Origin of the sequence: Streptomyces silvisoli (assembly GCF_029269905.1) — a bacterium.
Classification (GTDB): Bacteria; Actinomycetota; Actinomycetes; order Streptomycetales; family Streptomycetaceae; genus Streptantibioticus_A; species Streptantibioticus_A silvisoli_A.
The window spans coordinates 1-114,632 of the sequence record NZ_JARJBC010000013.1 but is presented as its reverse complement, the minus strand read 5'-3'; the positions used below and the strand labels follow the sequence as shown (position 1 = coordinate 114,632).

Genomic DNA, 114,632 nt, shown 5'->3' with positions numbered 1-114,632 from the left:
GCAACGGTGCAGGCACACACGGTGAGTTGGCTGAGGCGGGCGACGGTCCTCCTGACCACACCGGTCTCAGCCCCGGCAGCCTGGGAGCGAACGGACGGTTTTCCACCACGACGGGCGAACGTGGCTCAGAGCGGGTGCGGGAGTCATGGCAGGGTCGACTCCGGACAGGGAGTTCGAGGAAACTCGGGAGAAGCTCCGCGGCATCGCCCTCCACATCCGTCACCGGCGACAAGTCCGCCCGCCGCACGGGTGTGTCGGTCCCGCGCCACGCGCTGACCTGGAGTCCTAGACGACCACGACCCGGCGCCCGCGCGTGTGACCGGCGTGGCTGTCGATGTGCGCCGCCGCGGCCTCGGCGAGCGTGTACGACTTCTCGACCGGGATGTGGAGCTTTCCCCGCGAGATGAGGCCGGCGGCCTCAGCGAGCGCTTCCGGCATGCTCCCGGCCACGCCGGAGAATCGGACACCGAGCTCCGGCGCGGCGAGATCGGCGATGGAGATCACCTTCTCCGGGTCCCCGGTCAGCTCGACGAGCTCGCGGATCACGCCCGAGCCAGCCAGATCGAGAGCTGCGTCGACGTGGCCGAGCTGCCGCACCCGCTCGACCCAGCCCTCGCCGTACGTCGTGGCGATGGCGCCCAGGCTCCGCAGATAGTCCTGGTTCGCGGCCCCAGCCGTGCCGATCACCGTGATGCCGCGGTCGCGGGCGATCTGCAGCACCGCCGATCCGACTCCGCCGGACGCACCGCTGACCAGCAGCGTCTGCCCGGACTGCACACCGACCTCACGGATGACGCGCAGCGCGGTCTCCACCACGGAGGGGTACCCGGCCGCCTCTTCGAACGTCAACCCATCGGGCATACGGGCCCAGGCCGACAGCACGGCGAACTCGGCATAGGTGCCTGAGCCTTCGCCGAAGACGTGGTCGCCGACCTCGACCCCTTCGACGCCCTCGCCGACCTCGTCCACCACCCCGGCGGCATCCTGTCCGACCCCGGCGGGCAACTCGATGGGATGGACCTTCTGGAACTGGCCTTCACGGATCCTCCAGTCGACGGGGTTCACGCCCGCCGCCCGCACGGCGATGCGTACCTGGCCGGGGCCCGCGTGGGGCTCCTCGGCGTCTACGAGTTGCAGAACGTCCGGACCGCCGAACTCGGCGAAGCTCACCTTCTTCATGCGGCCGACCGTAGCACTAACGGTTAGTGTTTCGAAACAGTTCCGTCTTTGTATCTGATAGCGTCAGGCCATGAACGTGCCGTCCGGACGCCGTGAACGTAAGAAGGCCGCGACCCGCCAGAAGATCGCTGACGCCGCCCTGCGGCTCTTCCTGGAACGCGGGTACGACGCGGTGGGCATCCGAGACGTGGCCGCTGAGGCCGACGTGGCCGTCACCACGCTCTTCTCCCACTTCGCCTCGAAAGAGGCCCTGGTGTTCGAGCAGGACGAAGACTTCGAGCAACGCCTCACGCAGGCGGTCACCGGCCGGGCGCCGCACGAGCCGCTCATCCCTGCGCTGCGCCGCGAGATGCAGGCCCTGGTGCGACACTGCGCGGCGGACAGCGCCGCCCCGATCTGGCGCATGGTCGACGAATCACCTGCCCTGCGGGAGTACGAGGAGTCGATGAGGCTGCGCCACGCACAGTCGCTGGCCACAGCCATCGCCGCCGATCTCGACCTGTCACACACCACAACGGCCTGCCGGACGATCGCGAGGTTCGTCATCGACGCCCATTCGCTGGCCCGTGAGGCGGCCGACCCCGAGGCCGCTGTGGACGAGATCTTCCGGATGATCGAGGCGGCCTGGGAGGTCACCTGCCGTTCTCAACGCGCGTGAGGAACAGTTCCTCCAGGTAGGACAGGGCGGTCCGGCGGGCTCATCGAGACCTTGCTCATGTCACCGAAGATGACCATCGACCGGCTTGGTGACCTCGCCGGCCCTCTGACGTTCAGGATGACGACACCAGCGCAGGCAACCGGCACTCTCACGCATTTCCCGCCGCCGCCCCAGAGCACGAATCCCGACGGAGCCCCCACCGGCGGCGCCTTCCTCCGCGCCGCGGCCGCCGAAGCCGTACCGGGTTTCTGCTGTGCCCGTTCCCCAAGGCCCGCACAGCGGTAGCGTCGGTCCCGTGATCGTATGGCTCAACGGCACCCACGGCGCAGGCAAGACGACGACCAGTGCGCTCGTGCAGCCACTGATCCCGGCTTCACGGGTGTTCGACGCCGAGAAGGTCGGCGAGACGCTCATGGACATCACGCCGGGGCTGCCCAGGACGGACAACTTCCAGCACTGGCCGCCGTGGCGGCAGCTCGTAGTCGAGACCGCGCGCAGCGTACTCGACTACACCGGCGGCACTCTGGTGATGCCCATGACCGTCCTGGTCGAGCAGTACTGGCGCGAGATCAGCGCGGGTCTCGCCCAACATGCCATTCCGATACGGCACTTCGTCCTCCACGCTGACCAAGACACCCTCCGCGGGCGCATCGCGGCCGACACCGTTGTTGGCCCCAACTCCCCGTTCCGTCTCAAATACCTTGAGCCGTACGCCGAGGCGGCCCGCACGTGGCTACACCACGAGGCCGAGGTAGTCGACACCACGCACCTCACGCCCGGCCAGGCCGCCGTGCGGATCGCAGAAGCCGTCAAGAGTTGAGGTCCAATCGCCACGCGAAACAGCGGCGCGATGCGGTTCCACTTGGGATTCGGAAGTGAACACCACGACCTCGCCGGCGTCGACGGCGGTCGCGGTGCACCGGCAATGCGTCGGCCAGGCCCGGCCGTCAAGGTCGGCGAGGTCGCCCTTCCGTCGGTCGCTGCCGTTCTGGCAGTTAGTGCCTAGTGGGCGTTCACTGTCTAGATGGGTGCGCTGGCAGGCCGAACTCGTCCCGATCATCCAAGCGCGGCTGGGCACCGCCCGAGCTCGCACCACGATGGGTTTGCTTGCCTGGGCCGCGTGGCGGGCAGGCGCGGACTGTTCCGGTGCTGCCCCCGCTCCGGGAACAGGGTGTGCTCGTCTTGGCGGCCAGGTTGTGGATGACGGCCGAGACCCACGCTTCCGCCCAGGCGTGCCAAGCCTCCCGACGGTAAAATTCCGCTCATGGGAAGGCGATTGCTCCCATCCTCCGCGCCTGAACTGGTCCTTGGGACGAAAGGCGATTCCCAGGTCATCCTTCCGAGCCGCTCCTACCACTTCGGGCGCGACCCGATGGGGGAAGTTGTGTGCGCGGATCCCCGGGTCTCCTGGCACCATGCGGTGCTTCGTCCGGCCAGGGGCGGCTGGATACTGGCGGACGCCGGCAGTGCCAACGGAACGTACGCCGACGGCCGACGAGTGCGTCATGCTCAGGTCGGTCCGGGCAGCGTCATAAGGTTCGGGGACCCCGACGACGGTCCGTGGGTAACGCTCAGCAGCGTGCCGGGTGCCCCAGAGAGCCGGACCGCCCCGGCGGAGGTGCCGTCGGCGACGGGCGAGTTCCGCAGCCCGATCTTGATCCGGCCACTGCCGGTACGCACGATCAGGATCGGTCGTTCACCTGACAACGACCTCGTCGTCGATGATCTCCTGGTCTCACGCGACCACGCGGAACTCAGGGCACGGCCCGACGGCAGCTACGAGATCGTTGATCTGGGCAGCCACAACGGTACGTATCTCAATGGCCAGCCGGTCTTGCGGGCGGTGGTTCAGCAGGGCGACATCATCGGCATCGGGCACGCGGACTTCCGCCTCGTCGGGAACGAGCTCCTGGAGTTCGTCGACATCGGTGAGGTCTCGCTGAGCGTCCAGGATCTGGAGGTGCGGGTCGACGACGGCCGCAAGACGCTCCTTGAGCGCCTGTCGTTTCCCGTCGGGGAGAAGTGCCTGCTCGCTGTCGTCGGTCCGAGCGGCTCAGGCAAGTCCACCCTTCTCAACGCGCTCACCGGCCTGCGCCCGGCGGACGGTGGCACGGTCCTGTACGACGGCCGCGATCTCTACCGGGACTACGCGGAGCTACGCCAACGTATCGGCCTGGTGCCGCAGGAGGACATCCTGCACTCCCAGCTGTCCGTGCGCCGAGCTCTGAGCTACGCCGCCGAGCTGCGCTTCCCGGCAGACACCGACAAGACCGAGCGGCAGTCGCGGGTGGACGAGGTGATCAGCGACCTGGGTCTGGAGGCCCGAGCCGACCAGAGGATCCACAGCCTGTCGGGCGGCCAGCGCAAAAGGGTCAGTGTGGCCCTTGAACTGCTCACCAAGCCGTCACTCCTCTTCCTGGATGAGCCGACCTCGGGCCTAGACCCCGGTATGGACCGCTCGGTGATGAAGATGCTGCGCGGCCTCGCGGACGACGGACGCACCGTCATCGTCGTGACCCACAGCGTGCTCAATCTCGATGTGTGCGACCGGCTCCTCGTCCTCGCCCCCGGGGGCAGGGTCGCCTACTACGGGCCGCCGGACAAGACTTTGCCCACCCTCGGGTTCGACCACTGGCCCGAGGCGTTCGAAGCGTTCGAGCACGACAAGGAACGGGACTGGGCCGCCGAATACCGCGCTTCGCCCCTGCATGATGAGTACATCGTCGAGGCCATGGAACAGCCGCGCCCCAGGACCTGCCCGGGGCATGCGACCGTCCAGCTGCCCAAGCCACAGAGCAGGACCGTCCAGCTCGGTACGCTGATTCGCCGCTACGCGGCCGTACTCGCCTCCGACCGGACCTTCTTGACGATCATGGTCGCGTTGCCGTTCGTCATGGGGGCGATGGCTCGTGCTCTCGCGGGGAGCCAGCTCAATCAGAACACGGCGCTCAACGCGCTCCTCATCCTGTGCGTCGGAGGGGTGCTCACCGGGGCGGCCAACGCCGTGCGGGAGCTGGCCAAGGAGCGGGCGATCTACCAGCGGGAGCGGGCAGTGGGGCTGTCTCGCGCTGCCTACCTGTTCTCCAAGATCGTGGTACTTGGCGCCATCACTGTGGGCCAGGCCGTGGTGCTCACTCTCGTCGGGCTTTCCGGAGTGGGTCTGGGGATCCATGGCCGGGGCGCGGTGTCTCTTCCGCCGCTCCTTGAGATCACCCTCGCCGTGGCGCTGCTCTCCTTCACTTCCATGATGCTGGGACTGCTCGTCTCCGCGCTGGTGCGGAAGGAGGAGGGCACCATGCCGCTGCTGGTCTTTGTCACCCTCGTCCAGGTCGTGTTCTGCGGCGCGCTGCTCAAGCTCAACGGGGTGCTCGGGCTGGAGCAGCTCTCCTGGCTGGTGGCGTCGCGCTGGGCGTTCGGTGCCGTCGCCGGGACGGTCGACCTGCATGCCATCGCGCCCTCGACCAACACCGCGGATCCGCTCTTCACGCACTCGCCGGGCGTTTGGGGGCTGAACATGGGCATGATGCTCGTGCTCTCGGTCATGGAGGGCATCCTCGTGTTGAGAATGCTGCGTCGGCACGAGCCCGCCATCATGCGGAAGTAGTGGCCACAGACGCGGTGCGGTTCAGTGTGTCTGGTACGGCCTCCGCTGTAGGCGGCTGAGCTGGAAGAGGTCCAGCGCGGCGCGGTCGGGCACTCCTAGCGACCGAGGCCACTTGCGCGGCGACGCTCCCGCCAGCGGTGTTTGAGTACCAGTCCGGCGAGCATCGCGGCCGCACTGGAGCCGGTGGTGGAGCAGCCGACACAGGCGTCCGGAAACGGCGCGTTCCACAGTCGTGCGAGCATGCGCACGCACCGTTCCTCCATGGCCGCGGTCTGCGGGTACTCCTCGCGGTCGACGGCGTTCTTCGTCATGGGGCACAAGGCTGGGTCGCCCCAGGGGGCCGTTCAGCGCGGGGGCTGTCGTTCGGCGTCGTCCACCGCTTGCCGGGCGGGGCCGGGCAGGCGGCCGGTGCCCCAGGAGCCCGCAGCCTCCGGTCCGCCACCGGCCTCCGCACCGGAGGTCGCCGACAGGCCGGGCGAGATCATCGTGCCCTCCACTCCCGGGGCGCCGGTGCGGTCCGGCAGCTTCCGCATCCGGTACATGAGGGCCACGGCCGTCGCCGAGGAGAGGCCGAAACACGTGCAGCACACCCAGGGCAGCCAGGGCACGGCAAACCGTTTGGCGACGTCCATGGACCAGCCGACCATCGCGTTGCCGCCAGCCGCGGTCAGCCCGGCGAAGACGTAGAACAACCCGAAGTAGGTGCCGGCCAGGGACTCCCGTCCGAACCTGGGGATCATCTCCAGCACCGCGGGGTGGGCGACCATGGTGCCGCCGAACAGGAGCAGCGAGCCGATGCTCAAGATCACCATCCGTGGGACGATCTGCGCCAGGCCGGTGGGCGGTTGCCGATGGCAGATCAGCAGCGGTGGCAGGAAGGACAGTGCCATCACCACCAGGCCCGGGGCGACCCAGCGCGGGCCGCCGCCGTGACGTTCCAACGCCCTGGTGATGGGCAGTTGGAAGCAGTTGGCGACCGCGCCCAGGCCCAGCAGCACGCCGACCGCCCCTTCCCGGCCGGAGGCGTTGCGGGCGCCTTCCGGTAGCAGCAGGCAGAGTTGGTTCTCCACGATGAACATGCCGGTGGTGGCGAAGGAGAACAGCAGGAACCTGCGGTTTCCGAAGACCTCCAGCCAGTCGCCGAGGACGCTGCCCCGGCTGGCGGCGGCGGGCGGGCTGTTCGGCAGCACCATCGCCTGGCCCACGGTCAGCAGGGCGAAGACGCAGGCGCCGACCACCGCCCAGCCGCGGAAGTCGGTGCCGCACACCACGCTGCCAAGGACCAGTCCGATCAGTGAGCCGATGGTGGCGTAGACGTTGAGCAGGGCGAAGGCCTCCGCCTTGCGTACGCAGGGGGCCAGGGCGACATAGGCGCGGGTGGACGGATAGAACAGCCCGGCCGCCAGCCCGTTGAGCACCGAGGCAGCGCACACCACCGGCAGGGTGCTACCGAAGGCGAAGAGCGAGAAGCCCAGGGTGCGCAGGGCGCACCCGGCGATGATCACGGTGTGGGGCCCCAGCCGGTCGGTGGCCGAGCCGCCGAGCAGAAACAGCCCCTGCTGACCCAGGTTGCGGATCCCAAGTACGAGACCGACAGAGGCGGCGGAGAGGCCGAGATCTCGCCGCAGATAAACCGCTAGCAGCGGCACCAGGATGTAGAACCCGATGTCGACCCCAAATTGGTTGATCAACAGCAACCGCAATGCGAGGGGGAACTCCCGAGTTGCACGAAAAGCTTTCATGCGCATCCCTGAATTCATGTCGATCGGGGGAAACGTCGCGCTTCGAGCAAGCGCGAAAGGCCCGGCAAAGGTGCGAAAAATGCACGAAGCGAGGGGAGCGTTACGGACTGACCTCGCATTTACCCTGATCACCACATGATCAGGGAGCTGGACGGGTCGTCGTCCGGCTCATCGGTTCCCTCTTCCCGGGACAGGGGACGGCCAGCACTCAATGGCGTTGAGCGGGCGGCCGATCATATGCTTTTGCGGTGCATCCCCATCGACTCCCGACGGTGCTCGGAAGAATACGCAACAGACACGTTAGCAAAGCTAAGAGGTTTTCGATAGAGCAAGCTTCCTGGCAATTACATCCGGATCGTCGAGGCGGTACGGAATTTCACCGCTCTTTTCTTCGATCCGGGAACCCGCGTCCGGCGAACAGAGCTCCGAGGTCGCCATCGAAGGTACCGGCCCGGGTATGTCTGACCAGCTGCCCCGACTGGTCAATGATCTGACCTGGTATGCCCCGTTTCCGTCTCCCCTGACGGGATGTCGGCAACTCGGCCGGTGCTCGTTGGAGTGGTGTGCGTAGAGCAGGATCAGCCGCGCGAAGACCCGCGAGGCGATCAGGTGGAACATCCCGATGATCCTGTCATGGCTGACCGCGAGTGCGTCGTGCCAGGTCAGTCCGGCGAAGTCATCCTGAAGCCTGATCGGGATGGGCCGCCCGGCTGATGGGCTGTCACCCATTCGTTCACGAAATTGACAGTTCATCGACAACATGGCGGTGCCTTCGCCGGGAATACTCCCCGACGGCACCGAAGCCGGGACGCGCGATGCCCGGCCCCGCCCCGAACCGGTTCGCGGCTCACACCACGGACCGGGGCCGCGGGTTTCAGCACCTCCCCTGTGGGCCGGCTACCGAACGCCGGCCGCTTCTCCTTGGAGTGTCAGTGTCCATGCGTTCGAGGTCGCGTCTTGCCGTGCTGTCCGCGGTCGCCCTGACGACCGCCGCCGCCACGTGCTTCGCCCTGTTCCCGCAGAGCCCGGCCGCCGCCCGCACCCAGCTGGCGTCGAGCACCGCCTCCGCTCCCTCGCACATCGTGGTCGTGATGGAGGAGAACCACTCCTACGACGACATCATCGGCGACACCAATGACGCCCCCTACATCAACTCCCTGGCGTCACAAGGCGCGTTGATGACCCAGTCGTTCGCCGTCACGCACCCCAGCGAGCCGAACTACATGGCGCTGTTCGGCGGCAGTGACTTCGGGCTCACTTCCGACGCCTGTCCGACCAACGAGGGCGACACCCCCAACCTCGGCTCCGAACTGCTGGCCGCGGGCTACACGTTCAAGGGCTACTCGGAGGACCTGCCCAGAACCGGCTCGACCGTTTGCAGGAGCGGCAGTTACGCGCGCAAGCACTCGCCGTGGGTCAACTTCAGCAACGTACCGGGCGCCGACTCACTGCCGTTCAGCTCCTTCCCCACTGACTACAGCACACTGCCCACCGTGTCGTTCGTGATCCCGAACCTGGACGACGACATGCACGACGGGACCATCAACCAGGCGGACAGCTGGCTGCAGAGCAACATCTCCTCCTACGCGACCTGGGCGCAGCAGAACAACAGCCTGCTCGTCGTCACCTGGGACGAGGACGACTACACCGAGAGCAACCAGATCCCCACGATCATCGTCGGTTCCGGCGTGAAGCCCGGCCAGTACAGCGAGGCGATCAACCACTACAACGTGCTCGCCACTCTGGAGCGGTTCTACGGCCTGTCGCCGGTCGGCGAGAGCGCCAACGCCACGCCGATCACTGACATCTTCGGCTGACAGCCGTCCGTCGCATCCGTCCCCCGGGCTCCCCGGGGGACGCCTCCTCCCGGCCCCGACGACCGAAGGGACCGTCCCGCCGCCATGCCGGACCCTGTGTTGTCCGAACCCCGCAAATCACCCCCGCGTCACGGGCGTTGGCGCAGTGCCGGGCTGGCCGTCCTGCTCTTGCTGGGGGCGGCCGCGCTGACCGGCTCCACGCAGGCGCCCGGCGAAGCCCTGCCCGGCGGGTCGCTGCGGGTGGACGCCGCCGGTTGCGGCACGCCTCCCGCGCATCTGCCCGCCGGCCGGCTCTCCTTCGCCGTCACCAACGGCGACAAAGTCTTCGCCAGCATCTACGTGGTCTCGCCCGATGGCAGTCTGGCCTACGCGGAGATCCCCTGGCTCGGCCCGAACAAGACCTTGCCGCTGGCGACCACACTGACCGGCGGTGACTACGCCATCCGCTGCGTCTTCTCGAACGGGACGGTGAGAACCTCCCGCACGGTGCGGGTCTCCGGCACCGCCACCGGCGCGGTGGCCGGCTACCGTCCGCTGTCCGACCTGGAGATGACCGGACCGGTCAAGGCCTACCGCGCGTACGTCACTGCCGCGTTCCCCGGGCTGCTGGCGGCCACCCGTACCCTGGAAGCCGATCTCGCCCGCGGCGACCTGGCCGCCGCCAAGACCGACTGGCTCACCGCGCACCTTGAGTATGAGCGCCTGGGTGCGGCCTACCACTCCTTCGGCGAGTACGACGACGCGATCAACGGGATGGCGAACGGTCTGCCACAGGGCGTGGACAGTCCGCAGTGGACCGGCTTCTTCGCCCTGGAGCACGGCCTCTGGCACGGTGCGCCCGTCAGCCGACTTCAACAGCTCGGCCGGCGGCTGGTGGCCGACATCGTCAGCCTGCAGCAGGACTTCCCGAGCGAGGACACCGACCCGGGCGATCTGTCACTACGCGCGCACGAAATACTGGAGAACGCCCTGCAGTTCCAGTTGGGCGGCATCGCCGACTACGGCAGCGGCACCACGCTGGCCACCCTGAGCGCCAACATCCGAGGCACGCAAGAGGTGTTGAGCGTGCTGGCCCCGGTACTGAGCCCGCGCGACCCCGAGTTGCTCAGCCAGCTGAACCAGCAGTTGGCGGCATATTCGACTGAGGTGACGTCTCATCGGAGCGCCTCCGGCGTCTGGACGCCGGTGACCCGGCTCGACGCCTCCCAGCGTCGAAGGCTCGACGGCGACCTCGGGCACCTTCTGGAGGAACTGGCCGCCGTACCCAACCTGCTCACTCCAAGGAACCACGCTTGACCTCCTCAGCAGGCCGGAAACGGAGTGACACACAGACACGTAGTGCGCCTGCGTGCGATCGATGGTGGACGGAGGTCCAAATGACGGTGGGACGCCTGTCCCCGACCCGCTCCGCACGAGTTCCGACTCCTTCTCCGGCCACAGCCGGGGGTCTCTTCGGAGGCAACAGATGAACGCCCCCCACACTCCCGCTCCCGGCGGCTGCCCGATGGCCGCAGGTCAGGCCGAACCGCTGCGCCGACGCTCCTTCCTGCGCGGCGCCACCTTGGGGGCCACCGTCGGCGCCGCGGTCGGCGCGGGGGCACTGGCCGGGGCGGTGACGGCGGCCGCCGAGCCCGGCCTGGGACCGTCCGGTCGGCGGATCCCCTTCCACGGACCGCACCAGGCGGGCATCACCACCCCGCAGCAGGTCGCGGCGTCGTTCGTCGCCTTCACCGTCATCGGGCTCGACCGGCGCGGCCTGTTGGGGCTCTTCCAGACCCTGACCGACCGGATCCGCGCGCTGACCGCCGGTGGCCCGGTTCCCGCCACCGACCTCGCCTCCCCACCCAGTGACAGTGCCACCCTCGGCCCGGTACTGCCCGCCGACGGGCTGACCGTCACGGTCGGCGTCGGCGCCTCGCTCTTCGACGGGCGTTACGGGTTGGCCGCGCGCAAGCCCGCGAAGCTGGTGCCGATGCCGGTCTTTCCGGACGACGACCTGGTGGGTTCCAGGGAACTGCACGGTGACATCATGCTGCAGATCTGCGCCGATTCCCGGGACACCGTGATGCACGCACTGCGCGACATCACCAGGCACACCCGCGGTGCGATGCAGGCGAGTTGGAAGATCGACGGATTCCACGCGGCACCGCGACCGAGCGGCACCCCACGCAACCAACTCGGCTTCAAGGACGGCATCGCCAACCCCGACGTCGGTGACGGCTCGGTAGCGGACGCGGTGCTGTGGACACACGGTGGCTCCTCCGGCGAACCCGCCTGGGTCGAGGGCGGCTCGTATCAGGTGGTGCGGATCATCCGGATGCTGGTCGAGTTCTGGGACCGGGTCTCGCTGCACGAGCAGGAGAACATGATCGGACGGCGGCGCGACAGCGGAGCGCCGCTGGACGGCACCCGGGAGTCCGACCCGCCCGACTACCACGCCGATCCGCTGGGCCTGCTGACCCCGATGAACGCCCACATCAGGCTCGCCAACCCGCGCACCCAGGCCACCGCGAACCAGCAGATCCTGCGCCGGGCCTACAACTACGAGCGCGGGCTCGACCTCGACGGCAACCTCGACGTCGGCCTGGTCTTCTGCTGCTACCAGCAGGACGTGGCCCGCCAGTTCCAGGCCGTCCAGCACCGCCTGGCCGGCGAGCCGCTGGTCGACTACATCTCCCCGACCGGTGGCGGCTACTTCTTCGCCCTACCGGGCGTCACCGGCCCTGACGACCACCTCGGCTCGGCCCTACTGGCCTGACGACCCCGGACGCCTAGGGCGAGCGGGTCGCCCTGGAAGCCGTCAGGCGCAGGTGTCCGGTCTCTGGTGTCGCGAGTGCTGGCTCCGGATGCCTGCGGCCTTCCGGGACCAGCCGATTTCCGTCTGACATCGCGACGAGGGGCGGCCGTCGATCCGCGGCTATGGTGCGGGGCGTCGTCCTGGATACTGGGCGGTATGCGCATCGACTTCGACCCCGCCGAGCTGGACCGGAACACCTTCTACCGGCTGCTGACCGCCACTGTCGTGCCCAGGCCGATCGCCTGGGTGTCGACCATGTCGGCGGACGGAACGGCCAACCTCGCCCCTGCGAAGTTGGGTGGAAAGTGGTATCGGTGAGGGGGACGTTAGCCCAGGTCAGGGCCTCGCGCCAAGGGTGAACGGCGAGCTGACCCCGGCATGCAGCCCGACTCGTCTGTCGCTCTGCGTTTTTCATGTGAGAGAGCGCATTCCGCTTGTGGCTTGCCGAAAATGCTCGTCAGGGGGAGCGGTCGGCTTTGTCGCGGAGCAGGCGAGGTGACCGGCCCGCCTCTCAGTAGGAATTGGGGCTGTAGGCGCTCCAGTCGTGGAGTGGGCGGCAAGTCATCGGAGCGCGGTTCGGGGACGTCAGGTAGGCGCGTGGCGTGTTCGGCGGACTCAGGTGTTCCATATGCGCTTGGGCCCAGATGGGCCATGTCTCGGCGTGGGTCTTCACCTGCCTGGCCGTCAGGGTGTGCGCAGCCGCTTCGGGGACGCCCGTTGTCGGACCTGCATGCCGGTCCAGTGGGCTGGCCTTGCCACGTCTGCTGCACCAGGGACGCTGTGGGCGTCATCAGCACGACGATCACGAACATGGTGGCGAGCACGACAGAGTGCCCGAAGGCGGTGGCCGCCTATGCCGCCGGGCGCGCACTCGCCGCCGCGAGGTGGGGTATCTGCTTGGGGGCTTCCCGAATCGGACGATGGCTACTTGATGACGGTCTTGCCGTTGACGGTGACCTGCTTCAGTTGCTTGACGGCCAACTGCTGGAGGCCCTTGCCAAGCGGCGCGTAGTTCAGGTTGGCGTTGAGGTCCTGACCCTTGGATAGCACCCAGGAGAAGAAGTTCTCCAGAGCGGCGGCTTTCGCTGCGTCTGTCTGGTTTCGGTAGAACAATGCGTAGGTGGTGCCCGTAATCGGGTACGCGTTGGGGTCGGTGCCGTCGGTGAGCGAAGTGTTGAGGCTCGGTGGGAAGGTGACGCCGTTCACCGCCTTGGTGACGGTGGCGACGCACGGCTGGACGAACTTGCCTGTTCGGTTCTTTACCTGCCCGTACGTGCTGTTCTGCGCCAGCGCGTAGTGCAGCTCCAGGAAGCCTAGCGCGCCTTCCGTCTGGTTGATCTGGCCGGAGACACCCTCGTTGCCCTTGCCGCCGATGCCGGTCGGCCAGGCCACCGTCTTGCCGTGGGATTCGTTCGCACCGCCGAGCGTGCTCACCCAGGTCGGGGACTCCTTGGTGAGGAAGTCGGTCCAGATGCTCGTGGTGCCGGACCCGTCGGAGCGGTGCACCACTGCGATCGGCTCATTCGGCAGCTTTACCCCGGGGTTCAGCGAGGTGATCCCCGGATCGTTCCACGCCTTGATCTTCCCGGCGTAGATCCTGCCGAGCACATCGCCGGTGAACTTCAGTCCCGATTTCACACCCGAAAGGTGGTATGCGGGCACCACCGCCCCCAGCAGCAGCGGAACCTGCAGTACCGGACCCTGGGCCTTGGCCTGCTCGGTCGCGGTGATTCCGATGTCGCTGTCACCGAAGTCCACGGTTCTGGCCTGAATCTGGGCCACGCCGCCGCCCGAGCCGATGGGCTGGTAGGCGACCTGCACGCTCGTGGATTGGCTGTACTCCTTGGTCCAGTCCAACATCATCGGTGCGACGAAGGTCGACCCTGCCCCTGAGAGGGTCTTGGCTCCCCCAGGCAGGGGCGCGAACGGCGCTGGGTAGCCCGGCTTGGTGTTGCCGGCCTGGCCGCAGATCTGGGTACCAAAGTCCGCGCTGGAAGCGGAGCCGCTGCCGTTGCTGACGTTGTTCGTGCTGCCGCAGCCGGTGGCGATCAGCGCCACTGCGACCGCTGGAATGAGCCCGCCGAGGGCTTTGCGAGCCACGAGAATCACTCTTTCGTAAGTCACCCACACCCGGTCCTCGCTCCACTGGCGAACGCCGTGCTTCGGTGCGTCTTATATACAGCTGTATCTCTGATTTCCGATGACTGCAGGGCGCCTCCACTGTTGGGGCATTTGCCGAGCGATCCGGCGATCAAGTTGTCGCCACCGCGTCGTGATCGCCTCCCGGCGGGACCCGCGCGGGCACGGAGTGGCTGCGGCGTGGGAAGGCAGCGCAACGAGAAGGCGAAGCCTTCGCGTGGACTGCCACTGCCGACGAGATTCTCGCGAAGGTCTGCCTCCCGCAGCGGAACTTCAGGAAGCTCGTAGGAAACAACTCCAAGCGAGGAGGGGGAGGGCGCCGGGGTCGCAGGTGCGGTTGATGAAGCTGTCCAGCCGGTTATACGGGTTGGGAGTCGCCCGCAGAGGCAGGGCCTTCGCCAGGGTGAGGGTCGTACGTCATGTGATTCGCTGCTTTCGGCCAGGCGCACAGCCCTGGCGATGGAAGTGATCACTGGCCCTAGCGGGCCGGAGACTCGGGCGAGCGGGAGAGGAGAGCAACGTTGCGGGGGACGGGTCAGAGATGGAGCGCTTCCAGGCAGCGCGGCAGCGCCGCACCGGTATCCAGCAGGGCGAGCGCGGTGAGTGCGGTCAGGACAGGGGGCGGCAAGGTGGCGCCGACGCGGTTGACTGGACAGGTGTGCTGCAGGGCCGCCACCCGAGGGGCCACCCTGGGATGCAGGTAACCCAGCGCGGCGGCGGGTCCGCGTCCACGGCCCGTGTTCGCCAGCGCGGCGCGGGCCAGGGATCGGACGGCCCCACGCACACATCGACGCGCCCTCCCCTGAGCAACTGCTCGCCGAACGGTTCGCCCGTGGCGAGATCGACGAATACGAGTACCGGCGACGCCTGGCCACCCTGCGCGACGCGTCCTCACCGCACCACGAAAGCGGACCCTGATCTTCAGGCATAAGTCGTGACCTGCCAGAGGACACCGTGACCGCACCGTCCACCCCACACGCCGACACTGACTATTCCCGCCCAGCGCGCAGTCAACATCAGTCCCGACGAAGGGATGGGCAGGATCGTCATCAACCTGACGCCGTCATCACCGGTGTGGCCTTGCTGTCCGCCGACGGACCGGTCCTGTCCTGCTCGAAAAGCTATCGCTGTAGCTCAGGCTGCGTATCGGTACTCATTGATCAAACCGCCGAGGATCTGGGTGCGGAGAGGGCCTGTAAATGGAACCGGCTCTGTCTCGAAGACTTTACAGACCCTCAGAGGGGCCAAATCTCTCACCAAGCACATTCGATTGAAGGGGTAAAGGAAGAGCTCAGGCAGACGAGGGGCCGACCCTCTGGGCACCGACAAGGCCGCCCCGGCAACACCGTGCAACCGGGAACCTGAGAGCGGACGGAAACCGCGGATCAGTGCCGCTTTGCTCGGCGCGGGACTGGCGTGGCCGCTGCTTCGCACGGGCAGGTGGACACGAGCGGTCCGCCAGATCGGTGCCGGTGCGTACGCCGTGCTGTTCCTCTACAGCCGTGGTAGGGCCTACACGTGCTCACCCCTCCACAGCCTTACATTCTGGTGCCCACACCCTCCGGGTGGGCGGTACTGGACGGGTTCGGCACGATGCTGCTGGGCCGTAGCTCGACGAGCACCGTTACCTCCGCCCTGTGACCCGTCGCGCTACTCGCTCTTGTCCGGCGACCGTACCGGCGGACGCGGTGCCTTTCGCGTGGATACTTGTGGCGCACTGGTCCATGCCCTGGTACGCCGCGATGGTCTGGGCGCTGAGCGCGCTGCTCCTCTAGGGCCCGCTCGTCCTTGGCTTGCGTTGACCGCCACCGTCCTCACCCTGTTCCACACCAGCGTCGGCCAGAGCTGGACACGACGACCTTGGCAACGCGACGGCATAGGCGGCAGCGAACCGCTGGCCGGGAAGTAGGGGTCGACTCCATCACCGGATGCGTGAGGGTTCTTTCCGACCGCCCCAACGCTGACTGCGCGGCAGCTATCGCCAGTCAATCTTCCTTCAGGGCGATTCACCCGATCGTGTCGCATGGGTGCGATCCCCTCGTGGGCAGCTATCTCTATAGCAGTACAGGCGGAACGTCAGATCTGCAGATCTGTGCCTGTATTGGAGAAAGGGAGGGCCATGATGGATCGTCACCCCGTCCACAAGACCGTCGTCGGCTTCTTCTCACCGGTGGCGCCCCTTTCGGAGCCGTAGCCGGGGCGCAGGCTGTCACTCCGGCCGACTAAGGCTCGTGGAACCAGGGCACCGGCCACAGCCCCTGAACCTAGCCCGGCGACTACGGCTTCTGGAACCAGGCGGTTGAGGGGATTGTGGCTTCCTAGATCCCGCTGAACGTCCGCTCCGACCCCGGCACCGCCTACTGGATCACCGGCACGATCGGCAACGGCACGCAGGTGTCGGTCACCTGCAAGATCGAAGGCACCATCGTCGGAGGCAATGACTGGTGGTACCAGCTCGCTGGCCAGGGCCAGGGCCAGGGCCTGGCACACTGCGTCAACACCTACGACTACGTGCCCTGGTGCGGCGACTGACGCGCCAGCTGTGTCGCCGTTTCGCCCCGCCTATCCGACTGCTCCTCGGGACGGGGCGAAACGGTTCAGTACTCTCCCGATGCGAATCACGGCGTGAGCCATCGCCCTCGACATACGCCTCAACCACCGGCCTCCGACTACGTGTTGTGCGCCGCAAGCGCTAGACGCCTCACACCGGCTGCCCTGTCGGCAGCGCGTGAGACGGGCCTCGATCTCTCGCCTGGGATCGGCTTACTGCTCTGGATGCCCCGTTGGCGTCTTGGTGCGACCGGTGATCGCGGCATGTCGGTTCCAAACCGCGCTTCTCATTCCTCTCTCACGATCTGCAGACGCAAAGCAGAGCAGCGGCAACATCCCCTTCGTTCATCGTCAGGAGGTTGAGCACATGGTCAGGCATCTGTTGCTTCACCGAGGCAGGCTCACCCTTGGGCGCATCTGCGGGCGCCGGGTGAGCAGGAATATCGTGCTATTGCTGTGCTGGCTGGTCATGGCGGCTATTGGCCGTACGGCAAGGGCTGCGGCGCTGCCCCTGCCCCCGCGCCTGGGGATCTCGCACACGATCCATGCTACGAGCGCCTTCGCCATGGTCGGGGCGATCTTCAGAGGCAACGTCTCCGATGGCGACCACTTCTGCACCGCGAGCGTGGTCGACAGCCCAGGCCAGGACCTCATCATCACAGCGGCGCACTGCCTGGACGGCGGCACCCGTGGCCTGTCCTTCGTCCCCGGCTACCACGACGGTCAGGCACCCTACGGCGTATGGCCACTCAGCACGAGGACCGTGGACCCACGCTGGACCAAAGGCCACAGCGAGGATCTCGATGTCGCCTTCGCCGCAGTCCCGCCGATGGGCGGCCGCCGGATCCAGACGGTCGTCGGCGGCTATCAGCTCAGCAGCAAAGTGAGCACCACATCCCTTGTCCACATCACCGGCTACCCCGACTCGGGCAACGCCCCCATCACCTGCGCCAACCGCATCACCGCGTTCGGTAGCCGTCAGCTGCGCATCTACTGCACCGATTTCACCGGCGGCACCAGCGGCAGCCCCTGGGTGACCGATGGCGACACCGTGATGGGCGTGATCGGCGGATACCAGGAGGGTGGCAACACCCCGGACATCTCCTACAGCCCCTATTTCGGGGACGCCGTCCAGGCGCTCTACCGGCGGGCCATCCGACGCAGGATGGGACGCTCGGCGGGACAGCGGCCCAGGTGAAGAGCAGCACCCCACACCGAAGAGCTTCCGCAGTCAGCCCGGCCCCGTACGTAGGGCACTTGAGCGAACGTCACTCTTGCGAAGTTGGGTGGAAAGCGGTATTGGCAACCGCGACGTTAGCGCAGGTCAGCGATCCAGCGCACCTTCGGTGTGCGCCGGGGGCTTGGTAAATCCCGTGGCGTGCGCCGGGGTGCTTCTGTGTGCCCTGACGTGTGCTGGTGCCTGTTCGGAAATCTTGAGGTGTCCGTTCCGGCCGAAACCGATTCTTCTGTGATGCCAGTGAGCTCGCAGGTCAGCGTGGTGCTGGGGGGACCTCACCCGGGCCCGGACCACCGCCACCCGTGAACGCGGCCGTGTGGTCCAGCGGATGGAGAAGCTACTGGAGGACACCGGACGCTTCCAGATGCGGCGATGCAGCCACGGCTCAGTACGCGGCGTGGGCGCCGGTGCTGGCGACCAGAAGGGGCCGAAGCACGCCGCGGCTTAGGGAGTCGATGAGCCCCGTGGCGTAGCGGCGCAGGGCCAGGCTGGTGAGGAAGGCGACGGGGAGGGCGATGATGGCGGCGCCGAGGACGTCGTGGGGGTAGTGGGCGCCGACGTAGACGCGGGTGAAGCCCTCAAGGACCGCGAAGATGGCGGCGATCGCGCTGAGACGGCGGTCCAGGAGGAACAGGGCGGCGACGGTCGCGGCGGCGGTGGTGGTGTGGCCGCTGGGGAAGGCGTAGTCGCTGGGGGCGGGGCAGGCGGCGACGAAGTAGTCGTGGGGGAGTGAGCGGCAGGGGCGGACCTCGGCCACGATCTTCTTGGCCACTTCGGCGACGGCGAAGGCGGTCGCCACGCAGACTGGCGCGGCCAGCGCGAGGGTCATGGCGGTGGTGTCGCGGCGGCGGGCGTTCCACCAGCCCATGAGCATCAGGATCGCGAAGACGCCGAGGCCGAGGTTGGTCCACACCTCCATGGGTGTGTTGAGCCACGTGGTGTCGCGGGCGAAGTTGGTGATCGAGGTGAACAGCGAGCCGTCGATGGTGGAGCCGTCGAAGGCGAGCTGGACCGCGGAGTGGACTGTCATCAGACGCGATCTTTCGGGGTCAGTGAACGGCGTAACAGGAAGGAAGAGCCGCGCGAACACCAGGGCGCTGCGAGGTGAACCGCACACTAACATCTACATGTCTGTAGAAGTTAATCTGGAGTGGCGCCGCTCCCGGTCACGCCGGGCGCCTGGCCGGCATGGCACACTGCTGACGGCAGAGGGTTTTACAGGCGCGTAAAAGTTCTACGCGAGTGTAGATCATGAAGGGCAGGTGGCGAAGTAGATGGGGCGAGGTGAACGAGCGCCGACGCCAGGGCAGGAGCGGCGCCCCAGCGGGGCGCTTGAGGCCGAGATACTGGCCGCCCTGCAGGCGGCACCGCACCCGCTGACTCCGGCAGAGGTCCTGGAGAGGCTGAGTGGTGGCCTGTCGTACAGCACTGTGGTGACCATCCTCACGAGGCTCTACGAGAAGAATGTGCTCACCCGCGACAAGCAGGGGAGGGCCTTCGCCTACGCACCCGTGGCCGACCCTTCCGGATTGACCGCACGCCGGATGCACCAGGTGATGGACAGCGGACCGGATCGCGAGACGGTCCTGGCCCGCTTCGTCAACGACCTCTCCGACCACGATGAGCTGCTGCTGCTGCGTCTGTTGGCCGCCGACCTCGCCCCTGGACAGCGGGGAGACCGCTGAGTTGATGCGCCTCGCCGTCTACCTCGTGCCGCTCATCCTCCCTGCTCTCGGTGCGCTGCTCGCTCGTCCGCTGAGTGAACGTCTCCATCCGCGCGCCGCCGCTTGGGCGTTGACCCTCTCCGCGCTGGTGCTGGCCGGGGGTAGTTGGGTGGTGCTGGGCGTCTTCGCCCTCGCAGGGCTGGCCCGCATCCCGCTGGTCGCCGCGCTGGGACACTGGTCCGCGCGGGTCGTGCAGCAAGGCGATCCGGCCTCGCTGACCGAGGCGGTGGCCGCCGGTGCACTGCTCACGGCCGCGGTGGTCGCCGCGGTGCGCATGGTGTGGCGTCGGCTGCGAGCCTTGGTCGCAGCCGGTCTGGACGCCGCCTGCATGCCGGGCTCGGACCAACTGGCGGTCGTGGAGGACCCTGCCCCCGACGCCTTCGCGCTTCCCGGACTGCCCGGCCGCATCGTCGTCTCCACCGGAATGCTCGACGCCCTGGAGTCCGACGAGCAAGAAGTGCTCCTCGCCCACGAACGCTCCCACCTGCGCGCCCATCACTACGCCTTCGTCGCTGCCGCACAACTCGCCGCCACCGCCAACCCGTTGCTCCGCCCGATTGCTACCGCCGTGACGTACACCATCGAGCGGTGGGCGGACGAGTACGCGGCGATGGTGTGCGGAGACCGTCGCCGAGTCGCCCGTACCGTGGGCAAGGCCGCGCTGGCTACCAAGCACACCCCGGCCCGCGGTCGCCTCCCGCTCGCCGCCCTGGGCCTGCTCGGGCGCAGGGACCCACTGCGCACCGCCGGGCCCGTCCCCCGTAGGGTCGCCGCCCTGCTCGCCTCCCCCCTCCGCGTCCCTCTCCTGCCACTGGTGGGAGTGGCCGCTATCTTGACCGCCAGCATGTTGTGTGCCTTCGACGCCGCCCACGACTTGCATAGCCTGATCGAGGTCGCGGAGGCCGGATAGCAGCCTGCGGTTGCGGACTATGTTGCTTGCAACATACGGCAGTCGAGACGCTGGACGCTGTCGCTGTTGTGGCAGCCGGTCACCAGCTGGCGTTGGCGGACGGGACTCCGTAACGCGCGTGAGTTCCCCCCGGAGCCCCTGGCCCCAGCAGCACCAGGAGGGCCGCCTCGTCGGCCGGGTCGAGAATCTGCGCGAAGCAGTGGAGGACCGCGGTACGGTCGTCACCGCTTTCCAGTACCGTCTTCATCTGCTCGGCGGCGGCCTCGGCCGCCTCCTGGTGTGGGCTATAGGCGTGGGCGCGGTCGACGTGTTCGCGCTGGAGCAGTCCCTTGGTGAAGAGGCGGCCCAGGACGGTGAGTACCGTCTTGTACGCCCGCGGTCAGAGGCTCCCCGGCCTGCCGCGGTGCACCCATGATCTCTCGGCTTTCAAGGCCCCGCTGGCTCTGCGGTCGGCGTGCTCGCCGAAGATGCCTGTCCTGTGGCGTTGCGGGCGGTGTGACTTTCCCTGGGGCCCTTGTATTCCCATCCCGGACGCAAGCTAGTCTCACATGGCGTAAGACCAATCTGGGGCATCAGCCCGTCCCTCGACCGGGGCGTCCGCAGACCCGGTCGGCTCTGCCACAGACGGATCCGTCAGTACGGGTCCGTTTCGGTGGCGTGTCGGGCGTCGGTCCCCGGTTCTGGTCTCGGGCACCGGCACCCGTCTGAGGAGTTGCGAGCATGAGCGAACACCGGCGCAAGCCGCCGAGGGGCGACGGGCGGCCCGGTCCGGACGCGGTCCCGCAGAGGAGGGCGGCCCGGCGACGAGCCGCCCGGCAGCCCGGCCCCGGACGGCGTGCCGAACCCGCGCCGGGGCGCGGCGGCCGGGCTGACCGGCGGCGCGCTATACAGCAACAGCAGCCGCCCGGCAGGCGGTTGATCGACTACCCGCGCTGGGGTAAGCGCGGCCTGCGCCGCTGGCTGCCCTCGTGGCGGCAGGTGCTGGGCACGTTCCTGTTCGTGGTCGCCTCCGGCCTGGGCGTGGGGACGTACGCCTATGCCACCCTCCAGATCCCCAGTCCCAATCCCAGCACCCAGCAGCAGAGCAATATCTTCTACTGGTCCGACGGCTCGGTGATGGCGACCAAGGGCGCCATGAACCGGCAGAACGTCGAGCTGAGTCAGGTGCCCCCGCTGGTGAAGTGGGACTTTTTGGCCGCGGAGAACGCGACGTTCTACACCGACTCCGGCGTGGACTACCAGGGCATGCTGCGCGCCGTTTACCACATGGTGCAGGGCGGCGAGGTGCAGTCGGGTTCGACGATCACCCAGCAGTTCGTCAAGAACACCTACCTGACGCAGAACCAGTCGATCACCCGTAAGTTCAAGGAGATCCTGATCTCCTTGAAGATCGGCAACCAGATGTCCAAGGACCAGATCCTCCAGGGCTATCTGAACAGCAACTACTACGGGCGCGGCGCGTATGGCATCGAGGCCGCGGCGCGGGCGTACTACCACGTCCACGCCGCGCAGTTGAACGTCAGCCAGGGCGCGTTCCTCACGGCGACCGTCAACGAGCCCAGTGTGATGATGCTCGCCGACTCCGACCCCAAGGCCAAGGCCCAGGCGGAGGGCCGCTGGCAGTACGTGCTGCACCGCATGGTGGTCATCCACCAAATCAGCCAGGCCCAGTACGACCAGTTGATGAAGCAGGGTTTCCCGACGCCGAAGCCGTACACGCCGTCCGCCGGCATGAACGGCCAGACCGGCTATCTGGTGGACACGGCCGAGCAGTACGTCAAGGCGCACGCGAATCTCACCGATGCGCAGCTCAACCACGGCGGCTACCAGATCTACACCACCTTCGACAAGAAGAAGGTGCAGGAGCTGGCTGCGTCCGTCGACGCCATGCGCAAGAAGAACCTCAACCCCACGATCCGTCCGGTCGACAAGGACGTCCAGGTCGGTGCCGCCTCGGTGGACCCGAGCACCGGCGCGCTCGTGGCCATCTACGGCGGCGCGGGCTTCGACAAGGGCCACTGGACCAACAACGCCGACACTGTCGGAGTGCCTGTCGGTTCGACTTTCAAGCCGGTCGACCTGTCCGCCGCGCTCGAACACGGCGCCGTGCTCTCGCCCGGGGCCGCGCCCTCGACGATCACCCCGGACAGCAAGTTCAACGCAGACGACGGCATCGAGATCAAGAACCAGGAGGGGCACCTCATCCCCGACGGGACCGATCCGACCGGCTTCCTGCACCAGCAGAACGACGACAACACCAAGTGGGGCTACATCAGCCTGCGCAAGGCCATGATCAACTCGGTCAACACGCCGTACGTCCAGCTCGGTGAGTACGTGGGCTACGACCACGTGGAGAAGATGGCCGAAGCGGTGGGCCTGCCCCGCAAGAGCCTCCAGTACGACACCGCGGGCTTCTACATCGGCACCTCCACACCGAACGCGATGGACATGGCCGACGCCTACGCCACCTTCGACGACAACGGCGTGCACCACGACGTGTACTCGGTGAGCAAGGTTGTAAACAACAGCGCGCCGATACCCGGCTTCGCCACCCACCAGGACGACCAGGTCATGGCAAGTACGACGGCGAACGCGGTCACCAACGTCCTGAAGGACGTGGTTGACCAGGGCACCGGCGCCAACGCCAAGGCACTCGGCCGCCCGGCAGCCGGCAAGACCGGCACCACCGACGACTACAAGTCGGCCTGGTTCATCGGCTACACCCCGCAGCTCGTCACCTCGGTGACGATGTTCAAGGAGAAGCCGAACGGCGGCCTGGAGGGCATGGCCGGAGTGGGCGGCGAGCCCAAGGTATACGGCGCCAACATGCCCACCGACGTGTGGCTCGGATACATGCAGGCCGCCCTGGCCGGCCAGCCGGTGAAGGACTTCCCACCGATGCCCGACCTGGGCAAGGGATCGGACGAGACCGGCGCCCCGGCCCCGAGCGCGTCGCCGTCCACCAGCCCTTCGCCGTCGCCGAGCGCGTCCGCGTCCACCTCGCCGAGCCCGAGCGCGAGCACGCCGTGCCGCGGCCCGAACGGAGACTGCGTCAGCCCCAGCCCGACCGTCAGCTCGACCGATGGCAGCACCACCGGCGGCGGCTGGACCGGCGGCGGGCTCCTCGGCGGTCCGACCGGGGGCGGCGCTACGACATCGAGCCCGACACCGACGCCGACGTCCGGTGGACCGGGCAACAAGAACCCGTAGGATTCCGCCCCTTAGCGCCTCTTCTCCCCGTTCCCCTCCTCGCCGCCGTCCGACCCGGGCAGACGCCACGGGCCGGACGGCGGCGTTTCGCGCGGCGGACAGGCGATCGACCCGGAGCCCGGGCCCTGGCTGTGGCGGGAGTTTGCCCCCCGTACCGGGCAGAAGATCAAGTACAGCAGTCGCAGACCACGAACAGACGGGTCGCAGGTCGAGCTTGGGGCCCGAGTAGCAACGGACAACCGGTTTTGCTGTCAAGCCCTACGCGTACCCTCCTCTCACCGCCGAGATCGCCGAAGGCGGACGTCTTCGCGGAACGCTGGGTCGGCACCGTCCACCGCGAATGCGCCGACCGCATACTCATTCTGTGGACCGGCCGGACAGCCCCCGCAATCCCGCTCGGCAACAGCATCCGGTGCACCCAACTACTCGCGGCGATGCGGCGGAAGGCCGGGCTGACCAGAGTAGCCACCAGCAGGGCGATCACGGCGTCAAGTATGTGGACCTAGCCTGCGTGCGGGCCAGCAGCGGAAGCGTCAGGGTGGTCGAGTCACGGTGCCGGCCGTCCCAACAGTCGGCAAGTATCAGCACCGGGAAGACGCCCGGGTTCAGGAGAAGCCGCACGGCTGTGGAGGGCGGCCGGGTCGACCGAAGGCTGACGACTGCATCCTGTAGACGGTGACTGAGATCTTCGAGCTCGCCACGGGTGGGTGACCGAGCGGTGCCGTGCCCTTGAAAACGTGGGGATCTCAACTGCCCCGGGCTTGAGTCTTGTTCACCATGTCCAGCCGTGGCCACCGCTGTTGTGGAAGAGGGTGAGAGTGGAGGTGGCCGCGATGAGGAGCCAGTCAGCAGGGCCTTGAACCGCCATCGCGGCCAGGGCCCAGGCAATCCCGGTGTACCAGGGCATCGACCAGGGGGCGGCGAGGATCCACGCGAGGGAAAGTGCAAGTGGGACGGCGACGACCGGTGCGCTCGCCGGTGGGATGTGGCGGTGGAGAGCCGGGGCCAGCACCAGCATCAGCATGGGCCACAGGACCGTTGTGGCGGTGGCGCTTGCCTGCCTCCCGACGACCATGGAGCCAACGTGGTTGAACCCCTGCCACAGCGATGGGGCCGAGACCAGATGTGAGGCCGCTGTCAGCGGGCCGAGCGCGTGCAGGCCGTAGCAGGCGTAAAGGAGCACCAACGTCGCCGCGGCGGCACCCACCTGCCACGCGGCTCGTATCCATGCGCCAGTCCGCAGCAATGGCCAGATCAGGCCGACGCCGAGCAGCGCTGCGCTGATCTTGATCCCGCACGCGAGGCCGACGAGCAAACCGACGCAGACATCGTGACTTGCGCGGCCTGTTCGCATTGCGCGACGGGCTACCGCGACCGCGCAGACGGTAACCCCGGCCACGATGGTGTCCAGATGTCCGCCCGCCGCGAGCACAACTATGAGCACCGGATTGGCGACCCACATCAGGCCGGCTCGAACCCGGTCCTCGGCGGTGCGTATCAGCAGGTAGCCGGAACCGATGAACACGACAGCATTCGCGAGCATCAGCAGCCAGATCGTCAGCCACTGCCGATGCCCGCCGATCCATGCCGCGGCCTCTTGCCACCACGTCGCGACCGGCCCGTACACGGAGGGGGTGTGCAACCAGGTGGTGCTCACCAAGCCGACGTAACCATCTCCCAGTTGAGCGGGAGACACCACGTATGGATCTCCGCCCAGAGCCGCTATCCGCCCGTAAGCGGCGTAACTGGCCATGTCTGATGACCCGACCGGGGTGAGGTTCGCGACGACGAGCGCGGCGCCCGCTCCGACGCACATCAAACGCCGGGGGCTCGGACTCCAACCGCGGTCGTGCGCGCGCAGCATGCCGACCAGTCCCGCGGTCGACAGCACGATCGCCACACAGGTCATAACGGCGGAGACGGCACCGGTGATGGCGGGCAACCTGAAGGGTGAAACAGGGGCCTTGAGCGTGTTCTCGTTGGGCGCGCTCGCGCCTACCAGCACGAGGAGGCCGATGCCTGCAGCCGATAGTCCAACCGCGACACGCGGGTGGCTCAACGTGGCCCATCGCAGGTGGCGCAGCGGCCCGCGAACCCGCCTGAACCCGGATGGCTTTGCCGAATGGCCGTGGCCGTATGGTACAGGCCGGGCCGATGCAGCTCCACAGAGCTCAAGCACCGGTTCCTGGGGGTCGGGGGTCACGGTTGCTCTCTATGTGGCGGACGGGATGTCGTTGACGGCGCGGCACCGTCGGCAACTACTGGCACTCGACAAGCTACTACATGACGTAGAAGTTGCTGTTGCTCCCTGTTAACTGCCTCTTCGCGAATGCACCTGCCCCCGGGCCGCGGAATAAGCCGAAGACCGCATAAGTTTCCCATCTATCTCGTAGCGGGCAACCGCCTCACACGAATCAACGTCGTCACCCATAGGCGACGAGAGGGAAAGGGGAACGAGCCGTGGTGCGAGTCGCAGCCTGGTCCAGGTTGGCGGGCCAACCTCGTTACCGTGTCAGGCTCGCAGCCTGTGGCGTCGTCTGCTTCATCGCCAACTCAGCCGGTGTTGGTATTCCTGGCACTACTTCGCGCACCGCGGCGATCTGTTGTAAGCCGGGGTCTGGGGTGGTAGTCGCTATGGCGATCTGCCCGTATTCGGCGTTGTAGAGGGCGTCAGCCTCGGCGGACATGAGCGCGTTGCCGAACGCCTTGACGATGGCGTGCCGCCGATCGGGACTCGCCGCAGCAACGTTGTTGTCTTTCGTTAGAACGTGCATGGGCACACTGCCTGGTGTTGTTGAACCGGTACACCACCTCTACGGACGCAACCGGGCTCAGAATTGCCCGTGGACGACGGCAGCGAAGATCAGCAGTACCGCAGAATGACCGAGGGCTGGCGGCGAGCCATCCTGCCCGGCATCGCGCTGGCCCGAGTGAGCCTGCCGCGACCGAACTGCGTGGTCCACGCCGGGTGTTGCCGCAAACTCCGCCGCAGTTCAGCGGTGCGACGCGCTCCGTTGGGTGCTGGCGCGGGGCGGTTCGCCGGACGTGACCCGGCGCTTGCGGGCGTGGACGACGAACGCGGTGATCAGCGCGATGGCGACGATGCCGGCGATGATGTAGGTGGGGCCGTGGAAGTCGTCAGCGATGGTCTGCCAGTTGCCACCGACGCTGTAGCCCAGGACGGCCAGGACAGCGGTCCACGGAATGCAGCCTGCCATGGTGTAGAAGCCGAACCGTACCGGCTCCATGGCGGCCATTCCGGCGGGTAGTGAGATGAAGGTGCGGATCACCGGCAGCAGCCGCCCGAAGAAGACCGAGGGGGCTCCGTGCCGGTCGAACCAGCGCTCTGCTTTGGCGATGTCGTCCTCGCGCAGCCACAGGTAGCGACCCCACCGGCGAAGCGCCGCCTGCCCGCCGTAGCGGCCCACGGCCCATGCGGCGTAGCTGCCCACGAGATTGCCCAGCGTCCCCGCGACCACGACCAGCAGCAGGCTGGGGTGGGCGCCCGCGACCGCTCCGGCCGACAGCGCCCCACCGAAAAGCATGATCAGTTCGGAGGGGATCGGAATGCACGCCGATTCGGCGGCCATCAACAAGAAGACCGCGACGATGCCGTAACTGGCGATGAAATGCTCCATGAGATCTCTCCGTGAGACGTCCAACGGACGCGTGTCGGTCAAAAGGGCGGTGTGTGAAAGGGCGTTGCGTGGGCTTGGGTGCAGTCGCGTGGCACCTTCACCGTTCAGCTCCGCATGCCGGGGACACGGTCGTCTCCAGTAGACGCCGCTGCCGTGACGTGCACCGCCGGGCGGAGTGCGCCTCGGAAGCAACGCGGCGGTCAGGGGTAGAGGACCACGGCAGTGACCAGGATGAGGACGGCGGCCACCAGGCACAGCTTGTACCGCTGAACGTCCGGGTAGAGGCTGCCGATGTGGTGGCTTGTCAGGTCGCCGACCGTCACCCCGGTCCCGCCCCACAAGGCGGTGCCAATCGTGTTGAACGTTAGGAACCGTCGTCAGGGCATCTCGGTCAGCCCCGCGATGATGCCGTTGACCATCCGCAGGCCGCCGACGAACCGGACGATCGTGATGCCCTTGCCGCCGTGGCGGGTGAAGAACGCCTGTGCCTTGGCGACGCGCCCCGGCGTGAGCAGGACGTAGAGGCCGAAGCGGTCGATCGACTGGTGGCCTCCCCAGCCACCGATGACATATCCGATGTTGTCCTCGATGATCGCGGGGAGCACCGCGATCACGTCGACGGCCACGATAGTCAAGCGGCCCGCTCCCGCGTAGACGGCGGCGGCCATGAGGTCGGTCGCACGGGGGACCGGGATGCCGAAGTCCTCCAACGCGAGCATGCCGCCCACCGCCGCGTAGTCCCCAGTGGTCGAGGAGCGACGCAAAGTCGGCCAGAACGCCGGGGAGTTGAGTAGGCGCAGTGGCGATCACCGGGCGCCTCGTCGGTTCTCGGGTTAACGCGGAGAGGGCCACGCTGGGGCAATGAGGCCCGCGAGCTGGATGGGCAGGTCTCCTGGCGCAGTGCGGGCTGACCGAAAGGCGAGAGGCGTCACGCCGTGCATGGAGTCGCACGAGCTGTGAGACTAACGTATGTCCTACGCCGTGTGCGACAAAGGGAGCCTGGAACGCTGCCCTACTCGGGGCGGCGGACCGCAGCTGGCTGGGGAAGCTTTAAGGAGAGCGCGCGATGCCACATGCTGACCACGCGCATGAGCACACCGGCACCCGGCGGCCAGCCGGAGCGCTGGAGACCGAGGTGATGGCCGCGCTGTGGGCGAACCAGGAGCCCATGACCGCCCGGCAGGTCCACCAGGCCCTGGGCCGCGGGCTGGCCTACAAAACCGTCCTGACCGTGCTCGGACGCCTACACGCCAAAGAACTGTTGGAGCGCGAACAGGTCGGCCGGGCCCATGCCTACCGCCCGCGCCAGGCCCCGCCGCAGGACGCCGCCCACCAGATGACCACGGCCCTGAGCCGCGGTAGTGATCGCGCCGCCGTCCTCGAGCACTTTGTCGAAACGCTCGACCCGGCCGACGAGGCGGCGCTGCGCGCCCTGCTCGACGCCCGCGAGTGACCGTCGACCCACCGTCTGCGAGCGGAGAGCAATTTGTTGCGCGCCACTGTCTACCTCCTGCTGCTGGGCCCGTCCGCCTTGGCGGTCCTCGGTCCCCGGCTGGCCCGGCACCTGGCGCCCTCGGACGCCGTGCGCACGCTGACCGCCCTGACGCTGGCGGCAACCGGCGCCACCGTCTGGGGACTGACGACGCTGGCCATCGGCGGACTGGGTCGCACCGACGACGTCCAGGCGTACGTGCGCAGCAACCCCGTCGCCCTGGCCGCCGATGACCCGGTCCCGCGCGTCCTCGGTATTCTCGCCGTCGCCCTTTTGGCCATCGGCCTCGCGCGGGCGGCCCACAGCATCTGGAGGCGCCGCCAGCAGTTCCGCGCGCTGGCGGCCCTCCGCACGCTGCCCGCCGTGGGCGACCTGCTCATCCTCGACCAGCCCTACCCGGACGCCTACGCCCTGCCCGGCCGACCCCCACGGATCGTGGTGACCAGCGCTATGCTCCGCGCCCTGCCCGCCGAGGAGCGCCGGGTGATGCTCGCCCACGAACGCGCCCACCTGCGCCACCGCCACCACTACTACACCGCCGCCGCCGACGTGGCCGCCGCGATCAACCCCCTGCTGCGCCGACTGCGCGACCACATCGCCTTCCAAGCCGAGCGCTGGGCCGACGAGGAGGCCGCCCACGCCACCGGAAGCCGTACTATCGCCGCCCGCTCCCTGGCCCGCGCCGCACTCGCCGTCGCCGACGCCACCCGAGTCAGGAAAGCGGGGGCGGTACTGGCCTACCTACGGCACAAGATCACCGCCCGGGTCGGCGCCCTCCAGGCCGAACGGCCCACCAGCCGCTGGATCGCCGCCCTTCCCGCAGCCACCGTCACGATTCTCACCGCTCTCGCCTTTGCAGAAGCCACCAGCGACCTCGCCCGCTGCCTGTTCGTCCTCCACCTCACGTGACTTCGGGCGTACGCGCACTGCGAACAACACGAAGCGGACGGTGTCGGCATGCCGCCTGGCGGCATCGCCCCGACGTCGTGGGGCGGGGGCATGACTACTCGCCCTTCAATAGACGTGCCAGCTCGTCGTTCATGTCGACCTTGCCGGTATCGACTGCGGTTTCGATCCAGTCCAGCGTCGCCCTCACACGGGCGACGTTCTCGTGCACGATCGTCCGCTGGTCTTCATCCAGGGTGCGATCCCGCATGCGAGGGGTGGCGCGGCCCGCGGCAGCCACGAACGAGTGGCAGGCGGTGACCAGGTCCAAGAACTCCACGGTCCGATCGATGTGCCTGACGGTCGGCGCGACAGGGCTGGTGCGGTCGAAGTGCCCACGGGCCTGTCGACTGCGTTCGTTTTGGGCATGGTTGACCTGGAAACGGGCGGTGTCGTCGCTCATCGCTTTGAACGCGACGTCCGGCCGCCGCAGTGGACCGGTGACCGCGGTCGTCGCCACCGACTCGTCCCGGGTGAACTCCTGGCGTCTCACCCGCCGGTTGGCGTCGTCGATCGTCCACCGGCTCTTGCCCTCGGGCGGGGTCTTGATCGCGGCGAACCGCTCTTCCTCGTCAGGAATGCTTCCCAGAACTCGATGGACGGTGAAGGACACTCCCGCGCGCCGATGTTCCTTCGGCCACCGCGACGCTGTCCAGCGCGCGTTTTCCACCGTGCTGCGACGCAGACCGATGTCCTCCGCGAGCCTGGTCAGGCTCTGGCGGACAGTGAACAGACCCCCGCCCGGCAGGGCCGCCAGGTCGTCAGGCAGGCGTATCGGCTCGATCTCCAAGGCACGGTCGCCGATCGTGAACTGGCCTTGAGCTTGCTGTTCGACCACCTGACGCAGCTCGGCCACGATCTCTCCATAGCGGGACGGGCTGACGGCTCCGACTTTCTCGGTCTCCCTGGACATGGCTTTCACCACCCAAGAACGGGCCGGCGCACGGCACTTCGGGCCGCGACGGGACAGGGCCCGCTTCCGCAACTGAGAGTCAGGCCGTAAATCCATAGATCACAACGATTGGCGGTAAATGACCGAATGGTCACCGAAGTTGGACTCAAGAGGTGTTCACTGGTGGTTACTGTGACCGCTCGTCGAACGGTTCCTTCCGCTGCCTCCAGGCCCTCACCTTGCATCGCGTCGAGCAGTACACAGCGTCCGAGCGGCGGTCAACCCCGGCCACCCACCGGGCACTCGACCTCGCCGACACCGCCCTGGACGGCCGCCACGAGTTGCGCAACCGGCGAGCCACCCGCCCCGCCTGGCACGACACGCCGGGTGTGCGGCTGCATGCTCGCGACGGAGGGGGCGCGGCGGTGCGTGAGGACGGACATGCCGTGGGGCGGCATCGGTGGCTTTCTCTTTGCGGTCTGCGTGGACGGGGTGTGCGGCGGTGGGGCGGCCCAGGCGCGGAGCCACGCACCGAACAACTGCTTGGCGCCCGATATCACGCGGGGTTCTCTTGGGCGAGCACCGTGCTGCTCGCGACGATGTGCTCGGCCGCCACCGCCATGTCGGTCTCGCTCGTCGAGGCCACGCCCCGTGGCTTCCGGAACCAACAGCGTCATCAGTGCTCCGACCATGCGGAATCCTGCGGAGACGACGACTGAGCCTTCTCCTCTCCGTGACGCCCGGGCCGAGTCCCTCTCGGCCCAGACAGCTCCTTTTGTCCGCCGTGTCGCCCCCATCGCAGTGCCTTGTTCGTCGTGAGTTCACGGACCGGCCGTATGCGGGCGGTCGGTATGTTTCCTCTGTCGCGCCACGATTCTAACCGTCGTTAGAATATCGACGTGATGGAGTGGGCATGGGATCTCGGGCACGAAAGCTCAGCAGGGGTACCGGCGCGACCCTGGCCGCCGCGCTCATGGCGGTCGCCGTCGCTGGCTGCGGCGGCAAGAGCAGCGCGGCCACCGGCTCGGCCACCAGCGGTGCCCCGGTACCGCTGGTCGTCTATTCGGCACAGGGCTACGACAAGGCGATGACCACCGCGTTCCAGAAGGCGACGGGCATCCCGACCCAGCTGGTCGACGACTCGACCGGGCCACTGCTCGCCCGCGTCCAGGCGGAGCAGGCCAGCCCCAAGTGGGGGGTGCTGTGGGTGGACGGCGACGAGCCCTTCGCCGCCCTCGACAAGGCCGGCATGCTGGTCAAGGGATACGAGCCGGACGTCACGCTCAACGCGCAGGGCAAGGCGGTCGTCCCGTCCGACAAGAGCTACGTCCCGACCGGGTTGACCACCACCGCAGCGGTGGTCTACGACGCCACCAGGAACCCCAAGCCCCCGACGAGCTGGCAGGACCTGCTCTCGCCCGCGTGGAAGGGCCAGGTCGGTATGAACGACCCGTCCGTCTCCGGGCCGACGTACCCGTTCGTCGCAGGCGTGTTCAGCCAGCTCGGCGGCGAGAGCCAGGGCGAGGACTACTACACCAAGCTCAAGGGCAACGGCCTGCACGTCTTCCAGACCAACGGCGACACCCTCCACGCCCTGCAGACCGGCCAGATCAGGATCGGGCTCATCCAGAGCTCCGCCGGTATCGCGGCCGGGATCAAAAACCACAACCTCAAGACCGCCTACCTGCCCAAGGTCACCTCGCTGCCCAGCGTGATCGGCATCGACGCCAAGGCCTCCTCCAAGGAGCGGGCCGAGGCGAAGCGGTTCGCCGCCTGGGTGCTCAGCCCGCAGGGGCAGCAGGTCATGCTCAGCGGCGACCGCAACGGCGACTCGCTCTACTGGCCTGTCGTGGCGGGCGTCAAGCCCAACCCTGAGCTGCCAGCGCTCCCTTCCGTGCCGACGCAGGCCATCGACCCGTATACCTGGGGGCCGCAGGAAGGCGCCATCAACACCTGGTTCACCAACACGATCGTGCGGTGACCCGTGGCTGCCCAGACAACCCTTTCTGCCGTACGCGAGCAGCGCTCGTCCGGTGCCGCTGCCCACGTGTGGCGGTACCGCCCGGCCGCCTGGCTGACGGCGCTGCTGCGGTCGCTGCCCTGGGCGGTGTTCGCCGCGGTGCTGCTGGTACCGGTCGCCGGCTTCCTGCTGGTCGCGGTGAGCCCGCGCCTGTTCGGCCAGGGCACGAGTTGGTTCACTCTCTCTTCTTTCGGTCAGGTCTTCACCGGCTGGACGGCGCAGGCCGTGCTCGACACCTGTCTGGTAGGCGTCGGCGCGGCCGTGCTCGCCACCGCGATCGCCACCGGGCTCGCCTGGTTCACCGAGCGCACCGCGGCACGCGGCCGGAGCCTGACCCGCATCCTGCTGTGGGCCCTGCTGCTCACCCCGTCGTACCTGGAGGCGCTCGGGTGGAGCTGGCTGGTCGAGCCGCAGGGTGTGCTCGACCGGCTGCTCGGCCATGAGCCGACGCTGCCGCGCGTCGTCGTCTTCGGCCCGGTGGGGGTCGTGTGGGTGCTTGCCTCGCGCGGTGTGCCCTTCGCCTACCTCGCCGTCTCCGCCCTCGTGCGGGGCATGGGCCGGGAGTTCGAGGACGCCGCGCGGACCCACGGCGCTGGTCGGTTGGCCACCTGGCGCGTGTTGCTGCCGATCCTCGCCCCCGGACTGTGGGCGGGGCTCGCCATCGTCTTCGCCGAGTCGATCAGCGACTACGGGGTGGCCGCCACGCTCGCCGCCCAGGCGAACTTCCCCATCGCCACGTACGCCATGCAGCAGTCCATCGCCACCTTCCCCGCCCAGTTCGGGCCGGCCGGCGCCATCGGCTGGCTGTTGATGCTCCTGGTGGCGCTGGCGCTGGTCGCGCAGCGCCGCTCACTGCGCGGTCGCAGCTTCGCCGTCCTGTCGGGACGCACCCGTCCCGCGATGCGTGTCCGCCTCAGCGCCGGGCGGCACGCCATTGCGCTCACCGGCGTCGGCGGCTTCTTCACCCTGGCACTGGGCGTGCCCGCCTTCGGCGCGGCGGCCGCCTCCCTGTTGCCGTCCGGGGGTGCCGTCGACCCGACCGCGCTCACCCTCGACAACTTCCGTCACGTCCTGGACTCCGGCGCCATGATGTCGGCGCTCGGGTACTCCGCGCGGCTGTCCGCCCTCGTCGCCTGCGCGGCGGTCCTCTTCGGCGCGGTTGCCGGCCGGGTGCTCGCCCGGCACGGCGACAGCCGGGGGAGCCGACTGCTGGACACGGTGCTGCTGGCCGCGATCGCGCTGCCCTCCGTGCTGCTGGCCAGCGGCTACATCTTCACCTACAACCTGCCGATCGCCTCGTCGCTGGGCGTCGACCTGTACGGCACCACTATCCTGCTGGTCCTCGGCTATCTCGCCGGCGCGCTGCCGACTGCCGCCCGGCTGCTGTCCGGCTCGCTCGGACAGGTCAGCGACGGGCTGCTGTGGGCGGCCCGGGTCCACGGCCGCGGCGTCGTGCCCGCCTGGGGCGGTGCGGTGCTGCCGCTCGTCGCCGCCTCGATGACCTGGACCTGGCTGATCGCCTTTTGCGGCACCCTGCTGGAGCTGCCGGTCTCCCAGCTGCTGGCGCCGCCCGGCCATGAGCCGCTCTCCGTCGCCATCACCCACGACCTGCAGGGTTACGACCTCGGCGGGGGCGCCGCAATGACCGTCGTGGTCGTCGTGGGCACGCTCGTGCTCATCGCCGTCGCACTCACCACGCTGCGGCGGCTGGTTCCCGCAGCTCACCGCTTGGAGGCCGTCGCATGACCATGCACCCCGTACAGCTGCGGGTTGACCGGCTGGTCAAGAGCTTCTCCGCGCACCGCGCGCTCGAAGATGTCTCCCTGGAGGTGGGCACCGGCCGGTTCCTGGTGCTCCTCGGCCCGTCCGGATCCGGCAAGACCACCCTGCTGCGCTGTCTCGCCGGCATCGAACGGCCCGACGGAGGCAGCATCCGCCTCGGCGGCGTCACCCTCACCGAGGGGCACACTCATCTGCCGCCAGAGCGGCGCGACCTCGCCATGGTCTTCCAGGACTACGCCCTGTGGCCGCACATGACCGCCACCGCCAACGTCGGCTACGCGCTGCGCCGTCGGCGGCTGGAGCGCGCTGAGGCCGACCGCCGGGTCGCGGCGCTGCTGGAACGGGTCGGCCTCACCGCCCGCGCCGACCGCTATCCCCACCAGCTCTCCGGCGGCGAGCAGCAGCGCGTCGCGCTCGCTCGTGCCCTCGTCGCGGAGCCCGGCCTGCTCCTGTTCGACGAGCCGCTGTCCAACCTCGACGCCGACCTGCGTGAACGGCTGCGCGTGGAGATCGCCACGCTCACCCGCGGAAGCGGCGCCACGGTGGTCTACATCACCCACGACCAGGCCGAGGCCTTCGCACTCGCCGATGAGATCGGCGTCCTGGAGTCCGGCCGCCTCGTCCAGCACGGCGCGCCGGAGGACATCTACCACCGGCCTGCCTCGCCCTTCGTCGCCCGGTTCACCGGTCTCGCGGGCGAGCTCACCGGCCGCGTCGAGGAGCCCGGCGAGGGCGGCAGGGTGGTCGTGCGTACCGACGCGGGACCGGTGACCGCGTCGGCGCCGACCGCGCCGGTCCGCGGCGCCGCGGTGCGGGTGCTCGTGCGTCCCGCCGCGGTCACCCTGGATGGGGGCGCGGACCCGGCGCCGGACGCCGTCGAGGGGACCGTCGTCGACACCGCCTACCGCGGCCGCGGCTACGACCACGTCGTCGAACTCGTCGGCGGCGCACGGCTCGTCGAGGTCTTCACCCGGCACGGCCGGCCGCGCGGCTCCACGGTCCGACTGCGGTTCGACCCCGAAGGCTGCTTCACCTTCCCCGAACAGGCACCCACCGAAGCGGACGCCCAAGTACCCGTCAACGCAGCTCCCATGGAGGTCGTATGAGCCCACGTCGCCCGTCATCGCCGGTCCCGAACGGAGGTACCTCATGGGCGAGTTGATCCTCGTCGTCACCGTCTTCCTCGCCTGCGCCGTGGAGGCGGTCGAGGCGCTGACCATCGTGCTGGCCGCCGGCACCAGCCGCGACTGGGCCTCCGCGCTCCAGGGCACCGCAGCCGCGCTGCTGGCACTCGCCGTCACCGTCGCCGCCTTCGGGCCCGCGATCGGGATGATCCCGCTCGGCGCGCTGCGCCTGGTCGTCGGCGCGCTACTGCTCGTCTTCGGCCTGCAGTGGCTGCGCAAGGCCGTGCTGCGCGGTTCCGGCTACAAAGCCCTGCACGACGAGGAGGTGGCGTACCGCAAGGAGGTCGATGCCGCGCAGGCTGCCACCTTCGGCGGCCGCGGTATGGTCGCCGACTGGTACGCCTTCACCCTGTCGTTCAAGGGCGTTTTCCTCGAAGGTCTTGAAGTCGCCTTCATCGTGGTCACCTTCGGCAACAACCAGCGCGACGTGCCGCTCGCCGTGGTGGGCGCCGCGGCGGCGGTGCTGGTCGTGGCCGGGGCGGGCGTCGCCGTACGGGCGCCGCTGGCCCGGGTTCCGGAGAACACCATGAAGTTCGCCGTCGGCACCATGCTCACCTCCTTCGGCGCCTTCTGGTCCGCCGAGGGCGCGGGCGCGACGTGGCCGGGCTCCGACACCTCGCTGCTCGCCCTGGTGCCCGCGGTGGCGCTGCTCGCCGTGGGGTACACCGCCGTGCTGCGACGCGGCAACGACAAGACGACCGTCGTCGCGGCCGCGTCAGCGCCGGTGGAAGGAGGCGCGCGATGAGGTGGCTACGCTCTTTCGCGCTGTTCTGGTACGACTTCGTCGTCGGGGACGACTGGCGGGTGGCGGCCGGGGTGGTCGCCGCCCTGGCCGCCACGGCAGGGCTCACGCACGCGCACGTGGCCGCCTGGTGGGTGCTGCCCGTCGCGGTCGCCGTACTGCTGGGCCTTTCGCTACGGCGGGCGGTCGCGGCGAGCCGCGAAGCGGCGAAGCGGTAGAGACGTGCGGAGGAGGGGGAGACCCGCTCAGCGGCTCTCCCCCTCCTCGGCGTAGACCCGCGACGCGTACTCGTCGAGAACCTGCTCGCACCGCCCCAGCGCCGTCAGCGCCGCCTCCTTGCCGGAGGCCCCCAGCACGTCCCGGGCCGCCACCTTGGCGAACCAGTTGCGCAGCTTCACCAGGTCCTCGTCGTTCTCCTCCAACTCGGCGTAGGTGAAGTGCTCGGCGCGGTACTCCTTCTCGATCTGGGCGAGGAAGTCCTCGCACTTGTCGACGATCTCCTCGTATTCGTCGTCCCGCGCCGCGTTGAACGCCCGCTCGATGTCGGCGGCGCCGACCAGCACGTCGCTCACCAGCAGCGAGGCGCTGCCGCCCATTTCGGCGATCTCGTTGCGCAGCAGCCGCAGCGAGCGCTCTCCGGCCGCGCTGTGTGGCAGCGCCGCCACCGAGTTCTGCAGGTAGATGGCGCCCATCCCTTTGATCTTGCGCCACACCCCCGCCCGCAGGCGGGTCGGCTCGGCCGGTACCTTGTAGACCAGAACGAGCCACCGCACCCCGGCGTCGTCACCGCCGTTACCCGTGATCACCACGCTGGCAGCCTAACGCGGCAGCTATGCGACGCTCCGCCCGGCCGCAGTCGGGGCTAAGCTCACGCGGCGCGAGCGCGGCACGCTGGAGGCCGACTACGGGCACCGTTGAGGCTGGCGGAGTCGAAGGCGACGACGTGCGGAAACGAGGATGCTTTTCCCGACGCTCCCCACACTGGGACTTTCCGCGTGGGCCTGCTTGGCGCTCACCGGCAAGGCCAAACCTGAGGCACGCGGCCACCTGGTGGCCGAGCAGCTGCAGTCCATCCTGGATTCTGACCTAGCGCAAGGTCTTGTGCGTGGCAGAGGACCGTGCCGGAAGCGTGAGCCAGCCCAGCAACCGACAGAAGACCAAGTACAGAAGTCGCAGACCCACAAACCGCGATGCGCGGGGACGACGCTGGTTCGGCGAAGCGCTGGCCGCCGAGGTCCCCGTCGTCTGTGGCGCCGGGTTGTACTCCACCGCCATCGGTGGGACGGCGGTCCTTCCCAAACACGCTATGGCCCAGTTGTCGTGCCGCTCGCGAGCGGCACGGGGCGGGGCTCCCGAGCGTTGGTGGAGACGGTAAGCCCGACATGCTGACCGCGGTGGTACAGAGCAGTAGAGAGAAGAGAGGCCACTTCGGCAAGGTCGGCAGGCGGGTAGGAGGGCGTTGAGTCAGGTCGACGAAGAAGTCATCGGACCGGGCGGCGTACTCCTCCAGCAGTCGCGGTGCGGGACATGGATGACGTGCGGTCATCGTCACCCCCCGGCTGCCGAGGGATGGTGCGGGCCGCACCCGAGTGCGGCCTCCTCCGCCCTGACAACCAGGCACCCGTGCGTTGGTGCAAGAGAGTGAATTTCCGCCTTTATCCTCTAACAACCTTCTATATCACGCTCTAAGTTGGCTGAGGCCGGGCTGCGGCCGGCACCTGCCGCCGCATGCTGCTCGGTGTGGAGGGCGTGTGGGGTACCTACGACTGTTGCGGAAACGCTCCATCCTGGTGCTGTGGTCCGCCCGGTGTCTGTCCGCCCTGGGTGACCGCCTCTACGGCGTCGCCGTCATGTGGAGCGTCTGGGCCAGCACCGGGTCGGTCTCTGTCACCGGTCTCGTGGCAGTCGTGGAGTCGGTGCCTTACCTCGTGCTCGGAGCGATGGGCAGACGCCTGGTGGCGCGGGTCTCGTCCTTCCGCGCGCTGTCGTACGTGGACGCCGCGCGGGCGGCCGTGGCCGGGGCACTGCCCTTTGCCTGGAAGCCCGACCACGCGGGCATGGCGGTCTTGCTTCTCGCGGCTCTACTGCTCGGGCTCTTGGGAGCCCTATTCGACCCGAACCTTGATGCACTCCTGCCCGGCCTGGTCGAGCCCGCGCAAGTCCAGCAGATCACCGGCCTGTTCGACCTCACCACCCGTGTCGCCCACATGACCGGCCATGCCTGCGCCGGTCTGCTGCTCCTCTTCTTGTCCAAGGTGCAGCTGTTCGCCCTCGACGGGGTCGCGTTCTTGGTCTCGTCCGCCGCCCTCGCCCGCCTCGCCACACCGTCCGCCCTGCGTACCGGGACCGCGCCCCACGCCGTACGGGCCTGGCCGCTCCTCCGGTCGCACCCCCTTGTCGGGCTCGCGATCGGCCTGCTGGGCCTCGTACCGTTGTGCACCGCCGCGACCACCGTTGCCCTGCCCGCCCTGCTCGCCGTCCGGCACCACGCAGGAGCCGGCGCCTATGGCATGGTCACCGCCGCCATCGGTATCGGCGCCCTGATTGGCAACCCCCTCGCCTCCAACCGGCGACCGAGCCGTTGGTTCCTCGTTTGCTGTGTCGCCTGGGCGCTCGACGGACTGGCGACCGCCTGCATGGGATTCGCGGACGACCTCTCCTCGCTGGCGCTCCTGTCCCTGACCACGGGAATGGCCATTCCCGTGGGGACCGTCACCCTGCGCGCGCGCCTCGGCGCCTTCCTGCCGGGTGAACGGCTCCGCCTGATGGCCGTCGAACACACCGTCACCCGCACCGGCTACGTGATTGCCCTGATCCTCCTGCCTCTCCTCGCCGACGCCTCGCCCCGTGCCTCCTTCGTCGTGGTCGGCGCCTCGGTAACGGCCCTGACCGCCACCGGGGCCGCCCTTCGGTCCCGTCTCATCCGTCCCGTCGGCTACGGCACCGTGCCCGCGCCTGGTGGAAGTCCCGAAGCGGCGGTGACCGGCAAGCATGTCTGAAAGTTCCCGTAAGGCCCTGAGGCGGCAGACGGGCCGGGGACGCCTTCTCGGACCGGCTGGAAGGCATGACGGTGCGGTCGATTCCTGGGAACCTTGGGTCACTGTCCTCGCGATTTTCCGGAGGGGAAAGTGCCTGCTGCCGCCCCGATCTTCACCCTGGACCACGTCACCGTCGAGCGCGGCAGCAAAGCACTGCTTCATGCCATATCCACCGAGATACCCGGCGCCGCCTGCACGGCCCTGCTCGGTCCGTCCGGGGCGGGCAAGTCGACTCTGCTGCGTCTGCTCAACCAGCTCGGAGAGCCGACCTCCGGGAGCGTACGGTTCCGCGGTCGGCCTTTGACCTCTTGGGACGTGCTCGCGCTGCGCCGCCGCGTCGGTCTGGTGGGCCAGCAGCCGGTCCTGCTCACCGGCCGCATTCGCGACGAGCTGCGCGTCGGCCGAACGGACCTGGAGGACGACCGGGCCAGGACCCTGCTGGAACAAGTCGGGCTGTACGCAGGCATGTTGGGGCATGCGACGGCCGGGTTGTCCGGGGGAGAAGCCCAGCGGGTCTGCCTGGCCCGGACGCTCGCGGTGGAGCCCGAGGTGCTGCTGCTGGACGAGCCCACCTCCGCCCTCGACACGGCCAGCGCCCAGGCGGTCGAGCGGACCATCCGCAACCTGGTCGACTCCGGCCTCGCCGTCGTCCTGGTCAGCCACAACCTCTCGCAGGCCCGCCGGATCGCCGACCAGGTACGTGTCCTGCGCGCTGGGCGGCTGGTCGACTCCGGGCCCGCGGACCGGATCGCCTATCTGAAGGAGCGGGTGTGAATCCCGCCGTCCCCACATGGGCCGGGGTGGCGGCCTCATTCGCTCTGGTTGTCCTCACCGCGGCCGTGGCGTGGCGGCAGCGGTTGGGCCTAGTCCGGGACATCGCCGTCGCGGCCGTACGCGCTGGAGCGCAACTGGCCGCCGTCGGCGCCGTCTTGCTGCTCGTCTTCCGGCACACCGGCCTCGCCGGGGCGAGCGGCTGGCTGGCCCTGATGGTGCTCATCGCCGGACGGGTCGCCGCCCGCCGCGCGGCAGGGATTCCACGGGTGCTTGGCATCGCGATGGCCGCCGTCGCGGCCGGGACAGCGGCGACGCTGGGCACCCTGCTCACCCTGGGCGTGATCACAGCACAGGCACGCGTGGTGATTCCGGTCGGTGGAATGGTCGTCTCCACCGCCATGCAGGCCACAGCTCTCGTCCTGGTCCGGCTGCGGGATGAGGCCCGCACAGCCCGGCCCGCCATCGAGGTCCGTCTCGCCCTCGGGCTGCCCGCCGCCGACGCCTTCGCACCCCACCTGCGCGACACTCTGCGTACCGCGCTGATCCCGGCTATCGACTCCACCAAGACGGTCGGCCTGATCAGCCTCCCCGGAGCGATGACCGGCCTGGTCCTCGCGGGCGCAAACCCGCTCACCGCGATCCGCTACCAGATCGTGGTGATGTACATGCTGCTCGCCGCTGCCGCCCTCGCGGCCCTGACCGCCGCACGTCTCGCTGAACGCACCTTGTTCGACGACGCCCACCGGCTCCGCCCTCTTGCTGTAGAACCGGGTAGGCCCCATGCGTGACCCCGCTGCCGCTCTGGTGCTCTCCTCACCCAGGCCGTCGAGGTCGGGGAAGTGACGAGTTCGGTTTCTTGGGCTCTTACTAATGGCTCGCTGACCGTGAGCCAGCGGGAGCGTACATTCCCCGGTGCCCCGTCCGGGCGGGGACTGCTTCGTCATTGCCCCGACATCGCAAGGCCGGACGAGCAGGCCGAGAGGCGCTGATCGGTGCTCGGGGGCCGGCCCCGCGGGTGGGGGCCGGCCACGATTGCCAAGGAGCGGGCGGATCGGGTGCATCTCCAGTGTCGAGTGACTGCACTTCACCAGGCCCGCCGGGTCGCCAGGTCTGGGCTGGCGCGCACCGTGCCTGCGATCCGCGCGTCCAGTGGATCCGGGTCGGAGTACGGGGGCGCGAGGCCGGAGAAAGGCTCCAGGATGTGCCGCCCCGGCCTGGTGGCGGCTCGGTCAGGCGTTCTCCCGCACCTTTTCCGCCTCGACGGTGGGCGCTCGCTGGACATCGGCCTTCGTGACCGACAGGTAGGCGACCATACCCACGATCAGCAGCGTCAGCACCAGCGCCACCGTGCCGTCACCCAGTCCGAGTCCTCCGACGCTCTTTTCCTTTCCGAGACCGTCGGCGATCGAGGCGCCGAGCGGCCGGGTGATGACGTACGCCGTCCAGAAGGCCAGGACCGGGTTCCAGCGTAGCCATCGGTAGCCCACGGCAGGCACCGCGATGAGGACGGCGAATAGCGCCAGCGAGGCGAAGTAGCCCATGTTCAGGGTGAACGCGGTGAAGTCGCCGAGCGCCGTGCCCATCGCGAACGTGGCCACGACGGTGGCCCAGTAGAAGGCCTCCCGCCGGGGGGTGTCGATGCTGTGGATGGACAGCGTCTTCTCGGTACGGCGCCAGAGCGCGAAGACGGCGAACAGCAGGATCGCGTAGAGCGCGCTCGATGCCGTGTACGGCACGCCGAGCGCGACGTGCAGCACGTCGGCGGCCATCGTCCCGAAGACGCCGACCCCTACGACGGCGGACCAGTAGGTCCACGCCGTGTAGCGAGCGGTCCTGAACTGCACGACCAGCGCTGCGAGGAATGCGACGAAGCCCAGGATGACCGCGACCGGGGGTGCCATCACACGGACGAGATAGTCCGAGGTGGCCTCACCCATCGCTGTCGACAGGCCCTTGACTATCCAGAACGCGGCGGTGATCTCGGGGACCCGCAGGGCACCTGTGGTTGTCAGCCGGGAGCGGGTGTGGTGTGCGGACGAATTCACTCAGACACCTTGTGATCGCGGTTGGCGGGTAAGAGGCCGGTATTTCGGCGGTGTTCGTCGTGCCGTCCTTCACCAACCCGGTTTCCGTCGCCGCGGAAGTGCCGGGCGGCCCGTGCGGCCCGTCCCCCCTCGCCTTCCGATATGCGGGCGCCGGTCTGGTCGGTTTGGTCAAGGGCATACCAGGCACAGCTCGAACGGCCGGTAGGCCGACCGCATCCTACAGCGTGTAGTAGGTAGCTCTGAGGGTGGAGTGCCCTTCCCCTCCTCCGTCGGAGTCGGTGCGGCTTACGGCCTGCGCCGGGTTGCGCCATCCGGCCCATGACCGCGAGTCAACTCGCATCCGACCGCGGCCACCCCTTCGGGTGGCACTGACCTGCTTATCAGGCAGCGACGCCATGCCGACGATGAAAGATTGGCGATCACTGGGTTCGGTGCCCGGAAGCGTACTGAGCTTGTGTAGACGAAGCTGGACAAGCTTCGTCGGTCGTATGCCCCGCAGCTCACCCGCCGCGAAGTCGGCTGGAGACCCACTCCGTCGCCATCGCCGTGTTGCCGCCGCAGCTTTTGCAAGCCCCCGACAGATGGGAGAGGAATGTCCGCGAAGGTATTCGGTAGTGTGCCGACTCAGTCCCACTCGACTTACGTGCAGCGCAAACTCCCGCACGTGACACTGCTGTTCTGGGGGCTGAAGATGGTGGCGGTCACCCTTGGGGAAACCGCCGGGGACCTGTTGGGCATCACCCTCAAGATCGGCTACTTGGCCACCGGGCTGGTCTTCCTCGCGTTCTTCCTCGTCACCGTGGTCGCCCACGTCCGCGCCCGGCGGTTCCATCCGGCCTTGTTCTGGGCGGTGGTCCTGGGAACGAGCATGGTCGGAACGGAGATTTCCGATTTGATGAACCGCGGCCTCGGCCACGGCAGCGCGCCTGCCGGAATCGGCTACGCCTGGGGCGCCGCTCTCCTCACCGGCATCCTGCTCGTCGTCTTCCTGGTGTGGTGGCGCACAGGGCAGACCTACGACGTGGAGAACATCGCCAGCCACCAGGGCGAGATCCTCTACTGGATCGCGATCCTGGTTTCGAACACCCTGGGCACCTCCAGCGGCGACTGGCTCTCCGACGACACTGGCCTGGGATTCCGCAACGCCTTTCTGGTCATCACCGGCGTCATGTTGCTGATCATCGGGGCGCACTATCTGACCAAGATCAACGGAACTTTGCTGTTCTGGCTGGCCTTTGTCCTGACACGGCCACTGGGAGCGGCAGGTGGTGACTCGCTCACCAAACCCGTGAACGAAGGCGGGCTGGGCTGGGGCACGGCATGGGGCTCCGCCGCCTTGTGCGCCCTCCTCATCGTCCTGATCTCCTACCAAGCCTGGCGGGTTCATCGGCACCCCATGAGCCTGTTGCCGGCTCCCATCAACCGCCGCACCGGAGTGCCCCAACGCCCGAACGCGGCAATCGCCGAAACCAACGCCGGGCCCAACGGGACAAGTCTGCGCGAACAGCACACCTGGACACAGCGCCTGCTCCGCGGCCGTTGAGCCTGTCATCGACCTGGTGCAGCGTTTTGGAGGTGTTGGAGGAGCGGTCGAAGACGCCCCGCATCTTCCGCAGGATCGATGGGATCGTCCCCGCCTCGGCGCTGACCCACTGCGTGTTGTTGCCGAGTGGGCGGGCCGTCGTCGTCTCGCCGTAGGTGATCGCCTATCTGCCTTGTTGGTCTGCGACCGGCTGGTCAAGGCGCAGAGCTGGGCCTCGGCCAGCCAGCCAGGCGGACTTGCGAACCTCCAGGCGCGCCCGCCTTTCTACATCTCGTAGTAGCTTGGATCGGCCCGCAGGCGGCCCTGGCATGGCGGTCTGGTGACACGGCCGGTGAGCGCCCGGTGCGTAGCTGGTCTGGTGACCCAGCGCTCGTCCGGTTGTGGGGCGCAGGGGTTGCCGAGGCGGAAGGAGGAGCTAGGTGACAGGCGGTAGGGATGGCCGAGGGGAGGCTCGGCGGCGGGCGCGGGGGGAGTTGGAGGCAGAGGTACTGGCTGCGTTGTGGGCGGCTGACGGGTCGGCGACGGCGGTGGTCGTCCATGAACGGCTTGATGGAGATGCGGCGTACACCACAGTGCTGACTATCCTGACGCGGTTGTGCGACAAGGGGCTGGTGACTCGGCAGCGGCGGGGGCGCAGTCACGTGTACGCGCCAGTGCATGACCAGCCGGGACTTGCAGCGGCGGGAATGCACTCGCTGTTGGATGAGGGCGGGGATCGCGCGGCGGTGCTGGCCCGGTTCGTCTCGGATCTGTCAGCGGAGGATGAGCGGCTGCTGGAGGGGCTGCTGCATGGTGACGCTTCCGGACAGGGGTGAAGCGACGCCCCGGCCCGCACAGATCTATTTGACGTTGCTCATGAGCGTGCTGCCAGCGCCTTGGGCGGGGCGGGATGCCGCCGCGGACATGGCCGAGTGTGGGGTCCCAATGTGGTCCTGAACGTGTCGCCACGGCGGAGGGGAACGCCTCGGCCTGGCGACCCGCGCCGGGGTCAGCAGCGCGTAGCGGCCGAATCGCATGTTGGGGCGGTGGCTGCCGAAGCGGCCGAAGGCGTAGTCGAGGTGTCGCCGCAGGCTGCAGCAAGCAGCACGATCACGCCGACCATGATGGCGTTCAACTCGCCTGGCTCCGGAGTAAACCGCACCGCACGGCGCTGATCGTTCCGGGAGCGGAGCAGGACCGGTCAGCAGGCCTGGCGGTGCAGGGTGGGAAGTCGCGGGCCGGTCCTCTTCGTGCGGAGTTCAGCGGGCGGCATGCTCGGTGGCCAGCAGCGGGCGCAGTGCCCCGGTGCGCAACCGAGCGACCAGCCCTGGTGCCGAACAGCCCAGGAGCAGGCTGGTGAGGAAGGCGACCGGCAGGGCGATGACCGCGGCGCCGATCACGTCATGGGGGTAGTGGGCGCCGACGTAGACACGGGTGAAGCCCTCGACCACGGCGAACAGGGCGGCGATGGCGCTCAGGCGGCGGTCGAGCAGAAAGAGTGCCGCGATCGTGGCGGTTGCGACGGTGGTGTGGCCGCTGGGAAAGGCATAGTCCGACGGAGCCGGGCAGGAGTCGACGAAGTAGTCGTGTGGCAGGGAGTAGCACGGACGCACTTCCGCCACCATCTTCTTGATGACCTCGGCGACGACGAAGGCGGTGACGACGGCCACCGGAGCCGCTAGCGCCAGCGCCATCGCCCTGGTGTCCGAGCGGCGGGCGGACCACCACCCCTTCAGCATCAGCAGGCCGAAGACCCCAAGCCCCAGGTTGGTCCACATCTCCACCGCGCTGTTGGCCCACGCGGTGTCCTTGGCGAAGTCGGTGATGGAGGTGAACAACGAGCCGTCAATGCCGGAGCCGTCGAAGGCCAGTTGGACGGCGGCGGGCGCGGTCATAGGCGAACGTCCTTCTTGTGGGAGCGCGACGCGACGCGGAACGGCCCCGCCGCCGGTGCCGCCCCACGCCTGCGATGGCATATGGGCAACACCGAGTTGAAGCAGCGGTGGCCGCCAGCCAAAGCTACTACATGTTGTAGGAGTAACGCGGCGGTCCGGTCGCCTTGTTCGACGGATCACACGGGATCTGCCCGTGTGGTGGCCACGCGGGCCACGACCGCTACCTCATGGGGCGGGGCTGTCTTTGCGGGGGCGGGGTGGGGTGGTCTTCGAGCTGAAGCTGATGGTGGATACGACGAAGACTGCGGGCCGTTGCGGGTCGTCAAAGTTCGTGGTGATCGCGTAAGCAGGGTGCGGGCCTGGGCGGCCCAGTGCTATGCCCGCCCATCGATGGTCGCGAGGGAAGCGCCAGCGGACGTGCTCGGTCTGGCTGGCCGGGATGGCCACGGTGATGAGGCCGCTTCGCAGTTGGGCGGGGCGAGTGCCGAGCCTGGCCAGGAACTGCTTCAGTCCGGCGGGGGTGGTGGTGAACTGCACGTACAGCGAATCCGTCCGCCAGGAGTTGGCCTCGAAGAAACCGACATCGCTGGCACCGGGCGGGATCGGCACCCGATAGACGTTGCGCTGCACCGCAGAGGGGCTGCCGTGGACGAGCCCGGCCATCTCGGCCCGCAGCTCCCGCGCGGCGGCCGCACTGTGGCTCTGCAAGGCTGAGATCACCAGATATCCGGCCGAGATCACCACCAGGAGCAGGGCAACGATCCATCGCGTCCACCGGCGTTCCGGAGCCGGTGCGGTGCGCAGCGACGCAGATGCGGGGTGGCCGTCTACAGCATCGGTGTCTGTCGGAAACTCGCCGGTCACCGGCGCCCCACCTGTCCTGCGGCCCCAGCCTGGGGCGGCGCGGTCACCGAGTCCAGGCCTGCTTCCGCGGCTGCACCCTTGCGGGCCCGCCGTGCGCGCCACCACTGGACGCCCGGGGGGAGTAGTCCGACAGCGACGACCACGGCGGTGGCGGGTAGCAGAAACGTCGACCCGCGCCGCCCGCTCTCACCGAGGGCGTACCCGGCCAGCACCAGAGACTGTGACCAGGCCAGCCCCGCCAGGGCCTGCCACAGCGTGAACGACGTGGTCGACATGCCCAGCAGACCGGCCGCCGGATGGACCAGCGTGCGCACAACGGGGACAAACCGCCCCAGCGTCACCGCCCGCCGCGGCCCGTACCGTGCGAACAGCGCCTCCGCCCGCTCCATCCGGGCCCGGCCGCGGCCCTCCGACCAGCGGCGCCGTGCCGACCGGGCCCCGCGCTGCCCCAGCCAGAAACCGGTCTGCGCCCCGGCGAGTGAGCCGAGACCTGCGCACAGCAACACCAGCGGCAGCGACAGTCTGGCCACCCCGAAGGCGCCGGGCGAGCATGCCAGGCCTGCTGGCAGCAACAGTGTGTCCCCCGGCAAGAAGACGCCGATGGCAGGCAGTCCGGTCTCGGCGAAAACCAAGACCAACACCGCCCAGGCACCGAACCGCGACAGCATCCCCGGCGGATCCAGCGCCCCTGTCGTGACCACGACATCTGGTGCCATCAACGTCCTCTCCCCCCTTCTATGCCGAACCCCCATGCCACTTCTACATCATGTAGTAGTTTCCTCGGCGCCCACCCCCAGCTCGCTACTTCAGGAGCCCACACCCGCGATCTCCGCCCTCGCGCTCCACATCACCGCCGCGTTGGCGGCCGGGGCGCAGTTCGCAGCCGCGCTCACTCCGATCGCGGAGCAGTTCTGGTCGCCGCCGCCCTGCTCTCCCCAAGAGTTCGACATCAATGCGGATGTCTGGGACGCCTGCTCGCCCTGGCTCCGTACGCCCTGGTGCCTCTGGTCATCCACACAGCGTGGTGAGTGGCGGCTGGTCGGTGGATCGGCAGCCGCTCCCGAATTTCGACATCATGTAGTAGCTTCAGTGGTCGGCGCCCGCCGTGATCGAGCCGCTGCCCCCAGTCGCGAAGGCGCGGGACCTCGGTGCGCGCACGGCACCGCCGAGGCATCCAGTTGCTAGGCCGTGCGCGCCCACTCCGCCAGGGAAGCTGATCGACCATGCCCTACTGCGACGACCTTGCATACGAGCCGGTGGCTTCGCTGTCCGCCGCATCACCGCAGGGCCTCCGCCACAAGCGAATCGCCGTCATCTCGGCTGGTGTTGGCGCGGGGCACGACGGCGCGGCTGCGGGCCTTGCCACGCGGCTTGCTGCTCACGGATTCCTGGTGGACCGGTACGACTTCCTCGACCTGCTGCCAGCGCGCATGGGCAAGCTGCTCTGCGGTCTCTACCACCGCCTGCTGACCTGGGCGCCTGCGGGCTACCAGCGCCTGTACGCAACGACGGAACACGCCCGGCGCCCCGGGGTGATGTGGCGGATCCTGTTCCGTGGCGCCGAGCGTTCCATGCTGCGAGCGCTCCCCGCGGACACGTGTGCGGTCGTCTCGACCTACCCGGGGGCCAGTCAGGTCCTCGGCGCGCTGCGGCGGCGCGGCCTGCTGACAGTGCCGGCCTTCACGTACCTGACTGACTTCTCCGTCCACGCCCTGTGGGTTGCCCCAGGCATCGACGCACACCTCGCCGTGCACCCGGTGCCCGCGGCCCAAGCCCACGCCCAAGGCGCCGCAGCCGTCGCCGTGACCGGTCCCGTCACCGACCCGCGCTTCACTCCCGCCACGCGCGCGCGACGGCGAACCGCCCGCACCCGGTTCGGCCTTCCCGAGCACGCGCCGCTGGCCCTGGTGGTCGCCGGCTCGTGGGGAGTTGGCCCGATTCGGCGGGCTGCCACCGAGATCCGCGACAGCAAGGTCGCGGTGCCGGTGGTGGTATGCGGACGCAACCAGACCCTCGCTGATCAACTGCGTCGGGACGGGATCGAGCACGTCTTCGACTGGGTGGGCGACATGCCCGCCCTGATGCACGCCTGCGACATCCTGGTCCAGAACGCGGGCGGGCTGACCTCACTGGAGGCGTTCGCCAGTGGGTTGCCAGTGGCCAGCTACCGCTGCATTCCCGGACACGGCCAGACCAACGCCGCCGCCTTGGACGAGGCGGGCCTCGCGACCTGGATCCGCGAGCCAGCGGAACTCGGCCCAGCGCTCACCGAGCTCCTCCACGGGCCGCGCGGCCAAGCGCAACGGGAAGCAGGACTGGCCCTGCACCGATCCGCCCTCGGCCCCGTCCCCGTCATCGCCGCCACAGCCAGCCACCAACCGACGCTACACACATGGACCACAGGCAACCGCCGAACGGTGGGCCGACGGATCGGCCTGATGGCCGCCGCGGTGGCGGTCACCTTCTCGCTGGGCATCGCTGCCCCGCTCGCCTACGCCTACGCCGAAACACCCGCCCACTTGCCAACCGTCACCCACCACCTGCACGAAGCCGAGCGGTGACCCCCGGCCATCTCGTTCGCACCACGCCACTCACCTTGAACCTGGAGCCGCCCGCCTCGCCGCAGTGTGTGCCACCTGCAGCAGGCCACATGCCCTCCCTTGCCCGCGGTGGTTAGGGCGCCTCTCCTGAATCGCCGTCAACCGGTCAGGGTAGGCTGTGCGTAGTCACCATGGAGTTCAACGGGGACGGACGGCATCGTGGGCTGTCGCCGGAAAGATCAGGAACTTCAAGGCGAGGAGCGCGAGTAGCACCCCGAACACCCGTTGGAGTAACGGGTCGGAAAGTCGACCGGCGACGTAGGCCCCAGCGGCCACTCCCAACGTGAGCCCCACCGCGATGCCGATGGCGTAATGGATCTTGATCTGGTGGCGGTGGGCGTACTCGAACACGCCGAGCAAACCGACGGGCATCAGTAGCGCGGCCAGCGACGTGCCGCTGGCTTCGTGGGCGGTGAGCCCGAGCAGGACCAGGGCCGGAACGATCACTACTCCGCCGCCGATACCGACAATCCCCGACAGGACCCCGGCAGCCAACCCGATGGCCGCTCCGATCAGCAGTGCGGTCATGCGGCCACGCTCCATATCGACTCCTGAGCGGTCAGGTAAAGCTCGGCTTGAGACGCTACCCGGCCCAATGAGGCCGAGCGAGCCACCGCACCGCCCGGTGCGCACCGGCAACATCAGATTTCGACCAGGTGAACCGGCGCCCCGATCCACGATGCCATTGCTCGCTCACAACTGTTGGTGCTGTCTCTACGGTTGGGCGATGTGCCTTTTCCGATGCCCTCAGCATCCACGTCAGCCCGAGGAGCATCGGTTTGCCCGGTCTGTAATCGGTGGCGCACAACGGCGGTTGTGGCGGATCGTGCGCACAGGTAGCACCGGTTGGATGCGACCCCGTGGTCCTGTGGACGGCACATCGGTGCCCGCGGTCTCGACGTTCATGCTCGACGTGCACCGCACCCGGCAGGTGAAGTCTTGGTCTGGCGCTGGCCGTCCCCTGGCATCTTGCTGCCCGTTTGCTCACCCGTCTGCGCCTAGCTTCGATGCCATGCTGTCAGCGGCGAAGCGTCTGTGCGCAGGTGGAGGTGGAGTGTGTGGGACACGGTGTTCGACGAGGTCCGGGCCGCGCGCCCTGAGCTGGCCGAGGCGTTCTCGGCGGAGCTGCCGGGGGCGCGGGCGAGTGTTCTGGGTCGGTTGTGGGGGGCCTTGGCGCGCGAGCCGCTGCCCGGGGTGCGGGGGTTGCGTGCTCAGCGGGACACCCTGGTGGTGGAGTTGGAGCACGGCGGCCGACTTGTGGGGGAGGCGGCGTGTGCCGAGCGGTTCGCCCAGGTGCCCTCGACCTTCGTGGTCGAGGGGCCAGCGGGGCCGATCACGGATCCGGTGAGACTGCTCACGGCCATGGCATTGAATACGACGAGGGCACCGGCGCTGGCCGAGGAGTTGGACAACAGCGTCGTCAACCTCGCCCTGGCCCGGGCCGCCGCCGGCCGGGCACCACGCCGTATTGCATGCTCCATCGAGGCTGAACAGGCGGTGGTCGACGGTCATCCGCAGCATCCGTGCTGCCGTACCCGCACCGGGTTCTCGGTGGCGGAAGTGCTTGCGTACGCGCCGGAGCACCGGCCCGTGGTCGACCTCGCGTTGTTGGCGGTGCCGGGCGACCGCTGGCTGGCGGCGGGCAGGTGGCCGCAGGAGTTGCGGGAAGGCGGAACGGTTCTGGTTCCGGTGCATCCCTGGCAGCGCGATCACGTGGTGCCACGGTATCCGGACCTGTCTGTCGCCGATCGGTGGATCACCTCCCACCCGCTACTGTCGTTGCGCACCGTGGCCCCGTTGGACGTCCTGCCGGGCTATCACATCAAGACCTCCTTGGACGTTCAGGTCACCAACTACCGGCGGACGATCTCCCCTGCGGAGGTCACCGACGGCCCGGTGTTGTCGGACTTCGTGTCGACCGTCGTGGACAAGGCCGGATACGGCGGTCACCTCGGCATCCTGCGCGAGGTGGGTGGTGGTGCGGTACGCGTCGAGGGGCGCCCCTGTCCGAGCCTGGCGGTGATGGTGCGCGAGTCGTACGAGCGCTTCCTCGGCCCCGGCGAGATCGCCGTCCCGCTCACCGCTGTGCACGCCACCGGTGCCGCTCTGGTGCCGGACGATCCAGGAACATGGTTGGCCGACTTCGCCGAGTTGGTGCTGCCCCCTGCGCTGACCTTGCTGTCCATGGGGGTCGCGTTGGAGGCCCACGGCCAGAACACGCTGGTGGTACTGCGCGAGGGGCGGCCGGTGCGGGTGCTGTACCGCGACTTGGACGGTGTACGGGTCAGCCCGCGTCGCCTGGCCGACCACGGCTTCGATCTTCCGCCGTTGGCGGGTAACCGCGCGGGCGACGACGTCCAGGGCCTGCGGGCCAAGTTGTTCGGTGCGCTGCTCAGCGGGGTCCTCAGCGAGTTGGTGTCCGTGCTCTGCCGTGCGCGCGGGGCCGAACCGGCAGCGTTGTGGGCCTCTGTCGGTGCCGTGGCGCGGCGTGTCTATGCCGATCTGCGGCCCGGTAACGGTGATGAGGAGGCGTTCTTCGGCGAACACTGGCCGTTGAAGGCGACCACGGCCATGCGTCTCGCCGACGACCCGGGAAAGGCACAGTGGGTGGGCATCCCCAACCCACTGGCCATCGTGTGCAATCGCCACCGGAGGGATGTCGCCCGATGACCATCCCGACCGTCCTGGCTCCGGCCGGTACACCGACGCAGCTCGCTGACACCGTGACCGCCCACACCCTGCTCAACTGCATGGTCCGTGAGGTGTCTTCGCCCGAGCATCAGGTCACCGTCGCAGGCGAACACCTGCTGGTGCGCCTTCCCCGCCGTGGCGTCCTGCTGCGAGTTCCGCTACGCCGCGTCTCAATGATCGGTGCGCACCGGTTCAGCGGGCCGGTCGAGCACCAAGACGGTACGGCGTGGTCTCCGCTGGGCTGGGGCCAGTTGGCCGCCTTGATCCGCGACGAGTTGACCTTGCGCACGGGCATGGAGAACGAGGAGTTCCTGGAGCAGGTTGCCGCGAGCCACCGGACCGTCCAAGCAGTGCTGGAGGCCCGCGGCAACCGGGAAGTGTCGTCGTGCGCCTACATCGCCTCGGAGCAGTCCCTCGTCTACGGACACCGATTCCACCCCGCCCCCAAGGCCCGTGACGGGGATACCCAGGACTGGCTGAGGTACGGCCCGGAAACCGGCTCACGATTTCCGCTTCGCCATCTCGGCGTCCGCGCTGACCTGTTGCGCGCGGAAGGCGACGACAGCGCTGTGGACCGGCTCTGCCCGGTGGCGGCGCCGGGGTTCCGCATGCTGCCCGCCCACCCGTGGCAGTTCCGGATGCTGTCCGGAAACGCCGCGCTGCGTGCCGCGCTGGCCCGCGGTGACGTCGTGGACCTCGGTCCTGATGGACCGCCGGTCGCGCCGACGTCCTCGGTGCGCACCGTCTACGAGCCGGACAGTGATGTGTTCCTGAAGTTCAGCCTGAACATCCGGCTGACCAACTGCGTGCGCAAGAACGCCGTTTACGAGCTGTCGGGCGCCGTCACCCTCAATCAGATCGTCCGGCCGGTCTTCGCCGAACTGGCCACCCGGTACCCCGGTTGTGCGCTACTGGCCGAGCCCGGGTACCGCACTCTCGGTCTCGGCGACGGCTTCGGCGATCGAGAGGTGGTGGAGGGCTTCGGCGTGATCGTACGCGAGGGCGTACGCAAGCATCTGCTGCCCGGTGTCACGCCGTTGCTGGCCGCCGCCGTCGCCGACGAGTACCCGACCAGCCCGGCGCACATCTCCTACCTGCTCGCCCGTGCCGACACCGATCCGCTGGCTTGGTGGGACACCTATCTGGGCCTGCTGCTGCCGCCGGTGCTCGCCGCCTACTTCGAGCACGGCGTTGTCTTGGAGCCGCATCTGCAGAACGTCCTCGTCGGGGTGCGTGGCGACGGACGGCCCGCGCAGGTCCTCTTCCGTGACCTGGAGGGCACCAAGCTCGTCCCGGACCGCCACCGCGAGGCCCTGGCCGTGTTGGACGAGGAGGTGCGCGGGCCGCTCAGCTACAGCGCCGAACGTGGCTGGGACCGGGTCGTCTACTGCCTACTGGTAAACCACCTCGCCGAACTGCTCGGCGCGCTGGCCGACGCCAGTCCTGGCCTGGAGCCCGCGCTGTGGGGACTGGTCCGCGACCACCTCGACAGCTACGCACGCACGGCGGGTGACCCACCGCGTCTGCGGGCGCTGCTGTCGGGCGTGCCGCTGCCCGCCAAGGCCAACCTTCTACTACGTTGGGCGCGCAAGGCGGACCGGTACGCGACCTACGTGCCGTTGCCGAGCCCGCTGGCCGCCGACTTCCCCCGAGAGGCGGCGCCGTGAGGTCGAAGATTCTGCATCATGTCCAGGACCTGTCCGACGACGAACTGCCCGCCTACCTCTACGACCTGGCCGCCTTGCGCAGTCACACCCGCACGATCCGGCGTGAACTGCCCGATCCGGTGGAACTATTCTACGCGGCCAAGGCCAACTCCGACGCTCGGCTGCTGCGTGCTCTGGGCGAGCACGTCGACGGATTCGAGGTCGCCTCAGGCGGTGAACTGCAGCACGTCCGCCGTCTGTTCCCGACGTCCCGCGTCGCCTTCGGCGGGCCTGGGAAGACCGCCCGCGAGCTGACGCACGCGCTGGAGGCGGGCGTCGAGCGCCTGCACGTGGAAAGCCAGCACGAGCTTTGTGTCCTTACCACGCTCATCGGCGAACGCACGGTGGACGTACTGCTACGGGTCAACCCTCCGCTTCCACTCGGCCGGTTGCCGCTTGTCATGGGGGGGCAGCCGAGCCCGTTCGGCATGGACCCCGCGCAACTCGACGCCTGTCTGCGTGTGCTCGCCGCACACCCGCGGATCCGGCTACGCGGTCTCCACGCACACCTGGCCAGCGGCCTTGACGCGCCCGCCCAACTCGCCCTGGTCGAGCGGATTGTCGATTGGGGCGCCCGCTGGACGCGAGCTCACGGGCTGCCCTTCGACGAGGTCAACTTGGGCGGCGGCATGGGTGTGGACTACGCCAACCCGGAGCGCTTCTTCGACTGGTCGGCCTTCGGAATCGGGCTGCGCCGACTGCTGGCCGACCACCCCGGCCTGACGCTGCGCATCGAGCCGGGGCGCTCCATCGGGGCGTACTGCGGCTGGTACGTGACACGCGTGCTGGACGTCAAGTTTAGCCACGGCGAGGCGTTCGCCGTGCTGGCCGGCGGCACCCACCACCTGCGAACCCCGGCCACCAGGGGACACGACCAGCCTTTCGAGATCATCCCCTCGGACACCTGGTCCTGGCCGGGGCCGAGGAGCGCGGTCCGTCTGGAGCCGGTGACGCTGGTCGGCCAGCTGTGCACCCCCAAAGATGTCCTGGCCAGTCGCGTGCCCGTGATCCGGCTGCGTACCGGTGACCGTGTGGCGTTCGCCATGGCGGGGGCGTACGCCTGGAACATCTCCCATCACGACTTCCTGATGCATCCCGAGCCGAGCTTCCACTACCTGGACGATGAGCGGCCCACAACACCTGAGACGGCCACGGCGGACCGCCAGCGGCCAGCACAGGGCGCCGGAGACCAAACTTGTCCGGTACGGTGACTGAGCGCTCCCAACCCGAGGCGCGGCGGCCCGGTCGGCAGGCGCTGCGCACCCTGGGGGTCCGCAACTTCCGCCGCTACGTGATCGGACAACTGGTGTCCAACGTCGGCACCTGGATGCACCGCGCGGCCCAGGACTGGCTGGTGCTCCAACTCACCCACCACAACGGCACCGCGGTTGGCCTCGTCACCGCACTGCAGTTCCTGCCGCAAACCCTCCTCGGACTGTGGGGCGGCGTGATCGCCGATACCTGTTCCAGACGACGGCTGCTGATCGTGACCCAGAGCCTGATGGCACTGCAAGCACTCCTTCTCGGCGCGCTGACACTCAGCGGGGCGGTGCACGTCTGGCAGGTCTGTGCGCTGGCCCTGGCCCTCGGTGCCGCGACGGCCGTGGACGGTCCCGCCCGCAACGCGTTCATCGGCGAGATGGTTGAACGAGACCTGGTGCCCAGCGCCGTCAGCGTGAACGCCGCCCAGTTCAACGCCGCACGCCTCCTCGGCCCGGCCACCGCGGGGCTCACCATCGCCGCCGTGGGGACCGGCCCGGTCTTCCTACTGAACGCCGCTTCCTACTTGGCCGTCCTGGCCGTGCTGGTCACTCTACATACCGCGGAACTGCGCCCGGTGCCGTGCTCTGCACCCCGTGATGTGCGTCTGACCGACGCTCTACGGCACATCCGCTCCAGCCCAGACCTGCTGCTGCCGATCGTACTCGCCGGGGCCATCGGCACCTTCGGTCTCAACTTCCAGGTGACGATCTCCCTCATGGCCACCAAGGTCTTCCACTCCGGTGCCACCGCCTTCGGCTCGCTGTCCTGCGCCTACGCCGCGGGCAGCCTGCTCGGCGCACTCCGCGGCGCGGACCGGTCCCGGCCACCCACCATGCGCCAACTCCTGGGCTGTTCCCTGGCGTTCGGGGCACTGGAAGCCGCAGTCGGCCTCATGCCCGTGCCCACCGCGTTCGCCGCCCTACTCGTACCGACCGGCCTCGCCGCCGTGCTGGTGACCACGACGGCCAACGCCATGGTCCAACTCAACGCCGATCCCCGTATGCGCGGTCGTGTACTGTCCGTCTACTTCCTCGTCCTCCTCGGTGGCACTCCCCTCGGCGCCCCCCTCGTCGGATGGATCGCCGAAGCTCTCGGCGCCCGTTACGGCCTGCTCATCGGCGGCTTGACCTGCGTGCTGGCCACGGTTGTCGTGCGGATCGCCGCCGGTCCCGAGCATTGTCGTGTGCGGCCCGAGGTGCCCGGCGCCCTGGTCCCGGACATGGCCGGTACCTCGGCCGACCGTGAGCCGAGCTCGGTCACTCGAAAGAGGATGCTCCAGTGACCGTGCCTCAACCGTCGCCCGATATGTGCGACTCTGCCCAGGTGCGTGTACTGCTCATCGAGGACGACGACACCATCGCCGAGCCGCTGGCCGAAGGGCTGGGCCGCTACGGGTTCGCCGTGGACCGGGTCGGCACCGGAGCTGCTGCTCTCGACGTCGCCTGTCCCGACATGGTCCTGCTGGATCTCGGGCTCCCCGACATGGACGGCATCGACGTCTGCCGAGCGCTACGCAGCCGATCGGACGTGCCCATCATCATGATCACCGCGCGCGGCGACGAGACCGATCGCGTGGTGGGACTCGAACTCGGTGCCGACGACTACCTGTCCAAGCCCTTCGGGCTGCGGGAACTGGTCGCCCGGATCCGCGCCGTCACCCGTCGCACCCACATTGCCACCGCCCCGTACCGCGAAGACGACGAGCCAACGTCCGACAAGGCATCGCAGCACCTCGGGGACGTGGTGATCAACCGGCGGACCAGACAGGTCTACGCGGGGAGCCAGCAGATCGCCCTCGCGCCGAAGGAGTTCGACCTGCTGGCGCTGCTCGCCGAGGACCCCGGCGCCGTGTACTCACGCCAGCACATCCTCGACAAAGTGTGGGACCCGCACTTCTTCGGCCCCACCAAGACCCTGGACGTCCACATCGCCGCGCTGCGCCGCAAGTTGGACCGACCGGCCTGGATCGAGACCGTTCGGGGAGTCGGGTTCCGTCTCGCCGTGCCCACTGACCCGTCCCGCCCGACGGGGACCTCGCAAGCCACCCAGCAGTGACATCAGGCTCATGGTCCGACGCCTTCTACTCAGCTACCTCACCCTGACGCTGCTCGTCCTGCTCGCCCTGGAGGTCCCGTTCGGGATCGTCTATGCAGACAGCCAAACCTCGACGCTGTCCACCGCGTTGGAACGGGACGCCGTCGTACTCGCCGAAGTCGTCGAAGAGGACGTGGAGACTGCGGACGCGCGCGAACTGCCCGCACTGCTCACCAAGTTCACCCACCGCGCCGGCACCCACGTGACCATCGTCGACCGGCATGGCAACACGCTCGCCGACTCCGCCCCCCAAGCCGTCCACCCACAGCGCAACCTCTCCCACGCCCCCGACATCGCCGCCGCCCTCCGCAACCAGCGCACCAGCGGCACCACACGCGACGCCACCCTGGGCGGTGAGGTCTACTACGCCACCGCCCCCGTGGCCTTCGGGACGACGGTCGGCGGTGCCGTGCGACTGAGCGCCCCCACCACCGACACAGCCACCCGCATCCACGCAGCGTGGATGGCCTTGGCCACCGCCGCGCTCTCCGTTCTCGCCGCCATGACGGTGATAGGGCTCGCTCTCGCACGCTGGATCACCCGCCCGGTACGTGAACTAGAGCGAGCCACCACCCAACTCGCCGACGGTTCCCTGACCGAACCACCCGCCGTCAACCTCGGCCCACCTGAACTACGCCGCCTGGCAAGTGAGTTCACCCGCACCGCTACCCGTCTGCAACATCTGCTGCGCGCCCAGCACCGCTTCGCCGCCGACGCATCCCACCAGCTCAAGACACCGCTCACGGCACTGCGACTGCGCCTGGAGAACCTCGAACCCGACCTCCAACCGCACGCCCAGCACAACCTCGGCAGCGCCCTGTCCGAGATCGACCGTCTCGTCCGCATGATCCAGGGACTCCTCGCCCTCGCTCGCGCGGAGAGCACGGAGACCGCCCCCGTGCCCGTGGACCCCGACGCGATCCTGAACGACAGGGTGGGCACCTGGAAGGCCTTCGCCACCGAACGTGGCATCGCCATCGCCCTCGCCGGGGGTCAGGTCGGTCGGGTCTGGGCGGTGCCAGGCGCACTGGAGCAGATCGTCGACAACCTCCTCGCCAACGCACTGCGCGCCGCTCCACCCGGCACGACCGTCACCCTGGCTCAGTCCGTCCTGGTCGAGCGCGGCTCCGACAGCGCCCCGTACGTGGAGATCCACGTGACCGACGAGGGGCCAGGGATGAACGACGAGGAGCGTGCCAGCGCCTTCGACCGGTTCTGGCGCGCCCCGAACGCCTCCCCAGACGGTACGGGCCTCGGCCTGGCCATCGCACAGCAGTTGGCCCACGCCAGCGGCGGAGAGATCGACCTGCGTCCCGCAGCCGGGGGCGGCCTCGACGCCGTCATCCGCCTCCGCCCGATAACACCAGGACGACGCCAACGGTACCGGCCATTGCCCACTACGCCGGACACCCCTGCCCACCGGGCCCCCAAGTAGCCGGAGCACGCGCCGCCTCCAGCCGACCGGATCCCGCGCCGAATCTGGCCGCGCAGGTGAGGAGTTGAACGCGGCGATGTGCCAGGGACGGTCCCCACCCGCAACTATCACCTATTACGGGTGCGCTGCTGCCGGGGATGACCAGCGCAGCGGGAGCCCGATATCCTCACCGCACACCGTGACGCGCGGACCACGCCATGGGCGACTGCACACGGCCTGATCGTGACCGGATTATGCCGCCGAGGACGCGGGTGCCCACCTACTACTCCGACTACGGCGTTGCGGTCGACCTGACCGATCCCGATGCTTCGGACACCTTCAACCTCCACTCGGTGACCAGTGGCGGCCAATCCGGCGCCGCCTGAGCCGGGAGCCTTTGTGGCATCCCGCTGAACAGTGGGCGGTCGTTGGGTGCGGCGGTGCCGCGTATGCGAGAGCAGCGAGCCGACCGGGCTTCTCAGCCCCAGGACCAACCACGCACGTCGGCGATGTCCATCTGGGCCCATGAGTTGGGGGCGGCGGGCGGGCCGTTCAGTGCGGACTCGTTTTGGATGTCCCAGTCCGCGGGTGTGTCGGGAACCGCGGTGCGGGACTCGCCGATCAATCTGCCGTCGAGGTAGAACCGCAGGTCGCCGGGGCTCCACTTGATCCGTGAGGTGTGCCACTGACCCCAGGTAGCCCGGGTGCCGAAGCCGTCCTGTTCGCCGCCGATGGCGTTGATGTGGTGGGCGTAGGCATAGATTCCGCCCGTCCACTCTCCTTCAGGGAAGTCGACTTCACAGTTGGGGCAGCGGTTGTTGTCGGTCGGCGAGAGCAGGTGCGCGCTCTTGTAACCGGCCGCGAGGTGGGAGACCCTCCACCTCTCCTCGTATGCGCCGTACCGCAGCCCCATAAGCCTTTTCGGCACGATGGTCGCCGAGTGAACCGGACCGGTGGCTCCGCGCCACATGCGGATGTGCAGTTGGCCGCCAGAGATCCACAGCGTGGTGGCCGGGTCGTAATAGCCGCCGACCGCATAGTGGCGTTGCGTAGCGGTATCCGGCCAACCTGCCGGATATGCCCACCACTTGGCGGCCATGGCCGTCGGCAGGCCGCCGCAGTACGCCGCCGGGGTGTCGACGCGGTGCTTGCAGTCCGAGAAGGCGCCTTTGGATACCGGTGTGTTGAACGTGTCAGCGAAGACTAGATGCCAGCGCGAGCGCCGGGTTGGCTGTGGTGTCGGCCGGTTCGATCGCCGCGCCGGCAGTGGCCTCGCGTGTCCGGGACTGGCGCAGGCGCCGAGCAGACCGGCGGCGATGAGGCTGATCACAGCGGTACGACATCTCACGCTGCCCTCCAGTGCGCAAATGGCTTCCTGACGAAGGGCTACCCGCGAGATCGCAAGGCCATGGGTCCGCTCAACTGTTCGTGCGGTGTGGGTGCGTGTCCTTTCGGTGGGCACCGCCGTGGAAGACGCATGGGTAGACCGGATGATGGCAGCGAGGCTCTTGCCCATCACGTGGCACCGGACTGTTGGTGGACAGTTCTCTCTGCTACTGGCGGCCAGATACGGAGGAGTTGTCTTGCCGCCGTTTTCACGGAGCGTGGTAGTGGCGGCGTTTGCCTTCGGCCCGTAATGGGAGACTGACTCCGCAGCGCCGCTTCCGGGGCAGAGGAGCGGGGGGAAGGGCGGCGTGCTGGGCCCAGTACATCGGAGCGCGCGGTGGTGCATCGTCCGCTGCTGAAGTGCGCGGGCGGCGGGGCGAAAGAGTCAGGATCGCGATGGTGGCGTGCGCCTGTTCGGTCGTGTGGTCCGCTGTGGCGGGCGTGGCGTCGCTTGTGGAGGGCGCGGTCACCGGTTCGCTACGCCTGCTTGCGTTCGGCCTGGGTTCGGTGATTTCGGCTTCCGCTGTCCTCGTCTGGTGCTTCAGGTGCGAACTCCGTCAAGCCGACCCTGCGCCAAGCCGACGGGTGCCCCACCTCAGCTTGCGCCCACGGCAACGCGCACGCGGCTCTCGGTCAGGTCCTGTCCTCGTGGCGCTTGCTGTGGCTGGTGCAGGGGGCGGAGGCGGGCTTGCGGTGGGCGATCGCCTCCCCAGCGACGGTTGTGTGGTGCGCGCCGACCGGGTGTTGCTGGCGGAGGCGCCGTGGCGGACCGAGGCTGCCCTCATTGATCGCTTGTGGGGGGCGCACGCCATCTCAGCGGCGTTGTTGGGGCACGTCCCTGCCTTCGAGGTGTGCGGCGATGTGGAGGAGTGCGGGTAGGGCGGCACGCACTGCGGCCCGGTCGCGGGCGTTGAGTGAGGTCAGAGCCCGGTCGAGGCGCTGTTCGTGGGCCTCGACCCATGCTGCGAGCTGGGCGTGTCCGGCGTCGGTGAGGGTGACGACGGAGGCGCGGCGGTCGGCGGGGTCGACGGCGCGGGCGACCAGGCCGCTGTTGATCATCTGGCCGATGAGTCCGCTGACGGTGCTGGTCGCCAGCCGCTGCCACACGGCGAGGTCCCCGACCCGGGCAGGGGAGTGCTCGGCGAGCACCTGCATCAACTCGACCTGGGCCATGGGCAGCGTCTCCCACGGATAGTCGCTCCGTATTGAGGCACGTAGCGCGCGGCGCAGCCTGGTCACGGCCTCGGTGAGCAGGCGGGCATCCGTGGATCCTTCCACGGGAGTGGTCGGGGGCACCGGAGGTTGCGAGGACATGAGCCAATTTTAGACGGCCCATTGCGATTGGCCCGGTGTCCGAAAGTTTCGGTGTCCGATGTAGTGTCGTGCGGGTCAGCTTGGGGGCGCGCCGGATCGTGTGCCGGTGAGCGCGGGGGTACGGAGGGTCATGGTTCTGGCGTATCTGCCGAGCCCGTCACAAGGGGTATGGCATCTGGGTCCGTTCCCCGTGCGTGCGTATGCGTTGTGCATCATCACCGGGATCTTCGCGGCGGTGCTGCTGGCCCGACGGCGCTGGGCGGCCTGGGGCGGGAATCCGGACGACATCGCCGACATCGCGGTGTGGGCGGTGCCGTTCGGGCTGCTCGGCGGGCGGCTGTACCACGTGATCACAGACCCGGAGCTGTACTTCACGGCAGGACAGCAGCCCATCCGCGCCCTGTACGTATGGGACGGCGGCCTGGGCATTCCCGGCGCGGTCGCGCTGGGTGCGTTCGGCGCCTGGCTGGGCTGTCGACGCCGCGGGATCGCGCTGGCCGACTTCGCCGACACCGTCGCCCCCGGACTGGTTCTGGCGCAGGCGATCGGCCGGTGGGGCAACTACTTCAACCAGGAGCTGTACGGCCGCCCCACCCACCTGCCCTGGGCACTGATGATCGATCCGGCCCACCGGCCGGCCGACACCCCGAACGTCGCCCTGTACCAGCCCACCTTCCTGTACGAGTCGCTGTGGGACTTGGGTGTGGTCTTCCTGCTGCTGTGGCTCGATCGCCGCTACCACCCGCGCCGGGGAAGGCTATTCGCCTGGTACGTCCTCGCATACACCGTGGGCCGCTCCTGGATCGAGGCCCTGCGGATCGACCACGCCAACCACTTCCTGGGCCTGCGGCTGAACGACTGGGTCTCCGCCATGGTCTTCACCGCCGCCGCGGCCTACCTCATAGTCACCCGCCGCGGCCCTACGGACACTTCCGACCCCACAGCCACAGCCATGGCAGACCACGACGAGATAGGCAGGAACGCGAGTTGACCCGTATATCCCCCGCGCTCCGTTTCGGCCCCTTGCTGCCCGCTCGGCTGCGCCCGTCGCACCGGCCCAAGCTGTGGGTGGAGTTGGCGTTCACGGCGATCGGCTACTGGGCGTACACCCTCAGCCGCAACGCCGTCCCCGCGCACCGGGTGGCCGCCATGCACCGCGCCACGGCGATCTGGCACACCGAGCAGTCACTGCACCTGAACATCGAGCGGGCGGTCAACCACGCTGCCGACAAGGTCACATGGCTGATCGTGGGGATGAACTACTACTACGCCACACTGCACTTCATCGTCACCATCGGCGTCCTGGTCTGGCTCTACATACGCCACGGATCGCTCTACCGCTCGGCGCGTACCGCCTTGTACGCGGCCACGCTCCTCGCGCTGGTCGGCTTCACCTTCTACGCGCTCGCGCCGCCGCGCTTCCTCGCTGACCAGGGGTTCATCGACACCGTCGTCAAACACCACACCTGGGGTTCCTGGGCCTCCGGTGATGTGGCCTCGCTGTCCAACCAGTACGCCGCCATGCCGTCGGTCCACATCATCTGGTCCGGGTGGAGCGGAGTCACACTGGCGGTCCTGGCGCGCCGGACCTGGGTGAAGGTGTTGGGGCTCGCCTACCCACTGGCGACGTTCACGGTGATCATCGCCACTGCCAACCACTTCCTCGCCGACGCGGTTGCCGGGGGACTGACCCTGATGGTCGGCTTCCTCGTCCAGCGCCTGCTCACCGGACGCCCCGCCTACCGCCGACGCACCTCGGAACCCACTCCACCACCTGCCGGTACCCGGGTCCTCGTCAGAGATGGCACAGAGCGGGACGGATGCTGATGGCCGAGGTTCACGCTGAATTCATCCATCCCAGCCCGTGACGTCACGCGACCCTTCTATTTTCAGCCAAGTCATAGATGGCTTTCAGCCAAGAGTGGCTGGATGTACATACTCCTATGCTTCGCCGACGGCGGCGGGCACCCGGAAGGAACACGAGACAGTGATGCTCACTCGCAAGAGCGGACTTCGCGGCCTGGCCTTCGGCGCTATCGCGGTCTCCAGCGCCCTGGTCCTGACCGCCTGCGGCACGGACAACAACAGCGGCGGTAGTTCTCCGTCGGGCGGGGCGTCGAACGCCGCTGCCACCGGCTCCATAAAGTGTGGCGGCAAGGGACAGCTGCTGGCCTCCGGTTCGACCGCGCAGAAGAACGCGATGGACCAGTGGAGCAAGAACTTCATGCAGGCGTGCTCCGGGGTGCAGATCAACTACAAGGGCACTGGCTCCGGCGCGGGTGTCACCGAGTTCCTCCAGGGCAGCACGGCGTTCGCCGGTTCCGACTCGCCGCTCAAGTCGGAGCAGATCAGCCAGTCCAAGTCGGTCTGCAAGGGCGGTCAGGCGATCGACCTGCCGATGGTCGGCGGCCCGATCTCGGTCATCTACAACCTGCCGGGCGTGAACAACCTGGTGCTGGACGCTCCGACGCTGGCGAAGATCTTCAACTCGCAGATCGTCAAGTGGGACGACCCGGCGATCAAGAAGCTCAACCCGGGCGTCAACCTGCCGTCGACCTCGATCCAGCCGTTCCACCGCACCGAGGACTCCGGCACCACCGACAACTTCACCAAGTACCTCAAGGCCGCCGCCCCCAGCGACTGGCCGTACTCCGGCGGCCAGGCCTGGCAGGCCAAGGGTGGCCAGTCCGCCCAGGGTTCGGCCGGTGTCACCTCGCAGGTCAAGCAGACAGCCGGCGCGATCGGCTACACCGAGCTGTCCTACGCCACCGCCAACAACGTGCCGACCGTCAAGCTGAACACCGGCGCCTCCGCCCCGGTCGCCATCACGCCGGACAACGCCTCCAAGGCCATCGCGGACGCCAAGATCGTCGGCACCAACGGCGACTTGGCGCTCAAGCTCAACTACTCCACCAAGGCCGAGGGCGCCTGGCCGATCGTCCTGGTCACCAACGAGATCGTCTGCAGCAAGGGCAACAAGCCCGACACGCTGGCCGCCACCAAGGCCTTCCTCAGCTACCTGGCCAGCGACAGCGCGCAGAAGACGCTCAGCTCGCAGAGCTACGCCCCGTTGCCTTCTGAGATCGACAGCAAGGTTCAGGACGCCATCGCCTCCCTGTCCTGACCCAAACGCGAGCGGCTGGTGGGCCGGATGCGGGTCCGGTCTACCAGCCGCTCGACGTAGGAACTGACAGGGGAGCCGCCACGTGCACCTGGCGTGGCTCTCAACATTTACGCCCCCGAATCTCATCGGCCGGTTATCGTTCCCCTAACGTCCTGGCCGTCGCGCGGGGCCATACTGCGGACCATGCTGTGGATGGCTCTGATCTCCTCCATCACCTGGTCGATGGCGGAGTCGAGGAGCATCACGGGATCCTGTTGCGTCCAGAACTGCACGACCTCGCCAAGTTCCAATCGCCAGAAGGCCGTGTCGTCAATTACCTGAAACTGCATGCTGCGGGCGAGTTCGGTGAACCCAGGACCAGGAGTACCGGACTGCTCCGCTACGACGAGCGCCGAGAGCATGGGGCGACCGTGTTCAACCTCATACGTGCTGACATGGCCGAGCGCCGGGAACATCGTACGGAAGGGCGGACGACTCATGCCACTGTGCTCGCCACCAGGGTCGACGAGGAGGCCGAGGTCCTTGTAGCTCAGGCACGCGTCCAGTGGCTCGGCCGGGTCGGCGTCCTGAGCACGGGTTAACAGTGCGCGGCGAATCGCGCATTCGATGGGTGTGAGTGTGATCAACGATCCTCCCGGTTCAAAGGGGGTGGATGGCATCGGCCGTAATGGCGGGTGTGGGTTGTGGGGAAGAGTTCGCCGGACGCCGGGACTGTGCGATGCACTGCAGCTTCCTCGGCCTTCTCGTCGCGGGGCCTTGTGGGGGCCACCTGTTCAGGAAGCCAGTTCCAGCGGCGAGTTCGCGTAGTGGCGAGCCTGCGCCGAGGTGAGGATCTTGGTGACGGCGAGTCGATGTAGTACCTCGGCGCGGCGGGCGGTGGCGTGCTGAGGATGCTGAAGCGGGTCGTCGGCACTCGGCGCTTGGACGAGTCCGACGAGCAGCGCGGCCTGGGGCCAGTCCAAGTGCTCCGGTGAGGTGTGGAAGTAGCCGCGTGCGGCAGCGTCCAACCCCCAGTACCCGTGCCCGAAGTAGACCGTCGCCAGGTACATGCGCAGCATCTTCGGCTTGGACCAGTGATGGTCCAGCTTCACGGCCAGGACGACCTGCTCAACCTGGTCGAGATGACCGTCATGGCCTGCGGTGTACAGCTGCTTGACGAGCTGCTGTTCCAAGGTCGAGCCACCCAGATTTCGACCCCCACGCAGAGCGCCGTAGGTTGCCCGCGCGACACTGGGGAGATCGACTCCGGGGTTGGTGAAGAACCGCGAGTCCTCGGTGGAGACCAGGGCGGCGGCGATCTTGTGCGGGATCGGCGAGTGGGGAACGTTCACATGATGCGCGGCGGCTTGGGCGCGCACCCGCTTGCCCGCATCGCCGACCCCGGGTGTGGCGACGTACAAGATTCCGCCCAGTACCGCGACAACAGCAGCGACGGATACGACGACGACAGTGGCGCGACGTGCTCTGACCAGCAGCCCTGGCGGTACTGAACGTCGACTACGGGCCCAGCCTTCGGCAGCGAGGAACGTGACGAGACCGGCAATGGCGCACCCGGCCACGGTCGCCATGGGGGAGGGGGTCATACCCAACAGTGGTCGCGCCGCCCCGATCGCGATGGCGGCCATCATGGTGCCTGCGCTGGCGGAGATCACGATCCGTTCTCCGAGCGATGAGGACAAGATCCCTGACCGGACACGCGGCGGCGTTGACGGCTGGGAGGGGGCGTCGGACACGTGCGGTCTCCTCGATGGGGGCACGGCGAACGATCCAAGCGAAATTCTTACAAGCCGTAAGACTAGCTCACATCGTCCGGTGACTTGCTCGTGGCCGGCATTTTACATATCGGCTGCCGAATATTTCTGTAACCGATGTAATACTGAGGGCGGCCACCCACCCGGTGGTACGCAACGCCGCGTCTCGGACAAGGGGGGACGACGTGACCAGCCACATGACCTCACACCCCGCACGACGCCGTCGGCTGCCGACGGCTCTGACCGAAGAACGTCCGCGCCCCGAGCGGATACGCAATCACCCCGGTGCCTGGTGGCTCGCGGTGGCCACCGTCTGCTTCGGCGCCTTCATGGGGCAGCTCGACGCCAGCATCGTCACGCTGACCTACCGCAGCCTGCGCACCGAGTTCAACGCCACGCTGGCGGCCGTCGAGTGGGTCTCGCTCGCGTACCTGCTCGCACTCGTCGCGCTACTCGTCCCGGTCGGACGACTGGCAGACGCGCACGGCCGCAAGCTGTTCTACCTGTACGGCTTCGTGGTCTTCACCGCCGGATCGGCCGCCTGCGGCCTCGCGCCCTCGCTGATCGCACTCGTCGCCTTCCGAGTCGTCCAGGCCGCCGGCGCGGCGATGATGCAGGCCAACAGCGTCGCCCTGGTGGCGACCAGCGCCCCGCGAGATCGCATGCGCACGGCACTCGGAGTGCAGGCCGCGGCCCAAGCCCTCGGCCTGGCACTGGGCCCCACCGTCGGCGGCGCTTTGGTGGCAACGCTCGGCTGGCGCTGGGTGTTCGGCATCAACGTTCCGATCGGCATCGTCGCCCTGATCGGCGGCCACTACCTGCTGCCGCGGACCCACAGCCGCAATCGCACCCAGGGATTCGACTGGCCGGGTCTTGCCCTGTTGTCCCTGGCCACGACCACAGGACTGCTGGCGGTGTCGGCGGCATCCGGACTGCCCGTTCCCGGCTGGGGTGTTGGACTGCTGTTCGCGGTTGCCGCGGCGGGGATTTGGGCATTCGTCGCACGACAGCGCCGGACCGCGGCACCTCTGCTCGATCTGGCGCTCCTGCGCATTCGGGCGGTCTCCTCGGGGCTGGTGGGGGCGCTGACCGGCTACCTGGTGCTGTTCGGGCCGCTGGTTCTCGTCCCCGTGGCGCTGACCGACGCGGGATCCTCCGAACTCACCGCCGGACTGGTACTCACCGCGCTCCCAGCGGGATTCGCTCTCGCCGCGACCGGCGCCGACAAACTCCTGCCTGCATCCATCACCGACCGCGGACGCTGTCTGATCGGAGCCGTGGTGTGCACCGGGACCCTCGCCGTGCTCCTCGTCGCTCCGCTCACCAGCACCTGGCTGACGCTGCTACTTGCCCTGCTGGGGCTGGGGTTGGGCACGTTCACCCCCGCCAACAACACCCTGATCATGGGCGCCATCCCCGTCGCCTCCTCAGGCACTGGCGGCGGACTGGTCAACATGACCCGCGGCCTGGGCACGGCTTTGGGAGTCGCCTTGGTGACGCTGGCGCTGCACCTCGCCTCGGGCAGCGGTGTCCTTGCTGGACCGCGCTGGGCCGTGCTCGTGTTGCTGGTCGCCTCCGTACTCACCACTCTCGCTGCGTGGTTCGGTCCACGAGCCCTGGAGCCACTGGGGGTGTGAGCGCGTGGGGAACGATGACGGGAAGGCGGCGTTGTCGGTGACGCCGATCCCACATCAAGCTGGCCGAGGGTGGCGCGTTGCCCCTCGCGGGGGCATTTGAGCCTTCGGCCACGGCCTGTACTGAGGTGGTGGGGTCGGCCGGATGGCTACAACATGGGCCGACCCCGCTGGCACCGTACAGCTCGCGGCCCGTCGATGGCCAGTGGAGGGAAGGTGGTGCCGCGAAGTTCACAGCATGGTGCGGGAAACTATGCGGATCCCTTAGAGTCCTACAGTGTGTGAGACTGGTTGGGCTCGGGCGTGTGTGACGCATGCGGACAGGGCCGGCTGGAGAGTTTGTCGGACTCATCTTCGAGGGAGGCGTACCGCACATGTCGTCACGCGGGGAGGGCGCGGGAGCTGCTCAGGGGGGGCGGCGTCCGGCCGGTGCGCTGGAGGCCGAGGTGATGGCGGCGTTGTGGGCGTCCGGCGCGCCGATGACCGCCAGGCAGGTGCAGGAGGCGCTGGGCGAGGGGCTGGCGTACAAGACGGTGCTCACCGTGCTGGGGCGGCTTCATGTCAAGGGGCTGCTGGATCGTGAGCCCGTTGGTCGTGCCCACGCCTACTGCCCTCGGCGGGGTCCCGCTCAGACGGCCGCTCAGCAGATGAACGAGGCGTTGAGTCGTGGTCCCAGTCGCACGGAAGTGCTGCACCACTTCGTGGAGAACTTGGACCCGGACGAGCAGGCTGCCTTGCGTGAGCTGCTCGGCCCGGGTGAGTGAGCGGCGGGATACCGAGCTCATGCATACCGCCGTCTACTTGCTGCTGCTCGCCTCCGTCGTGCTGGCTGTGGCGGGACCACGCCTGACGCGCGGGTTGGCGCCCGCCACCGCGGCACGGGCGTTGACCGCGCTCATCCTCACCGCGGCTGCGGCATCCACAACCGGCTTGATCGTCCTGGCGGTTGGCGGTCTGAGCCGTACCGACGAAGTACTGGCGTTCTCCCACCCGGACACCGCGGTCTTGGCTGCGGACGACCCCGTTCCGCGGCGGATCGGTGCACTGGCCGCGGTCCTGATCCTGATCGTCCTCGTGCGGTTGGTGGTCGCTGTGGTGCGGCGGGTGCGGTCGGTGCGGGCGTTGGCGGTGGTACGTCGTTCCCCCGCCGCGGGTGACCTCATCGTGGTGGAGGCGGAGGAGGCCACCGCGTTCGCTCTGCCGGGTAGACCCCGGAGGATCGTCGTCTCCACTGGCATGCTGCGTGCCTTGCCAGCGGCCGAGCGGACGGTGCTGCTCGCGCACGAGCGGGCGCACCTGGCCCACGGCCACCATCGCCTGCAGGCGCTCGCGGAGGCGGCAGCGGCGGTTAACCCGCTGCTGGGCGGTGTGCGGGAACACCTCGCCTTCGCCTTGGAACGTTGGGCGGACGAGGAGGCCGCCACCGCCGTCGCCTCACGCACGCTGGCCGCCCGATCCCTGGCCCGCGCCGCGTTGGCGAGCACGAGCCGCGCATCCGGACCCGCCACCGCACTGGGCTACTTGCACCACCGGGTGGCCGCTCGGGTGGCGGCCCTGCAGGGCACCCGACCGGTCAATCGCGTCAGCGCCACCTTGCCGGCCGTCGTCCTGACCGTCCTGACCGCATTCGCCTTGGTGGACACCGACGCGGCGCTGCTGCGCTGCCTTCAAGCCCTCCATCCCTGACTCCCGTCCCCGCAACGCCGCTTCCTCTGCTCGCCGGAGTCCCTAGCCCGCCAGGGCTGGTGGCCGTTGGAGGTCCTGCGCAGTGTGCCTTGCGTCGGACTCGGTGGTGGTGTCCGGCGGCGGCGGTCCCGGCCGTGAAACGCCGTCCATCAACTTCGCCCCATCTGCTGCGAAAGCCTTGCGCTGGCGGTGAACGGGCGGGACGCGGATGCCAGCCGGGACACCGCAGCTGCGGCAAGCGCCCCTCGAAATGTGTTTGACCGGTCGCTGAGTTTAAGCGAGGCGCCGAAGGGGCCGTCTTTCGCGACGCCTCGGAATCGTGAACACAAGATAGGTCGAGTAGACAATCTGAGGATCGCGAACTTCTTGCGGAACCGGGGTTACCCGTGCCATGGTGAATTGACATCAGTCGAGAGATCCGGTAGTCGATAGCCCTAATTGACTTATGGTCTGCCTGGTCAATGGTCGCAGGTATGCAAAGTTCCTTGCTGAACTTTCATGGGGGCAATAGGTGTAGTCGCCACGTTCTCCGTAGTGGCCTCCACTGTGGGGCAAGTCGGCTGCCGGAGCTCGCTCTTGGGGGTGAGCGGCACCGCCATGGACATCAACTCTCGACCTCTCCCGAACTCATTCCTCTGCGTACCTGGCCGTACCGTCATGGTGGGGAATTTGGTAGACGTTGCGGTCCCCGCCTTCGGATTCCCGAATGGCTTTGAATTCGGGCGCTCCGAGAGTGAAATGGAGCGTCATCTGTGGCATCTCCGGGTGTCCGCCCCGGCAAGGTCCGTGAAGAATAGGACGTGACCCCATGAGTATCGATGGTGATGCCGCGCGACTCGGGTGGAAAGTGCGGAAACGCCTGCGAGCAGTTCTCCCGCGAAGAAGTAATTTCACTGAAATGCGACGCTGTCCGCGTAAGGACATCATGGCCGGTGTGACGGTTGCCATCACCGCGCTGCCTCTCGCTCTCGGTTTGGGCGCGGCGTCTGGTTTGGGTGCGCAAGCGGGGCTGGTCAGCGCCGTGACTGCCGGTGCAGTGGCGGCGTTGTTCGGTGGCTCCAGGCTTCAGATCTCCGGCCCCACAGGTGTGTTGACGGTGGTCCTCGCACCCATCGCGCATGACTTCGGCGCCTCCGGAGTGTTGACCGCCGGATTGCTGGCCGGCTTGCTGCTGATGGCCCTCGCTCTCGTCCGGGCCAGCGGATACATGCGCTATGTGCCCGCGCCCGTCATCAAGGGGTTCACCGTCGGCAGCGCTGCCGTCATCGTCCTTCAGCAGACCCCTCCAGCGCTGGGCGTCGCCACACACTCCGGCGGGACCATCGCCCGCACCGCCGCCAGAGCACTATCTGAATCCGCCACACACCCGAACTGGGCAGCGGTGACAGTCTGTTCCGCGGTTGTCCTCGTACGATTGGTCGGGGCGCGATGGCGGCCAGATGTTCCCTTCGCGTTGGTAGGAGTGGCTGCCGCCACTGTGGTGGCGCACTTCGCACGGTTGTCGTTGCCGCGTATCGGACACCTTCCGGCGGGTATCCCGCACCCGTCGTGGAAGTTCCTTGCTATCTCCGCTGTGCCGGACCTCCTGCCCTCGGCAGCGACGGTCGCTGTGTTGGTGGCACTGGAGGCGCTGATGACGGCCGCGGCGGCGGACTCGATGCGCGAGGGCGAACCATACGACGGTGACCGGGAGTTGTTCGGGCAAGGAATGGCCAATCTGGTCACCCCGCTCGTCGGCGGATTGGCAGCTACGGGAACGGTCGTCCGCACTGCCGTTAACGTACGGTCTGGGGCATCATCTCGCCTTGCCGCACTCGTCCACTCGACGACATTGGCCTTGGTCGCCTTCGCCGCCGCACCAGTCGTGGCCGAAGTGCCCCTGTCCGCGTTGGCGGGAGTACTGATCGCAACAGCCGTGCGGATGGTCGACCTTGAGTCGCTACGGATGCTCGTGCGGGCTGACCGTGGACAGGCGGCCGTCGCGGCGGTCACCGCCGCAGTCACCCTGGCCTTCGACCTGGTCACCGCAGTCGCCGCTGGTATCGCATTGGCAACGGCACTGGCCCTACGCGCTGTTGTCCACTGCGCCCGAGTCGAACACCAAACGGTACGTTCCGAGCGATCGACCTCTGTACCAGAGAGTCGAGTGCAAGATTCACATGGAGCCGTCGCCACCTACGTCATCGACGGACCGTTGCTCTTCGCCTCAGCGGAGCGACTCCTGAACCCGGTCAAGGGAGCCCAAGCCTCCGTCGTCATCCTGCACTTGTCGCGGATCACCGCCGTCGACGCCACTGGCCTCCTGGCGCTCCGGGACGTGATCACGTCGCTTGGCCTGCGTGGCTGTATGGTCCTCGCCTGCGGTATCCGCGACCCCCACCGGCACACAATGGAAGCACTGGGGGTATTGACCAGCCTGCGAGCTGCCGGGCACATCTTCGACACGGACATCGAAGCCGAGGCCGTCGCCTGGGCCAAAGCGTCCAGGCATGATGTGCCACCGCAGAGCAATGCTCGTCACGTCCGCCGGCAGGGGTGACCGCCGAAGACTGGCAGCGGCTCCGTTTCCCGGAAGTTCCCGGGCGAATGCACAGGCGTTCATGACGGACACGTTCGGCAGTCGGGCCGGTATACGGGGCGCGCGGCTCAAGTCGCGTCACTGGCGGGGGCATAACGCCGTCCATGAAGTCATCTGGCGAGACCGACCCGAGCAAAACGAGGACTTCGTATCGCGTTCCGCCAACTGCTAGTTGATGTCGCCCAGTTGGCCAGCAATTTGCTGCGGATCGATTCCGACGGCAAGATCGGGCCGCTGGTTCGAAGAGCAGCAGCCCGGCCAGTCGGAGGCAGAGAATGTGGCCCGGCGCTGAAGCTGACCACGGCGGCCTCTGCTCCGACACGTCGGGCCCCGCATTGAAGGAACTCAAGAAGGCGTCATGGGAAGGTCAGCGGCTCCACGCCCTCGGCTTTGCCGGATTCGTTGTCGGCGTACTCGGCCTGATCGCGGCTAGCCTCGGCCTGGGCCAGCACCCTCGACGGAGTACGCCGTTGGCGATTTGCGGCCCTGGCATGACGTCGCTTCCTGAGACGTGGTCGGTTCGGGGACCAACGATTTCTGTGGGATGCGTGTCGACGGCGATGCAGCCGTCCGCGAGATCCGGCTGAAACGGTGCGGGGGCGTGGACAACCTGCCCGGTGCACGAGGCGCCAACGATTCACGACAACAGAGGACCAAAGAAGCCTGCAGCCACAAGTCCTCCTGATACAGCTCAGACGGCCGTCGGCGGCTCACCGCGTTCGCCATCGCGGCGCGCACGGATGCGGCGGCTGTCGGACCGGACCCGGCGCCGGAAACAGAACAAGCCCAGCAATTCGGTCAGCCAGTGGTGGCTACTACCCCTGTGGGTGTGCACGGCGCGATTGGTCCCTTGAGCCTCGCCCTTTCGTGTCACAGGCCCGGGGGACTGGTCACCGGCGACGGGAGAGCGTCGAGGCCCCGACGCGGATGACCGCTCTGTCTCCGCGGTTCCCAAAGCGCGGGACACCTGTCCAGAGCTCGTGATCCGTGCCTTACGGCCACCGCACCTGGGACATACGAGTCGCGTCAGCGGCGATAGTACGCGTTGAACGCCAATGTAGTAGGTGACGCTGATGATTCCCGAGTCATTAGTGTCACGACAGACCCTGTAGGACTGCTCCCAGCCGTGCCAACAGCCCGTGCACGTAAAGGAGTAGGCCTCCTGCGTCGTCTCGGACGCGGGCGGAATCGCGGTTGGAATGTTGGGTGTGCCGTCTGTCTCGCTCATGGCAACTCCTGATGCCCTCCGGTGTATGCCGCCGGACGACTTGAAGTTCGAGTTGTATGAGCGCGCGCTCATTCCTGATTGTATCGGCTGCCGAACTATTTTGTAATCGACGCAATATAAATCGGATCAGCCGACTTGTGGTGGGGCGGGCACCATGGTGCTGGCCAGATAGGTTGGTCGGGTATCGCGCTTCGTCGTGCCGAGCTCCACGAAGGCCGAGGCCGTGACTACGGGCAGGGTCACGGCCTTGTAGCCGAGCTCGGCCATAAGTTGCCCGATCGCTTCAACCTGGTCCTCGATGCTGCTGTGCCGGGCATCCATACCTGCCACAGCATTGGGTGGCTGGTCTGTAGTGGTCAGCTCAGCCTCCTGAGGCTCCTCTGGCAGCTCCTCCTGTAGAGAGCGGGTCGGGTCAGTGCCTCTACCTACCGTGGTGACAGACTGAGCTGACGCGAGATGGTCAGCGCGTACGCGCTGACCCGCAGTAGGTCAGCATCCTGACTGTCGAGGATGGAGGCCCTTCGGCCACTTCGGGTAGTTGGCGAGGTAGAACACCTCGACCGCCGCGGCCGTACGTGCCCGGCGTCCAGCCGTCCCACCCGCTGCCACCTGGCGCACAACAATCACTTACTGTGCCCATGCGTGGTCGACGACCAGGTCGGTGCTGCGGGTGCCGCAGGGGGCGCACGCGTCATCCTTACCGCTGGCCGCACCCCTGATGTACTTGTAGGGCTGATCACGAGAGTCCTGCTTTCATTTCCATTACGACAGTGGTCAGTTGCACGCTGCGCTGCCGATGAAAGGTCCGCCTGATCGTGCCGACCTGAACGTCCTGACTGAGGACCTGGCAGACGCTCAGGGCAACCACGGCCAGGGGAGCTTCTTGTCCCAGTTTCTGAAGACCCTTACGGGCAGCGGCAGCAACGGCTCCTCTCCGCGCCTCGTCTGCGTTGCCCATGGAGGCGCATAATCACGCTTCGGCAACGGCCTGAAGTCGATTGCTGGCTTCTGGAACACTGGTCGCCTCGATGAGCCGCCAGAAGGGGGAAGTGGTGGGCTTCTCCTACCGTAAGAGCTTCAGAGCAGGCCCGTTCCGCGTTACAGCCTCAAAGTCGGGTCTCAGCTACTCCGCCGGGATCAAGGGTGTCCGAGTGACCAAATGGGCCAACGGGCCTGTGCAGACCACTTTCTCCACCCCTGAGACCGGAATGCGTTACACCTCCGGCAGCGGAAAGCGGCAGAAGATTTCCGCCATGACCAACACCGCCATGGCTGACCGCTCGGCAGGTCTCCGTGAGCGCAAGAAGGAGAAGCACCCTGGGGCTTGGTACTTCGCGATTGTGGTTCTCTCAGCCGGCCTGTTCACGGCGATACCCTTCGCCCACGCGGCGGCTCGACTGCAGCGCAGGGACGTCCGACTTCGAGCCGGTATCTATGCTGTTGCCGCAGCGACGCTGGGTGTCCTCACGTCGGTCACCCCGCAAGACCGGCAGGGGCACGCCGTCGGCTCGGTCAGCCATGCCTTGAGCCTGATCGTTGGCGCAGGAGCGATCGCCTTGATGGCGGTCGGATGCTTTCAACTGACTACGCTGCGCCGTGAGGTCTACGGCCTCGGTGCTGTGCGGCCAGTTCACCCTGCGGCGGCTGACCCGGTCGTCGCAGGACGTCTTGCCGCCCGCGCACGTCGAAGCGAAGCCCGCTCACTTGCGCAGAGCGACCCCGTTCTCGCTCAGGATCTCCACATCGGGCGTCCGGACCTGCCGGGTGAGTACGACGATGGCGGCCTCATCGATCTCAACAGCGCGCCCGTCGACGCCATCGCCGCAGCCTGCTCTATAGAGCTAAGGGTGGCTGCAAGGATCGTGGCGGTCCGTCAGAATCTGGGGTCGTTCAACTCACTGGACGAGGTCTTTGCCTTCGCTGAGGTAGAGGAGGGAGCCGCAGCCCGTATTCGGGAGTATGCGCTCCTTCCACCAAGATAGCGACTGGCCCCGCGGGTCTGCGGCGCGCCCACTCGCTACGGGCGCCGCAGCTGGCGCGGTACTGCTGGGAGGTCGCCTTCACAAACAAAGCCAGTGAGGTATCAGCAGTCGATATTGCAGGTGTCGATAACAACGGCTAACACAATGACGTGGATCGGCTCTGTTGGCCGTGTCCAGGCCGGTAGTTGAGCGTTCGGTCCGGTGTGAGGACGTCGCCGTGGATCGTGTCGGATGAGCTGTGAGACCGGCTTGAACCGCTGCTGCCGCAGCGTGAGCGCAGGTTCCGTTATCCCGGCCGCAAGGCATTGCCGGACCGGGAAGTGCTGTGCGGGATCCTGTACGTGCTGCACACCGGGATCCAGTGGGAGTACCTGCCGCAAGACCTCGGCTTCGGCTCGGGCATGACGTGCTGGCGGCGGCTGCGGGACTGGAACGAGGCCGGCGTCTGGCAGCGGCTTCATGAGGTCCTGCTGGCCGAACTCAACGCGGCCTCGCGGCTGGACTGGTCCCGCTGCGTGGTCGACTCCTCCCACGTCAGGGCGCTAAAAGGGGGCAGCACACGGGCCGCCGGTCGACCGGGGACGAGCCGGCTCCAAGCATCACTTGATCACCGACGGGCACGGCACCCCGCTCGCTACCGTTGCTCCACGTGATCCCGCCGGTCCGCGGCCGAGTCGGCCGTCCGCGCCGCAAGCCGGACTCGTTGTTCGCCGACCGCGGCTACGACCATTACGTTTACCGCGACCAGGTCCGCGCTCGCGGCATCGTGCCCGCGATCGCCCGCCGCGGCACTCGGCACGGCACCGGGCTGGGCACCTACCGCTGGGTCGTGGAGAGGAGTTTTGCGTGGCTGCACGGCTTCCAACGCCTGAAGATTCGGTGGGAACGCAGGGCCGACATACGAAGCGTTCCTCAAACTCGCCTGCTGCCTGATCACCCACCGACAACTCGGCTCATTGTCCAATGCGACCGAACCTTGAGGGAGGGGCCAGAGTCGCGCTGGGTGCTGCGCTGAGCCTGTCCCTCGGAGTACTGGTATCGGCGAGATCTGGAACGCGACGATCCGGCTGTCGACTATGAAGGCATGGCACATGTACTCGTCACGGGCGGAACCGGGTTTCTGGGTTCCCACACGATCGCGCAGCTCCTGACCGCCGGGCACACCGTCACGACCACGGTGCGCTCCCTGACCCGGCGGTCCGACGTCGAGCGGATGCTCATTGTGGCCGGATCCCAGCACGCGGACGCCGTCTCCTATGTGGAGGCGGATCTGACCTCTGACCGCGGCTGGGACCGGGCTGTGGCGGAAGCCGACTACGTCCTGCACGTGGCCTCGCCGTTTCCCGGAGCGCGGCCGAAGAGCGAGGACGAGGTGATCGTCCCGGCCCGTGACGGGGCCCTGAGGGTGCTGCGCGCCGCCCGGGACGCGGGCGTCCGGCGCACCGTGCTGACCTCCTCCTTCGCGGCGGTGGGTTACGGTCACGGGCGGACCGGACGGACGTTCAGCGAGGACGACTGGACGCAGACCGACGGGCCGGGGGTGTCCGCGTACATCAAGTCCAAGGCGGTGGCCGAACGGGCCGCCTGGGACTTCGTCGAGAGCGAGGGCGGCGGGCTGGAGCTGGCGGTCGTCAACCCCGTGGGAATCTTCGGGCCGGTCCTCGGACCGGACTACTCCGCGTCCATCCGTATCATCCACACGATGCTGACCGGCGGGATGCGGGCCGCGCCGCCGATCTGGACCAACACCGTAGACGTCCGAGACGCGGCCGACCTGCATCTACGTGCCATGACGGCGCCTCAGGCGGCCGGACAGCGGTACCTGGCGCTCGCGGGCGAGCCGATCTCCTTCCACCACATCGCCCTGGCGTTGCGCGCGCGGCTGGGCGAGGCCGCGGCCAAGGCCCCCACCGGCTCGGCACCGGCTTGGCTACTGCGCCTGCTGGCCACGGTCAACCCGGCGCTGCGTGAGACGGTGCCGCAGCTGGGCATGGTGCGCCGCGCCTCCAACGCGAAAGCCCGCAAGGAGCTGGACTGGGCCCCGCGTTCCAACGACGACGCCGTCGTGGCCACCGCGGAGAGCCTGGTCCGCCTCGGGCTGCTGAGCGGTTAGCGTCGAGAACATGGCACGCGAGACGGCCGACACCCTGGGCGACTTCCTGCGGGCCCGGCGCGGGCAGATCAGCCCGCAACAGGTCGGGCTGCCCGCCGGCGAGCGGCGCCGCGTCCCCGGACTGCGGCGCGAGGAGGTCGCCCAGCTCGCCGGCATCAGTCCTGAGTACTACCTGCGCCTGGAACAGGGCCGCAATCTCAACCCCTCCGACCAGATCCTGGCCGCCCTGGCCGGCGCGCTCCAGCTCGACGAGGACGCCGTCGCCTATCTGCACCGCCTCGCCCACCCCGCCCCGCCCGCCCGTAGGCCGCGCAGCCGCGCCCGTACGAACCAGGGCGACCTCCAACCGCTGCTGGACAGCTGGCCGCAGACCCCTGCCTATGCCCAGGGGCCCGGCGGACGCGTCGTCGCGGCGAACCGGCTAGCCGTGCTCCTGTGCCCGTTCTTCGCCGTGGGTCACAACCCGCTGCGGGCCGCCTTCCTCGAACCTGAGATGCGCAGCCTCTATCCGCAGTGGGACGACATGACCGCCAAGGCTGTCTCCGGCCTGCGCGCCGTGATCGACGTCGACGAGGCCGACCCGGAGCTACTGGAAACCATCGGCGAACTCACCGTCGCCAGCGAGCGGTTCAGCACCCTGTGGACCCGCCGCGAGGTCCGCCGCCGCGACACCGGCCTCACCCGGCTAAACCACCCGCTCGTCGGCGAACTCGACCTGCACTACGAGAAGATGGTGCGTCCGCAGGCTCGCCAGCTGATCGTCGTCTACTACGCCGACCAGGGCTCCACCAGCGCCGAGCGCCTGGCACTCCTCAGCAGCCTCTGACAACGTGCGAGGACGACAAACCCCACGGCAGCGAGGAGAGCAACTGCCACTCGTACATCGATCACACACGCTAAACGTTCCGCGGCACAGGTCGCTTATTGTGTTCGCTGTTGTAAGTCATCCGGTTTGCTCCGGCGGCAGGTTGGTACTCGTGGGCTTTCCTTGAGTCAGTTTCGTCGGTGTGAGCACGACCAGCTTCAACAGCTGCTGGCCAAGCTCACCGCCACGCCGTGAACACTGTGCGTGGCAACCGCCGGCGCCCCGGTCAGCGACGTCCTCGCGGCGTGGGCCGCAGGGTCATGGGTTCTTCTGACCCTGCCGATCCTCGAACCAGACATGGCCGCAGTGGGACGGCATCTGCTACGGAAGTACATGGTGCGCCGCCTTCTGGGCCTGCCCCGCGCCGGTAGGCGTTGGCGCACCGGCTCAGTGTGGTGCGAGCATCACGTCGCGGGCGACGTAGCCGGCGGAGAACACGCCCTCCTTGCCGCCGACGGCCAAGGCGTCTACCGCGAGGTGGTTGGCGGTGTCGTACGCGGCGAACCAGCCGTTGGTGCCAGTGGCTGTCTCCGCCGTCCCCGTCTTGGCGCCGCCGGGGATGCCGACCATGCGCGGTTCGGCCGTGCCGTACGACTGCGTGGCGGTGGCGACCATCATCTCGCGAATGTAGGCCGAGGTGGTCGCGGAGATTGGCTGTTTCGCCGTGCGCTGTGCCAGGCCCGGGACGATGATCGGCTGGTGGAAGGCGCCGTCGGCGATGGTCGCGACGACGGAGGCCATGGTCAGGGTGTTCATCGTCACTTGGCCCTGGCCGATGGCCTGAGCGGCGATCAGGTTCTCGCTGCCGTTCTCGTTCGGCACGTTGCCGTCGGTGGTCGGAACGCCGATTTTCCAGTCGCCGATTCCGAAGACGTCACGTGCCTCGGCGCGCAGGTCGCCGGAGTGCAGTTTCGAGGTGGCCTCGTTGATGAAGGCCGTGTTGCAGGAGATGGCGAAGTCCTTGGTCAGGTCGGCGCTGGGGTCGCTTTCCATCTGGAAGTTGTGGAAGGTCTGGCCGCTTATCAGGGTCGTCTTCACGCACGGCACCTTGTCCGTGGGTTTCACCCCGGCCTTGTCCATCAACGCAGCCGAGGTGATCATCTTCATCGTCGACCCTGGCGCTGCCGCGCCGTTCAATGCGGAGTCCCCGCCCTTGAAGGCCACGGCGCGGATCTGACCGGTGGTGTAGTCGATCGCGACCACGTCCGTCGGCGTGGTCTTGATGTGCGGGTCGTTCACCGCGCTCTCGGCAGCGGCCTGGGTGGCGGCGTCCAGGGTTGAGCTGATCTTTCCCGGCACCGCCGGTTTGTTGACCTTCAGCACCTTCACCGTCTTGCCGCTCGCATCGGTGATCTTGACACCCTGCCCCGGGGATATCTGTGCCTTCTGCGCGTACTCGCTCTGCAGCGCGCTGATGATGCCGGTCAGTGAGGGGTACTGCTTGCCGGTGAGTACCGTGCCATGGCGGTCGACCACGGTCGCGGCGGTGGCCGGAATACTGCCGAAGACCAGGTTCTGACCGCTGGTGAGCCCGGGGTAGAGCACGCTCGGCCTCCAGTGCACCACCGGCTTGCCGTTGACGACGAGCGTGTCCGCCACACCGTCGTAGCTGAACGTGCCGTCGCCCTGCAGCATCGTGCTGACGTGGAAAGTGGTGCGCAGTGCGTGCGCCACCGCCGGATCCGGCGCTCCTACCACCACGTTGGTGAAGGTGACCCTGCTGGCCTTGAGCCCAGTGGCATAGCCCTGCAGAGCCTGCTGCGCGGCGGCTGCGTCGTCCGTGGCCCGTGCGGCTGCGGCAAGGCTCGAGCCGGACCAGGAGGTCAGGAAGGACTGGACAGCAGAGGTCGCCTGCGCGGCAGTCGGCGTGGTGACCACATCTGGTTTGGTCTGTTCTTCGGCGCGTGCGCGGGCCCCCCACATGGACAGGCAGGCACCCAGCCCGCCGATCCCGGCCAACCCGGCGCACACCATGGAGCCGATCCTCCAGGCCCCACCCCTCCGCTGGGAAGCGTGCCGGTGCCGCGCCCGCGCGGCATCGCCTGGGTCCTGCTGCATGATCTCTCCGAATGGTCCAACTTGTCCCCGGCTGTTGGTGACGGAACAGACGGGGCCTGGAATGAAGCACCGTGATCGTATGCATGGTCACGGAGTCGAACCGGAACGGCCCCGCATTTGTGGATGGGCTGTTACAGACCGCGCCGTCATCCCTCGGCCGGAGTGACTGAGCGAAGTACAGGGCGGCTATGCGACGGAAGATGGCCGCGGGACCGATCGCTTGGAAAGACACCGCGAATGGGTTCCGCCGACGCTGTGGCTGCCGATTATTACGTCCATGCGCGAGGGCCGGATGACCGCCGGGCCGACCGAGGGCACAGGAGCGGCGCTCGGCGGGGCCGTGGAGCGCACGGGTACCTTGCGTATGGCGACCATGATCATGGCCGCGGTCGTCAGCCTGGCGTGGGTGGCGCCTCTGGTGGCCCCCGATGTCGACGTGTCTGTCCTCGGCCTACTCCTGGGCACCCGCTACCTGGCATTGCACTGCGCCAGCCGCGAACAGCTACGCCCCGCCCGCCGCCTCCTGATCGTCTCCTGCGCGATGACGCTGGCCTTGAACGTGTCGGACCCGCTGCTCGCGGGAGAGGTGTGGAAGGCAGCCTTTGATGCTGTCGGTCCACTGCTGCTGATCGGCTGGGCCGAGGTCGGACCTGGCTTGGTCGAAGCCATCAGCCAAGTCCATGAGGGGGAACAGACTGTGGCGGCCCCGCCCGCCGTCGAGCAGCCTCGGGCTGCCACAGCCCCCTCGGTCAGCGCAAGTGACTCAGAGGGCAAGGAGACGGAGGTTCCCCGTTTAGGAACACTTTGTGCAGGCCGACCCGGCACATGACCTCCTTGAGCACGCCCACCGAGAAAATGCTTGGCGTTGGAAGACGTATAGACGGCCCATCTCGGCATAGACGTTGCGCAAACGACTCCACATCGGGGCTGCGCGGTCTCGAATGTTGGTGGCCATGGTGCGTGCGGACAACGGGGATCGGCTGCCTGCGGCTGGTGGTCCCGGCGCTCGGCGCTACTGGTAGTTCGTTAGACCCGGTGGTAGAGATCATGGCCGTGTCGGGCGGTGACTGCGTCGAGCAGGGCCTGGAGCCCGGCAGGCGGGTCCTTGTCTGTCCAGGCCTGCCACCAGCGTTGCAGGGTGATGGCAGGGTGAGCCGGGAGCGGACGGTGCGTAAGGCCCTGGCCCAGCAGGGCGGTTGGGGCTGGCGGGGTATTGTCGGTCCCCCTCTCAGGCCGGGTGCTGGGACAGGTGCTCCGGCGCGGTGGCATCCAGCGGTCCGGGTGGGGCGAACCACTGGTCCCAGCAGAAGGTGAACGCGCAGTTCACCAGGGTCTGGTGGTGGCGGATGGCGCGGTTGGAGCGGACCTGGAAGTCGGCCCAGCCGGGTGCGTCCTTGATCTGCTTGTAGCTCTGCTCGATCCACGGCCGCAGCCCATAGAGGCGGACGATCTCGGCGAGGCCGGTGGGCGAGTGCGGGGATGTGGCCGCGTGCGGTGTCAGGATGGGGCAGATTGGTGGACAGGTACCAGGTGGCCTTGTCCGGCAGGGTGGCTCGGTCGGTGGTGGCGACGACCAAGCGGCACAGGCCGTGGGGCTGCCAGCTGCCCAGAGTGGCGTCGGCTGCCCACCAGGTTTCGGTGTGCCCGTAGCGGAAGCGGCGTGCAACTGGTGTCCAGTCGCCGGGGTGCCCGGCATCCCGCCAGGCCAGGGCACGGGCGGCGTCGACGGGGGTGTGCGGCTGGTTGGCGGGCGCCCAGGTACCGCGGTGCGGCTTGAGGGCCACCACGTAGGGCAGGTCGGCATCGTCCAGCGTGTAGTACCAGTCGTCGCTGACGGAGTAGGCGCAGTCTGCCACCACAGCCCAGCAGGGAAAGCCGGCCGCCTTGCCCTCGGCCGCGAGGGCGGCGGACAGCTGCGGCTTGGTACGGAAGGCGGGGTCATTGCGTCCGCGCGGGAAGCGATGGGCCGGGGTGTAGGGCACCGCGTGCAGCGGGTAGTACACCCGCCCGTCGGTCCACACGGTCGTGACGGTGACCACGCAGTTGTCGGTCTTGCCCCACCTCCCCAGCCACTGCCGTCCGACGTGCGCGGTGGCCGTCCCGTCCTTGCGTCGTGCGGCGCGGTGCGAGCCTGCTCGCGCAGCAGCTCCAGCCGCCGGTGAACCGGCTCCGGTCACGGGCTCGGCCCCGGCCAGGCAGGTGATCGTCTTCTTCCAGTCCCGCTGCGTCAGCAGGCCGTCAAGTACTCCCGGAAGCCGTGGCGTTGGGCCAAACTGACGAACAGGTCGTCGAACCGGGCCGCGTACTCCTCCAGTAGCCCCGGTGCAGGCGGACACGGACGACGCACAGTCATCGCGCCCGCGCGTCGTCCGGGGAACAGCCAGCGGGAGTCGCGGTTCGCCGCGGTGTTCATGTTGTCGCGGTTGTCGATCCAGGCCAGGAGCAGTTCGGCGAACGGTTCGGGGACCGGGGATGGAGGTTCGCCGAGCCGCAGCCGGATCTGGTAGTTGGCGTGGACGACGTCGTCGGTGGTCAAGCCGACAACCCGGCTGCAGGGCTGATGCCTAGAGGAGGACGATGACAGCGGCGACGCGGCTCCTCTGCGGCGCGCTGTCGTCGGTGAGAAGTCGGCCGAGCAGTTCCAGGCGCTCGTTCTTGGAGAGCGGAGCTGCCCGGCGAGTCGGCTGCGGAGGCAGCCGGAAGCCTCGGGTGAGCTTGATGGATTGGCACCACAGCAGGAAGGGGCGGACGGTGTTCCGGCCGTGCTCGCTCGACGTGCCAGAGGTCGATGTCGGCCTGGCGGCAGTTGGTGAGGGTCCGGTCGTGGCCGTCGAGCCCGCTGGCGAAGTCCCAGAAACTGCAACTGGTGAACTGGCGGCTGCTGGGCACATGGGCGGCGGGCTCCCGTCCGCTGGGAGTCGCTGCCGCGACTCCGCGACTGTCCGGAGCGCGCAAGACGACGCCGCTGACGTAGCGCTGGGGCAGCGAAGGAGGGGGGCCGGGAGGCGGCCCCCTCCTTTTGCGTTGAGTGTCCTGGCCCTGCCATCGGGGTTGAGGAACACTCCGCAGCCCCGCCGGGTTGGCGCCAGGGCTCTACTTGTCTCGGTTGCGGTCGTCGCTGGCGAAGAAGAAGCCGAAGGCGGCACTGGCCAGAGCGACAACGGGGGTGAAGACCAGGCTCAGTTCGCGGAAGCTGTCGACTGTGAAGTGAGTCCAGTGGCCGAACACGAGCGCCACCATGGGGAATACGGCGAGGATGCCTACCATCCACAGCATCCCCTTGGCGAGGGCGCGTCGTGTCTCGTTCATGTGTTCTTGTGTGCGGATCTTCAGAAAGTCATCGGTGCCGGTCCCGGCCGGTGCCGGCGCGACGTCCTCAACGAACTCGGTCGACCGTACCGCCGGCTGGCCGCCCCGGGTGACCGGGCCCTGGTCTAACTGAACGCTCTTCTGGAGAAGCTCATTGATTTCGGGGCCGCGTTCAGCTGCCGGCTGCTCATTCTCCGACAGCTCAGCCGACGCACCGTTCGCACCACCCTCTGGTGCTACGTCAGACATGGTCGCACCCTCTCCGGCCGTGGATGCAACCGAGTACTTGGATAGGCGGACCGAAGCCGCAGGTTTCGTAGGACAAGGGGATGTCGTCCTCACGTAGCAGGGGCTGACCAGGCGCCAGTCCGAGGTCGGACTCGTCCATGCCAATGAACTCGGCGGTCTCACTGGGCAGTTCGGGCACGCTTTGCATCGGGCCATCGTTGTGCCAGTCGAAAAAGGTCAGCAGGTAGCCGAGCTTGTTCTTGAAGCAGATGCGCAGCGCGCGACCGCGTTTGGGGAGCCTGCACACCTCAGGCTGCTGCCTTGCAGACCTGGGGTCCTCGTTGTTCATGCGTGGCCTGTCCCCTCATGTCAGCGCCCCGTGGGCGAAGAGATACCAGCGCGCAGCTCAGATCCCCCCCAAGCCTGCTTGGGGGGCGACCTTACCACATCTTATGTGATCATTTTCACCATTCAGTGTTGACTGCATGCACATTCGATGCGCATGAGTCGTGCATATGGGGCTGGCGAGATGCAGACTTTCTTGACACCTGGTGCGGTGGAAGGCATCATGATGCCCACACCTTCTACACGTGCTCGCACTACGAGGGATGGCCTTATGGGTCCGATATGCGGCTTTTTGGGTAGTGTCCTGTGTGGCGACACGTACAGGAGCCCAAACCTGTAGGACGCGCATCGCCGGGGGAAGAGGGGGAGTCTCTCGGTAGCGGCGCGCGTTGGTGAACCAGGTCGGATGCGATCAGTGATCGGGCGCGTCTCAGCAGAGGGGCTGAGGAGGCTGGCCCGTTCGTCGTCGTGTCCGAGCGCACGTGACTTCGACTGACTGAGAGGCCTTGGAATGCCCGAAAACACGTCCGAAACGAACGCAGGTCCTTCGGCGGGCACAGTTGATCAGCAGGCCACCCGTCTCAGCGTGAACATCAATCCGGAGACCGCTCAGAAGCTTCGCTGGTACAAGGAGCACAAGGGCATCTCGATCACTGAAACCATCCGCCGCGCCGTCGCATTGCTCGACCTGGTGGAACGGGAGACCTCGGAGAAGGGGAACGAGGTACTGCTTCGGTCGAAGGATGGCAAGACGGTGCGACAACTATGGCTTGTCTGAGCGAGTCGTGTTGGGGCCCGAGTGGAAACGGTTCAGAGAACCGGCCTATCTGTCAAAGCTCTTGACGACAGTGCACAGGGACTTGCTGGAGATGCCACCTGTTGGGGGGCTTGCCAGGATCGCCGGCGCGCGGTGTAGCTCGGGTCACTACGATCGGCGCATGGTCGATGAGCTGGAGACGGCGTTCCGATCGTTGGATGGCACCACTCTTGCGGGCACGGTGACGGCCCCTGACGGGGCTACGGCCGGGCTGGTAGTGCTGGCGCACGGTGGTGGGGTCACCCGTCATGAGGGTGGGTTCTTCACCCGGCTCGCGGCAGGCCTGGCGGGAGCCGGCTTTTGCTTCCTGCGGTTCGATCTGCGCGGGAATGGGGCCAGCGGCGGTCGGGCCGAGGGGGCGACCATCGCTGGCTTCGCCAACGACATCCGGGCCGCGTGTGATCACCTCGGGCACAGAACGGGCCATCGGGGCAGCCGGAGCATGTGATCGCCCGGCGGTGCGGCCGCAATGCTGGCCGCGCACCGGCCGCAGGATGTGGGCGGGTTGGTTCTGCTCAACCCGAGGGCGGAAGCCGTCCGGACGCTGGACGAGGAGGGCTTCGTCGTGACACCCCGTTCGCCTTGGGTGGACGCCGGAAGCACCCCGGCGCGCGCCACGGGATTTACCAAGCCCCCGGCGTGCACCGAAGGTGCGCTGGATCGCTGACTGCAGAAGCCGCCGTCGCCACGGGTGGTCAGGCGCGATCACTTTGACCGCCTCCGCCATCCACTTGCGTTGTGGCTCGTCCAGCAGCGGCAGCACCGCCTCGAAGTCGGTCTCGTCCTTGTCTCGCTTCGCCTTTGCCTTGTAGAACAGCTGCACCTCGGGTGCAAGGTAGGGAATGCCGGTCGTGCTCGTCCGCCCCACTCGCTCGATCGGAAGCCGGATTTGTGGGGGCGCGACGCGAAACCCACTGGGTGTCCTCAGCCTCTCCAGCATGAGCTGCACCGACCAAGGTGCCTTTGGCGTGCGGCGGCACCAGATGTCGTGGAGAGGCGGCTGGAGAGCCTCCCCAGAACGCCACGGACGCAACTGCTCCAATCCGGGTGGTCTGCGACGAACAGGTCCCAGTCGGCAAGCAGATCACGGACGAGGGCTTGGTCGGCGACCGTGGTGCAGCCGATCACCGCAAGAGCGAAGAAGACCCCGGTCATCGTGCCGGTCACCGCCTGCGCTAGGGAGTCACCGTCCCGGCGCCACGCCGCTCGCATCAACGCCAGGCAGAACGTGCCCACCGTCAAGATCAACCCGATCGGCAGTAGTAGTTCGTAGTTGTCCCTGAACCACGAGGCGTTCAGATCCACGGCCGTGGTGCTGTCCACCACCTTTGCCGCCAAGTTCGCGGCGGTGGTGACCAGTTCGCTCATGGACGTGACGCCACCGCGGCCGCAGGCCCGCCCGTGTCGAACCACCGCCGCCGAACCACCGCCGGGCGGGCGGCGCTCGTCGCGGGTGAGGTAGGCGAGCAGCGCTGTCAGTGCGCTGATCACGACCAGGACGGCCGCGCCGATCACCGCCCGGCGGCGCACGGTGGATGCGCCGCCGGGGCCGGAATGGGTCGGCTTGGGCATCAGTGGACCTGCGTGCCCATCGCCGAGAAGAACGCCGGAACGGCGGGCAAGGCACCAGGAGGGAGTGGGATTTGTGGACGTGCTGCATGAACGCTGTGCGGGGCTGGACATCAGTAGGAGGGACGCGAAGGCGTGCGTGCGCACGCTGAGCACGAAGCGCCGGGGCTCGTTCACCAACGAGAACACGACGTGGGGATCGACGACGCATGGGGTGCTCGCTCTCCGTGATCACCTGCTGCCCGCGAACGTCACCCTGGTGGTGATCGAGGCGATGTCGGACTACTGGAAGCCCTACCTACGTGCTGGCCGAGGACTTGAACGTGATCCTGGTCAACGCCCGGCAGGTGAAGAATCTGCCCGGCCGCAAGACGGATGTCTCGGACGCGGCATGGCTGGCTCAGCTCGGCGCCCACGGCGCCTGGTGCGGCCGTCGTTCGTGCCCGAGCAGCCAGTGCGCGAGCTGCGGGATCTGACCCGGGCCCGTACCCAGATGACCCCGCGAGCCGGCCAGATCGTCCAGCGGCTGGAGAAGCTGCTGGAGGACACCGGTAGCAAGCTCGCCGCGGTCGCCTCCGACATCATGGGCGTCTCCGGCCGGGCCATGCTCGAAGCCCTCATCACCGGGAAACGTGACCCGCAGGTCCTCGCCGAGCTGGCCAGACGCGAGCTCCGCAACAAGATCCCCGAACTCACCGAGGCCCTAACCGGCCGTTTCCGTGACCACCACGCGTTCTTGGCCCGGCTGTATCTGGACCAGTACGACCAGCTCACCGGTGCCATCGACCGGCTCACCGCATGGATCGAGGAGGCGATGGCCCCCTTTCGCCCCCCGCTGGAGTTGCTCGACACCATCCCCGGGATCAACCGGGCGGTCGCCGAGGTGATCATCGCGGAGACCGGACGCGACATGAGCCGGTTCGCCTCCGCCAAGCACCTCGCCTCCTGGGCGGGTGTCTGCCCCGGCCACCACGAGTCCGCCGGCCGAGCCAAGAACACCAAGGTCCGCCCCGGCAACCCCTACCTCGAGGGCGCCCTCGGCCCAGCGGCGTTCGGAGCGGTGAGAACCAAGGACACCTATCTGCAGGCCCGTTACAAGCGGCTGACCGCCCACCGCGGCTCGCTGCGGGCCTTGGTCGCCGTCGAGCACTCGATCATCACCGCGATCTGGCACATGCTCACCGACCACGTCCCTCACCAGGACCTCGGCGGAACCTACTTCACCCAGCGCGATCCCGAACGCGCCACCCGCAGAGCGATCAACCTGCTCAACCAGCTCGGCTACACCGTCACCCTCAACCCGAGGGGAGACGTAGCCTGACCGGCGGCCCCAAACGCCCGGCGACCTCACTGCCACCGCGCCCAGCCCTGCCCAACCCACCCTGACCTGCATCTATTTACGCGTCAGAGCCTCATCTCAGGCTGACAGGCTCGGGCGCCGCCGGGCGACGAGGACAGCGATGTCGTCGTCGAGCTCACCACCGCTGTAGGCGATCAGGTCTCGGTGGAGATGGTCGAGGAGCTGGTGGGGCGCCTCGCTGCTCCATGAGCGGATGCGTTCGGCGAGGGGGTAGAAGGCGCCGGAGCGGTCGCGGGTCTCGGTGACCCCGTCTGTGTACAGCAGGAGCTGGTCTCCGGGGTGGAAGGGGGCGAGGTCGAGGTGGTATCCGGCGCTCACCAGCATGCCCAGGTTGAGCGGTGGCGAGGGAGCGGCGGGCTGCAGTTCCCGGACCTCGCCGTGGTGCAGCAGCAGCGGGGGCGGGTGGCCGCAGGTGACGGTCCGGACGATCGGTTCATCGTCCGGGATCTCGGCGAGGAGAGCGGTGATGAAACGTTCGGCGCTCTCCGAGCCCGGGACCCCCGGGAACTGGGAAGCGTGGCGGCTCATGCTCGTCTCCAGGCGGCGCGCGAGGTGGGGCAGGTCGGGCGCGTCGTGAGCGGCCTCGCGGAAGGCACTGAGCAGCGTCGCGGCCGTCTGGATCGCGAGCAGGCCCTTGCCGCGTACATCGCCGATGAGCAGCCGTACGCCGTGCGGGGTGTGTATCGCCTCGTACAGGTCGCCGCCGATCCGGGCTTCCGCCGCGGCGGCCAGGTACAGGCTCTCGAGTGTGACGTGCCCGAGGTGTCGCGGTACCGGATGCAGCACCGCCAGCTGGGCGGTCTCGGCCACCGAGCGGACCTGAACCAGCTGATGGGCGCGTCGGCTAAGCAGGCGGTTGAAGAAGACGGAGAATGCCGCAATCGCCGCGAGGGTGGCCAGCTCAGAGTAGGCGGTCGCATCCCGCAGCGAATTGAAGTCCACCATCAGGCCGACAAAGATGGCGCACGCGCCCAGTCCGATCAGCACGGTCCCCCACAGGGGCAGCAGCGCGGCGGCAGAAACCATGGCTGTGGCGAGGAAGGCGTCCGGCCTGACATCTCGGGGCGTGAACAGGCCGATGAACAGGCCGATGAACAGCAGCAGAGCAGGCAGCACGGGCAGCAACCTGCCCCGCGCACCAGCGCTGTGCGTGACTCCGCGTTCCTCAGGGGACCTCGCCACCGTGCCGCTCCCCAAGGTCGCACAGGACGAGCGGCAGCCTAGGCCGGGAAGCCAGGCCGTCGATTTGGGTAATTTTATCGCCGTTCGCCCGAACCCTAAAACCCGGTGAGCAGTGGTGACGCGCGGGTCTCACCGGGCCACCGTGCCGCTTGGTGACAAGATCGATGGAGAAGGCACGCAGAAGGTCACCGGGGCTCATCTTCGGTGACCTCCGTTTCCATGTCGCTCATGATGGCCGTGATCACTCTCCTGGCCAGTTTGGGCGGCAGCCAGTCTCATTCGCGGCCGCCCGAAGATCCTTCCATTACCGTTCGGGCGCCCGCCCATCGACGCCCAACCTAACAACAAACGGGATCACTACCGTGCGTCACAGCTCGTGACCTGCGAAAAGAGGACGCGACACAAGTCCCGCACTCCGGCCGAGGTCCCTCCGCCATTGCGAGATGAACGGGCACGTCCACTCATCCCCCGGATGTTGCCGCACGTGCGAGTAACCCGCGGTGGGCGGCTCCTGGGGAGTGCTTGACGAAGGTCAGGTGTTCCGCATGCCAGCCGTTTTCGTCTTCCATGGGCACGTGGGTCACCCGCAAGCCCTCGACGACAAAGGCTCCGTCCTCGATGACCTTGCGGTCCACCCTCACCTCGCGGCCGCCGTCCCCGTCTATGCACCCGATGCCTCGAGCCTGGTTGTACCAGCGGACCTCGCCGCTGACCCTGTCAGCCATTCGTTCGCCTCCCAACTCCCATGCTGCGCACGCTGTTGACTGTCGGAACGGTCATGCCCGGGCGTGGTGCGCACCCCAGGCGAATGCATCATCGGATCCTGGCCGAGCTGCGGGAAGCGGAGGCGGACTGGGAGCGGTGAGTGATCGCCCAGTGCTGGTCGCGGCAAAGTAGGCCATGTGCAGCGGCACGACCGGTCATCATGCCGCCCGCCCCACCCGGGACGAAGACAGAGGGGTGGTCAGCGGAGGGATCACGGGGGCGAGTAGGAGAGTGCAGCTTGCGGCGGAGCCGTCGCTGACCAGGGTGGCACGGCCTGGTGGAGCGCGAGCGGCGCGGTGGCGTGCACCGAGTAGCCCTTTCGCGGCGGATGGTCCTGCCACCGCGCAGCGCTTCGCGGATCTTGGCGGCCTTGGTTGCCTTGAGGCGTTCGGCGAGCAGTGCCTTGAAGTTGAACCCAGCCTCGTACCGTGGGATTCCAGGTAGGTGGTCGGTGCTCGCGTGCGTGTTGATGGTCGCGGTTGCGGGCCGTTCGAATGGCGTCGGGCACAGACAGCGGGTGTACGAAGCCGTAACAGTCTTCTCGGCTTGGCACCCTCGTCCACGTTGACCTGCGTCGCAGCGGCGAGCGCGGCCAGCGGGCGCAGCGCCTTTGTCTGTGTCGGCGTATCCCGTCCGTACCGACAGGACCAGTTCGGCGCGCGGGCCGTGCACCGGGTCGGACAGTGGTTGCTCGATCTCCGCGCCCCTCGACGGGTTTCCGGGTCCCAGGTGGTGCGTGGTGTGTCTTGACCTCCCGCGCGCTCGTCCAATCGGGTGATATGGGTCAAGGGATGTTGCTGGCTGTTCGCTCTGGTGGGTTACTGGATTCAACTTCCCGGTGGGCCGTCCTTCCTGTCCGGGTGGTGGTCGGCTTCACGGCTTGGATGCCCAACTCTCGGTGAGGCGACGGCGCGGCCGCGGTGTTGCGGTCAGCTCAGTCTTCAGTGGATGTAGATGACGGTGCTGGCGTTTTCCGGTTTGAAGACCGGGGGCGACTTGGTGGGTGTGGCCGTAAGTATCTTCCGCTTTCTATGTAGTTAGGAGTGCGTCATGCCCGGAACATGCCCTTCCGTTGATGCCCGCAAGGCCTTGGACTTCCTGAAGTCAAGCGGGCTTGTCGACCTCACGGTTCCTCTGGGGACCATCGTCGACCAGGTCAGCCAGCTCGACGATGTGGCGGGATACGTGCTCGCGTGGGAGCGCTACGTTCTCGTCGTTGCCGACCAGGTCGCAGACCCCGCCGACCCTGCCGCAGGTGCCTGATAGTGCCTCGGTAGCCGTCGATTGCCGGGAGGCATCTGATGGGTATGACGCAGCCCGGCGGCGGATCATTGCAACGGCGCGCGGTGGAGGGCCGGGCCGTGGCCTGGCTCGCTGCGCGCCGTGGCTTGATCGACCCGGGCAACGCTGGCCCGGACGGGGTGCTGTTCGCTCGCAAGGCGCTGATCGAGACCGCGTTCCTTGTCGGGTTGCGGGCTCGTCTTGACCCGGATCCGCTGGATGGCGACTACACCGCGCTCCTCGACCAGGTGCAGGACATCACTGCCCGCCCCTCCTATCGGGAACTCGTCGCCCGGGACGAGGCTGCCCTGCTGCTCTACGCGGGCACGTATGCGGCACTGCGGTTGTGCGGGCGTGAGGACCCGCAGTTTCGGCGCGCCATCGAGCAGGTCGCAGCTGGTGGGTATGCGACGGTCTTCGAGCGGATCCCGTACCGGCAGCTCGATCTCCTGCACACCCTTCAGTTGTGCGACATCGAGCACTCGCTGCCGGCCCTGGATGATGTGCTGCCGTTCACGTTGCTGTGCAACAGTCCGAACGTCATCAAGCTCACCGATCGCGACATCTATGCCATCACCCACACGATCTTCTACGCCACGGACTTCGGGCTGCGCGTGCCGCGCTGGCCATGCGGGTTTGATCCGGGTGAAGCGGTGGAGCTCCTCGAAGCGCTGCTGGTGCTCACCCGGGTCCGGGGCAATGCCGACTTGGTGGGGGAACTGCTGTGCTGCTTGCGGTGCCTGGGGGTGAGGGACAGTGAGGAAGCCGACCGGGCGTGGGACTTCCTGGCCTCGGTGCAGGAGGTCGATGGACGGGTCGACGGCCCGCGCGGCGTCGTCCATCCGAAACTCGCCGACGGCGACGAGGAGTACCAGTGCTGGGCCACTGGCTATCACACCACTATCGTCGCCGCCCTGGCTGCGCTCTTGGACCGCAGCCCCAAAACTGTGTGCGGGCCTCGCCCCGCCATGCCCGAGGTTCGCATCGACCTGGAGGTGCCGATCCGCCGTGCGGTGGTGTGGCTCGCCGACGCGAGCATGCGCTACGGCCCCGTTCGCGGGCTGCCCGCCGCTGCAGCCGCCTCCTACGCAGCTACAGCCGTAGGCGAACCCGACCTCGCCACTCCAGCACTCCTGCACTTCGCCAAGGTGCTGGCAGACGCGAACCCCAACGTATGGCAGGAATGCGGCATGGAGGTCGTGGGAGAGTTCGCAGTCGGCCTGCGTACGCGCGGTATCACCTGCACCTCGCTCGACAGTTTCCTCAAATCAACCGCGACCGCCATCGGCCGCCTTGAGACGGTGCCCTCGCAGGCGGTGCGAGGCGTCCGCCGCCTCGCCGACCTCGGACTGATCCCACCCCAGCGCGCCGCCGCCCTGACCGCCGAGGCGGCCCGCACAGGGCAGGCAGCACCCGAGACCGCCGCCGCACGCCTGCCCGGCGCCTGGAGCCAGTACCACCTGGGGCACATCGCCAGCATTACCCGCGAGCTTGCCCACGCCGGTTGGGCGAGCCACCGGATCACCAGGGACGCCATCGCGTTCCTCCTCGCCCAGCAGAGCAACGACGGCGCCTTCGGACACCCCGCTAGCGACAACCCGGCAGACCACGAACACGCCCGACTGACCTGGACACACAGCACCCTCACAGCCCTCACCACTGCAACCTCACTCCCCGCACACCGCACAGCAGCTGCGCCGAGGCGGCCCGCGCCGCCGATGATCGGCAGACTGATCGCCAGGGAGCCAGCCTGGAACGAACTTTGAGCAAGCAACAGCCCAGTTCCTCCGACGAAGAGCAACGCATAGGGCTCCCAATGCGTGCGCGAGTGCCCCGATACCGCTGTCGCGGAAGAGATCCGCCGCGCTCTTTGTCAGGCTGTCGAGGAGTGCGAACAGTACACCGGCGGCGGACGCGTACAGCGCAGTACGTGCTCCGCCCTGCCGACGCAGCCCGGCCGGGACCAGGACACCCACGCAGACGCAGACGAATGCCAAGAGGGGAACCCAGTTCCATACGCCTGGGGCCGCGATGCCTGTGGATCGTGGCAGTCTCCACAGGAAGACGGCAACGCCACCCGCTGTGCACACCGCTCCCGCCGCCTCTCCAAGGGTGATCCGCACCCTGCGGCGCCAAGCGACCATGGGCAGAGCGAACACGAGGTCCATCGCGGCCAACGGCGGCACGAGCACAAGCGAACCGAACGCCAGGGCTCGGCCCTGGACGACGTAGGAAAACGCCGACATTGCGATCCCGGCCAGCCACAGCGGTCTGCGGATGAGCTCGAGGAACAGCCGCGGGCGCAGGGGCTTCCCCTCGGGCACCGATGCGGCGGCGGCCTGCTGCATGACGGCCGCGACAGCGAAGCAGCAAGCGGCCGACAATGCCGTGACCACGGCGACGCTGGTGCCCATGGGCACAGCATGCTGCCTTAAGCCCATGCGACACGGGAACGTCCTTCCGGCGCGGCGGTCGGTACCTGCCCGACGTAGTGGGTCGCGGATTCCGCGCCCGCGTCTTCATCGGGACTTTGCCTTTGGGCCTTTCAGAAGCGCGACCGCGGCCAGCGTGATCAGCGTGCCTTCCACAGCGAGGCTGGCCAGGCCCAGAGGCTCAAGCCAGTTGCCCCGGTCATTGTTGTAGTCCGGCATGCCAGGGCCGCGCGAGAGTAGGTATCCGGCGACCGGGCCGAGCCCGATCCCCAGGCCCAACAGCCAGCTCCCGAGCAACAGCTCACCCTGCCTGGCCGCGACGAGCAGTACCGCACAAAGGACGGCGGCGGCTTCCAACATGTAGTAGCCGACGCCTACATAGCGAGGAGTCCGGTTGCCGGGGAAGCCGCCTTGGTCCTGAACATGGATCCAAGTCACCGCCAGGCACAACAAGGCCGCGCACACGCGTGTCAGGTACCGCGCCCGGAAGGCAACGTGCATGCACGGACCTCCTAGGCGGTCGAGAAGCGACAGCTCCCCTCCTACCACCACGCAGAGCCCACCACCCCAGTGGTTACGCCAAACGGACCGCGCCTTTGGCCAACACCCGCTTGGGCCCGCCGATACGCCAGCGATGCTGGCGTAGACATGCCCGGCTGCCTCAGCGTGTGACTTCCGGATCCAACCGGAAGGCCGTCCTCGATGCCGCGCTGCGGGGCCGTCTGCACGGTCGACGAGCAGAACAGCCGAGCTCCGCCATGAGCCCCACGGCATCATGCAGCGCGGGTGCGGTTCTCGCTGGGCGGCCGACTTCGGGACGCACGCTGTCCCCGGTCGTTGGCAGGGTCCCGTGTCGGTTGCGAACCAGCGACCACCGCTCGGTCTTTCCGTCGCACGGCGTGCCTGGGTTGTTCCTGGGGCCGTTCGGCCCCAGGAGGGCACCTGTTCTCGTCCTCGCTCATGATGGAAGTGGGCATGTTCGGCCCGCCTGCCGAGGAAGGTGATCGGCGATGTGGTACGACGGTGGTTGGGCCTGGGGCGGGTGGCTCGTCATGGCGGTGACCATGCTGTTGTTCTGGGCTCTGGTGATCGCTGGCATCGTCGCGCTCGTCCACTACCTCACCAGCTCCCGCCGCGGCCACCAACGGCCCGAGCCTCCGTCTTCCCCGGATGGGCACGGTTGGGGAGCTAGGCGGGCCGAGGACCTGCTCGCTGAGCGTTTCGCCCGCGGGGAGATCGACGAGGACGAGTACCGACGCAGGCTCGCGCTGCTGCGGGAGCAACGGTGAGCGAAGACCGCCGAGGCGGGATGCGTGATGTGACGCATCCCGTGGGTGGCCCTGTCGGAGGGCGGTTGTGCCGGTGGGTGGAACCGGTTTTCCTGGGGGCGACCGGTGCGGCGCTGCTCGGCGGTGGCATCGCGTGGCTGGTTGGTGACCGGCCAGTTGCGGACGTCTTCTGGGCGGTCGGTACGGTGCTGGCCATCGGCCCGGCCGTGGCCTGGGTGATCGCGGCACTGCGCAAGCGGCGGGCGGGCGTTGACCTGATCGCGGTACTGGCCTTGGTGGGCACCCTGGTGGTGGGCGAGTACCTGGCCGGATCCTTGATCGCCTTGATGCTGGCCACCGGGCGGGCTTTGGACGCCGCTGCGCAGCGGCGTGCCTCGCGTGACCTGCGCGCCCTGTTGGAGCGTGCGCCGCGGTCGGCGCGTCGGCGCACGGGTGGCGAGGTGGTGGTCGTCGCGCTGGCGGAGGTGCGGGTGGGCGATGTGATCGTGGTCGGCCCGGGTGAGGTGGTGCCGGTGGACGGCCGGGTCATCGCGGGGCCGGCCGTGCTGGACGAGTCCGTGCTGACCGGGGAGTCGGCCCTGGTCGAGCGTGGGCTTGACGAGCCGGTGCGTAGTGGGGTGGTCAACGCTGGCGGGGTCTTCGACATCGAGGCGACCGCCACGGCGCAGGACAGTACGTATGCGGAGATCGTGAGGCTGGCCCAGCAGGCCGGTGCGCAGCGGGCGCCGATGGTGCGGCTGGCCGAGCGGTACGCGGCCCGGTTCCTGCCGCTGTCGCTGGGTGTGGCCGCTGTCGCCTGGCTGTTGAGCGGGTCGGCTGTGCGCGCGGTGGCCGTTCTTGTGGTCGCCACGCCCTGTCCGCTGTTGCTGGCGGCTCCCGTGGCAGTCGTCTCCGGGCTGTCCATGACGGCACGGCAGGGGGTCATCGTCCGTGACGGCGGCGCGCTGGAACGTTTGGGTGGCTGCGTAGGTGAGAACTGAGAGCGGTTGTTGACGGCTTCGGAGAGCGGTTGCTGGCCGATTGACCGAGGAATGTTGCCGAGAAGTGAGAGCGCCAGGGGCGGTGGAGGTCGTGTCAGTGGCCTCGGGTTGTATTGGCTCGTGAGTGTCTACGAGGTGATCAAGCAGCTGCCGGAGCCCGAGGCCGTGCGTGCCCGCTCGAAGGCGATGGCGATGTTGGACGCTGTCCTGAGCCCGGAGTGGGAGTGGCGTTACTACTCGTATGACGCCCAGTGGTCGCCGTCCGAGGCGCTGGCTTCGATGAGGGACGGGAGTGGCAACGACTACGCCATCGTCTTCTCTGAAGCGGGCGTCTATGCCCAGGCGTGCAACCACGAGTCGCCGATCACTGCTTATCGTGTCTCGCCCCCGGTGCCGTGGCCGGGCTTGTTTGACTCGCTTCCGGACGTCTTCCGCCCGTTCACGCAGGAGCCCGCGTTCCTCGACCACAACGGTGTGCCCCGGGCCACCGTCTGTCTGTGGCGTGAGCGGACGGACTCGGCGTGGAGGTGCGGCGACATCCACGTCCCGGACGAGGACGAGGATGACGCCGACGGCGCGGAATGGCTGTTCGGGCTCCTGCTGGATGGCACGGCCGAGGCATATCTGGAGTTCGTCGAGGAGGTTTATGAGACGGCGCTGGCTCTGGAAGCGGTCCAGCACGTCTATGACCTCAAGCCGTTGACACAGGACGTCGTCTCGGCGTTGAACCCGGAGGTTCGGCTTGAGGACCTGGCTGAGGACATCGCCCAGATCGGGTATCCGGAGTAGGTGCTCGCCGCCGCGGCGGCGAGCCGACGTCCCTCAGCCGGCGGCCTGCTGTTCCGCTCGGGCCCGGGTGGTGGCGAGGCGGTAGGAGTCGGTGCCGGTCTCGATGATGTTGCCGCCGAAGGTGAGGCGGTCGACGATGGCCGCGCAGAGGCGGGGGTCAGTGAAGGTCTTTGTCCAGCCGCCGAACGACTCGTTGGAGGCAATCGCAACACTGTTCTTCTCCTCCCTCTCGGTCAGAACCTGGAAGAGCAGTTCGGCCCCGCGACGGTCGAGCTCCATGTAGCCGAGTTCGTCGATGCAGAGCAGGTCGACGCGGCCGTAGCGGGCGATGGTCTTGGCCAGCTGCTTCTCGTCGGCGGCTTCGACGAGCTCGTTGACGAGCTTGGTGGCGAGCACGTACTTGACCCGGAAGCCGGCCATCGCCGCCTCGGTGCCGAGCGCGATCAGCAGGTGGGACTTGCCGGTGCCGGAGTCCCCGATCAGGCAGAGCGGAAGGCTCTTCTTGATCCACTCGCACGTGGCGAGGGTGTGGATCATCGCGGGGTCGATGTTGGGGTTGGCGTCGAAATCGAACTTGCGGAGCGACTTGTCGCGCGGGAACCCGGCGGCCTTGATCCGGCGCTCGGAGCGGCGCCGGGCCCGGTCGTCGCACTCGGACATCAGCAGTTCGGCGAGGAAGCCGAGGTAGGACATCTGCTCGCGCGAGGCCGCCTCGGCGAGTTCGGGGAACTGGGCGCGGATGGTGGGCAGCCGCAGCATCCGGCACGCCTGGTCGACGGCGGCGTTAGCGGCCTGTTCGGTGAGTCCTCGCTGGCGGGGGAGGGTCATGGCGCTCTCCTTCAAGTGGTCGGGCGGTCCGGCCGGCGGTGTCGCAGCAACTGGTCGTAGTGGGCCACCGAGGGCAGCGGCCGGGTGTCGGGCGGCAGGTGGGCAAGCCGTCGCGCGGTCAGGGATGTCACCGTTGCCCGGTCCGCCGGGAACGGATCGGGCTCGACCACGGCCGTCGTGCTGTCGGCCTCGGCCGCCTTGCGGGCCTCCAGCGCGACGGCGTCGGCGGTCAGCGCGCCGGCCCGCAGCGCGGCCGCGAGGCCGGCGACCAGGTGCTCGTGCGGCAGGCTGCGGCTCAGTAGCAGGACATCGATCAGGCCACGGGTGCCGTCGCGGTCGCCGTGGGCCTTGCGGGCCGCGGCCCACCAGGCGTCATGGACCGGCGTGAACCTCCCTGCGGAGCGGGCCTGTTCGAGAGCGGTCGCCCCCGGCAGGGCGCCAGGCTTGCGAACGAGGGCTTCCAGGTAGTGGTCCAGGTCGAGCCGGGTGCCGCCCTTGGCGATCAGCCGTTCGTGCCGGGCGATTTCCTCCCGGCCGTCGTAGACGACGAGCTCGGAGGCGTGGAGCATCACGCGGACGGTGCGGCCGATCAGTCGCACCGGCACCGAGTAGCGGTTGGTGCGGACGCTGATCTGGCTGTAGCGGTCGACCCGTTGGGTGAACAGCCGGCCTGTCTCGAACGGTTCGTCCGGCAGCGGTGCCAGGAGGGGCTGCTCGGCGGCGAAGTACTCGCCGATCGTGCGCGGGCGCGAGCGGATGCGGCGGGCGTCGTCCTGCTCGTCCCATCGCTCGATCATCTCGTTGAGCTCGGCGAACGAGGCGACCTCGGGGACGGGGACCAGGTGGTTGCGGCGGAACCAGCCGATCTGGCCCTCGACGCCGCCCTTCTCGTGGGCGCCGCGGATGCCGGGCTGGCAGTAAAGGACATCCAGGCCGTAGTGCGAGCGGAACGCGGTCCACCGCTCGGCCTCTACCCTCTGGCGCGAGAAGCCCAGGACCTGGGCGACCGCGGCCTTAAGGTTGTCATAGCGGACCTTCCCGGTCGGCACCCCGCCCAGCACGTTGAGAGCGTGGACGTGGCCCTCGAAGAACGCCTCCTGCCCGGCCGAGGCGAACACGCGGTGCACCGCCTTGCCCGAGTAGGACAGCCGGAACGCGAACAGGTAGCAAGTCACCAGCTCGCCCGCCAGACGCACCGTCACGTCCCCAAAGTCGACCTCCGCTTCCGCGCCGGGCTTGTGCGTCTGTGGGATGAACGCCTCCGCCACTCCCCGGCCCGCCTCGATGCGGATCTCCTCGCGGCGTGTGGCCACGTAGTCGCGGACCATCTGGTACGAGATCTCGTCCGCGCCGTGCTCGTCCACCAGCCGATCGAAGATCCGCTTCACCGTGTGGCGCTGCTTGCGCGGCGCGTCCAGGTCCGCCCGCAGCATCCCGTCAACCAGCGGTTTGAACGGGTCCAGCCGGGTCGCCCGCGGCGCTGGCTTCTTGCGCGGCTCCGGCCACGCCGACTCCAGGGCTTTCTTCACCGTCAGGAAGCCGACCCCGTATTTGCGTTGCAGGGCACGCTGCGACAGGCCAGCGCGCGAGTCACGGCGGATCGCTGCGTACAGATCGACCTTGGACTTCGGCAGCACCCGGGCCCCCTCGTCGTGCAGAGCACAACCATGGTCCCGAAGCAAGCACCCAGGTGCTCTCAAAACTCGGCGACATCACTCTCCCGTGGCGCGGGGTGCTCTCGCCGCTGAGCGACAGGTGCTCTCACAACTCACGTATAAAGCCAGTTTGGGTCGGGCTGGCACGCTGGTGCTGGACAAGACCGGCACCCTCACCACGGGGCGCCCACAGGTGGTGCAGGTCGTCGCCGGGCCAGGGTCGACACCGTCCGAGGTGCTGCGGCTGGCCGCGTCGCTGGACCAGATGTCCGCGCACATCCTCGCCGACGCCATCGTCCGCGAAGCACGAGCGCGTTCGCTGGCCCTGTCCGAACCGCGCGACCTCACCGAACAACCCGGCCTCGGCGTGACCGGCACCCTGGACGGCCACCGGCTCACCGTGGGCAAGGCGACGATGCCTGCCGAGGCCCGCCCGGACTGGGCCGAGGCCGCCGAGAACCGGGCCGTCCTCGACGGCGCTGCCATCGCCTGGCTCACCGTCGACGGCGCCCTGCTCGGCGCCGTACTGCTGCGGGACCCGCTGCGTCATGACGCGCCTCGTACCCTGCGACGCCTGCGCGCGGCCGGTTTGAACCGCTTGCTGATGCTCACCGGAGACCGGGCCGAACCCGCACGGGAGGTGGCATCCGTGCTCGGCCTCGACGGTGTCCGTGCTCAGCAACTGCCCGCAGACAAGGTCGCGGCGGTGCGCGAGGAGGCCTCGCGGGCGGTGACCGTCATGGTGGGCGACGGCATCAACGACGCACCCGCGCTCGCCGCCGCCGACGTGGGCGTTGCGATGGGCGCACGCGGCTCCACCGCCTCCTCCGAAGCGGCCGATGTCGTGCTCACCACGGACCGGGTGGACCGGCTCGCGGATGCCATCGAGGTCGCCCAGCGGGCGCGGCGCATCGCCGTGCAAAGCGCCGCAGGCGGCATGGTGATGTCCCTGATCGCCATGGTCGTGGCCCTGGTGGGCTGGCTGCCACCCGCACCCGGCGCACTGCTCCAAGAGGCCATCGACGTCATCGTCATCGTCAACGCCCTGCGCACGCTGGTTCCCGGACGCCCCACCCAACCCGTCCTGGAGCCAGCCACCGAGGACCTCATCCGCCTCTTCGCCGCCGAACACCAGGACCTGCGCGACGTCCTCGACGCGGTCCGCGACGCCGCCGGTCTGCTCTCCACCGAACACGGCCCGCGCGCACTGGCCGCCCTCCGCAACGTCGACCAGATGCTCACCCATCGACTGCTGCCACACGAATCCGCCGAGGAACACCAGCTCTACCCCGCACTGGCCGGACCACTCGGCGGCCCGGAATCCACCACCACCATGAGCCGCGCCCACACCGAGATCCAACGCCTCGCCCACCGCATCACCACCCACCTCGCACTCGCCGACGCCCACGGCTCCCTACGCCCGGACCAACTCGAAGACCTCCGCGCCTGCCTGTACGGACTCCACTCCGTCCTACGCCTGCACTTCGCACAGGAAGAGGAGGCGTACTTCTCCCTTGCACCGTGATCCATCCCTCTGTCACGACGCCACACCGAGCCACGCCAGGCGGATCCGTCACCCGGTCAGCCCAGGAAACTGAGGCATCGCCTGTCTTCTGACGATGATTCGGTGACGACGGGCCTGCTGGTGCCGTCGACGAACCGTCACAAGGCGCACACGTGGAGGTACCCATGCGGAAGATCGCCCTCGCTCCGGCGTTGACCGTCCTGCTGTTGTCCCTGTCAGCCTGCGGTGGGGGTGGGAAATCCAGCACTCCTGCGGCCTCACCCACGACCACGAGTCCACCCGCATCCTCCGCGGCACCGTCCGGATCGCCATCGGGAACACTGACCGCCCCCGAAACGGCCGATCTCGTGCACGTGCGCGGCCAGGAGACGGTCGGCAAGGACGCCTACCAGGACTTCTCCAAACGATACGGAAAGCCCTTCGACAACCTGGCCGACTCGCAGTCAACGCTGGTCTCCACCGTCACCGGCATGATGAAGCGATACGCCGTACCCGACCCCATGAGTTCGGCGGCGCCCGGGCACTTCCCAGACCCGGCGCTTCAACAGCGCTACGACACGCTTATTCGCAGCGGCACGAGCGCGTCCGCGGCCGTCACCGCGATGGAAGGCTACGAGCGCCAGAACAGCTCCGACCTCCAGCGCATCCTCTCCCACACAAGTCAGCCCGACCTGCAGCAGATGTACACCCACCTGAAACAGGCCGCCGACCGGCACTTGGGCACGCTTCAGCAGCACCACTGACGCCGGCATCACTTAAGAAGTGGCACCAACGCACCGGCATCGAAATGGAGTTCACCTGTGGGGACAACGCTGTTCGACGGCATTCCAACCCATGTGCTGTTCGCCCACTTCGTCGTGGTCCTGGTACCGCTCGCCGCGCTCGTCCTGGTGCTCTGCGCGTTGGGGCCGTCGCTGATGCTCCGCTTCGGTCTGGCTGTCCCGCTGCTGGCGTTGGCGTCCTTGGTGGCGGTGCCGTTCACCACCGCTTCCGGTGAATGGCTGGAGGACCATGTCCGGAAGAACGGCCTGGTGGAAAGACATGCGGAGGCCGGTGACAGCCTCCTGCCCTGGGCCATCTCCCTGTTCGTGGTCGCCGTTGCCTTGTGGTGGGTCTACCGCCGCGTGTCCAGATCAGATGTCGAGTCGAAACCCGGCCGTGGCTGGACCGCCGGGGTGGGTGTGCCGGTGCACGTTGTCGCGGTGGTCGTGTCTTTGGTCGTGGCCATCGGGGCGGGCTGGAAGGTCTACGACATCGGCCACTCGGGAGCCAAAGCCGCCTGGAGCGGATTCTCCCGTCATCGAACCGTCCACGGCGGCTGACCACCCCTGAGCCCGAGGGCCCTGTGGGCGGTATCCCACCGATTCACGACACCGCCCACGAGTGATGCCTGCCGCTCAATGAAGCCGGTTTCGGGCCGCCTGGAACGCGCGGGCGTGTCGGGCCTCGTCCATGGCGTTGTTGCGGAACAGCTCCGCCGCGGCGGTGTCGCCGACAGGGGCGGCCTGCCGGGCGAAGGCGGGATACATCGTCCGGGACTCATACAGTTCACCGGCGATGGCTTTGCCGAGGTTGGTACGGGTCTCGCGTACCGTACCGGCGAGCGCGGCCTCACCGGTGAAATGCTCGCGCAACTCAACGTCGGCGGTCGCGTTGAACAGGCGCGCGAGAGCGGCATTGCCGGTACGGGCGGCCTGCTTCGCGAACAGGCTGTACTTCGCGTGCGCGAGGGCCTCGCCATGCATCACGGTGTCCAGGTTGGCCCGAGTTCGTGCCGAGTGCACCTTCGGCAGCCCGGCCTGCACGGCGACTGGGCTGACGGACGGGGCCGCGGGGATGGCGCCCTTGCCGGTCTGGACAGCCTTCAAAGCCGTCAAGAACGCATCCCGGTGATTTGCCTCGTCCTTGGCGATCTCGGAGAACAGCGTCGCAGCGTTCGCGTCACCGTCCGCTTTCGCCTGCCGGGCGAACGTGGGATACATGGTGGTGGCCTCGTACTCCTCACCGGTGCTGGCGGCCTTGAGGTTGGCTGCGTTGCCACCGACCAGACCGCTCAGCGCGGACTCCTCTGTGAAGTGCTCGCCCAATTCCACCTGGGCGGTGCGACGGAAGAGACCGGCCGTCGACGACAGGCCCTTGCCCTGCGCCTCGTCGGCGAAGAGCGTGTACGAGGCGTTGGCAAACGCCTCGCCCCGCATGGACTGATCGAGGTTGCGGCTGGTCTGCGCGTTCAGTTTCGGGGCTGCCGGGGAGGTGGACGGCCCGCTGGCGTGTGCGGCGGGTGCGAAGCACGTCGAGGCGCTGACCGCTGCCGCGAACGTACTGACCATGAGGATGCGAATGGGGTAGGCGATCACGTCGACCTCCTTGCCAAGCACTGGGAGTAGGCGCTTTGCCCATCACACCAATGGCCGCACCGCCCGAGCGACCGGGAATACGACATCCGAGTGAAACCAGGTTTGTCGGAAAGCTCGCGTATGTCACGCGACGTGAAAGGCTGGCCGATGCCCAGCGGCGGGCCCTGGCCAGCCGGGGCGGACATGAAAGACGGTAAAGACCTGGTCGCTTAGCCGGAGGCCGAGGACACGTTGGTGGACGTCTTCGATCGCTGGTGGGGCACGAGCGCAGGACGCAGCAGGCCGGCCAGTCGTCGAGGTACAGCCTCGTGCACAGCGCAGCGGGACGTGAGCTTCCCAAGCGGGTTCGCGGTCTCGGGGCAAGTAGCGGCAGACTCCGAAAGAACCGTGGCACGAATGGGTGGCGGGGCACCTCCCGGAATGCCTTGTCCCACCCGAAGGCGCGCAAGTCACCCCGCTCGGCGAGCTGTTCGGCGAGCAAGTGATGCCGACGCCGGGCCTCGCGCTCGGTGTCAGCGGTGTGTGTGGTCACGGCCGGGGGCCTTGAAGAGGTCCGAGTGTGCGGCGACGATTGGCAGACCGGTCTCGCTCGGGCCTACGCCGTGAGCCCATGGGTGGGATTGGGCGGTCAGTCGCGGGCGAGCAGGAGGGCCGACGGGCAGGAGGAATCGGCCGTTCCGGGATGCGTCGATGGCGTCGTCGATGGGCCACCACGACAGCTTGAAGTCGCGCTCGGTCGGGGTGAGTTCCTGCGGCCCGAGGGTGAGGTCATGGGCCTCGAACAGGTGGACGCGGGCAAGTGAGCCGAGGGTAGTGGCGTAGGAGCCGAGGGGCCGCCACCGCGCCGCAGCCGGCCGACGCGACGCCTGGCCCCGCCGGGTTCCAGGCTGTGGTCGCCGAGTACGGCGAACACCTCGCCCATCCGCTTGGGGTCCACCTTGAGCCGGTGGGCCGGCTGGCGGGCCGACGTCGCGAGCCGCCCCGGGTCCTGGCCGGTGACGAGTAGTGCTGCGACGATCGCGCTGGCCGACGTCCCGACGATCAGGTCGGCTTCGCCCAGTTCCATGCCATCGCGGCGCAATCCGTAGGCCAGCCCTGCCAACCAGGCGGTGCCGACGTGACCCCCAGGACCCAGGACGAGTGCTCGGGCGCGCCCCCGATCAGCCCGGCCGCCGCGCCCCGGAACGGGTTCGGCACGCCGCCCGGGACCGGGCTGCTGGGCGGCTCGTCGTCGGCCCACCCGCCCCTGCGGGACCGCGTCCGGACCGGGCCGCCCGTCGCCCCTCGACGGCTTGCGCCGGTGTTCGCTCATGCTCGTAACTCCTCGACGGGTGCCGGTGCCCCCTCCCCGGTCAGCCTGTTGGGGACTCGTCCTCGGGCGAACCCTTGCCGTGGTGGAGTGCGGTGAGGACGGATTGGTGGGTGATCCAGCCGAGCAGGCGGGTGCGGCTGTCGTCTAGGACAGGGAGTCCGGCGCCGTTGGCGGACACCAGAGCGTCGAGGGCGGCCGACAGGTCTGAACCGATGGTGATCGGTGCGGGGAGGTGGGCGATGGAGGCGATGGGGGTGTTGTCGTGCTCACCGTCGGCGAGGGTTTCGGCGGCGGTGCGGGCGGTGGCGGCGCCGAGGTATGTGCCGTCGATGGCGGTCACAGGCAGTACGCCGTGCGGTGAGTGGGCCAGGGCGTCGGCGGCCTTGGCTAGTGGCATGGTCTCGTCGAGGGTTTCCGGGACCGCCTCCATTACGGTGCCGACTGGGATTCCGGCAAGGGGTGCGGTGGCGGGGGTGTGGTCGATGTCTATGCCGCGGCGGCGCAGCTTGAGCGTGTAGATCGTGTCGCGGGTCAGGACGCGACTGATGCCGGTGGCCAGGACGATGGCGGTCATCAGGGGCAGGATGATCGAGTACTCGCCGGTGAGTTCGAACATGATGATCACGGCGGTGATCGGTGCTCGGGCGGCTCCGGCGAAGACCGCGCCCATGCCGATCAGGCCGTAGGCCCCGACGGGTCCGGTGATGCCGGGGAGGAGGTGGTGGGCGGCGGCCCCGTAGGCGGCGCCGAGCGTGGCGCCCATGAACAGTGAGGGGGCGAAGACGCCACCGGAGCCGCCGATGCCGATGGTCAGGCTGGTGGCGACGATCTTTCCGACGAGCAGCAGGAGCAGGAAGCCGATGACGTACTTGCCGCTGACAGCGTTCTCCAGCACGGGGTAGCCGACCCCGTACATCTGCGGCAGTACCAGCAGCAGGCCGCCCAAAAGCAGGCCGCCGACGGCGGGGCGGGCCCACTCCGGGCCGCGCCAGGCGAAGTCGCAGGCGTCCTCGATCCAGTACAGGATCCGGGTGAAGCCGACCCCGGCTGCTCCGGCCAGCACGCCCAGCGCGGCGAACAGCAGGTACTCGGACAGGTGTTGGACGGAGAAGGCGGGCAGGTGCAGGAACGGAGTGTTGCCGAACGCGGCGCGGCCGATGACGCTGGCGGTGACCGAGGCGAGGACCACCATGCCGAAGGACTCGGCGGTGAAGTCCCGCAGGATCAGCTCCATCGCGAAGAACACTCCGGCCAGCGGTGCGTTGAACGTCGCCGCGATGCCGCCCGCCGCGCCGCAGGCGACCAGGACCTTCATCCGGTCCTCGGCCACCTTCACCACACGACCCAGCGTCGAGCCCAATGCGGAGCCGATCTGAACGATCGGCCCTTCACGGCCTACTGAGCCGCCTCCGCCGATGCACAACGCTGAGGCCAGTGACTTGACGACCGCTACCTGTGGTGCGATCCGGCCGCCGCGGCGGGCGACGGCGTACATCACCTCGGGCACCCCGTGGCCGCGCGCCTCGCGGGCGAACCGGTGCACCAGCGGCCCGTAGGCCAGCCCCGCCAGTACCGGGGCGAGCAGGACGAACCACGGGCCCAGCCACGGCACATGCGGGTTGGGTGCGTGTCCGGCGGCGGAGTAGTCGGCGTGGCCGGACAACAGCGAGGTGAACGTCTTGATCAGCCAGCGGAAGGCGACCGCGCCGAGCCCGGCACCGGCCCCCACGATCAGTGCCAAGACCAGCAGGCCGCCCTTGGCCTCTCTTAGGGCGACCAGTGCGGCGGGGAGGCCGCGGCGCACGGTGGGGGTGGTGTGGGGCAGTGGTTGGGAGGGGTCGGGGGTCAGCCCCGGTCCGGTCGTCATATTTGCATTATGCAATACGTCGTATTGCCCTGTGCAAGGGTTGCCCACTCTGTGAGACGCGGGTGATCCGGAATCGTGGTGAAGGAGGTAGAAAGGAGCACATGCCGAAGCGTGCGCCCGCTACCGACTCCCGCCCGCCCTCCGTCGATGCCAACCGCGACGATGTCGAGAGCGCGGATGAGGTCGTCACCGCCGTACTGACCGCCTCGCGGCTGCTGGTGGCGGTCTCCGCGCGATCCTTGGCGTCCGTCGAGGAGACCTTGACGCTTCCTCAGTTCCGGATGCTGGTGGTCCTCGACAGCCGTGGGGCGATGAACATCTCCCGCCTCGGTGAGCATCTGGACGTCATTCCTTCTACGGCGATGCGGATGGTCGACCGCCTGGTGGCGGCCGGGATGCTGGAGCGGGAGCCGAATCCTGTCAACCGGCGCGAGATTTTCGTCAGCCTCACTGACGCGGGGCGGAATGTGGTTCACCAGGCCACCGAACGGCGCAGGGCGGAGATCGCCCGCATCGTCGCCGCCATGCCACCCAGCCAGCGCACCGGCCTGATCGATGCGCTACGCGCTTTCGCGCAGGCCGGTGACGAGCCCCAGGCGCACGCCAAGCCTGCACTCGACCTCGGTTGGTAACCAGTCTGTCCGGTTGATCGCAGCCGACCGGCCTACGCGCGGCACCGTGAGGTTCGACCAAGGCTCTACCTCACCCATGCAGGAGTCCGACAAATCTGGCACACTGCAAATATGATGCGCAAAGGCATCTGCTCCGGGACCTGCCGCGCAGGCCGTTTGTGCGCGGAGGGTTCTGATTGGGCGGCCACCTGCCGCCCTGTATCCGTGGCCGACCCGGCCCCGGCATCATCATCGCTCGGCGAACAACGCCCTGCTGTGGCAGCTGATCGCAGGTGCTACCGGCGTCGAATATCCCCGCCGATCCGGATTCGAGGCAGGGCGACAATCGTCCCCAGTCGCAACGGCAGTGGCGCTGGCGCGTGCGCAGCAGCTACTGCACCTGATCTCCGAGAGAGAACGATGTTCCGCTTCGGTACCCGCCAGCAGTTCGGCGAACGCGCGGTGCGCCGCGCCTTGCGTGTCCTCCCCAGCGCCCCCGGCAAGGTCCGTGTGAGTGTGCGCGGGCAGATCGATGACGACAACGCGGACCCCGTTGGCCGGGCTTTGGCGGCCTTGGTGGAGCGTTCACCGACGGTCATTGAACTGGACCTCTCGCATCTTACGCACGTCACCGGTCCCGGCGCTGGCGCCTTCTACCGGCTGCTCACGGCAGCGGTCGCCCACCACACCGCCGTGACCATCAGCGGTCCCAACGCCCAGGTTCAGCGTGACCTGCACCGGACGGCGCTCAATCGTTTCCTCGTCAACGTCGATGCGTCCCCCCACGGTGGCCTCATGCTGGTGGGGTGCGACGCCTCGGCACACGGCGCAGCGCCTCCACCCGGCGCGGCAGCACCGCGCTGCCCAGGGAGGTGTTCTGGTTCGTCGTGATGGGCGTCGCCTCCACGGCGGCCCAGGCCTTGCTCTGTCGCCGCCCATCTTGGCCAATTTCGCCTCCCTTCTCGTCGTCACGGTGCTCAACACGGAGGCCAACCGCCGGCTGACCTTTCGCGGGTCCCCGGTCCGGGTCCTCCAGGCGCATCTGGCCGCGGGTGGCCTGTTCGTCCTGGCGTACCTGGTCACCTCAGGCGCTGTCCTGCTCTTCCGTCACTACCGGCCCACCGCCTCACCAGCGGCGGAGACCCTGGTGCTCGCGCCGAGCTTCGCCCTGGTCACTGTGGTGCGCTTCGCCGTCCTGCGGATGGTCGTCTTCAGACGCCGCCACCGATGAGCCCCTCGCGCCCGATGCGGCCGACACGCTGACCCTCACGCACCGTCCCGCTGCCACGCGCCCGCGCCTGGACGCGAGCGCACCAGCGAGCACCGTCCCAGCGCCAGCCCGTACGCAGGAGCCTGGACGCCATGCCACCGCAGTGCGTCCGCGACATGCAGCACGGTGCCCGCGGCGGCGACGGCGAATCACTCCCATTGCCCTCCCAATTGCCACGGTGGCCACGAAGTAGTACGCGGGTGAGGTGAGCCGCAGGGCAGTGCCCGCCGGCCACCGGATAGCCCCAATTGGTGTTGGCCGGTGGGCGCCGCACGTGCTCTGATCAGACACAACAGCATCAGCAAGCACGAGCCAGCATCACGCAACACGAACGCTCATGGTCGCGGAAGTGCGTCGGCCTAGCCACCTGCAGCGCGGTCACTGCGGTCGTTGAGGATCGCGTCACCGTTCCCTGGCTCGCCGCTCGTGGCTGAGGCGTTGTTGGTAGCCGATGCCATGCAGTGGACGGACGTTCATGCGGGCGCCTCCGCTGTCGGCGCCTGTCCGTGTCGAAGTCGGGGTCAGCCTGACGAAGGGGACGTGGTCGCGTCCGGCGAGGTAGAAGTCGTCTTTGGTGCCGTTGACTTCCAGGTTGCAGATCCTCATCAACTTGGCGGCGATGCGCGGATGTTGGCTGGCGTATTCGGCCATGGCGCGGCCGGATGCCTCGGGGGTGAGTGGGGAGGCGACGGCAGGGGTGAGGCGGCGTCCCACCTGGATGGTGATGGCCGGATTCCGGCAGATGTTGCGGTACCACTGGGCGCGGGAGCCGAAGCCGGAGGCCACCAGGTAGGTGTTGGATCGCGGGTCGTACCCGGCGACTTCGAGGACGACCTGGCGCGGCTGTCCCGTCGTCCGCCCGGTGTGGGTGAGGAGCAGGAAACGCCTTCCGAGCAGCCACCCCAGGCGCCATCGGTAGAGGTGGATCGGGGCGCGCACCAGATGCCGCCGTAGCCCGGCGGGCGGTGGAACGTCCTTCAACTTACGAGGCATGTAACTCCCTTTCTTCACCGGGACCACGACAGTCTCCGATGGTCCGAACCAGCAGCGGACGCTGCGGATCTCCCAAAGCAGCCGCATGACATGACCGGGCTTCAGCGACGCCCCATCCAGCGCCCGACGACCCGCCATCCACACTTGACGCATTGCGGTGCACCGGCTGACGTGTAGGGCGGTAGCACCCAGAAGCCCCCGATCTGGAAGTACTCCCGCACCTCCCCGCTCGGCGTCTCGCAGTGACGGACGTCGTACTGCCGCTCCCACCGGTGGCCACACTTCGGGCAGATGAACTCCACGAGGTCAACACCCTTCTCGATATCCATGCGTCCCCCTCCGGCCGCTTCGAGCCCCCACACGACGTCCATCCGATAAGCCCATTATTGCCATAAGCAAAATTGGCACAAGGCAAAACGCGTCGCTGATCGCCCGACTGGGCCGATCCGCCTTCGCTGGCGGTCTCCGCGGCCCGCACCGCGGGTGCTCAGGTCGCTTGGTCCGCTGTCAGTGCCTGTTGGCGACTTCGCGGTCCGTCTGTCGAGGCCAGAGCGTCCAAGCGCTCGATGGTCGCAGATGAGAGGTAGGAAGGAAGGGTGACCGATAGCGGCGAACCGGACGAGGGCGAGGCTCTGCCGGAACTATGTGACCTGTGCGGGACAGAGGTCTCCGACGAGACGGAGGTCTATGCACTGGTGCCGGATTCGTCGGTGATCCATTCTCATGACCCGAAGCTGGACGGGAAACGGCGGCTGGCCGCGTGTTCGCGCGGACATATGGCAGCGCTGGTCGAAGTGTACAAACAGCGGCCCTTCGTGGACGCCGAACTGTGGGCAGGCAAGATCGGCCGTGCGGTTGAGGCTCACCGTGGAAGGATCAGCCCGGAAGAGCTGGCCGAGGAGACCGGGCTCACCGAGGCCCAGATCGAGCTTGAGGTGTTGTGGCAGAGCCTAGACGCCCTGCGCTGGCACCAACGGTTCGAGAAGAGCGACGGCTCGGAGTGCGCTGGGTGATCACGCTGCCCGCGTGAGCGAGGGCTCATCGTCGCCCGGCGTGTGGATCAACAGGTCTTGTGGCGGGTGAACACCAACAACGGCTTGAACTGCTCCTCCACGATCTCGTTCGGACCGGACCATTCAAGACGGGAACCCGCTTCGCTGCCGCTCAGCCTCCTTACGGAGGTGCTGAGTTTGGTCGGCACGACGTCGGTCGGCATGCTGGCCAAGCCCCTCCGCCGATCGTGCCGTCGCTACTTCCTTCCGGGATGGAAGCCGTCAGCGGTTTCCGCCAAGCGGAGAAGCCTGGCCGCCAGCAGCGATCATCCGTTGCCCGACAACTCGCGACGGCGACGTCGCCCCGGTTGAGCCGCGTGGGCTATCGACACGCCGTCCCAACTCGCGAACCTCGGAGAACGATGGTCGGGTTGTTAGTTTTTATGGCGATTCGTTATGGCCTTGGACCGCCGTGTGGAGGTAGCGAACGATGAAGTACCGGCCGAGCCCCAAGGTACGCAAAGCGTTGGTGGGGTCTGCGGCTGTCGCGGTGCTCGGCGGGATGAATGCGCCGGCCGCGATCGGTTTCGCGCAGCGCGAGTACCATCAGTACGAGATCAACCGCCCGGAGTACAAGGCGAGGTACGGCCACTGGGACCTGCTCGCCATGCCTACCAAGTACCGCGTGAACTCCATCCACGCCACACTGCTGCCGACCGGCAAGGTGCTGCTGATCGCCGGATCGGGCAACAGCATCAAGCACTTCAACGGCGGCAGGTTCGACAGCACCCTGTGGGATCCCGCCACCAAGACGTTCAAGAAGATCCCCACGCCGAAGGACCTGTTCTGCGGTGGCCACACCCAACTCCCCGACGGTCGGCTGCTGATCGCTGGCGGCACCGCCCGTTACGAGGTGCTACAAGGCGATGTGAAGCGGGCCGGCGGCGCCATGCTCGTCAAGAACGAGGACCCCGACCACTCCCGCACCTTCCCCAAGGGCACCCTCTTCAGATCACCCACAGGCAAGGAGTACGCCTCCCAACTCCCCGTCTCCGTACCGCGTGCGACCAAGACCGTGGATTCGGCGACCGGTCGGGTCGCGGTCACCGCCAACCAGGCCAGGGTCTACGTGGAGGCGACCCAGGACGGCCCGGCGGGCATCACCAACACCTCCGAGCAGTACGCGATCGTCGGCCTGCGAGGTAGGGACGCCGACAACTTCTACGGCATGGCCAACAAGCTGGGCATGGACAAGAAGGACTTCCAAGGGATCAGGGAAGCCTACGAGTTCGACCCGTTCACCGAGAAGTACGTACTGGTGCGCTCGATGAGCGAGGCCCGCTGGTACCCCACCTTGGTCGGGCTCGCCGACGGCAAGGTACTCACCGTCTCCGGCCTGGACGACATCGGCCAGATCATCCCAGGCAAGAACGAGATCTTCGACCCGGAGACCGGAACGTGGTCTCCTGGGCCACTGCGGTACTTCCCCACCTACCCCTCCCTGTTCCTGATGCGGGGCGGGAAACTCTTCTACTCCGGCTCGAACGCCGGATACGGCCCAGCCAATCAGGGCCGCGTGCCCGGGATCTGGGATCCGAAGTCCAACACCTTCACCCCCGTGACGGGGCTGAAGGACGCCGACACGCTGGAGACCTCCTCCTCTGTGCTGCTGCCGCCCGCACAACGCCAGAAGGTCATGGTCCTGGGCGGAGGCGGCGTGGGCGAGTCACCCAAGTCCACCGCCCGTACCGCGATCATCGACCTCACCGCCCCGCACCCGAGCTACGTATCCGGTCCGAAGCTGCCAGCACCGACCCGCTACCTGAACAGCGTGATCCTGCCGGACGACACGGTGTTCACCACCGGCGGCTCCACGGGCTACCGCGGGCGCAGCGCCAGCAACCTGCTTCAGGCACAGTTCTACGACCCCGCGAACAACGCCTTCACCCCAGCCGCCGCCCCGACCGTCGGCCGCAACTACCACACCGAGGCCCTGCTGCTGCCCGACGGCCGGGTCGCTGTCTTCGGCTCCGACTCCCTGTTCGCCGACAAGGCCAACACCATCCCCGGCACCTTCGAGCAGCGCGTCGAGATCTACACACCGCCCTACCTCTACCGCACCCGCCAGGCTCAACTCGGCAGCGGTCCAACAGAGTTGGTGCGCGGAGTCAGTGCCTCGTTCCCTGTGACCGACGCGGCGCATATCACCACCGCCCGGCTCATCCGCCCCGGCTCCTCCACCCATGTCACCGACGTCGACCAACGCTCCGTCGCACTGGATGTCCAACGCGGCAAGAACGCGGTCACCGTCACCGTGCCACGCGACTCGTCCCTGGTGCCTTCGGGCTGGTACATGCTCTTCGTCACCGACAACCACCACACGCCGTCGAGGGCGCGCTGGATCCACATCAGCTAGGCAACTACGCCCTCCTCGTGGTGGAGACCGCGTCCACCGAGCCTTGACTCTTCCAGGCCCAAGGTGTGTTGGAGGCACCCCCTGGCGGCACTGCAGGTAGCGGGGAAGGTCCTGCGCGGGGGTAGGACGAGCGGCGTTACCCATGGCGCTCCTTCGGGACCGACTCCTAATACCCCAGGAGGGTATACGGCGGGGAGGGCGCAAGGGGTGACATCGCGGAATTCGGGCCGTTCGATCGCTCTCGTGCTCGGACGGGTCAGTGGCTGGCGACCCTTGCCTGCAGGTGTACGAGTCCGGCGACGCCGAACTGGAGTGTCAGCGGGAGTAGGCGTGTACCGGTGGCGATGTGTACTTGCCGCAGTGCCACGTCCGGTCCGCTGCCGCCGAAGGTGGTCGTGCTGTGTGGCATCAGCAGGATGCCCGCGGTGGACAGCGAGCCGCTCGCGTCGCTGTCGCTGCCCTGGAGCGTGCCGTGGTCGCCGTCGGGTGCTGCGACCATCGCCAGGTGTTCGGGGACGTCGCCGCCGTTGCGGATCGCCATGGTCAGGTCACCGCTGCCCGAGTTGTCGAGGTGTGCGACGGCGTTGCTGATGGCGAGGTTGATGCCGGGGGCGTGGATGGTCAGCTGGCCGGGTGTGGCGGCGATGCCAGCGCTGTCACCTGAGCCCGAGGCAGAGGTGGGGGTGTTTGTGGAGTCGGTCGGAGCGTGGGAACAGGCCCCCGCAGTCAGGATGACGAGGAGTGCCGCGACGCTAGCACGGCCGGCTCGGGGAAGGGTGCCGCTTTCTGTCATCTTTGCATTATGCAAATGCTTGACGTGTCGATGCGCCGGGGTCGGCAGTCACCAGCTGGCGCTGGCGGGGCCACGCGCGAGGGGCTCGTTGTCGACCTGGGGGGACGCCTGGCGGCCATAGGGGCGGGCATCGCCGCCCGGCACGAACAGGGGCAGCCGGGTTGCTGGCGACACCGTCCGCGTGCTCTGCCGCGGACGGCGGGAGGCGCCGTCTGCAGGCCGGCAAGTTGCCAACCATGCGCACGCGCAGATCCGCCCACTCGTCGAGCAGGCCATGGACACGCCGAAAACCTGGCGGCCCTGCGCAACATGCGGCGCCCTTCCGAGGGCAACGCGGCAGACAATCGGGAGGGGCGGAGCGCTGGCGCGCCGCATCTCTTGGGGCCCCGCGGCGACCGTCGGGGCGTGATGGACGAAATTCGGAGCAATGCCCAACTAGCCACTAGATGCTTTCACTACACAATCCGAACAATGTGAACGACTTGCGTGGCCCCTTTGTCCGTGCCATCGTCAATTGACGTCCAATCGGTGGCGACTTTAAAAGTGGTAGCTATCTGTAAACGTTGGCCCCGGCTTGCTGTTTAGCGACTACAGAAAAGCGGGCGGACGTCAATGTTCTGTCGAACGCTCCGAGTCTGGCCTGCTCGCTCAGGTTTTATCCCGACGTCCTCATGGGCTGGCCGCATCGGCCGTAATGGTGTTTTGGAACAAGGCCCTGTGGCTGTCCGGAATGCCTCATGTCTCTCCGTTGTGAATCCAACCGCATTGGCTACGGAGTGCGTTAAGGCGGGAGCCCAGGTCGCCATTTCGCCTGGTGATGCCGGTCCACTTTGGCGAGGCATCCTCTGCGTGGCGACCTTCAAAAAATATGCGCTTAACGCGGAACGTCCGGTCCTCGTGTTCCGGTCCCTGCGGCTTCGTTGCCCGGCGCCTCGGATGTGTCCAGATAGGAGGAACTGGTCGGATGAGCGTAGCCAGGTGCACCGCGCAGGGCGCGAGGAGCGTGTGGAGACGTGTACAAGCAGTGCTCCCCGATCGTCGCGATCTCCTGGAAATGCGACGCTGCCCGGGGAAGGACATCCTGGCAGGGATGGCGGTGGCTGTTACCGCGCTTCCTCTTGCCCTCGGCTTGGGTGCCGCGTCCGGCCTGGGGGCTCGGGCGGGGCTGACCAGCGCCTTGGTGGCTGGCGCTCTTGCGGCGTTGCTGGGCGGCTCCAATCTGCAGGTCTCCGGCCCGACGGGGGCGTTGACGGTGGTCATCGCGCCCGTGGTGCACGACTTCGGCCCGTCCGGCGCGCTGACAGTGGGGCTGCTGGCCGGTGCGATGGTGGTGGGTTTGGCTCTCCTGCGAGTTGGCCGACACGTGCGCCATGTGCCGATACCGGTGGTTCGGGGTTTCGCTGCCGGCAGTGCCGTCGTGATCGCCCTGCAGCAGATCCCCCCAGCGGTAGGAGCGCCGGTCCGTCCTGGAGCTACGGTCATCGGCTCCGCGGTCCAGGCGGTCACCGAAGCCACATCACGGATCAACTGGGCGGCTGTCGCTGTCTGTTCGGCGGTGTTGCTCCTACGGTTGATCGGACCACGCCTCTATCCGGACGTGCCGTTCGCACTACTGACAGTGGCAGGAGCCACTGTGGTAGCACAGCTACACAGCTAGCCTCGGCGTTTCGGTTGGAGTGAGGGTGGCCATAGTGTCGTGAATGCGAAAGTGCCTTCTTACCAGGGACGATGAACCTTGCTGAGGGGTTCTGTCGGTCCAGTTGGAAGGCACTTTCTACGT

General features: G+C 68.0%; 98 protein-coding genes and 9 pseudogenes. 62 read left to right on the top strand and 45 right to left on the bottom strand.

Annotation, left to right across the window (positions count from 1 at the left end; genetic code table 11):
• Positions 1-139: 139 nt before the first annotated feature.
• Positions 140-289 (top strand): annotated as a pseudogene (locus P3G67_RS20830) (hypothetical protein); the annotation flags it as partial.
• Here P3G67_RS20830 and P3G67_RS20825 read toward each other — a convergent pair.
• Positions 286-1,179: an NADP-dependent oxidoreductase gene (locus P3G67_RS20825; protein WP_276094804.1), complete on the bottom strand. Its 894-nt coding sequence runs from the start codon at positions 1,177-1,179 to the stop codon at positions 286-288. The pseudogene P3G67_RS20830 and the gene P3G67_RS20825 sit on opposite strands and share 4 nt — an antisense overlap.
• Before the next feature lie 70 nt (positions 1,180-1,249).
• Between P3G67_RS20825 and P3G67_RS20820 the strand changes: the two genes are divergently transcribed.
• The 3 genes from P3G67_RS20820 (at position 1,250) to P3G67_RS20810 (ending at position 5,441) form a co-directional block, all read left to right on the top strand.
• Positions 1,250-1,837 carry a TetR/AcrR family transcriptional regulator gene (locus tag P3G67_RS20820; RefSeq protein WP_276094803.1) on the top strand — a complete coding sequence of 196 codons (588 nt, stop codon included), beginning with the start codon at positions 1,250-1,252 and terminating at the stop codon, positions 1,835-1,837.
• Between the two features lie 295 nt (positions 1,838-2,132).
• Complete coding sequence (locus P3G67_RS20815) at positions 2,133-2,657, top strand: AAA family ATPase (RefSeq protein ID WP_276094802.1); 525 nt, start codon at positions 2,133-2,135, stop codon at positions 2,655-2,657.
• 444 nt (positions 2,658-3,101) lie between these two features.
• A complete protein-coding gene (locus P3G67_RS20810; protein WP_276094801.1) occupies positions 3,102-5,441 on the top strand; it encodes an FHA domain-containing protein in 2,340 nt (779 codons plus the stop codon).
• Between the two features lie 107 nt (positions 5,442-5,548).
• On the opposite strand, the pseudogene P3G67_RS20805 reads toward P3G67_RS20810, so the two are convergent.
• From P3G67_RS20805 to P3G67_RS20795, 3 genes and pseudogenes are all read right to left on the bottom strand, one after another.
• Positions 5,549-5,746 (bottom strand): annotated as a pseudogene (locus tag P3G67_RS20805) (pyridoxal-dependent decarboxylase); the annotation flags it as partial.
• Positions 5,747-5,785: 39 nt separating this feature from the next.
• Positions 5,786-7,183, bottom strand: a complete 1,398-nt coding sequence (locus tag P3G67_RS20800; protein WP_276094800.1) for an MFS transporter — start codon at positions 7,181-7,183, stop codon at positions 5,786-5,788.
• Positions 7,184-7,492: 309 nt separating this feature from the next.
• The gene (locus P3G67_RS20795; RefSeq protein WP_276094799.1) at positions 7,493-7,945 is read right to left on the bottom strand and encodes a hypothetical protein; all 453 of its coding nucleotides are present in this window, start codon (positions 7,943-7,945) and stop codon (positions 7,493-7,495) included.
• A gap of 176 nt (positions 7,946-8,121) precedes the next feature.
• Between P3G67_RS20795 and P3G67_RS20790 the strand changes: the two genes are divergently transcribed.
• The 4 genes and pseudogenes from P3G67_RS20790 to P3G67_RS20775 all read left to right on the top strand — a co-directional run.
• Positions 8,122-9,000 carry an alkaline phosphatase family protein gene (locus P3G67_RS20790; protein ID WP_276094798.1) on the top strand — a complete coding sequence of 293 codons (879 nt, stop codon included), beginning with the start codon at positions 8,122-8,124 and terminating at the stop codon, positions 8,998-9,000.
• A 99-nt stretch (positions 9,001-9,099) separates the two neighbouring features.
• Positions 9,100-10,296 carry an EfeM/EfeO family lipoprotein gene (locus P3G67_RS20785; RefSeq protein WP_276094797.1) on the top strand — a complete coding sequence of 399 codons (1,197 nt, stop codon included), beginning with the start codon at positions 9,100-9,102 and terminating at the stop codon, positions 10,294-10,296.
• Positions 10,297-10,465: 169 nt separating this feature from the next.
• Complete coding sequence (gene efeB / locus P3G67_RS20780; protein ID WP_276094796.1) at positions 10,466-11,758, top strand: iron uptake transporter deferrochelatase/peroxidase subunit; 1,293 nt, start codon at positions 10,466-10,468, stop codon at positions 11,756-11,758.
• Positions 11,759-11,953: 195 nt separating this feature from the next.
• Positions 11,954-12,085 (top strand): annotated as a pseudogene (locus P3G67_RS20775) (flavin reductase family protein); the annotation flags it as partial.
• A gap of 636 nt (positions 12,086-12,721) precedes the next feature.
• Here P3G67_RS20775 and pstS (P3G67_RS20770) read toward each other — a convergent pair.
• Both pstS (P3G67_RS20770) and P3G67_RS20765 read right to left on the bottom strand, forming a co-directional pair.
• The gene (gene pstS / locus P3G67_RS20770) at positions 12,722-13,927 is read right to left on the bottom strand and encodes a phosphate ABC transporter substrate-binding protein PstS (RefSeq protein WP_276094795.1); all 1,206 of its coding nucleotides are present in this window, start codon (positions 13,925-13,927) and stop codon (positions 12,722-12,724) included.
• A 544-nt stretch (positions 13,928-14,471) separates the two neighbouring features.
• Entirely contained in the window at positions 14,472-14,720 is a 249-nt protein-coding gene (locus P3G67_RS20765; protein ID WP_276094794.1) for a hypothetical protein, read from the bottom strand.
• Between P3G67_RS20765 and P3G67_RS20760 the strand changes: the two genes are divergently transcribed.
• The 3 genes from P3G67_RS20760 (at position 14,702) to P3G67_RS20750 (ending at position 17,684) form a co-directional block, all read left to right on the top strand.
• Positions 14,702-14,854, top strand: a complete 153-nt coding sequence (locus P3G67_RS20760; protein ID WP_391858311.1) for an SHOCT domain-containing protein — start codon at positions 14,702-14,704, stop codon at positions 14,852-14,854. The genes P3G67_RS20765 and P3G67_RS20760 overlap by 19 nt on opposite strands.
• A 1,404-nt stretch (positions 14,855-16,258) precedes the next feature.
• On the top strand, positions 16,259-16,468 hold the full coding sequence (locus P3G67_RS20755; RefSeq protein ID WP_313880900.1) for an SH3 domain-containing protein: 210 nt from the start codon (positions 16,259-16,261) through the stop codon (positions 16,466-16,468).
• Between the two features lie 463 nt (positions 16,469-16,931).
• Complete coding sequence (locus tag P3G67_RS20750; RefSeq protein WP_276094792.1) at positions 16,932-17,684, top strand: trypsin-like serine peptidase; 753 nt, start codon at positions 16,932-16,934, stop codon at positions 17,682-17,684.
• A gap of 424 nt (positions 17,685-18,108) precedes the next feature.
• On the opposite strand, the gene P3G67_RS20745 is transcribed toward P3G67_RS20750, so the two are convergent.
• Positions 18,109-18,753: a phosphatase PAP2 family protein gene (locus P3G67_RS20745; protein WP_276094791.1), complete on the bottom strand. Its 645-nt coding sequence runs from the start codon at positions 18,751-18,753 to the stop codon at positions 18,109-18,111.
• Positions 18,754-18,997: 244 nt separating this feature from the next.
• Between P3G67_RS20745 and P3G67_RS20740 the strand changes: the two genes are divergently transcribed.
• Together P3G67_RS20740 and P3G67_RS20735 are read left to right on the top strand one after the other, a co-directional pair.
• Positions 18,998-19,408, top strand: a complete 411-nt coding sequence (locus P3G67_RS20740; protein WP_276094790.1) for a BlaI/MecI/CopY family transcriptional regulator — start codon at positions 18,998-19,000, stop codon at positions 19,406-19,408.
• 4 nt (positions 19,409-19,412) lie between these two features.
• A complete protein-coding gene (locus P3G67_RS20735) occupies positions 19,413-20,357 on the top strand; it encodes a M56 family metallopeptidase (protein WP_276094789.1) in 945 nt (314 codons plus the stop codon).
• A gap of 79 nt (positions 20,358-20,436) precedes the next feature.
• Here P3G67_RS20735 and P3G67_RS36090 read toward each other — a convergent pair whose 3' ends face one another.
• A complete protein-coding gene (locus P3G67_RS36090) occupies positions 20,437-20,682 on the bottom strand; it encodes a hypothetical protein (RefSeq protein ID WP_391858310.1) in 246 nt (81 codons plus the stop codon).
• 395 nt (positions 20,683-21,077) lie between these two features.
• Between P3G67_RS36090 and P3G67_RS20725 the strand changes: the two genes are divergently transcribed.
• Positions 21,078-23,567, top strand: a complete 2,490-nt coding sequence (locus P3G67_RS20725; protein WP_276094787.1) for a transglycosylase domain-containing protein — start codon at positions 21,078-21,080, stop codon at positions 23,565-23,567.
• 772 nt (positions 23,568-24,339) lie between these two features.
• On the opposite strand, the gene P3G67_RS20720 is transcribed toward P3G67_RS20725, so the two are convergent.
• From P3G67_RS20720 to P3G67_RS20700, 5 genes are all read right to left on the bottom strand, one after another.
• Entirely contained in the window at positions 24,340-25,626 is a 1,287-nt protein-coding gene (locus P3G67_RS20720; RefSeq protein WP_276094786.1) for a hypothetical protein, read from the bottom strand.
• A 445-nt stretch (positions 25,627-26,071) separates the two neighbouring features.
• Positions 26,072-26,341 (bottom strand): hypothetical protein, encoded by a 270-nt coding sequence (locus P3G67_RS20715; protein ID WP_276094785.1) that lies wholly within the window; start codon positions 26,339-26,341, stop codon positions 26,072-26,074.
• A gap of 219 nt (positions 26,342-26,560) precedes the next feature.
• The gene (locus P3G67_RS20710; protein ID WP_276094784.1) at positions 26,561-27,205 is read right to left on the bottom strand and encodes a DedA family protein; all 645 of its coding nucleotides are present in this window, start codon (positions 27,203-27,205) and stop codon (positions 26,561-26,563) included.
• Positions 27,206-27,405: 200 nt separating this feature from the next.
• A complete protein-coding gene (locus P3G67_RS20705) occupies positions 27,406-27,528 on the bottom strand; it encodes a hypothetical protein (RefSeq protein WP_276094783.1) in 123 nt (40 codons plus the stop codon).
• Positions 27,529-27,582: 54 nt separating this feature from the next.
• Positions 27,583-27,969 carry a DedA family protein gene (locus P3G67_RS20700; RefSeq protein WP_276094782.1) on the bottom strand — a complete coding sequence of 129 codons (387 nt, stop codon included), beginning with the start codon at positions 27,967-27,969 and terminating at the stop codon, positions 27,583-27,585.
• Between the two features lie 302 nt (positions 27,970-28,271).
• Here P3G67_RS20700 and P3G67_RS20695 point away from each other — a divergent pair, with 302 nt between their 5' ends.
• A complete protein-coding gene (locus P3G67_RS20695; protein WP_276094781.1) occupies positions 28,272-28,658 on the top strand; it encodes a BlaI/MecI/CopY family transcriptional regulator in 387 nt (128 codons plus the stop codon).
• A gap of 33 nt (positions 28,659-28,691) precedes the next feature.
• Positions 28,692-29,606: a M56 family metallopeptidase gene (locus tag P3G67_RS20690; RefSeq protein WP_276094780.1), complete on the top strand. Its 915-nt coding sequence runs from the start codon at positions 28,692-28,694 to the stop codon at positions 29,604-29,606.
• A 94-nt stretch (positions 29,607-29,700) separates the two neighbouring features.
• Here P3G67_RS20690 and P3G67_RS20685 read toward each other — a convergent pair whose 3' ends face one another.
• On the bottom strand, positions 29,701-30,555 hold the full coding sequence (locus P3G67_RS20685) for a DUF6192 family protein (protein WP_276094779.1): 855 nt from the start codon (positions 30,553-30,555) through the stop codon (positions 29,701-29,703).
• A gap of 892 nt (positions 30,556-31,447) precedes the next feature.
• On the opposite strand from P3G67_RS20685, the gene P3G67_RS20680 reads away from it, so the two are divergent.
• The 5 genes from P3G67_RS20680 to P3G67_RS20660 are packed head-to-tail and all read left to right on the top strand — an operon-like array spanning position 31,448 to position 36,480.
• Complete coding sequence (locus P3G67_RS20680; RefSeq protein WP_276094778.1) at positions 31,448-32,515, top strand: ABC transporter substrate-binding protein; 1,068 nt, start codon at positions 31,448-31,450, stop codon at positions 32,513-32,515.
• Between the two features lie 3 nt (positions 32,516-32,518).
• The gene (locus tag P3G67_RS20675) at positions 32,519-34,300 is read left to right on the top strand and encodes an ABC transporter permease (RefSeq protein ID WP_276094777.1); all 1,782 of its coding nucleotides are present in this window, start codon (positions 32,519-32,521) and stop codon (positions 34,298-34,300) included.
• Positions 34,297-35,442, top strand: coding sequence for an ABC transporter ATP-binding protein (locus tag P3G67_RS20670; protein ID WP_276094776.1), 1,146 nt, complete (start codon positions 34,297-34,299; stop codon positions 35,440-35,442). The genes P3G67_RS20675 and P3G67_RS20670 overlap by 4 nt, the downstream gene beginning before the upstream one ends.
• A 43-nt stretch (positions 35,443-35,485) precedes the next feature.
• Positions 35,486-36,265 (top strand): COG4280 domain-containing protein, encoded by a 780-nt coding sequence (locus P3G67_RS20665; protein WP_276094775.1) that lies wholly within the window; start codon positions 35,486-35,488, stop codon positions 36,263-36,265.
• Positions 36,262-36,480 (top strand): hypothetical protein, encoded by a 219-nt coding sequence (locus P3G67_RS20660; protein WP_276094774.1) that lies wholly within the window; start codon positions 36,262-36,264, stop codon positions 36,478-36,480. Before P3G67_RS20665 ends, P3G67_RS20660 begins: the two co-directional genes overlap by 4 nt.
• A 27-nt stretch (positions 36,481-36,507) precedes the next feature.
• On the opposite strand, the gene P3G67_RS20655 is transcribed toward P3G67_RS20660, so the two are convergent.
• Positions 36,508-37,071, bottom strand: a complete 564-nt coding sequence (locus tag P3G67_RS20655; protein WP_276094773.1) for a Chromate resistance protein ChrB — start codon at positions 37,069-37,071, stop codon at positions 36,508-36,510.
• Between the two features lie 942 nt (positions 37,072-38,013).
• Here P3G67_RS20655 and P3G67_RS20650 point away from each other — a divergent pair.
• The 3 genes from P3G67_RS20650 to P3G67_RS20640 all read left to right on the top strand — a co-directional run bounded on the left by P3G67_RS20650 (position 38,014) and on the right by P3G67_RS20640 (position 40,862).
• On the top strand, positions 38,014-39,261 hold the full coding sequence (locus P3G67_RS20650) for an MFS transporter (RefSeq protein WP_276094772.1): 1,248 nt from the start codon (positions 38,014-38,016) through the stop codon (positions 39,259-39,261).
• Positions 39,262-39,390: 129 nt separating this feature from the next.
• Positions 39,391-40,074, top strand: coding sequence for an ABC transporter ATP-binding protein (locus P3G67_RS20645; protein ID WP_276094771.1), 684 nt, complete (start codon positions 39,391-39,393; stop codon positions 40,072-40,074).
• Complete coding sequence (locus tag P3G67_RS20640; protein ID WP_276094770.1) at positions 40,071-40,862, top strand: ABC transporter permease; 792 nt, start codon at positions 40,071-40,073, stop codon at positions 40,860-40,862. The genes P3G67_RS20645 and P3G67_RS20640 overlap by 4 nt, the downstream gene beginning before the upstream one ends.
• A gap of 441 nt (positions 40,863-41,303) precedes the next feature.
• Here P3G67_RS20640 and P3G67_RS20635 read toward each other — a convergent pair whose 3' ends face one another.
• The gene (locus tag P3G67_RS20635; RefSeq protein ID WP_276094769.1) at positions 41,304-42,119 is read right to left on the bottom strand and encodes a COG4705 family protein; all 816 of its coding nucleotides are present in this window, start codon (positions 42,117-42,119) and stop codon (positions 41,304-41,306) included.
• A gap of 592 nt (positions 42,120-42,711) precedes the next feature.
• Between P3G67_RS20635 and P3G67_RS20630 the strand changes: the two genes are divergently transcribed.
• On the top strand, positions 42,712-43,662 hold the full coding sequence (locus P3G67_RS20630) for a COG4705 family protein (protein WP_276094768.1): 951 nt from the start codon (positions 42,712-42,714) through the stop codon (positions 43,660-43,662).
• Positions 43,663-44,135: 473 nt separating this feature from the next.
• On the top strand, positions 44,136-44,477 hold the full coding sequence (locus P3G67_RS20625; RefSeq protein WP_276094767.1) for a BlaI/MecI/CopY family transcriptional regulator: 342 nt from the start codon (positions 44,136-44,138) through the stop codon (positions 44,475-44,477).
• Positions 44,478-44,900: 423 nt separating this feature from the next.
• Here the strand turns inward: P3G67_RS20625 and P3G67_RS20620 are convergent, their stop codons facing one another.
• From P3G67_RS20620 to P3G67_RS20605, 4 genes are all read right to left on the bottom strand, one after another.
• Positions 44,901-45,536 carry a phosphatase PAP2 family protein gene (locus tag P3G67_RS20620; protein ID WP_276094766.1) on the bottom strand — a complete coding sequence of 212 codons (636 nt, stop codon included), beginning with the start codon at positions 45,534-45,536 and terminating at the stop codon, positions 44,901-44,903.
• Between the two features lie 225 nt (positions 45,537-45,761).
• The gene (locus P3G67_RS20615) at positions 45,762-46,400 is read right to left on the bottom strand and encodes a hypothetical protein (RefSeq protein WP_276094765.1); all 639 of its coding nucleotides are present in this window, start codon (positions 46,398-46,400) and stop codon (positions 45,762-45,764) included.
• Positions 46,397-47,116 (bottom strand): DedA family protein, encoded by a 720-nt coding sequence (locus P3G67_RS20610; protein ID WP_276094764.1) that lies wholly within the window; start codon positions 47,114-47,116, stop codon positions 46,397-46,399. The genes P3G67_RS20615 and P3G67_RS20610 overlap by 4 nt, the downstream gene beginning before the upstream one ends.
• A 90-nt stretch (positions 47,117-47,206) precedes the next feature.
• The gene (locus tag P3G67_RS20605; protein WP_276094763.1) at positions 47,207-47,350 is read right to left on the bottom strand and encodes a hypothetical protein; all 144 of its coding nucleotides are present in this window, start codon (positions 47,348-47,350) and stop codon (positions 47,207-47,209) included.
• A 273-nt stretch (positions 47,351-47,623) separates the two neighbouring features.
• On the opposite strand from P3G67_RS20605, the gene P3G67_RS20600 reads away from it, so the two are divergent.
• Positions 47,624-48,961: an MGDG synthase family glycosyltransferase gene (locus P3G67_RS20600; RefSeq protein ID WP_276094762.1), complete on the top strand. Its 1,338-nt coding sequence runs from the start codon at positions 47,624-47,626 to the stop codon at positions 48,959-48,961.
• A gap of 177 nt (positions 48,962-49,138) precedes the next feature.
• Here the strand turns inward: P3G67_RS20600 and P3G67_RS20595 are convergent, their stop codons facing one another.
• On the bottom strand, positions 49,139-49,528 hold the full coding sequence (locus P3G67_RS20595; RefSeq protein ID WP_276094761.1) for a TSUP family transporter: 390 nt from the start codon (positions 49,526-49,528) through the stop codon (positions 49,139-49,141).
• Positions 49,529-50,056: 528 nt separating this feature from the next.
• Between P3G67_RS20595 and P3G67_RS20590 the strand changes: the two genes are divergently transcribed.
• The 6 genes from P3G67_RS20590 to P3G67_RS20565 are packed head-to-tail and all read left to right on the top strand — an operon-like array spanning position 50,057 to position 58,189.
• Positions 50,057-51,670, top strand: coding sequence for an IucA/IucC family protein (locus P3G67_RS20590; RefSeq protein ID WP_276094760.1), 1,614 nt, complete (start codon positions 50,057-50,059; stop codon positions 51,668-51,670).
• A complete protein-coding gene (locus P3G67_RS20585; RefSeq protein ID WP_276094759.1) occupies positions 51,667-53,358 on the top strand; it encodes an IucA/IucC family protein in 1,692 nt (563 codons plus the stop codon). Before P3G67_RS20590 ends, P3G67_RS20585 begins: the two co-directional genes overlap by 4 nt.
• Complete coding sequence (locus P3G67_RS20580) at positions 53,355-54,608, top strand: type III PLP-dependent enzyme (protein ID WP_276094758.1); 1,254 nt, start codon at positions 53,355-53,357, stop codon at positions 54,606-54,608. The genes P3G67_RS20585 and P3G67_RS20580 overlap by 4 nt, the downstream gene beginning before the upstream one ends.
• The gene (locus tag P3G67_RS20575) at positions 54,605-55,942 is read left to right on the top strand and encodes an MFS transporter (protein ID WP_276094757.1); all 1,338 of its coding nucleotides are present in this window, start codon (positions 54,605-54,607) and stop codon (positions 55,940-55,942) included. The genes P3G67_RS20580 and P3G67_RS20575 overlap by 4 nt, the downstream gene beginning before the upstream one ends.
• Before the next feature lie 41 nt (positions 55,943-55,983).
• Positions 55,984-56,715 (top strand): response regulator transcription factor, encoded by a 732-nt coding sequence (locus P3G67_RS20570; RefSeq protein WP_276094756.1) that lies wholly within the window; start codon positions 55,984-55,986, stop codon positions 56,713-56,715.
• Positions 56,716-56,725: 10 nt separating this feature from the next.
• Positions 56,726-58,189, top strand: coding sequence for a sensor histidine kinase (locus P3G67_RS20565; RefSeq protein WP_276094755.1), 1,464 nt, complete (start codon positions 56,726-56,728; stop codon positions 58,187-58,189).
• Positions 58,190-58,646: 457 nt separating this feature from the next.
• Here the strand turns inward: P3G67_RS20565 and P3G67_RS20560 are convergent, their stop codons facing one another.
• Entirely contained in the window at positions 58,647-59,684 is a 1,038-nt protein-coding gene (locus P3G67_RS20560; protein ID WP_276094754.1) for a family 16 glycosylhydrolase, read from the bottom strand.
• A gap of 683 nt (positions 59,685-60,367) precedes the next feature.
• Positions 60,368-60,868, bottom strand: coding sequence for a MarR family winged helix-turn-helix transcriptional regulator (locus tag P3G67_RS20555; protein WP_276094753.1), 501 nt, complete (start codon positions 60,866-60,868; stop codon positions 60,368-60,370).
• A gap of 130 nt (positions 60,869-60,998) precedes the next feature.
• Here P3G67_RS20555 and lgt point away from each other — a divergent pair, with 130 nt between their 5' ends.
• The 3 genes from lgt to pstS (P3G67_RS20540) all read left to right on the top strand — a co-directional run bounded on the left by lgt (position 60,999) and on the right by pstS (P3G67_RS20540) (position 63,992).
• Positions 60,999-61,859, top strand: coding sequence for a prolipoprotein diacylglyceryl transferase (lgt, locus tag P3G67_RS20550; protein ID WP_276094752.1), 861 nt, complete (start codon positions 60,999-61,001; stop codon positions 61,857-61,859).
• Positions 61,856-62,695: a phosphatase PAP2 family protein gene (locus P3G67_RS20545; RefSeq protein ID WP_276094751.1), complete on the top strand. Its 840-nt coding sequence runs from the start codon at positions 61,856-61,858 to the stop codon at positions 62,693-62,695. Before lgt ends, P3G67_RS20545 begins: the two co-directional genes overlap by 4 nt.
• A 163-nt stretch (positions 62,696-62,858) precedes the next feature.
• A complete protein-coding gene (gene pstS, locus P3G67_RS20540; protein ID WP_276094750.1) occupies positions 62,859-63,992 on the top strand; it encodes a phosphate ABC transporter substrate-binding protein PstS in 1,134 nt (377 codons plus the stop codon).
• A 122-nt stretch (positions 63,993-64,114) separates the two neighbouring features.
• Here pstS (P3G67_RS20540) and P3G67_RS20535 read toward each other — a convergent pair whose 3' ends face one another.
• Both P3G67_RS20535 and P3G67_RS20530 read right to left on the bottom strand, forming a co-directional pair.
• Complete coding sequence (locus P3G67_RS20535; RefSeq protein ID WP_276094749.1) at positions 64,115-64,618, bottom strand: hypothetical protein; 504 nt, start codon at positions 64,616-64,618, stop codon at positions 64,115-64,117.
• A gap of 147 nt (positions 64,619-64,765) precedes the next feature.
• The gene (locus tag P3G67_RS20530; RefSeq protein ID WP_276094748.1) at positions 64,766-65,644 is read right to left on the bottom strand and encodes a biosynthetic peptidoglycan transglycosylase; all 879 of its coding nucleotides are present in this window, start codon (positions 65,642-65,644) and stop codon (positions 64,766-64,768) included.
• Positions 65,645-65,940: 296 nt separating this feature from the next.
• On the opposite strand from P3G67_RS20530, the gene P3G67_RS20525 reads away from it, so the two are divergent.
• From P3G67_RS20525 to P3G67_RS20510, 4 genes are all read left to right on the top strand, one after another.
• A complete protein-coding gene (locus tag P3G67_RS20525; protein WP_276094884.1) occupies positions 65,941-67,380 on the top strand; it encodes an MFS transporter in 1,440 nt (479 codons plus the stop codon).
• 371 nt (positions 67,381-67,751) lie between these two features.
• On the top strand, positions 67,752-68,141 hold the full coding sequence (locus P3G67_RS20520; protein WP_276094747.1) for a BlaI/MecI/CopY family transcriptional regulator: 390 nt from the start codon (positions 67,752-67,754) through the stop codon (positions 68,139-68,141).
• A gap of 19 nt (positions 68,142-68,160) precedes the next feature.
• Positions 68,161-69,063, top strand: a complete 903-nt coding sequence (locus P3G67_RS20515; protein WP_276094746.1) for a M48 family metalloprotease — start codon at positions 68,161-68,163, stop codon at positions 69,061-69,063.
• Positions 69,064-69,871: 808 nt separating this feature from the next.
• A complete protein-coding gene (locus tag P3G67_RS20510; protein WP_313880822.1) occupies positions 69,872-71,602 on the top strand; it encodes a SulP family inorganic anion transporter in 1,731 nt (576 codons plus the stop codon).
• Positions 71,603-72,995: 1,393 nt separating this feature from the next.
• Here the strand turns inward: P3G67_RS20510 and P3G67_RS20505 are convergent.
• Positions 72,996-73,190 (bottom strand): hypothetical protein, encoded by a 195-nt coding sequence (locus P3G67_RS20505; RefSeq protein WP_276094744.1) that lies wholly within the window; start codon positions 73,188-73,190, stop codon positions 72,996-72,998.
• A gap of 415 nt (positions 73,191-73,605) precedes the next feature.
• Positions 73,606-73,827: a hypothetical protein gene (locus P3G67_RS20500; protein ID WP_276094743.1), complete on the bottom strand. Its 222-nt coding sequence runs from the start codon at positions 73,825-73,827 to the stop codon at positions 73,606-73,608.
• 70 nt (positions 73,828-73,897) lie between these two features.
• On the opposite strand from P3G67_RS20500, the gene P3G67_RS20495 reads away from it, so the two are divergent.
• The 4 genes and pseudogenes from P3G67_RS20495 to P3G67_RS20480 all read left to right on the top strand — a co-directional run bounded on the left by P3G67_RS20495 (position 73,898) and on the right by P3G67_RS20480 (position 77,790).
• On the top strand, positions 73,898-74,851 hold the full coding sequence (locus P3G67_RS20495; protein ID WP_276094742.1) for a DUF4236 domain-containing protein: 954 nt from the start codon (positions 73,898-73,900) through the stop codon (positions 74,849-74,851).
• A gap of 257 nt (positions 74,852-75,108) precedes the next feature.
• A pseudogene (locus P3G67_RS20490) lies at positions 75,109-75,831 on the top strand (IS5 family transposase).
• A gap of 104 nt (positions 75,832-75,935) precedes the next feature.
• Positions 75,936-76,964: an SDR family oxidoreductase gene (locus P3G67_RS20485; protein WP_276094741.1), complete on the top strand. Its 1,029-nt coding sequence runs from the start codon at positions 75,936-75,938 to the stop codon at positions 76,962-76,964.
• A 10-nt stretch (positions 76,965-76,974) separates the two neighbouring features.
• Positions 76,975-77,790: a helix-turn-helix domain-containing protein gene (locus tag P3G67_RS20480; RefSeq protein WP_276094740.1), complete on the top strand. Its 816-nt coding sequence runs from the start codon at positions 76,975-76,977 to the stop codon at positions 77,788-77,790.
• A 426-nt stretch (positions 77,791-78,216) separates the two neighbouring features.
• Here P3G67_RS20480 and P3G67_RS20475 read toward each other — a convergent pair whose 3' ends face one another.
• Complete coding sequence (locus tag P3G67_RS20475) at positions 78,217-79,887, bottom strand: penicillin-binding transpeptidase domain-containing protein (RefSeq protein ID WP_276094739.1); 1,671 nt, start codon at positions 79,885-79,887, stop codon at positions 78,217-78,219.
• Between the two features lie 277 nt (positions 79,888-80,164).
• Between P3G67_RS20475 and P3G67_RS20470 the strand changes: the two genes are divergently transcribed.
• Positions 80,165-80,716 carry a hypothetical protein gene (locus tag P3G67_RS20470; protein ID WP_276094738.1) on the top strand — a complete coding sequence of 184 codons (552 nt, stop codon included), beginning with the start codon at positions 80,165-80,167 and terminating at the stop codon, positions 80,714-80,716.
• Between the two features lie 216 nt (positions 80,717-80,932).
• Here P3G67_RS20470 and P3G67_RS20465 read toward each other — a convergent pair.
• The 3 genes and pseudogenes from P3G67_RS20465 to P3G67_RS20450 all read right to left on the bottom strand — a co-directional run bounded on the left by P3G67_RS20465 (position 80,933) and on the right by P3G67_RS20450 (position 83,773).
• Positions 80,933-82,240 (bottom strand): annotated as a pseudogene (locus P3G67_RS20465) (IS701 family transposase).
• Positions 82,241-82,980: 740 nt separating this feature from the next.
• Entirely contained in the window at positions 82,981-83,445 is a 465-nt protein-coding gene (locus P3G67_RS20455; RefSeq protein WP_276094735.1) for a hypothetical protein, read from the bottom strand.
• Positions 83,438-83,773, bottom strand: coding sequence for a hypothetical protein (locus P3G67_RS20450; protein ID WP_276094734.1), 336 nt, complete (start codon positions 83,771-83,773; stop codon positions 83,438-83,440). The genes P3G67_RS20455 and P3G67_RS20450 overlap by 8 nt, the downstream gene beginning before the upstream one ends.
• Positions 83,774-84,280: 507 nt before the next feature.
• Here P3G67_RS20450 and P3G67_RS20445 point away from each other — a divergent pair.
• The gene (locus tag P3G67_RS20445; protein WP_276094733.1) at positions 84,281-84,547 is read left to right on the top strand and encodes a hypothetical protein; all 267 of its coding nucleotides are present in this window, start codon (positions 84,281-84,283) and stop codon (positions 84,545-84,547) included.
• The gene (locus tag P3G67_RS36085) at positions 84,513-85,034 is read left to right on the top strand and encodes an alpha/beta hydrolase (RefSeq protein WP_391858307.1); all 522 of its coding nucleotides are present in this window, start codon (positions 84,513-84,515) and stop codon (positions 85,032-85,034) included. The genes P3G67_RS20445 and P3G67_RS36085 overlap by 35 nt, the downstream gene beginning before the upstream one ends.
• Positions 85,035-85,510: 476 nt before the next feature.
• On the opposite strand, the gene P3G67_RS36080 is transcribed toward P3G67_RS36085, so the two are convergent.
• Positions 85,511-86,158 carry a hypothetical protein gene (locus tag P3G67_RS36080; RefSeq protein WP_391858306.1) on the bottom strand — a complete coding sequence of 216 codons (648 nt, stop codon included), beginning with the start codon at positions 86,156-86,158 and terminating at the stop codon, positions 85,511-85,513.
• Positions 86,159-86,231: 73 nt separating this feature from the next.
• On the opposite strand from P3G67_RS36080, the pseudogene P3G67_RS20430 reads away from it, so the two are divergent.
• Positions 86,232-87,476: pseudogene (locus P3G67_RS20430) on the top strand (IS110 family transposase).
• 96 nt (positions 87,477-87,572) lie between these two features.
• Here P3G67_RS20430 and P3G67_RS20425 read toward each other — a convergent pair.
• The 3 genes and pseudogenes from P3G67_RS20425 to P3G67_RS20415 all read right to left on the bottom strand — a co-directional run.
• Positions 87,573-88,697 carry a PP2C family protein-serine/threonine phosphatase gene (locus P3G67_RS20425; protein ID WP_276094731.1) on the bottom strand — a complete coding sequence of 375 codons (1,125 nt, stop codon included), beginning with the start codon at positions 88,695-88,697 and terminating at the stop codon, positions 87,573-87,575.
• A gap of 461 nt (positions 88,698-89,158) precedes the next feature.
• Positions 89,159-89,422, bottom strand: coding sequence for a hypothetical protein (locus P3G67_RS20420; protein WP_276094730.1), 264 nt, complete (start codon positions 89,420-89,422; stop codon positions 89,159-89,161).
• A 606-nt stretch (positions 89,423-90,028) separates the two neighbouring features.
• Positions 90,029-90,149, bottom strand: a pseudogene (locus tag P3G67_RS20415) (suppressor of fused domain protein); the annotation flags it as partial.
• Between the two features lie 363 nt (positions 90,150-90,512).
• Here P3G67_RS20415 and P3G67_RS20410 point away from each other — a divergent pair.
• Both P3G67_RS20410 and P3G67_RS20405 read left to right on the top strand, forming a co-directional pair.
• On the top strand, positions 90,513-90,725 hold the full coding sequence (locus P3G67_RS20410; protein ID WP_276094729.1) for a hypothetical protein: 213 nt from the start codon (positions 90,513-90,515) through the stop codon (positions 90,723-90,725).
• Between the two features lie 38 nt (positions 90,726-90,763).
• A complete protein-coding gene (locus P3G67_RS20405) occupies positions 90,764-92,509 on the top strand; it encodes a DUF6895 family protein (RefSeq protein WP_276094728.1) in 1,746 nt (581 codons plus the stop codon).
• Here the strand turns inward: P3G67_RS20405 and P3G67_RS36075 are convergent.
• Positions 92,411-93,091 carry a DMT family transporter gene (locus tag P3G67_RS36075; RefSeq protein WP_391858309.1) on the bottom strand — a complete coding sequence of 227 codons (681 nt, stop codon included), beginning with the start codon at positions 93,089-93,091 and terminating at the stop codon, positions 92,411-92,413. The two genes, P3G67_RS20405 and P3G67_RS36075, sit on opposite strands and share 99 nt — an antisense overlap.
• Positions 93,092-93,262: 171 nt before the next feature.
• The gene (locus P3G67_RS20400) at positions 93,263-93,676 is read right to left on the bottom strand and encodes a hypothetical protein (RefSeq protein ID WP_276094727.1); all 414 of its coding nucleotides are present in this window, start codon (positions 93,674-93,676) and stop codon (positions 93,263-93,265) included.
• Positions 93,677-94,185: 509 nt separating this feature from the next.
• Here P3G67_RS20400 and P3G67_RS20395 point away from each other — a divergent pair.
• The 3 genes and pseudogenes from P3G67_RS20395 (at position 94,186) to P3G67_RS20385 (ending at position 96,233) form a co-directional block, all read left to right on the top strand.
• Positions 94,186-94,464, top strand: a complete 279-nt coding sequence (locus P3G67_RS20395; RefSeq protein ID WP_276094726.1) for an SHOCT domain-containing protein — start codon at positions 94,186-94,188, stop codon at positions 94,462-94,464.
• A 20-nt stretch (positions 94,465-94,484) separates the two neighbouring features.
• A pseudogene (locus P3G67_RS20390) lies at positions 94,485-95,423 on the top strand (HAD-IC family P-type ATPase); the annotation flags it as partial.
• Positions 95,424-95,564: 141 nt separating this feature from the next.
• Positions 95,565-96,233 carry a hypothetical protein gene (locus tag P3G67_RS20385; protein ID WP_276094725.1) on the top strand — a complete coding sequence of 223 codons (669 nt, stop codon included), beginning with the start codon at positions 95,565-95,567 and terminating at the stop codon, positions 96,231-96,233.
• Between the two features lie 33 nt (positions 96,234-96,266).
• Here the strand turns inward: P3G67_RS20385 and istB are convergent, their stop codons facing one another.
• Together istB and istA are read right to left on the bottom strand one after the other, a co-directional pair.
• Positions 96,267-97,061 (bottom strand): IS21-like element helper ATPase IstB, encoded by a 795-nt coding sequence (gene istB, locus P3G67_RS20380; RefSeq protein WP_276094724.1) that lies wholly within the window; start codon positions 97,059-97,061, stop codon positions 96,267-96,269.
• 11 nt (positions 97,062-97,072) lie between these two features.
• Complete coding sequence (istA, locus tag P3G67_RS20375; protein WP_276094883.1) at positions 97,073-98,695, bottom strand: IS21 family transposase; 1,623 nt, start codon at positions 98,693-98,695, stop codon at positions 97,073-97,075.
• Between the two features lie 148 nt (positions 98,696-98,843).
• Here istA and P3G67_RS20370 point away from each other — a divergent pair.
• The 3 genes and pseudogenes from P3G67_RS20370 to P3G67_RS20360 form a co-directional block, all read left to right on the top strand.
• Positions 98,844-100,241 (top strand): annotated as a pseudogene (locus P3G67_RS20370) (heavy metal translocating P-type ATPase); the annotation flags it as partial.
• A 347-nt stretch (positions 100,242-100,588) separates the two neighbouring features.
• The gene (locus P3G67_RS20365; RefSeq protein WP_276094723.1) at positions 100,589-100,984 is read left to right on the top strand and encodes a DUF2202 domain-containing protein; all 396 of its coding nucleotides are present in this window, start codon (positions 100,589-100,591) and stop codon (positions 100,982-100,984) included.
• Between the two features lie 57 nt (positions 100,985-101,041).
• The gene (locus P3G67_RS20360) at positions 101,042-101,563 is read left to right on the top strand and encodes a DUF2231 domain-containing protein (protein ID WP_276094722.1); all 522 of its coding nucleotides are present in this window, start codon (positions 101,042-101,044) and stop codon (positions 101,561-101,563) included.
• A 75-nt stretch (positions 101,564-101,638) separates the two neighbouring features.
• On the opposite strand, the gene P3G67_RS20355 is transcribed toward P3G67_RS20360, so the two are convergent.
• Positions 101,639-102,598, bottom strand: a complete 960-nt coding sequence (locus P3G67_RS20355; RefSeq protein WP_276094721.1) for a rubrerythrin family protein — start codon at positions 102,596-102,598, stop codon at positions 101,639-101,641.
• Between the two features lie 1,352 nt (positions 102,599-103,950).
• Complete coding sequence (locus P3G67_RS20345; protein ID WP_276094882.1) at positions 103,951-105,657, bottom strand: chloride channel protein; 1,707 nt, start codon at positions 105,655-105,657, stop codon at positions 103,951-103,953.
• A 221-nt stretch (positions 105,658-105,878) separates the two neighbouring features.
• On the opposite strand from P3G67_RS20345, the gene P3G67_RS20340 reads away from it, so the two are divergent.
• From P3G67_RS20340 to P3G67_RS20330, 3 genes are all read left to right on the top strand, one after another.
• The gene (locus P3G67_RS20340; RefSeq protein WP_276094720.1) at positions 105,879-106,409 is read left to right on the top strand and encodes a MarR family winged helix-turn-helix transcriptional regulator; all 531 of its coding nucleotides are present in this window, start codon (positions 105,879-105,881) and stop codon (positions 106,407-106,409) included.
• A 495-nt stretch (positions 106,410-106,904) separates the two neighbouring features.
• Complete coding sequence (locus P3G67_RS20335) at positions 106,905-107,279, top strand: STAS domain-containing protein (protein ID WP_276094719.1); 375 nt, start codon at positions 106,905-106,907, stop codon at positions 107,277-107,279.
• A gap of 82 nt (positions 107,280-107,361) precedes the next feature.
• A complete protein-coding gene (locus P3G67_RS20330) occupies positions 107,362-107,619 on the top strand; it encodes a hypothetical protein (RefSeq protein ID WP_276094718.1) in 258 nt (85 codons plus the stop codon).
• 441 nt (positions 107,620-108,060) lie between these two features.
• Here P3G67_RS20330 and P3G67_RS20325 read toward each other — a convergent pair whose 3' ends face one another.
• Together P3G67_RS20325 and P3G67_RS20320 are read right to left on the bottom strand one after the other, a co-directional pair.
• Complete coding sequence (locus P3G67_RS20325; RefSeq protein ID WP_276094717.1) at positions 108,061-108,651, bottom strand: nitroreductase family deazaflavin-dependent oxidoreductase; 591 nt, start codon at positions 108,649-108,651, stop codon at positions 108,061-108,063.
• Positions 108,652-108,752: 101 nt separating this feature from the next.
• Complete coding sequence (locus P3G67_RS20320; protein ID WP_276094716.1) at positions 108,753-108,980, bottom strand: hypothetical protein; 228 nt, start codon at positions 108,978-108,980, stop codon at positions 108,753-108,755.
• Between the two features lie 267 nt (positions 108,981-109,247).
• Here P3G67_RS20320 and P3G67_RS20315 point away from each other — a divergent pair, with 267 nt between their 5' ends.
• On the top strand, positions 109,248-109,664 hold the full coding sequence (locus P3G67_RS20315; protein ID WP_276094715.1) for a hypothetical protein: 417 nt from the start codon (positions 109,248-109,250) through the stop codon (positions 109,662-109,664).
• Positions 109,665-109,711: 47 nt separating this feature from the next.
• Here the strand turns inward: P3G67_RS20315 and P3G67_RS20310 are convergent, their stop codons facing one another.
• Positions 109,712-109,867, bottom strand: coding sequence for a hypothetical protein (locus tag P3G67_RS20310; protein ID WP_276094714.1), 156 nt, complete (start codon positions 109,865-109,867; stop codon positions 109,712-109,714).
• Positions 109,868-110,133: 266 nt separating this feature from the next.
• Here P3G67_RS20310 and P3G67_RS20305 point away from each other — a divergent pair, with 266 nt between their 5' ends.
• Positions 110,134-112,059, top strand: a complete 1,926-nt coding sequence (locus P3G67_RS20305; RefSeq protein ID WP_276094713.1) for a galactose oxidase-like domain-containing protein — start codon at positions 110,134-110,136, stop codon at positions 112,057-112,059.
• Between the two features lie 256 nt (positions 112,060-112,315).
• On the opposite strand, the gene P3G67_RS20300 is transcribed toward P3G67_RS20305, so the two are convergent.
• The gene (locus P3G67_RS20300) at positions 112,316-112,852 is read right to left on the bottom strand and encodes a hypothetical protein (RefSeq protein ID WP_276094712.1); all 537 of its coding nucleotides are present in this window, start codon (positions 112,850-112,852) and stop codon (positions 112,316-112,318) included.
• A gap of 817 nt (positions 112,853-113,669) precedes the next feature.
• Between P3G67_RS20300 and P3G67_RS20295 the strand changes: the two genes are divergently transcribed.
• Positions 113,670-114,509, top strand: a complete 840-nt coding sequence (locus P3G67_RS20295) for a SulP family inorganic anion transporter (RefSeq protein ID WP_313880809.1) — start codon at positions 113,670-113,672, stop codon at positions 114,507-114,509.
• Positions 114,510-114,632: the final 123 nt, after the last annotated feature.

Bases quoted from the DNA above. Each gene is read 5' to 3' on its own strand.
- P3G67_RS20825 (WP_276094804.1), bottom strand. From the start codon at position 1,179: ATGAAGAAGGTGAGCTTCGCCGAGTTCGGCGGTCCGGACGTTCTGCAA.
- P3G67_RS20820 (WP_276094803.1), top strand. From the start codon at position 1,250: ATGAACGTGCCGTCCGGACGCCGTGAACGTAAGAAGGCCGCGACCCGC.
- P3G67_RS20810 (WP_276094801.1), top strand. From the start codon at position 3,102: ATGGGAAGGCGATTGCTCCCATCCTCCGCGCCTGAACTGGTCCTTGGG.
- P3G67_RS20800 (WP_276094800.1), bottom strand. From the start codon at position 7,183: ATGAAAGCTTTTCGTGCAACTCGGGAGTTCCCCCTCGCATTGCGGTTG.
- P3G67_RS20795 (WP_276094799.1), bottom strand. From the start codon at position 7,945: ATGTTGTCGATGAACTGTCAATTTCGTGAACGAATGGGTGACAGCCCA.
- P3G67_RS20790 (WP_276094798.1), top strand. From the start codon at position 8,122: ATGCGTTCGAGGTCGCGTCTTGCCGTGCTGTCCGCGGTCGCCCTGACG.
- efeB (WP_276094796.1), top strand. From the start codon at position 10,466: ATGAACGCCCCCCACACTCCCGCTCCCGGCGGCTGCCCGATGGCCGCA.
- P3G67_RS20745 (WP_276094791.1), bottom strand. From the start codon at position 18,753: ATGACAGTCCACTCCGCGGTCCAGCTCGCCTTCGACGGCTCCACCATC.
- P3G67_RS20740 (WP_276094790.1), top strand. From the start codon at position 18,998: ATGGGGCGAGGTGAACGAGCGCCGACGCCAGGGCAGGAGCGGCGCCCC.
- P3G67_RS20735 (WP_276094789.1), top strand. From the start codon at position 19,413: ATGCGCCTCGCCGTCTACCTCGTGCCGCTCATCCTCCCTGCTCTCGGT.
- P3G67_RS20725 (WP_276094787.1), top strand. From the start codon at position 21,078: ATGAGCGAACACCGGCGCAAGCCGCCGAGGGGCGACGGGCGGCCCGGT.
- P3G67_RS20715 (WP_276094785.1), bottom strand. From the start codon at position 26,341: ATGCACGTTCTAACGAAAGACAACAACGTTGCTGCGGCGAGTCCCGAT.
- P3G67_RS20710 (WP_276094784.1), bottom strand. From the start codon at position 27,205: ATGGAGCATTTCATCGCCAGTTACGGCATCGTCGCGGTCTTCTTGTTG.
- P3G67_RS20695 (WP_276094781.1), top strand. From the start codon at position 28,272: ATGCCACATGCTGACCACGCGCATGAGCACACCGGCACCCGGCGGCCA.
- P3G67_RS20685 (WP_276094779.1), bottom strand. From the start codon at position 30,555: ATGTCCAGGGAGACCGAGAAAGTCGGAGCCGTCAGCCCGTCCCGCTAT.
- P3G67_RS20680 (WP_276094778.1), top strand. From the start codon at position 31,448: ATGGGATCTCGGGCACGAAAGCTCAGCAGGGGTACCGGCGCGACCCTG.
- P3G67_RS20670 (WP_276094776.1), top strand. From the start codon at position 34,297: ATGACCATGCACCCCGTACAGCTGCGGGTTGACCGGCTGGTCAAGAGC.
- P3G67_RS20665 (WP_276094775.1), top strand. From the start codon at position 35,486: ATGGGCGAGTTGATCCTCGTCGTCACCGTCTTCCTCGCCTGCGCCGTG.
- P3G67_RS20660 (WP_276094774.1), top strand. From the start codon at position 36,262: ATGAGGTGGCTACGCTCTTTCGCGCTGTTCTGGTACGACTTCGTCGTC.
- P3G67_RS20630 (WP_276094768.1), top strand. From the start codon at position 42,712: ATGTCCGCGAAGGTATTCGGTAGTGTGCCGACTCAGTCCCACTCGACT.
- P3G67_RS20620 (WP_276094766.1), bottom strand. From the start codon at position 45,536: ATGACCGCGCCCGCCGCCGTCCAACTGGCCTTCGACGGCTCCGGCATT.
- P3G67_RS20610 (WP_276094764.1), bottom strand. From the start codon at position 47,116: ATGGCACCAGATGTCGTGGTCACGACAGGGGCGCTGGATCCGCCGGGG.
- P3G67_RS20605 (WP_276094763.1), bottom strand. From the start codon at position 47,350: ATGTCGAACTCTTGGGGAGAGCAGGGCGGCGGCGACCAGAACTGCTCC.
- P3G67_RS20600 (WP_276094762.1), top strand. From the start codon at position 47,624: ATGCCCTACTGCGACGACCTTGCATACGAGCCGGTGGCTTCGCTGTCC.
- P3G67_RS20595 (WP_276094761.1), bottom strand. From the start codon at position 49,528: ATGACCGCACTGCTGATCGGAGCGGCCATCGGGTTGGCTGCCGGGGTC.
- P3G67_RS20585 (WP_276094759.1), top strand. From the start codon at position 51,667: ATGACCATCCCGACCGTCCTGGCTCCGGCCGGTACACCGACGCAGCTC.
- P3G67_RS20565 (WP_276094755.1), top strand. From the start codon at position 56,726: ATGGTCCGACGCCTTCTACTCAGCTACCTCACCCTGACGCTGCTCGTC.
- P3G67_RS20560 (WP_276094754.1), bottom strand. From the start codon at position 59,684: ATGGGCAAGAGCCTCGCTGCCATCATCCGGTCTACCCATGCGTCTTCC.
- P3G67_RS20555 (WP_276094753.1), bottom strand. From the start codon at position 60,868: ATGTCCTCGCAACCTCCGGTGCCCCCGACCACTCCCGTGGAAGGATCC.
- lgt (WP_276094752.1), top strand. From the start codon at position 60,999: ATGGTTCTGGCGTATCTGCCGAGCCCGTCACAAGGGGTATGGCATCTG.
- pstS (WP_276094750.1), top strand. From the start codon at position 62,859: ATGCTCACTCGCAAGAGCGGACTTCGCGGCCTGGCCTTCGGCGCTATC.
- P3G67_RS20525 (WP_276094884.1), top strand. From the start codon at position 65,941: ATGACCTCACACCCCGCACGACGCCGTCGGCTGCCGACGGCTCTGACC.
- P3G67_RS20520 (WP_276094747.1), top strand. From the start codon at position 67,752: ATGTCGTCACGCGGGGAGGGCGCGGGAGCTGCTCAGGGGGGGCGGCGT.
- P3G67_RS20515 (WP_276094746.1), top strand. From the start codon at position 68,161: ATGCATACCGCCGTCTACTTGCTGCTGCTCGCCTCCGTCGTGCTGGCT.
- P3G67_RS20510 (WP_313880822.1), top strand. From the start codon at position 69,872: ATGAGTATCGATGGTGATGCCGCGCGACTCGGGTGGAAAGTGCGGAAA.
- P3G67_RS20505 (WP_276094744.1), bottom strand. From the start codon at position 73,190: ATGGATGCCCGGCACAGCAGCATCGAGGACCAGGTTGAAGCGATCGGG.
- P3G67_RS20500 (WP_276094743.1), bottom strand. From the start codon at position 73,827: ATGGGCAACGCAGACGAGGCGCGGAGAGGAGCCGTTGCTGCCGCTGCC.
- P3G67_RS20495 (WP_276094742.1), top strand. From the start codon at position 73,898: ATGAGCCGCCAGAAGGGGGAAGTGGTGGGCTTCTCCTACCGTAAGAGC.
- P3G67_RS20485 (WP_276094741.1), top strand. From the start codon at position 75,936: ATGGCACATGTACTCGTCACGGGCGGAACCGGGTTTCTGGGTTCCCAC.
- P3G67_RS20480 (WP_276094740.1), top strand. From the start codon at position 76,975: ATGGCACGCGAGACGGCCGACACCCTGGGCGACTTCCTGCGGGCCCGG.
- P3G67_RS20475 (WP_276094739.1), bottom strand. From the start codon at position 79,887: ATGCAGCAGGACCCAGGCGATGCCGCGCGGGCGCGGCACCGGCACGCT.
- P3G67_RS20470 (WP_276094738.1), top strand. From the start codon at position 80,165: ATGCGCGAGGGCCGGATGACCGCCGGGCCGACCGAGGGCACAGGAGCG.
- P3G67_RS20455 (WP_276094735.1), bottom strand. From the start codon at position 83,445: ATGTCTGACGTAGCACCAGAGGGTGGTGCGAACGGTGCGTCGGCTGAG.
- P3G67_RS20450 (WP_276094734.1), bottom strand. From the start codon at position 83,773: ATGAACAACGAGGACCCCAGGTCTGCAAGGCAGCAGCCTGAGGTGTGC.
- P3G67_RS20445 (WP_276094733.1), top strand. From the start codon at position 84,281: ATGCCCGAAAACACGTCCGAAACGAACGCAGGTCCTTCGGCGGGCACA.
- P3G67_RS36085 (WP_391858307.1), top strand. From the start codon at position 84,513: ATGGCAAGACGGTGCGACAACTATGGCTTGTCTGAGCGAGTCGTGTTG.
- P3G67_RS36080 (WP_391858306.1), bottom strand. From the start codon at position 86,158: ATGCCCAAGCCGACCCATTCCGGCCCCGGCGGCGCATCCACCGTGCGC.
- P3G67_RS20420 (WP_276094730.1), bottom strand. From the start codon at position 89,422: ATGGCTGACAGGGTCAGCGGCGAGGTCCGCTGGTACAACCAGGCTCGA.
- P3G67_RS20410 (WP_276094729.1), top strand. From the start codon at position 90,513: ATGCCCGGAACATGCCCTTCCGTTGATGCCCGCAAGGCCTTGGACTTC.
- P3G67_RS20405 (WP_276094728.1), top strand. From the start codon at position 90,764: ATGGGTATGACGCAGCCCGGCGGCGGATCATTGCAACGGCGCGCGGTG.
- P3G67_RS36075 (WP_391858309.1), bottom strand. From the start codon at position 93,091: ATGCAGCAGGCCGCCGCCGCATCGGTGCCCGAGGGGAAGCCCCTGCGC.
- P3G67_RS20400 (WP_276094727.1), bottom strand. From the start codon at position 93,676: ATGCACGTTGCCTTCCGGGCGCGGTACCTGACACGCGTGTGCGCGGCC.
- P3G67_RS20395 (WP_276094726.1), top strand. From the start codon at position 94,186: ATGTGGTACGACGGTGGTTGGGCCTGGGGCGGGTGGCTCGTCATGGCG.
- istB (WP_276094724.1), bottom strand. From the start codon at position 97,061: ATGACCCTCCCCCGCCAGCGAGGACTCACCGAACAGGCCGCTAACGCC.
- P3G67_RS20340 (WP_276094720.1), top strand. From the start codon at position 105,879: ATGCCGAAGCGTGCGCCCGCTACCGACTCCCGCCCGCCCTCCGTCGAT.
- P3G67_RS20325 (WP_276094717.1), bottom strand. From the start codon at position 108,651: ATGCCTCGTAAGTTGAAGGACGTTCCACCGCCCGCCGGGCTACGGCGG.
- P3G67_RS20320 (WP_276094716.1), bottom strand. From the start codon at position 108,980: ATGGATATCGAGAAGGGTGTTGACCTCGTGGAGTTCATCTGCCCGAAG.
- P3G67_RS20310 (WP_276094714.1), bottom strand. From the start codon at position 109,867: ATGCCGACCGACGTCGTGCCGACCAAACTCAGCACCTCCGTAAGGAGG.
- P3G67_RS20305 (WP_276094713.1), top strand. From the start codon at position 110,134: ATGAAGTACCGGCCGAGCCCCAAGGTACGCAAAGCGTTGGTGGGGTCT.
- P3G67_RS20300 (WP_276094712.1), bottom strand. From the start codon at position 112,852: ATGACAGAAAGCGGCACCCTTCCCCGAGCCGGCCGTGCTAGCGTCGCG.
- P3G67_RS20295 (WP_313880809.1), top strand. From the start codon at position 113,670: ATGCCGGTCCACTTTGGCGAGGCATCCTCTGCGTGGCGACCTTCAAAA.